The 114,530-nt window shown below is 68.1% G+C and carries 107 protein-coding genes, 3 tRNA genes, 1 other RNA gene and 1 pseudogene (1 of these 112 cut by a window edge); 55 read left to right on the forward strand and 57 right to left on the reverse strand.

The window, feature by feature from the left end; all coding sequences use genetic code 11:
• Positions 1-250 precede the first annotated feature (250 nt).
• Positions 251-481 (reverse strand): mycoredoxin, encoded by a 231-nt coding sequence (locus LDL21_RS04910; RefSeq protein WP_067637296.1) that lies wholly within the window; start codon positions 479-481, stop codon positions 251-253.
• Positions 482-571: 90 nt separating this feature from the next.
• Here LDL21_RS04910 and LDL21_RS04915 point away from each other — a divergent pair, with 90 nt between their 5' ends.
• Positions 572-2,728: an ATP-dependent DNA helicase UvrD2 gene (locus tag LDL21_RS04915; RefSeq protein ID WP_225279239.1), complete on the forward strand. Its 2,157-nt coding sequence runs from the start codon at positions 572-574 to the stop codon at positions 2,726-2,728.
• 576 nt (positions 2,729-3,304) lie between these two features.
• Positions 3,305-3,631 (forward strand): WhiB family transcriptional regulator, encoded by a 327-nt coding sequence (locus tag LDL21_RS04920; protein ID WP_279537537.1) that lies wholly within the window; start codon positions 3,305-3,307, stop codon positions 3,629-3,631.
• A 148-nt stretch (positions 3,632-3,779) separates the two neighbouring features.
• Here LDL21_RS04920 and LDL21_RS04925 read toward each other — a convergent pair whose 3' ends face one another.
• The 3 genes from LDL21_RS04925 to LDL21_RS04935 form a co-directional block, all read right to left on the reverse strand.
• Positions 3,780-5,129, reverse strand: coding sequence for an ABC1 kinase family protein (locus LDL21_RS04925; RefSeq protein ID WP_372462135.1), 1,350 nt, complete (start codon positions 5,127-5,129; stop codon positions 3,780-3,782).
• Positions 5,130-5,178: 49 nt separating this feature from the next.
• Entirely contained in the window at positions 5,179-6,054 is an 876-nt protein-coding gene (locus LDL21_RS04930) for a TOMM precursor leader peptide-binding protein (protein ID WP_225278951.1), read from the reverse strand.
• Between the two features lie 207 nt (positions 6,055-6,261).
• Positions 6,262-7,680 carry a zinc-dependent metalloprotease gene (locus LDL21_RS04935; protein WP_181700395.1) on the reverse strand — a complete coding sequence of 473 codons (1,419 nt, stop codon included), beginning with the start codon at positions 7,678-7,680 and terminating at the stop codon, positions 6,262-6,264.
• Between the two features lie 127 nt (positions 7,681-7,807).
• Here LDL21_RS04935 and LDL21_RS04940 point away from each other — a divergent pair, with 127 nt between their 5' ends.
• Complete coding sequence (locus LDL21_RS04940) at positions 7,808-8,833, forward strand: YlbL family protein (RefSeq protein ID WP_225278952.1); 1,026 nt, start codon at positions 7,808-7,810, stop codon at positions 8,831-8,833.
• Between the two features lie 122 nt (positions 8,834-8,955).
• On the opposite strand, the gene LDL21_RS04945 is transcribed toward LDL21_RS04940, so the two are convergent.
• Positions 8,956-9,534, reverse strand: a complete 579-nt coding sequence (locus LDL21_RS04945; protein WP_067491592.1) for a PPA1309 family protein — start codon at positions 9,532-9,534, stop codon at positions 8,956-8,958.
• A gap of 157 nt (positions 9,535-9,691) precedes the next feature.
• Between LDL21_RS04945 and LDL21_RS04950 the strand changes: the two genes are divergently transcribed.
• Positions 9,692-12,673 (forward strand): UPF0182 family protein, encoded by a 2,982-nt coding sequence (locus LDL21_RS04950; protein WP_225278953.1) that lies wholly within the window; start codon positions 9,692-9,694, stop codon positions 12,671-12,673.
• A gap of 67 nt (positions 12,674-12,740) precedes the next feature.
• On the opposite strand, the gene LDL21_RS04955 is transcribed toward LDL21_RS04950, so the two are convergent.
• The gene (locus tag LDL21_RS04955) at positions 12,741-13,289 is read right to left on the reverse strand and encodes a transglycosylase family protein (RefSeq protein ID WP_181700389.1); all 549 of its coding nucleotides are present in this window, start codon (positions 13,287-13,289) and stop codon (positions 12,741-12,743) included.
• Positions 13,290-13,643: 354 nt separating this feature from the next.
• Between LDL21_RS04955 and LDL21_RS04960 the strand changes: the two genes are divergently transcribed.
• Positions 13,644-13,717 (forward strand) — tRNA-Met (locus LDL21_RS04960).
• 223 nt (positions 13,718-13,940) lie between these two features.
• On the forward strand, positions 13,941-15,293 hold the full coding sequence (locus LDL21_RS04965; RefSeq protein ID WP_225278954.1) for a lipase family protein: 1,353 nt from the start codon (positions 13,941-13,943) through the stop codon (positions 15,291-15,293).
• Positions 15,294-15,364: 71 nt separating this feature from the next.
• Here the strand turns inward: LDL21_RS04965 and LDL21_RS04970 are convergent, their stop codons facing one another.
• The 5 genes from LDL21_RS04970 to LDL21_RS04990 all read right to left on the reverse strand — a co-directional run bounded on the left by LDL21_RS04970 (position 15,365) and on the right by LDL21_RS04990 (position 20,106).
• On the reverse strand, positions 15,365-15,622 hold the full coding sequence (locus tag LDL21_RS04970) for an HPr family phosphocarrier protein (protein WP_067491599.1): 258 nt from the start codon (positions 15,620-15,622) through the stop codon (positions 15,365-15,367).
• Between the two features lie 31 nt (positions 15,623-15,653).
• Entirely contained in the window at positions 15,654-17,819 is a 2,166-nt protein-coding gene (locus LDL21_RS04975) for a PTS fructose transporter subunit IIABC (protein ID WP_225278955.1), read from the reverse strand.
• A gap of 45 nt (positions 17,820-17,864) precedes the next feature.
• Entirely contained in the window at positions 17,865-18,848 is a 984-nt protein-coding gene (locus LDL21_RS04980) for a 1-phosphofructokinase family hexose kinase (protein WP_225278956.1), read from the reverse strand.
• Positions 18,845-19,612 (reverse strand): DeoR/GlpR family DNA-binding transcription regulator, encoded by a 768-nt coding sequence (locus LDL21_RS04985; RefSeq protein ID WP_225278957.1) that lies wholly within the window; start codon positions 19,610-19,612, stop codon positions 18,845-18,847. The genes LDL21_RS04980 and LDL21_RS04985 overlap by 4 nt, the downstream gene beginning before the upstream one ends.
• Positions 19,613-19,896: 284 nt before the next feature.
• Positions 19,897-20,106, reverse strand: coding sequence for a hypothetical protein (locus LDL21_RS04990; RefSeq protein ID WP_181700380.1), 210 nt, complete (start codon positions 20,104-20,106; stop codon positions 19,897-19,899).
• Between the two features lie 122 nt (positions 20,107-20,228).
• Between LDL21_RS04990 and LDL21_RS04995 the strand changes: the two genes are divergently transcribed.
• Both LDL21_RS04995 and LDL21_RS05000 read left to right on the forward strand, forming a co-directional pair.
• Positions 20,229-21,404, forward strand: coding sequence for an alpha-hydroxy-acid oxidizing protein (locus LDL21_RS04995; protein WP_225278958.1), 1,176 nt, complete (start codon positions 20,229-20,231; stop codon positions 21,402-21,404).
• A 136-nt stretch (positions 21,405-21,540) separates the two neighbouring features.
• On the forward strand, positions 21,541-22,302 hold the full coding sequence (locus tag LDL21_RS05000; RefSeq protein ID WP_225278959.1) for a DUF6319 family protein: 762 nt from the start codon (positions 21,541-21,543) through the stop codon (positions 22,300-22,302).
• A 4-nt stretch (positions 22,303-22,306) separates the two neighbouring features.
• Here the strand turns inward: LDL21_RS05000 and LDL21_RS05005 are convergent, their stop codons facing one another.
• Positions 22,307-23,809, reverse strand: a complete 1,503-nt coding sequence (locus tag LDL21_RS05005; RefSeq protein WP_225278960.1) for a GGDEF domain-containing protein — start codon at positions 23,807-23,809, stop codon at positions 22,307-22,309.
• 263 nt (positions 23,810-24,072) lie between these two features.
• Between LDL21_RS05005 and galK the strand changes: the two genes are divergently transcribed.
• From galK to LDL21_RS05020, 3 genes are all read left to right on the forward strand, one after another.
• Positions 24,073-25,185, forward strand: a complete 1,113-nt coding sequence (gene galK / locus LDL21_RS05010; RefSeq protein WP_225278961.1) for a galactokinase — start codon at positions 24,073-24,075, stop codon at positions 25,183-25,185.
• A gap of 153 nt (positions 25,186-25,338) precedes the next feature.
• Entirely contained in the window at positions 25,339-27,030 is a 1,692-nt protein-coding gene (locus tag LDL21_RS05015; RefSeq protein WP_225278962.1) for a sodium:solute symporter family protein, read from the forward strand.
• 12 nt (positions 27,031-27,042) lie between these two features.
• Complete coding sequence (locus LDL21_RS05020) at positions 27,043-27,285, forward strand: hypothetical protein (protein ID WP_181700366.1); 243 nt, start codon at positions 27,043-27,045, stop codon at positions 27,283-27,285.
• Here LDL21_RS05020 and LDL21_RS05025 read toward each other — a convergent pair.
• From LDL21_RS05025 to LDL21_RS05070, 10 genes are all read right to left on the reverse strand, one after another.
• Positions 27,282-28,862, reverse strand: a complete 1,581-nt coding sequence (locus LDL21_RS05025) for an alkaline phosphatase D family protein (protein WP_225278963.1) — start codon at positions 28,860-28,862, stop codon at positions 27,282-27,284. The two genes, LDL21_RS05020 and LDL21_RS05025, sit on opposite strands and share 4 nt — an antisense overlap.
• Before the next feature lie 111 nt (positions 28,863-28,973).
• A complete protein-coding gene (locus tag LDL21_RS05030; protein WP_225278964.1) occupies positions 28,974-30,413 on the reverse strand; it encodes a PepSY-associated TM helix domain-containing protein in 1,440 nt (479 codons plus the stop codon).
• Between the two features lie 444 nt (positions 30,414-30,857).
• The gene (locus tag LDL21_RS05035; protein WP_225278965.1) at positions 30,858-31,412 is read right to left on the reverse strand and encodes a hypothetical protein; all 555 of its coding nucleotides are present in this window, start codon (positions 31,410-31,412) and stop codon (positions 30,858-30,860) included.
• 49 nt (positions 31,413-31,461) lie between these two features.
• Positions 31,462-33,120 (reverse strand): acyl-CoA synthetase, encoded by a 1,659-nt coding sequence (locus tag LDL21_RS05040; protein WP_181700357.1) that lies wholly within the window; start codon positions 33,118-33,120, stop codon positions 31,462-31,464.
• Positions 33,121-33,248: 128 nt separating this feature from the next.
• Positions 33,249-34,892: an acyl-CoA synthetase gene (locus tag LDL21_RS05045; RefSeq protein ID WP_372462136.1), complete on the reverse strand. Its 1,644-nt coding sequence runs from the start codon at positions 34,890-34,892 to the stop codon at positions 33,249-33,251.
• Positions 34,893-34,971: 79 nt separating this feature from the next.
• A complete protein-coding gene (locus LDL21_RS05050; RefSeq protein ID WP_181700353.1) occupies positions 34,972-35,463 on the reverse strand; it encodes an ArsR/SmtB family transcription factor in 492 nt (163 codons plus the stop codon).
• A gap of 91 nt (positions 35,464-35,554) precedes the next feature.
• Positions 35,555-36,175, reverse strand: a complete 621-nt coding sequence (locus LDL21_RS05055) for a hypothetical protein (protein ID WP_067491624.1) — start codon at positions 36,173-36,175, stop codon at positions 35,555-35,557.
• 101 nt (positions 36,176-36,276) lie between these two features.
• Positions 36,277-36,654 carry a PIN domain-containing protein gene (locus tag LDL21_RS05060; protein ID WP_067491626.1) on the reverse strand — a complete coding sequence of 126 codons (378 nt, stop codon included), beginning with the start codon at positions 36,652-36,654 and terminating at the stop codon, positions 36,277-36,279.
• Positions 36,651-36,965 (reverse strand): type II toxin-antitoxin system Phd/YefM family antitoxin, encoded by a 315-nt coding sequence (locus LDL21_RS05065; RefSeq protein ID WP_225278967.1) that lies wholly within the window; start codon positions 36,963-36,965, stop codon positions 36,651-36,653. The genes LDL21_RS05060 and LDL21_RS05065 overlap by 4 nt, the downstream gene beginning before the upstream one ends.
• A gap of 47 nt (positions 36,966-37,012) precedes the next feature.
• The gene (locus tag LDL21_RS05070; RefSeq protein WP_181700348.1) at positions 37,013-37,996 is read right to left on the reverse strand and encodes an AurF N-oxygenase family protein; all 984 of its coding nucleotides are present in this window, start codon (positions 37,994-37,996) and stop codon (positions 37,013-37,015) included.
• Positions 37,997-38,133: 137 nt separating this feature from the next.
• On the opposite strand from LDL21_RS05070, the gene LDL21_RS05075 reads away from it, so the two are divergent.
• A complete protein-coding gene (locus LDL21_RS05075) occupies positions 38,134-39,096 on the forward strand; it encodes a DUF5996 family protein (protein ID WP_181700346.1) in 963 nt (320 codons plus the stop codon).
• A 2-nt stretch (positions 39,097-39,098) separates the two neighbouring features.
• On the opposite strand, the gene LDL21_RS05080 is transcribed toward LDL21_RS05075, so the two are convergent.
• Positions 39,099-39,290, reverse strand: a complete 192-nt coding sequence (locus LDL21_RS05080; protein WP_225278968.1) for a hypothetical protein — start codon at positions 39,288-39,290, stop codon at positions 39,099-39,101.
• Positions 39,291-39,357: 67 nt separating this feature from the next.
• On the opposite strand from LDL21_RS05080, the gene LDL21_RS05085 reads away from it, so the two are divergent.
• Positions 39,358-39,948 carry a maleylpyruvate isomerase family mycothiol-dependent enzyme gene (locus tag LDL21_RS05085; protein ID WP_225278969.1) on the forward strand — a complete coding sequence of 197 codons (591 nt, stop codon included), beginning with the start codon at positions 39,358-39,360 and terminating at the stop codon, positions 39,946-39,948.
• Between the two features lie 56 nt (positions 39,949-40,004).
• Here LDL21_RS05085 and LDL21_RS05090 read toward each other — a convergent pair whose 3' ends face one another.
• Together LDL21_RS05090 and LDL21_RS05095 are read right to left on the reverse strand one after the other, a co-directional pair.
• Entirely contained in the window at positions 40,005-41,219 is a 1,215-nt protein-coding gene (locus tag LDL21_RS05090; protein WP_225278970.1) for an acyl-CoA dehydrogenase family protein, read from the reverse strand.
• Between the two features lie 33 nt (positions 41,220-41,252).
• Positions 41,253-42,650 (reverse strand): acyl-CoA dehydrogenase family protein, encoded by a 1,398-nt coding sequence (locus tag LDL21_RS05095; protein ID WP_372462137.1) that lies wholly within the window; start codon positions 42,648-42,650, stop codon positions 41,253-41,255.
• A 127-nt stretch (positions 42,651-42,777) separates the two neighbouring features.
• Between LDL21_RS05095 and LDL21_RS05100 the strand changes: the two genes are divergently transcribed.
• Complete coding sequence (locus tag LDL21_RS05100) at positions 42,778-44,262, forward strand: glycosyltransferase family 39 protein (RefSeq protein WP_225278971.1); 1,485 nt, start codon at positions 42,778-42,780, stop codon at positions 44,260-44,262.
• 78 nt (positions 44,263-44,340) lie between these two features.
• Here LDL21_RS05100 and LDL21_RS05105 read toward each other — a convergent pair whose 3' ends face one another.
• The gene (locus LDL21_RS05105; protein ID WP_225278972.1) at positions 44,341-45,102 is read right to left on the reverse strand and encodes an alpha/beta fold hydrolase; all 762 of its coding nucleotides are present in this window, start codon (positions 45,100-45,102) and stop codon (positions 44,341-44,343) included.
• Between the two features lie 60 nt (positions 45,103-45,162).
• Between LDL21_RS05105 and LDL21_RS05110 the strand changes: the two genes are divergently transcribed.
• A complete protein-coding gene (locus LDL21_RS05110) occupies positions 45,163-45,543 on the forward strand; it encodes a MerR family transcriptional regulator (RefSeq protein ID WP_225278973.1) in 381 nt (126 codons plus the stop codon).
• 74 nt (positions 45,544-45,617) lie between these two features.
• Here the strand turns inward: LDL21_RS05110 and ftsX are convergent, their stop codons facing one another.
• From ftsX to LDL21_RS05140, 6 genes are all read right to left on the reverse strand, one after another.
• Entirely contained in the window at positions 45,618-46,520 is a 903-nt protein-coding gene (gene ftsX / locus LDL21_RS05115) for a permease-like cell division protein FtsX (RefSeq protein WP_067491644.1), read from the reverse strand.
• Entirely contained in the window at positions 46,520-47,200 is a 681-nt protein-coding gene (gene ftsE, locus LDL21_RS05120) for a cell division ATP-binding protein FtsE (RefSeq protein ID WP_210740346.1), read from the reverse strand. Before ftsE ends, ftsX begins: the two co-directional genes overlap by 1 nt.
• Positions 47,201-47,270: 70 nt before the next feature.
• Positions 47,271-47,420: an Rv3103c transmembrane domain-containing protein gene (locus tag LDL21_RS05125; RefSeq protein ID WP_157102088.1), complete on the reverse strand. Its 150-nt coding sequence runs from the start codon at positions 47,418-47,420 to the stop codon at positions 47,271-47,273.
• Positions 47,407-48,264 (reverse strand): mechanosensitive ion channel family protein, encoded by an 858-nt coding sequence (locus LDL21_RS05130; RefSeq protein WP_225278974.1) that lies wholly within the window; start codon positions 48,262-48,264, stop codon positions 47,407-47,409. The genes LDL21_RS05125 and LDL21_RS05130 overlap by 14 nt, the downstream gene beginning before the upstream one ends.
• Before the next feature lie 128 nt (positions 48,265-48,392).
• Entirely contained in the window at positions 48,393-49,511 is a 1,119-nt protein-coding gene (gene prfB / locus LDL21_RS05135) for a peptide chain release factor 2 (RefSeq protein WP_067491755.1), read from the reverse strand.
• 54 nt (positions 49,512-49,565) lie between these two features.
• Positions 49,566-50,423, reverse strand: a complete 858-nt coding sequence (locus tag LDL21_RS05140; RefSeq protein WP_225278975.1) for a helix-turn-helix transcriptional regulator — start codon at positions 50,421-50,423, stop codon at positions 49,566-49,568.
• A 145-nt stretch (positions 50,424-50,568) separates the two neighbouring features.
• Here LDL21_RS05140 and LDL21_RS05145 point away from each other — a divergent pair, with 145 nt between their 5' ends.
• From LDL21_RS05145 to LDL21_RS05180, 8 genes are all read left to right on the forward strand, one after another.
• Positions 50,569-51,153: an NADPH-dependent FMN reductase gene (locus LDL21_RS05145; protein WP_225278976.1), complete on the forward strand. Its 585-nt coding sequence runs from the start codon at positions 50,569-50,571 to the stop codon at positions 51,151-51,153.
• A gap of 824 nt (positions 51,154-51,977) precedes the next feature.
• Positions 51,978-52,763 carry a histidinol-phosphatase gene (gene hisN, locus LDL21_RS05150; protein WP_225278977.1) on the forward strand — a complete coding sequence of 262 codons (786 nt, stop codon included), beginning with the start codon at positions 51,978-51,980 and terminating at the stop codon, positions 52,761-52,763.
• Between the two features lie 97 nt (positions 52,764-52,860).
• Complete coding sequence (recQ, locus tag LDL21_RS05155) at positions 52,861-54,858, forward strand: DNA helicase RecQ (RefSeq protein WP_372462138.1); 1,998 nt, start codon at positions 52,861-52,863, stop codon at positions 54,856-54,858.
• A 50-nt stretch (positions 54,859-54,908) separates the two neighbouring features.
• Complete coding sequence (locus LDL21_RS05160; RefSeq protein ID WP_067491761.1) at positions 54,909-55,139, forward strand: WLR motif membrane protein; 231 nt, start codon at positions 54,909-54,911, stop codon at positions 55,137-55,139.
• Positions 55,140-55,309: 170 nt separating this feature from the next.
• Positions 55,310-55,927 carry a YdcF family protein gene (locus LDL21_RS05165; protein WP_225278978.1) on the forward strand — a complete coding sequence of 206 codons (618 nt, stop codon included), beginning with the start codon at positions 55,310-55,312 and terminating at the stop codon, positions 55,925-55,927.
• A gap of 126 nt (positions 55,928-56,053) precedes the next feature.
• Complete coding sequence (locus tag LDL21_RS05170; RefSeq protein WP_225278979.1) at positions 56,054-56,992, forward strand: acyl-ACP desaturase; 939 nt, start codon at positions 56,054-56,056, stop codon at positions 56,990-56,992.
• Positions 56,993-57,040: 48 nt separating this feature from the next.
• Entirely contained in the window at positions 57,041-57,514 is a 474-nt protein-coding gene (gene smpB, locus LDL21_RS05175; protein ID WP_067637187.1) for an SsrA-binding protein SmpB, read from the forward strand.
• A complete protein-coding gene (locus tag LDL21_RS05180; RefSeq protein WP_084456655.1) occupies positions 57,511-58,374 on the forward strand; it encodes an EamA family transporter in 864 nt (287 codons plus the stop codon). The genes smpB and LDL21_RS05180 overlap by 4 nt, the downstream gene beginning before the upstream one ends.
• Positions 58,375-58,377: 3 nt before the next feature.
• Here the strand turns inward: LDL21_RS05180 and LDL21_RS05185 are convergent, their stop codons facing one another.
• Positions 58,378-59,676: an ABC transporter substrate-binding protein gene (locus tag LDL21_RS05185; RefSeq protein WP_225278980.1), complete on the reverse strand. Its 1,299-nt coding sequence runs from the start codon at positions 59,674-59,676 to the stop codon at positions 58,378-58,380.
• A gap of 211 nt (positions 59,677-59,887) precedes the next feature.
• On the opposite strand from LDL21_RS05185, the gene ssrA reads away from it, so the two are divergent.
• Positions 59,888-60,259, forward strand: a transfer-messenger RNA (tmRNA) gene (ssrA, locus tag LDL21_RS05190).
• A 44-nt stretch (positions 60,260-60,303) separates the two neighbouring features.
• Here ssrA and LDL21_RS05195 read toward each other — a convergent pair.
• Complete coding sequence (locus tag LDL21_RS05195; protein ID WP_067637179.1) at positions 60,304-60,489, reverse strand: DUF5302 domain-containing protein; 186 nt, start codon at positions 60,487-60,489, stop codon at positions 60,304-60,306.
• An 87-nt stretch (positions 60,490-60,576) separates the two neighbouring features.
• Between LDL21_RS05195 and LDL21_RS05200 the strand changes: the two genes are divergently transcribed.
• Positions 60,577-61,458, forward strand: a complete 882-nt coding sequence (locus LDL21_RS05200) for a hypothetical protein (protein WP_067491773.1) — start codon at positions 60,577-60,579, stop codon at positions 61,456-61,458.
• On the opposite strand, the gene LDL21_RS05205 is transcribed toward LDL21_RS05200, so the two are convergent.
• Positions 61,436-62,260, reverse strand: a complete 825-nt coding sequence (locus LDL21_RS05205; RefSeq protein ID WP_225278981.1) for a DUF1266 domain-containing protein — start codon at positions 62,258-62,260, stop codon at positions 61,436-61,438. The two genes, LDL21_RS05200 and LDL21_RS05205, sit on opposite strands and share 23 nt — an antisense overlap.
• 139 nt (positions 62,261-62,399) lie before the next feature.
• Between LDL21_RS05205 and LDL21_RS05210 the strand changes: the two genes are divergently transcribed.
• The gene (locus LDL21_RS05210) at positions 62,400-63,086 is read left to right on the forward strand and encodes a helix-turn-helix domain-containing protein (protein WP_225278982.1); all 687 of its coding nucleotides are present in this window, start codon (positions 62,400-62,402) and stop codon (positions 63,084-63,086) included.
• A 113-nt stretch (positions 63,087-63,199) separates the two neighbouring features.
• Complete coding sequence (locus LDL21_RS05215; protein ID WP_067637170.1) at positions 63,200-63,688, forward strand: NUDIX hydrolase; 489 nt, start codon at positions 63,200-63,202, stop codon at positions 63,686-63,688.
• Here the strand turns inward: LDL21_RS05215 and LDL21_RS05220 are convergent.
• The 4 genes from LDL21_RS05220 to LDL21_RS05235 all read right to left on the reverse strand — a co-directional run bounded on the left by LDL21_RS05220 (position 63,664) and on the right by LDL21_RS05235 (position 66,675).
• Positions 63,664-64,062 carry a VOC family protein gene (locus LDL21_RS05220; RefSeq protein WP_225278983.1) on the reverse strand — a complete coding sequence of 133 codons (399 nt, stop codon included), beginning with the start codon at positions 64,060-64,062 and terminating at the stop codon, positions 63,664-63,666. The two genes, LDL21_RS05215 and LDL21_RS05220, sit on opposite strands and share 25 nt — an antisense overlap.
• A gap of 51 nt (positions 64,063-64,113) precedes the next feature.
• A complete protein-coding gene (locus LDL21_RS05225; protein ID WP_067491782.1) occupies positions 64,114-64,527 on the reverse strand; it encodes an arsenate reductase ArsC in 414 nt (137 codons plus the stop codon).
• A gap of 116 nt (positions 64,528-64,643) precedes the next feature.
• On the reverse strand, positions 64,644-65,945 hold the full coding sequence (locus tag LDL21_RS05230) for a D-arabinono-1,4-lactone oxidase (protein ID WP_225278984.1): 1,302 nt from the start codon (positions 65,943-65,945) through the stop codon (positions 64,644-64,646).
• A 52-nt stretch (positions 65,946-65,997) separates the two neighbouring features.
• A complete protein-coding gene (locus LDL21_RS05235; protein WP_225278985.1) occupies positions 65,998-66,675 on the reverse strand; it encodes a TetR/AcrR family transcriptional regulator in 678 nt (225 codons plus the stop codon).
• Positions 66,676-66,805: 130 nt separating this feature from the next.
• On the opposite strand from LDL21_RS05235, the gene LDL21_RS05240 reads away from it, so the two are divergent.
• The 12 genes from LDL21_RS05240 to LDL21_RS05295 all read left to right on the forward strand — a co-directional run bounded on the left by LDL21_RS05240 (position 66,806) and on the right by LDL21_RS05295 (position 78,859).
• The gene (locus LDL21_RS05240; RefSeq protein ID WP_225278986.1) at positions 66,806-68,311 is read left to right on the forward strand and encodes an MFS transporter; all 1,506 of its coding nucleotides are present in this window, start codon (positions 66,806-66,808) and stop codon (positions 68,309-68,311) included.
• Positions 68,312-68,479: 168 nt separating this feature from the next.
• Positions 68,480-68,902, forward strand: coding sequence for a fluoride efflux transporter CrcB (gene crcB, locus LDL21_RS05245; protein ID WP_225278987.1), 423 nt, complete (start codon positions 68,480-68,482; stop codon positions 68,900-68,902).
• A 64-nt stretch (positions 68,903-68,966) separates the two neighbouring features.
• Positions 68,967-69,329, forward strand: a complete 363-nt coding sequence (locus LDL21_RS05250) for a fluoride efflux transporter FluC (RefSeq protein ID WP_225278988.1) — start codon at positions 68,967-68,969, stop codon at positions 69,327-69,329.
• 47 nt (positions 69,330-69,376) lie between these two features.
• Positions 69,377-71,014, forward strand: a complete 1,638-nt coding sequence (gene pgm / locus LDL21_RS05255) for a phosphoglucomutase (alpha-D-glucose-1,6-bisphosphate-dependent) (RefSeq protein WP_225278989.1) — start codon at positions 69,377-69,379, stop codon at positions 71,012-71,014.
• On the forward strand, positions 71,011-72,336 hold the full coding sequence (locus tag LDL21_RS05260; RefSeq protein WP_225278990.1) for an MFS transporter: 1,326 nt from the start codon (positions 71,011-71,013) through the stop codon (positions 72,334-72,336). Before pgm ends, LDL21_RS05260 begins: the two co-directional genes overlap by 4 nt.
• Before the next feature lie 65 nt (positions 72,337-72,401).
• Positions 72,402-73,139, forward strand: a complete 738-nt coding sequence (locus LDL21_RS05265) for a DsbA family protein (RefSeq protein WP_225278991.1) — start codon at positions 72,402-72,404, stop codon at positions 73,137-73,139.
• A 178-nt stretch (positions 73,140-73,317) separates the two neighbouring features.
• Positions 73,318-73,390: transfer RNA gene (locus tag LDL21_RS05270), tRNA-Ala, on the forward strand.
• Positions 73,391-73,508: 118 nt separating this feature from the next.
• Positions 73,509-74,003 carry a hypothetical protein gene (locus LDL21_RS05275; RefSeq protein WP_225278992.1) on the forward strand — a complete coding sequence of 165 codons (495 nt, stop codon included), beginning with the start codon at positions 73,509-73,511 and terminating at the stop codon, positions 74,001-74,003.
• Positions 74,004-74,108: 105 nt separating this feature from the next.
• Positions 74,109-75,155, forward strand: coding sequence for a ferritin-like domain-containing protein (locus LDL21_RS05280; protein WP_225278993.1), 1,047 nt, complete (start codon positions 74,109-74,111; stop codon positions 75,153-75,155).
• Positions 75,156-75,262: 107 nt separating this feature from the next.
• Complete coding sequence (locus LDL21_RS05285; protein WP_225278994.1) at positions 75,263-76,003, forward strand: SDR family oxidoreductase; 741 nt, start codon at positions 75,263-75,265, stop codon at positions 76,001-76,003.
• Positions 76,004-76,068: 65 nt separating this feature from the next.
• Complete coding sequence (locus LDL21_RS05290; RefSeq protein ID WP_225278995.1) at positions 76,069-77,802, forward strand: L-aspartate oxidase; 1,734 nt, start codon at positions 76,069-76,071, stop codon at positions 77,800-77,802.
• Between the two features lie 133 nt (positions 77,803-77,935).
• Positions 77,936-78,859, forward strand: coding sequence for an RNA polymerase sigma-70 factor (locus LDL21_RS05295; RefSeq protein WP_225278996.1), 924 nt, complete (start codon positions 77,936-77,938; stop codon positions 78,857-78,859).
• A gap of 489 nt (positions 78,860-79,348) precedes the next feature.
• Here the strand turns inward: LDL21_RS05295 and LDL21_RS05300 are convergent, their stop codons facing one another.
• Entirely contained in the window at positions 79,349-79,702 is a 354-nt protein-coding gene (locus LDL21_RS05300; RefSeq protein WP_225278997.1) for a hypothetical protein, read from the reverse strand.
• Positions 79,703-80,018: 316 nt separating this feature from the next.
• Here LDL21_RS05300 and LDL21_RS05305 point away from each other — a divergent pair, with 316 nt between their 5' ends.
• Both LDL21_RS05305 and LDL21_RS05310 read left to right on the forward strand, forming a co-directional pair.
• Complete coding sequence (locus tag LDL21_RS05305) at positions 80,019-80,252, forward strand: hypothetical protein (protein WP_225278998.1); 234 nt, start codon at positions 80,019-80,021, stop codon at positions 80,250-80,252.
• 86 nt (positions 80,253-80,338) lie between these two features.
• Positions 80,339-81,352, forward strand: a complete 1,014-nt coding sequence (locus LDL21_RS05310) for a fatty acid desaturase family protein (RefSeq protein WP_225278999.1) — start codon at positions 80,339-80,341, stop codon at positions 81,350-81,352.
• 1 nt (position 81,353) lies between these two features.
• Here LDL21_RS05310 and LDL21_RS05315 read toward each other — a convergent pair whose 3' ends face one another.
• From LDL21_RS05315 to LDL21_RS05340, 6 genes are all read right to left on the reverse strand, one after another.
• Positions 81,354-82,841: a DUF4246 domain-containing protein gene (locus LDL21_RS05315; RefSeq protein ID WP_372462139.1), complete on the reverse strand. Its 1,488-nt coding sequence runs from the start codon at positions 82,839-82,841 to the stop codon at positions 81,354-81,356.
• 140 nt (positions 82,842-82,981) lie between these two features.
• Positions 82,982-85,507 (reverse strand): polynucleotide kinase-phosphatase, encoded by a 2,526-nt coding sequence (locus LDL21_RS05320; RefSeq protein WP_225279242.1) that lies wholly within the window; start codon positions 85,505-85,507, stop codon positions 82,982-82,984.
• Positions 85,504-86,898, reverse strand: a complete 1,395-nt coding sequence (locus LDL21_RS05325; RefSeq protein ID WP_225279000.1) for a 3' terminal RNA ribose 2'-O-methyltransferase Hen1 — start codon at positions 86,896-86,898, stop codon at positions 85,504-85,506. Before LDL21_RS05325 ends, LDL21_RS05320 begins: the two co-directional genes overlap by 4 nt.
• A 47-nt stretch (positions 86,899-86,945) precedes the next feature.
• The gene (locus tag LDL21_RS05330) at positions 86,946-88,277 is read right to left on the reverse strand and encodes a permease prefix domain 1-containing protein (protein WP_225279001.1); all 1,332 of its coding nucleotides are present in this window, start codon (positions 88,275-88,277) and stop codon (positions 86,946-86,948) included.
• Positions 88,277-88,639, reverse strand: coding sequence for a PadR family transcriptional regulator (locus LDL21_RS05335; RefSeq protein ID WP_225279002.1), 363 nt, complete (start codon positions 88,637-88,639; stop codon positions 88,277-88,279). Before LDL21_RS05335 ends, LDL21_RS05330 begins: the two co-directional genes overlap by 1 nt.
• A gap of 66 nt (positions 88,640-88,705) precedes the next feature.
• Entirely contained in the window at positions 88,706-89,926 is a 1,221-nt protein-coding gene (locus tag LDL21_RS05340) for a cytochrome P450 family protein (protein WP_225279003.1), read from the reverse strand.
• A gap of 301 nt (positions 89,927-90,227) precedes the next feature.
• On the opposite strand from LDL21_RS05340, the gene LDL21_RS05345 reads away from it, so the two are divergent.
• Positions 90,228-90,908 (forward strand): LppP/LprE family lipoprotein, encoded by a 681-nt coding sequence (locus tag LDL21_RS05345; protein WP_225279004.1) that lies wholly within the window; start codon positions 90,228-90,230, stop codon positions 90,906-90,908.
• Positions 90,909-90,912: 4 nt separating this feature from the next.
• Here the strand turns inward: LDL21_RS05345 and LDL21_RS05350 are convergent, their stop codons facing one another.
• Entirely contained in the window at positions 90,913-92,019 is a 1,107-nt protein-coding gene (locus LDL21_RS05350) for a metallophosphoesterase (protein WP_255674440.1), read from the reverse strand.
• Between the two features lie 254 nt (positions 92,020-92,273).
• Here LDL21_RS05350 and LDL21_RS05355 point away from each other — a divergent pair, with 254 nt between their 5' ends.
• Complete coding sequence (locus LDL21_RS05355) at positions 92,274-93,416, forward strand: alpha/beta hydrolase (protein WP_255674283.1); 1,143 nt, start codon at positions 92,274-92,276, stop codon at positions 93,414-93,416.
• Between the two features lie 155 nt (positions 93,417-93,571).
• On the opposite strand, the gene LDL21_RS05360 is transcribed toward LDL21_RS05355, so the two are convergent.
• The gene (locus LDL21_RS05360) at positions 93,572-97,147 is read right to left on the reverse strand and encodes an arabinosyltransferase domain-containing protein (RefSeq protein WP_225279243.1); all 3,576 of its coding nucleotides are present in this window, start codon (positions 97,145-97,147) and stop codon (positions 93,572-93,574) included.
• A gap of 128 nt (positions 97,148-97,275) precedes the next feature.
• On the opposite strand from LDL21_RS05360, the gene LDL21_RS05365 reads away from it, so the two are divergent.
• Positions 97,276-97,422 (forward strand): hypothetical protein, encoded by a 147-nt coding sequence (locus LDL21_RS05365; RefSeq protein ID WP_225279259.1) that lies wholly within the window; start codon positions 97,276-97,278, stop codon positions 97,420-97,422.
• Between the two features lie 43 nt (positions 97,423-97,465).
• On the opposite strand, the pseudogene LDL21_RS30135 reads toward LDL21_RS05365, so the two are convergent.
• The 3 genes and pseudogenes from LDL21_RS30135 to LDL21_RS05380 all read right to left on the reverse strand — a co-directional run.
• A pseudogene (locus LDL21_RS30135) lies at positions 97,466-97,822 on the reverse strand (hypothetical protein); the annotation flags it as partial.
• Positions 97,823-97,915: 93 nt separating this feature from the next.
• Positions 97,916-98,851 carry a serine hydrolase gene (locus tag LDL21_RS05375; RefSeq protein WP_225279244.1) on the reverse strand — a complete coding sequence of 312 codons (936 nt, stop codon included), beginning with the start codon at positions 98,849-98,851 and terminating at the stop codon, positions 97,916-97,918.
• A 289-nt stretch (positions 98,852-99,140) separates the two neighbouring features.
• On the reverse strand, positions 99,141-100,007 hold the full coding sequence (locus tag LDL21_RS05380) for a LysR family transcriptional regulator (protein WP_225279007.1): 867 nt from the start codon (positions 100,005-100,007) through the stop codon (positions 99,141-99,143).
• Between the two features lie 164 nt (positions 100,008-100,171).
• Between LDL21_RS05380 and bla the strand changes: the two genes are divergently transcribed.
• Positions 100,172-101,098, forward strand: a complete 927-nt coding sequence (gene bla, locus LDL21_RS05385; protein ID WP_225279008.1) for a class A beta-lactamase — start codon at positions 100,172-100,174, stop codon at positions 101,096-101,098.
• Here the strand turns inward: bla and LDL21_RS05390 are convergent.
• Positions 101,091-101,699, reverse strand: a complete 609-nt coding sequence (locus LDL21_RS05390) for a TetR/AcrR family transcriptional regulator (protein WP_225279009.1) — start codon at positions 101,697-101,699, stop codon at positions 101,091-101,093. The two genes, bla and LDL21_RS05390, sit on opposite strands and share 8 nt — an antisense overlap.
• 54 nt (positions 101,700-101,753) lie before the next feature.
• Between LDL21_RS05390 and LDL21_RS05395 the strand changes: the two genes are divergently transcribed.
• Positions 101,754-102,161, forward strand: a complete 408-nt coding sequence (locus LDL21_RS05395) for a RidA family protein (protein ID WP_225279010.1) — start codon at positions 101,754-101,756, stop codon at positions 102,159-102,161.
• On the opposite strand, the gene LDL21_RS05400 is transcribed toward LDL21_RS05395, so the two are convergent.
• Positions 102,162-103,052 (reverse strand): AraC family transcriptional regulator, encoded by an 891-nt coding sequence (locus LDL21_RS05400; protein ID WP_225279011.1) that lies wholly within the window; start codon positions 103,050-103,052, stop codon positions 102,162-102,164.
• A gap of 117 nt (positions 103,053-103,169) precedes the next feature.
• Here LDL21_RS05400 and LDL21_RS05405 point away from each other — a divergent pair, with 117 nt between their 5' ends.
• The 8 genes from LDL21_RS05405 to LDL21_RS05440 all read left to right on the forward strand — a co-directional run bounded on the left by LDL21_RS05405 (position 103,170) and on the right by LDL21_RS05440 (position 110,813).
• Positions 103,170-104,165 (forward strand): saccharopine dehydrogenase NADP-binding domain-containing protein, encoded by a 996-nt coding sequence (locus LDL21_RS05405; RefSeq protein ID WP_225279012.1) that lies wholly within the window; start codon positions 103,170-103,172, stop codon positions 104,163-104,165.
• On the forward strand, positions 104,162-105,385 hold the full coding sequence (locus tag LDL21_RS05410; RefSeq protein WP_225279013.1) for an SGNH/GDSL hydrolase family protein: 1,224 nt from the start codon (positions 104,162-104,164) through the stop codon (positions 105,383-105,385). The genes LDL21_RS05405 and LDL21_RS05410 overlap by 4 nt, the downstream gene beginning before the upstream one ends.
• A gap of 196 nt (positions 105,386-105,581) precedes the next feature.
• Positions 105,582-107,009 (forward strand): sensor histidine kinase, encoded by a 1,428-nt coding sequence (locus LDL21_RS05415; protein WP_225279014.1) that lies wholly within the window; start codon positions 105,582-105,584, stop codon positions 107,007-107,009.
• Positions 107,006-107,413 carry a roadblock/LC7 domain-containing protein gene (locus LDL21_RS05420; RefSeq protein ID WP_067491837.1) on the forward strand — a complete coding sequence of 136 codons (408 nt, stop codon included), beginning with the start codon at positions 107,006-107,008 and terminating at the stop codon, positions 107,411-107,413. Before LDL21_RS05415 ends, LDL21_RS05420 begins: the two co-directional genes overlap by 4 nt.
• Positions 107,413-107,751: a DUF742 domain-containing protein gene (locus tag LDL21_RS05425; RefSeq protein ID WP_225279015.1), complete on the forward strand. Its 339-nt coding sequence runs from the start codon at positions 107,413-107,415 to the stop codon at positions 107,749-107,751. The genes LDL21_RS05420 and LDL21_RS05425 overlap by 1 nt, the downstream gene beginning before the upstream one ends.
• Positions 107,752-107,803: 52 nt before the next feature.
• A complete protein-coding gene (locus tag LDL21_RS05430; RefSeq protein ID WP_225279016.1) occupies positions 107,804-108,346 on the forward strand; it encodes a GTP-binding protein in 543 nt (180 codons plus the stop codon).
• Positions 108,343-109,596, forward strand: a complete 1,254-nt coding sequence (locus LDL21_RS05435; RefSeq protein ID WP_225279017.1) for a cytochrome P450 — start codon at positions 108,343-108,345, stop codon at positions 109,594-109,596. The genes LDL21_RS05430 and LDL21_RS05435 overlap by 4 nt, the downstream gene beginning before the upstream one ends.
• Positions 109,593-110,813, forward strand: a complete 1,221-nt coding sequence (locus LDL21_RS05440) for a cytochrome P450 family protein (protein WP_225279018.1) — start codon at positions 109,593-109,595, stop codon at positions 110,811-110,813. The genes LDL21_RS05435 and LDL21_RS05440 overlap by 4 nt, the downstream gene beginning before the upstream one ends.
• A 137-nt stretch (positions 110,814-110,950) precedes the next feature.
• Here LDL21_RS05440 and LDL21_RS05445 read toward each other — a convergent pair whose 3' ends face one another.
• The 4 genes from LDL21_RS05445 to LDL21_RS05460 form a co-directional block, all read right to left on the reverse strand.
• Positions 110,951-112,096 (reverse strand): acyl-CoA dehydrogenase family protein, encoded by a 1,146-nt coding sequence (locus LDL21_RS05445; RefSeq protein WP_225279019.1) that lies wholly within the window; start codon positions 112,094-112,096, stop codon positions 110,951-110,953.
• 105 nt (positions 112,097-112,201) lie between these two features.
• Positions 112,202-112,274, reverse strand: a tRNA-Glu gene (locus tag LDL21_RS05450).
• Positions 112,275-112,395: 121 nt separating this feature from the next.
• Complete coding sequence (locus LDL21_RS05455) at positions 112,396-112,755, reverse strand: cupin domain-containing protein (protein ID WP_225279020.1); 360 nt, start codon at positions 112,753-112,755, stop codon at positions 112,396-112,398.
• 86 nt (positions 112,756-112,841) lie between these two features.
• Positions 112,842-113,606 carry a hypothetical protein gene (locus tag LDL21_RS05460; RefSeq protein ID WP_225279021.1) on the reverse strand — a complete coding sequence of 255 codons (765 nt, stop codon included), beginning with the start codon at positions 113,604-113,606 and terminating at the stop codon, positions 112,842-112,844.
• Positions 113,607-113,702: 96 nt separating this feature from the next.
• Here LDL21_RS05460 and LDL21_RS05465 point away from each other — a divergent pair, with 96 nt between their 5' ends.
• On the forward strand, positions 113,703-114,530 hold the 5' portion of the coding sequence (locus LDL21_RS05465) for a DNA polymerase domain-containing protein (protein WP_225279245.1). It continues 126 nt past the right edge of the window; only the first 828 of its 954 coding nucleotides appear in the window; it begins with the start codon at positions 113,703-113,705; its stop codon lies off the right edge, out of view.

A 114,530-nucleotide genomic window follows, 5' to 3' on the forward strand; every position in this document is an offset into this window, starting at 1 on the left:
CTGGTAGGTCCTGGCTGTTTTTTGGGCGCGCTGGCGCGCTCGAGCGCGGCCCCTGGGGGGCCGCGAGTTAGCCGCCGTTGCTCGCGCTTCGCGCATGCGCAACGGCGGCTAACTCGCGGCCGGGCCGCTACGCCGCTTCGCGGCGGTCCTTCCTCGAGGTCGGGACGTACGGGGCCGGGAGTGCGGTTATGACGGACTGAAAGTAGTGCCGGGTAGCTGGGAGTGCGGTGGCCACTGCACTCCAATGTGATCAGCTCTGAGCCGCCAAAGCCTGCTTGACCTGCGCCAACGTCGGATTCGTCGCAGTCGATCCATCCCGATACTTCACCGTCGGCACGACGTGGTTGCCGTTGTTGACGCTTCCCACGAAGTCGGCCGAGGCGGGGTCCTCTTCGATGTCGATCACCGTGTAGGTGATGCCCGCCTCGTCGAGCTGGGTCTTGAGGCGGCGGCAGTAGCCGCACCAGGTGGTGGAGTACATCGTCAGGTCAGGGGTTGTTTCGCTCACGCGATGTGCAACGTCTCGACCGGCCCTGGTGTTCCGGCCGGGTTCTTGTCGGCGGGCGCTGTCATGATGGTGGCCGTGTCAGCACTCGATCTCGCCGCCCTCGACCCGGAACAGGCCGCCGCGGTGCGGGCACCGAGGGGACCGGTGTGTGTGCTCGCGGGCGCGGGTACCGGCAAGACCAGGACCATCACCCACCGCATCGCACACCTGATCGCGGGCGGTCACGTGAAAGCCGACCAGGTCCTGGCGGTGACGTTCACCGCGCGCGCCGCGGGGGAGATGCGCGGCAGGCTGCGGGCGATGGGCCTCGGCGGTGACGCCGGGCAGGTGCAGGCACGCACCTTCCACGCGGCGGCGCTGCGGCAGCTGCGGTACTTCTGGCCGCAGGTCGTCGGCGATGTGCCGTGGCGGTTGCTCGACAGCAAGTTCCCCGTGGTCGCACAGGCCGCCAACCGGGCGGGACTGGGCAGCTCGACCGAACTGATCCGCGACCTGCTCAGCGAGATCGAGTGGGCCAAGGCCTCGCTGATCGCCCCGGAGGACTACCCGGCGGCCGCCGCGAAATACCACCGTGACGCCCCGGTCGAGGTCACCCGGGTGGCCCAGGTCTACGCCGGGTACGAGTCGGCGAAAACCTCCGCCGACGGCCTGCTGCTCGACTTCGACGACCTGCTGCTGCACACCGCCGCCGCGCTCGAGGACTACCCGGCTGTCGCCGACGAATTTCGTGGCCGATACCGCAGTTTCGTCGTCGACGAGTACCAGGACGTCACGCCGCTGCAGCAGCGGGTGCTCGACGCCTGGCTCGGCGAGCGCGACGACCTCACCGTTGTCGGCGACGCCAACCAGACCATCTACTCCTTCACCGGCGCCACCCCCAACTACCTGCTCGACTTCTCCCGCCGCTTCCCCGACGCCACCGTCATCCGGCTCGAACGTGACTATCGCTCCACCCCGCAGGTGGTGTCGCTGGCCAACCGCGTGATCGGGGCCGCGCGCGGCCGCATCGCGGGGACCCGGCTCGCGCTCGTCGGCCAGCGCCCCGACGGCCCGGAACCCGAGTTCGCCGAGTACCCCGACGTGCCCGCCGAGGCCGCGGCCGTCGCGGGCAAGATCAAGAAGCTGATCGCCGCGGGCACACCGGCGGCCGAGATCGCGGTGCTCTACCGGATCAACGCCCAGTCCGAACCGTTCGAACAGGCGCTCAACGAGCGCGGTATCCCGTTCCAGGTGCGCGGCGGCGAAGGGTTCTTCCAGCGCCAAGAGGTGCGCCAGGCCGTACAGAAGCTGCGCCAGGCCGATACCCGCGACGACCTGCCCGACGAGGCGCGCAGCGGGGGTGGACTCATCACGCTGGTCCGCGCCGAGCTGGCCTCGGTCGGGCTCACCGCCGAGGAACCCGCCGGCGCCCAGGCCAAGGAACGCTGGTCCGCGCTGCTCGCACTGGTGCAGCTCACCGAGGAACTCGTCGGCCACGACCCGGAGATCGACCTCACCGGGCTGCTTCGCGAGCTCGCTACCCGCGCCGAGGCCAAACACCCGCCGACCGTCGAAGGCGTCACACTGGCGTCGCTGCATGCCGCCAAGGGCCTGGAATGGGACGCGGTGTTCCTCGTCGGCGTCAGCGACGGCACGCTCCCGATCCAGCACGTGCTCGGCGACGACGGCAGCCCGTCCGACCAGGCGGGTCTGGAAGAGGAACGCCGGCTGCTCTACGTGGGCGTCACCCGCGCGCGTGAACACCTCGCGGTCTCGTGGTCGCTGGCCCGCGCCGAGGGCGGCCGACGGGTGCGCAGGCGTTCCCGGTTCCTCAACGGCCTCGTCCCCGACGACTCGCCCGCCTCGCGCATCGCCGCAACGGCCACGGGCCCCAAGGACGCCGACGGCAAACGCCCACTGTGCCGGGTCTGCGCGAAACCGCTGATCGGCACCTACGCCTCCATGCTCGGCCGCTGCCGGCGCTGCCCGGCCGAACTCGACGCCGAATTGCTCGCGGCCCTGCAGGAGTGGCGCACGGAGAAGGCCGAGGTGCTGCGCGTGCGCGACTTCGTGGTGTTCACCGACACCACCCTGACCGCCATCGCCGAACAGCTCCCCGCCGACGACAAGGGGCTGGCGGCGATCGCGGGCATCGGCCCGAAGAAGATCGAGCAGTACGGCGCCGATGTGCTCGCGATCGTCGCGTCGCGGATGCGGGCGAAGACACAAAACCCCAGGTAGAAAATAGGTTGTCCGGTTATCGATCTTTGCCTATGGTGGACAGCACGCACCGAGAGTGATCTCGGCGCGCGGAAACTATCAGCACACGAGTTCAGGAGGGAGGCAGTCAGATGAACAGCAACACCGCATTCGTCGCGATGGGCAATCGCGACCTGGTGAACGAATTCATGGTGTCCGCCTCCCGGGGGGTCCTCGCTCTGCAGGGGACCGGTCTGTCCGGCGTCGATACCAAAGCTGTCCCGATGACTGTCATGCATCAGCACAGCCCTATTCGTCTCCAGGACAAGCCCATTGTGGGTTGGCAGCCGACCGCCGTTCCGGCATCGGCAGACACTGTCGCCGATGAGGCCGGATATGCACCGGCAGTCTTCGGCGGCGCAACCCGCCTCCGCGTCCACCCAGCGACCGTGCTCAGGTCTCGACACAGATGTCGAACTAGGTAGGAATTCCTCCCTAGACCTCCTGGCCACGGATCGCGAGAAGCGAAATCCGTGGCCATTGTTTTCGGCTCCTCAGCCGCAGGCTCCGGGTTCGCACACCGAACACCACGACTGCAACGAGCTGAAGGAGAACGACGTGTTCACCGCCCAGGACTGGCCGACGGCCACTACTGACGTGACATGCCGAACCGTGGCGCAGACCCCTCGCGTCCGTGAGGTCACCACCAAGACCCTGCCCTGCCGGGCCGGAAACCCCGATCTGTGGTTCGCCGAGAGCCCCACCGATCTCGAGCAGGCCAAGCAGCTGTGCGCCTCCTGCCCGATCCGTAAGGGCTGCCTGACGGCGGCCATCGACCGCGGCGAGCCGTGGGGTGTCTGGGGCGGTGAGATCTTCGACCAGGGTGTCGTGATCGCCCGCAAGCGCCCGCGTGGTCGCCCGCGCAAGGTCGCGATCCCGGCATGAGTGGTCAGCGGCTGGAGGCGGCAGCGGAGTGTAACCACGCAGGCCGCCCGAGCATGCCGCATGAACACAGCATGAACCCCGGAAAAGGGTTGTACCGCAAGCGAACCGCTCACCGTGCGTCGGTGGGCGGTTCGTTTGTTCTGTGCGGCTAGGAGGCTTGCTCGGCCGGGAAGCCGGGCACCCAGGTGCGGACAAGCCTCATGAAACCCAGTTCCGCGTCGAGCTGGGCGAGGATGCCGACGGAGCCGCCGAGCACGCGGAAGATCATCACGTACTCCGCCGGGAGTTGCAGCGCCCGAGCGGTTTTCATCTCCGGACTGGAGAATTCCGATGCCTTGCCCGCGACCCGCTGCATCCAGGCCCTGGTGAAATGGAAGGTGTCGGTGCGGATCGGGTCGCTGAACGGGCGCAGGTAGGCCTCGATCTCCTCGTGTGTCACCTTGCGACCCGGAATCACCCACCCGTGCTCGTAGAGCAGCCGGGTGAGGGCCTCGTGGTCTTCGGCGACCGCCAGCGCCAGCATCTCGCCGAGGATGCGGGGGAAACCGCCGGGCATCGGCGCGCAGGCACCGAAGTCGAGGACGGCCAGCTTGCCGTCGGGCCGCACGAGGAAGTTACCCGGATGCGGGTCGCCGTGCAGGAGGCCGACCAGCTCGGGGGAGGAGAAGTGGAAGGTGCCCATCAGCTCGGCGATCCGATTGCGTTGCGCGCGCGTACCCTCCGGGTCGTCGGCGCCCGCCTTGATGAGCGCCGAGACCGGCGTGCCGTCCAGCCATTCGGTGACGATCACCTTCGGCGCACCCGCCACGACCTTGGGGACCACGATGTGCGGGTGCCCGTCGAAGGCTGCGGCGAAGCGGCGCTGGTTGGCCGCCTCGATGCGATAGTCGAGTTCTTCCTCGGTGCGCTCGGTGATCTCGGCGAGCAGCGGCTTCACGTCCGCGCCGGGTATCACCGACGCCAGCAGACCCGACATCCGCGACAGAGTCTTGAGGTCGGCGCGCAGCGCCTCGTCGGCGCCTGGGTACTGCACTTTCACCGCCACCGCGCGCCCGTCCGACCACACCGCCCGGTGCACCTGACCGATGCTCGCCGACGCGGCGGGGGTGTCGTCGAAGGACTGGAAACGATCACGCCACTTGGTGCCGAGCTGCTGGTCCAGGACCCGGTGCACCGTTTCGATCGGCATCGGCGGTGCGGCGGCCTGCAACTTGGTGAGGGCTTCGCGATAGTGCTCGCCGAATTCCTCGGGCACGGCGGCTTCCATCACGCTCAGCGCCTGGCCGAACTTCATCGCGCCGCCCTTGAGTTCACCGAGCACGGCGAACAACTGCTCGGCGGCCTTCTGGTTCAATCCGGCGTTGATCTGCTGCTTGTCACCCCCGACGAGCTTCTTGCCGAACCCGACGGCGGCTCGCCCCGCGATGCCGAGCGGAATTTTGGCCAACTTGGCATTGCGGCTTGAGCTGCGGCGCACGATCTCGGACACGCTACCCATCATGGCCGAACCTGCGGCCGCTGTGCCATGGGAATGCTCACACCGGCGATCATCGGGTCATCTCCGCGCGATGACCGGCCAGTGTCCGGCAGCCGCATTCCGGGTGCGGTGGCCACGGCCTGCGGTGCAGTTCGTGCGAATCGAGGTCGAGTTCCATGGTGGCGTCCAGGGTCGCGGGTCGTCGTCGCGGTGAGCATTCGACGATGGCTTCCAGCTCGCCGAGCGCCAGTGCGGTGGTCGCCGCCACACCGGCGGGGGAGGCGTGGCCGGTGCGGCCGAGCAGTTGCGCCGCCAGGTGCGGCCAGTCGTGGTCGAGGCCCGCACGGGTGAGATCAGCGCACCGCAGGCAGCTGGTCTGACCGGGCAGGACGAGGGGACCGACGACGCCGATACCGTCACGTACGCGCACCTGCAGGTGCGGCACCCTCCGCAACACCAGGTCGACCGACAGGCGCGGGTCGATCATCAGCGCGTCGGTGAGTACCACCAGATCGCAGCCGGGGGCACCGACCACCACCTCGGGGCGGAACGTGCGCGATCGTGATGGCCGGAAACCCATGCGGCGCAACCCGATCGTCACCGCGTCGGACAACGGGCCGAGCCCGTGCACGGTGATCGACCGGATCTTGGCCTGTTTGCGCTCGGGTTGCAGCAGCAGCCCCGCCCGGTCGATCGCGGTGAGCAACGCGACGGTGCGATCGGGGGAGATACCGAATTCTCCGGCGCGCCAGATGATCTGCGGCCGCGACTGCAGACCGTCGAGCAGCCGGAGGAAGGCGAGCACCGTGCCGGTGTCGAGCTCGGTGGTCTCGAGGACGAGCGCGCGTTCGGGGTCCCAGCCCAGTTGCACCGTGCCCGAGGGCCGGACCAGGGTGGTCACCCTCGGGTGCAGCATCGGGCCGCGCAGTGGTGTTGTGGTCGTCATGCCAGAAGTATCGGCATCGCCTCGCCTGCGACCAGGACCCGAAAGCCCAGTTATCCACAGGTTTTGGGCGTGTCGCTTCGACGATCTCGCCTTGTGAACAGACGATGTTCCGCCCGTCGTTACGGCGATTCGAGACGGCGCCACGCCGAAAAGCCGTGTCGCGCAACCACCGGCGGAAAGTTCTTCACCGCCGGTGGTCGCGCACCCTCACGAGTGGTCGGACTCCGGGTCGTCGCCGGTGTCGTCGGACTTCTTCTCGTCCTGCTGCGCCTGGTCGCGCTCGCGGGCCTCGGTCTCGGCGAGCTGGGCCAGCGGATCGTCGAAAGCGCCTGTGCCGCCGCCGATCACGGAGTCGATGAACCCGGCGGGGGAGTCGAGGTCGGTGGAATCGGGCAGCAGGTCGGGGTGTGCCCACACCCCGTCGCGACGCTCCATGCCCGCGTCGTCGGTGAGCCTGCGCCACAGCGCCGAGGCCTCACGCACCTTGCGCGGGCGCAGCTCGAGACCGACCAGCGTCGCGAAGGTCTGCTCGGCGGGCCCACCGGTCGCACGGCGGCGACGCAGCGTCTCCGACAGCGCCGTCGCACCGGGCAACCGCTCGCCGACCGCGTCGGAGACCACCACGTCGACCCAGCCCTCGATCAGCGCCAGCAGCGTCTCCAGACGCTCCAGTGCGGCCTTTTGCTCGGGCGTGGTCTGCGGTTCGAAAGTGCCCTGCGAGAGCAGTTCCTCCAGCTTGGACGGATCGCTGAGCATCATCGGATCGATGTTCTGGGCGGCGTCCTCCAGCGCGGAGAAGTCCATCTTGATGCCGCGCGCGTACGCCTCGACCGCCCCGAGCACCTGCTGACGCAGCCACGGCACATGCGCGAACAGCCGCTGGTGCGCGGCCTCACGAGCGGCGAGGAACACCATGATCTCGCTCTCGGGCTGCTCGAGTCCCTCGCTGAACGAGGCGATCGCGCTCGGCAGCAGCGCGGCGGTTCCGGCCGGTCCGAGGGGCAGACCGATATCGGTGGAAGTGAGCACCTCCTTGGCCAGCTGACCGAGCGCCTGACCCAGCTGCGAACCGAACGCGAGCCCGCCCATCTGGCCGAGCATGCCGACCATCGGACCGGCGAACTGCTTGGCCTCCTCGGGCAACTGCGCGGTCCACATGCCGGAGATCTGCTCGGCCACCGGGTCGCACAGGCGCTTCCAGGTGGGCAGCGTCTCCTCGATCCAGTCGTTGGCCGTCCATGCCACGGTCTTGTTCGCACCCGCCGGAAGGACGGTCGAACCGTCGAGCCACAGCTCGGCCAAGTGCGCCGCGTCGGCGACGGCGGAGGAGGTCTTCGCGGCGATCGGTGCGACGGTGGCACCGAGCTGCTGACGCGCCAGCCGCTTGGCCACGTCGTAGTTGACCGGGCCGGACTGGGCGCCGCCCGGGCTGCCACCCTGGCTCATGCCGCTGATCATCTGGCCGAGCTGGGTCAGCATCTGACCCAGCTGCGACGGGTCGAAACCGCCCGTGCCGCCCGCCCCGAAACCGAACGGATCCGATCCGCCGGGTCCGTTCGCCTCGTCGCGACGCTTACCGGACTCGTCGTCGTCGCGGTTCGAGAAGCCGAAGGGGTGATCGCTCATGCCTCTTACGTTACGCGGGACCTGCCGGTCCACGGTGTTCGCGCATCGCGAAATCGTCGGCGGGGCCGACGGCGCAAAAGCGTGCCACTACCGTCGCCCGGCGAAGGTGATCACTACTGTGGTCGGAGTGAATCGTCGGATCCTCACCCTGATCGTGGCCCTGGTACCCGTCCTCGTGCTCGGCGTGGTCGGCAGTGTGGTCACCGTCCCGTTCGTCGCACTCGGCCCCGGCCCGACCTTCGACACCCTCGGCCAGGTCGACGGTAAGCAGGTGGTCGACGTCACGGGCGCACCCCTCGATCCGACCACCGGTCAGCTCAATATGACGACCGTTTCGGTCCGCGACGAGCTGAACCTGTTCGAAGCGTTCGGGTTCTGGGTGAGCGGTGAGCACGGCCTCGTCCCGCGCGCCGAGGTGTACCCGCCCGGCGTGTCGCGCGAAGAGGTCGACAAGTCCAACCAGCAGGACTTCAAGGATTCCGAGAGCAACGCCGAGGTCGCCGCGCTGCACCACCTGAAGCTGCCGACGGTGGTCCTGGTGCGCGGTGTCGTCGAGGACGGCCCGGCCAAGGACATCCTCGCCGCCGACGACCAGATCATCAGCATCGACGGCAAGCCGATCACCGCGCCCCAGGAAGTGATCGACCTGGTCGGCACCAAGGGACCCGGCGACGTCATCACCGTCGTCTACCGGCGCGGCGACGTCGAGCAGACCACCCCGATCACCCTCGCCGCGCGCCCCGACGACAGCAACAAGGGCTACCTGGGCATCGGCCTCGGTGAGGGTGGGCGCCCGCCGCTGAAGGTGGAGTTCAACCTCGCCGATATCGGCGGTCCCTCGGCCGGGCTCATGTTCAGCCTGGCCCTGATCGACAAGCTCTCACCCGGCGAACTCAACGGCGGCAAGTTCGTCGCGGGCACCGGAACCATCGACCAGGACGGCAAGGTCGGCCCGATCGGCGGCATCCAGTACAAGATGATCGCCGCGCGTGAGGCGGGCGCCGAAACCTTCCTCGTGCCCGCCGCCAACTGCAACGAGGCGGCTCAGCGCATCCCGGAAGGGCTGCGACTGGTGAAGGTCGACACCCTCGACACCGCGATCACCGCCCTGTCCGACATCGAAGCGGGCCGCGAACCCATCAGCTGTGCATGATGGCGGCTGGCGCCGCGGTTCTCGACGCTGAACCCCCGCCTCTTCCCTCCCTCCGGGCACTCCTTCGTCGCACCCTCCGGTCAGTCCAGAGGCGGGGGACGCGCCGAGAACACGGCAGTTGATCACTCGAGAGTGTGGTGCAGGGCCTCGACGAGGCCCGGGGCCAGGTTCGGGTAGGTGCGCAGGTCGAGGTCGCCGAAGCCGTCGTCGTCCTCGGGGCGGATCTGCAGCAGGCACAGCGACGCGCCCTGGCGCAACACGCCCGCGATGAGGCGGGCGTCGCGGCGGCCCGGGTGGGCGTGGGCGGCGGCGCGCCCGGCCGCGTCGGCGGCTTCGTCGTCGGCGAGCAGCGGAACGAGCGCCTCGTCCAGATCGCTCTCCGCGTCCGGCGGCAGCACCACGATCTCCTGGACGAGCACGCAACCCTCGACCGCGGGCGGCCAGGTGGTGGTGGCCAGGAATTCGTCGAGCGCCATCGAACCGCCGGTGATGTCGTCGGGGAAGGCTTCCTGGGCCACGGGTGTCAGTTCGCTGCCGTCGTCGAGCTGATCCTGCAGGTCCGGTTCGGCCGCGGCCAGGTCGGCGGTCGGCACCAACGCGAACATCTGCGGCGGATTGCCCCAGCCCTCGGCGTCGGCGAACTCGACGACCTCGCGCACACAGCGGGCGAGGAGAACTTCGGCGTGCTCGTCATCGGTCACCCGACCATCCAATCATTTTCGGCCCTGCCGCTTGCATGGTGTCCGATTTCCGTAGAGTGGGCGCCAACGATCCCGAACAGGATCACCCGCAACATCGGACTGCGGTGTCCGCGCCCGGAATCGGTCGCGGAACCGCCGGAGCATGGAGAGTGGCACCGTGGGCATGCGGCCCCCCACCGGCTTACCTTCGTTGTCCCGACGCAGCCGTGTGCTGCTGGTGACGGCTGTCGTCCTCGCGGCGCTGCTGCTGCTCGGGCCCCGCCTCACCGACGCCTATACGAACTGGTTGTGGTTCGGCGAGGTCGGTTATCGCAGTGTGTATCTGGGCGTGTTGCGCACCAGGTTCATTTTGTTCGTCGTGATCGGCCTGTTCGTCGGGCTCGTGGTGTGGGCGGCGCTGCTGCTCGCCTACCGTTCGCGTCCGGTGTTCGTGCCGGTCGCCGGGCCCAACGATCCGATCGCGCGCTACCGCACCACCGTGATGGCGCGGCTGCGCTGGTTCGGCATCGGCATCCCGGTGCTGCTCGGCCTGCTGTCGGGCCTGGTGGCGCAGTCGAATTGGGCAACGGTGCAGCTGTTCCTGCACGGCGGCGACTTCGGTCAGCAGGACCCGCAGTTCCATCTCGACATCGGGTTCTACACCTTCGACCTGCCGTTCTACCGGATGGTGCTGAACTGGTTGTTCGTCGCCGTGGTCATCGCGTTCTTCGCGAACCTGGTGACCCACTACGTGTTCGGCGGCCTGCGCCTGGCCGGACGCGAGGGCGCGCTCACCCGTGCCGCACGGGTGCAGCTGGCCGTGATCGCCGGCATCTTCGTGCTGCTCAAGGCCGTGGCGTACTGGTTCGACCGGTACGACCTGCTGTCGAGCACGCGCAAGGAACCCACCTTCAGCGGTCCGTCGTTCACCGACATCAACGCGGTACTGCCCGCCAAACTGATCCTGCTGTCGATCGCGGTGATCTGCGCGATCGCGTTCTTCGCCGGCATCGTGCTGCGCGATCTGCGGGTGCCCGCGATGGCGGCGGCGCTGCTTGTGCTCTCCTCGATCCTGGTCGGCGCGGTGTGGCCGATGGTCGTTGAGCAGTTCTCGGTGCGACCCAATGCCGCCGAGAAGGAAAGCCAGTACATCGAGCGCAATATCCAGGCCACGCGCGAGGCGTACGGCATCACCGACGACAAGGTCGAGTATCGCGACTACCAGGGTGTGAGCACCAAGAGCCCGCTCGAGGTGCCCGCCGACGCGGCGACCATCGGCAACGCCCGGCTGCTCGACCCGAACATCCTCTCGCCCACGTTCACCCAGCTGCAGCAGCGCAAGAACTTCTACGGCTTCCCGGAGTCGCTCGACATCGACCGCTACAACGTCAACGGCGAGCTCCAGGACTACATCGTCGCCGCGCGCGAGCTGCATCCGGCGGCACTGTCGGGTAACCAGAAGGACTGGATCAACCAGCACACCGTCTACACCCACGGCAACGGCTTCGTCGCCGCGCCCGCCAACCGGGTGAACAAGCCGCAGTCCGACGCGCAGAGCGCATCGGGTGGCAGTGATTCGGGCTATCCGCTGTTCACGGTGAGCGACCTGTTCACCGAGAAGGACAAGCAGCAGATCAAGGTCGACCAGCCGCGTATCTACTTCGGCGAGCTGATCTCCCAGACCGACCCCGACTACGCCATCGTCGGTACCGCCGAGGGTGAGGCGCCGCGCGAATACGACTCCGACACGGCGCAATTCACCTACGACGGCAGTGGCGGCGTGCCAGTGGGCAACTGGTTCAACCGGTTGGCCTTCGCCGCCAAGTACGCCGAGCGCAACATCCTGTTCTCCTCGGCGATCAGCGAGGACTCCAAGATCCTGTTCAACCGGTCGCCGCGCGACCGGGTGCAGAAGGTGGCGCCGTGGCTGACCACCGACGGCAACGCCTACCCGGCGGTCGTCGGTGAGCGCATCGTGTGGATCGTCGATGCCTACACCACCCTCGACAAGTACCCCTACGCGCAGTCGACCTCGCTCGACGGCGCCGTCGAGGACAGCATCGACAAGAAGACCGGCCGGGCCATCCCGCGCAAGGAGGTCAGCTACATCCGCAACTCGGTGAAGGCCACCGTCGACGCCTACGACGGCACCGTCACCCTGTACGAGACCGACACCAACGACCCGGTGCTCAACGCCTGGCAGGGTGTCTTCCCCGACGCTGTGAAGCCGGAGAGCGAGATCTCGGCGGAACTGCGCGCCCACTTCCGCTACCCGGAAGACCTGTTCAAGGTGCAGCGCGAGATGCTCACCAAGTACCACGTGGACAACCCGCGCGAGTTCTTCACCAACAACGCCTTCTGGTCGGTGCCCAGCGATCCGACGATCGAGGGCGGCACCTTCAACCAGCCGCCGTACTACGTGTTGCTCGGTGATCCGAAGACCAACAAGCCGGTGTTCAACCTGACCTCCTCGATGGTCGGCTACAACCGCGAGTATTTGTCGGCTTACATCTCGGTGCGGTCGGATCCGGAGGGCTACGGCAAGTTCACAGTGCTGCAGCTGCCCGGCGAGACGCAGACGCAGGGTCCGCAGCAGACGCAGAACTCGATGACCACCGCCGACGCGGTGTCACGAGAGAAGACGCTGCTGTCGAACTCGAACAAGATCCGCTACGGCAATCTGCTCACCCTGCCGGTGGCCGACGGCGGCATCCTGTACGTGGAGCCGTTCTACAACGAACGCAACACCGGTTCGTCGACGTTCCCGCAGCTGCTGCGCGTGCTGGTGAGCTACCGCGACTCCGGTGGCGGTGTGAAGGTGGGTTACGCGGCCACCCTGGCCGACGCGCTCAATCAGGTGATCCCGGGCGCCGGTTCGCTGGCGACCCCGTTCGGCGGCGACCCGTCGGTGAAGCCGAAACCGGGGGCGACCCCGCCGGTCGACCAGGGCTCGACTCCGCCCGCCGGTGGTGTCGTTCCGCCGCCGCCCGCGACGGGCACCCCGTCGACGCCGACTCAGGAAGCCGCCGCGGCCGAGCTGAGCCGCAAGATCGAGGCGGTGCGCACCGCGATGCGCACGGGCAACTTCGCCGATTTCGGTAAGGCGCTCGAGGAACTGGACAAGGCCGTGCAGGCCTACCAGGACGCCGGCGGCCGGTAACGGTTCGCGACACAAGAAGGCCCCGCCGGAATCGGCGGGGCCTTCTTGCTGCAGGGGGAAAAGTGGATCAGCCGGCGATCTGCGCGATCAGCGGGGCGTTGGCGTTGAGCAGGTCCTGGTACTGACCTGCGACACCGTACTGCTCGGCCAGGGCACGGCCTGCGGCGGTGGCCTGGTCGACGGCGGCGCGCACCTCGCTGGGGGCCTCGGCGGGCAGCTCGACCGGGAGCTCGACGGCAGGCTCCTCGACGGGGGCCGGGATGGGCTCGGGCTCGGCGGCCTGCAGGTACCGGCCGCAGTGCGGCCACGCGCCGACACCCTGGGTGGCGAGCACGTTCTCCGCGACGCGGATCTGCTCTTCCTTGCTCGCGGTGTGGGCCGAGCCCTGTCCGCCGTTGGCAGCCCAGGTGCTCTGCGAGAACTGCAGGCCACCGTAGTAACCGTTGCCGGTGTTGATGCCCCAGTTGCCACCGCTCTCGCACTGGGCGACGCCGTCCCAGTTGTGGGCGGCGGCGGAGGCGGTGCCGGTGGCGAGGCTGAACGGAACGGCAACCAGGGCGCCGGTGACGGCGGCGACGCCGAGGGCACGGGTGCGGAATTTCCGGGTTTCAGTCATGGGGGAGACGCTAACCAAGAATTGCGCGCCGATCACATCTTGATAACGGACTCATTGTGTGATTGGAACAGTCGTCTTTTCGAGGTTTATGCGGTGTATCCGGCGGGAATACATAAGCGCCGAGCGGTTTGTGATTGCACCGTTATGTGCCCGAGATCACGGCGAAATAGTGACCCCAGTCACTGGTTCAGGTGTGCGATCCCGGTTTGGCCAGAACCAGGTGATGGTCATCACAATCGAACGCTTCGTCGGCGTCCCCATGTTCGTGAAGATCGCTCCGCAACCGCGAAAAACCCGGCCTGACCTGACGATTTGGCATCTACGCTAACCCGTGTGTAATGTTGTATTCACCGACGCGGGGTGGAGCAGCTCGGTAGCTCGCTGGGCTCATAACCCAGAGGTCGCAGGTTCAAATCCTGTCCCCGCTACAAACGAAGACGGTCCTGACCACAAGGTCAGGACCGTCTTCTTTTATGTCCAGGCGCCGTGCGGCTGAGTCTCCCGACCCTGTTGACCGTCACCGTTTCCGCTGTTCACCGTCGGTGACATGTACAAGGACGTAGCCGACACCGTGTTCCCCAGGGATTCCCCGGCATAGGTTCGAGACGGCCTCGATGGCCGCGTGAGGTCGACCGCCCCACGCTCCGGCTGATGCTCCTGGGGAGGGACCACATGTCGCGGCCCGGTAGTTTGCGAACCTGCGCGATCGCCGCGCTCGCCGTCGCGGCGGCGATCACCCCAGCCCCGGCCTGGGCAGGCCCGTCGCTGGTCGACGACGTCCTGCCCGCCCCCTCGCTGCCCGCGGCGTCCACACAACTGGTCAAGGACCTGCCCGCCGACGTCGCCGCCCTGTGGCAAGCCACCCGCGCCACCCCCACCGGCGACCCCCTGTTCGACGCCTGGCCCGCCGACCTCGCGGACCGGCGCCCGGGGGAGATCATCGAACAGCGCGATGTGACAGCCACGGCGGCGCCGTTCGCGGTCGTGCCGATCCAGCAGGCCTTGCTGCTGAAATTCCGCACAACCGACTCGCGGGGCGCGCCGTCCTTCGCGACCGCGACGCTTCTCGTTCCCGCTGCCGCGCCCCCGTCCGGAACGACCAGGCAGGTGGTGGTCAACGCCCTGCCGATCAACTCCCTCGGCGCGACCTGCACGCCGGGATACGGGCTCGCGCACGGTGCCCACCCGAAATTCAACATGGGCGACCTCTTCCCACCGACGATGGCCTGGGCGCTGAACCGCGGCCATGCGGTGCTCGTACCCGATCACGAGGGACCGTTGATGGCGTACGCGGAGCCGACGGTCGCCGGGCACGCGGTGCTCGACGCGATCCGCGCGGTGCGTGCGGTGCGCCCCGAGGTATTCGGCGACAGCCGATTCGCCGTCGGCGGGTACTCCGGCGGCGCGATCGCCGCCTACGGCGCCGCCGTGCTGCAACCCGAATACGCACCCGAACTCGGCGACGCGCTCGCCGGCGTCGCCATGGGCGGGCTGATCAGCGACTATCCCGCCATCGCCGCCCGCTTCAACGGCAGCTTCGCCTCCGGAATCCTGATGGCCGCGGGCTTCGCCGTCGCCCGCGAGCACCCCACCCTGCTCGCTCAGCTGAACCATCTCGGTCAGTGGGTGGCGACCTCGCCGATCCGCGACCTCTGCGGTGACAGCAACGGCCCGCTCGGTCTGCTCGGCCTGCCGGTGGACGTCGGGATGTCACCACCGAACCCGCTCGCCTCCGACGCGATCCGGGAGATCTTCACGCGCACCGACCTGAGCGGCCGCACCGCCGACGCGCCGCTGTACATCTATCACGGGCAATTCGATTTCGGCGTACCACCGGAGCAGGGCCTCGCCGTCGCCAGGCGGCACTGCGCAGGCGATACGCAAGTGGTCTTCCGGTCGTTGCCCACCGAACACAGTCTCGGGATGATGGCCGGTTGGTCCGGTGCGATGGAGTGGATGGACGCCCGGCTGGCCGGGACACCAGCGCCGCGGGAGTGCCCCTGACCGTGGCCGCGAGAAAAGCCGACGGCGCCGCCCCTGGTGGGAGTCGGCGCCGTCGGCGGTAGAGCGTGTGGTCAGGCGTCGAGGTCGCTGGCCACCAGCTCCGCGATCTTGTCGAGGGTCGGCTGATCGTCGGAGCTGATGACGACCTCCGCGCCCTGACCCGCGCCGAGGGTCATGATCATCAGCGCCGACCCGGCATCGACCGGATCGCCGCCCGTGAGCGCGATGGTGACGGGCACGCCCGCCGCACCGACCGCCTCCGCGATCAGGGCGGCGGGGCGCGCGTGCAGGCCGACCGAGGAGCCGACGGTGACGGTGGTGCTTGGCATGGGTTTCTCCTTGTTGTGCGAGGTGACGTTCTTACGCGGTGGTGAGAGCAGGGGACTTCTTGCCGGTGAGCTCCTTGGCGAGGGTGACGCAGGCGGCGCCGACGACCGTGCCCGCCAGCACCGACACGATGAACCACAGCACGTGGCCGATGGCGAAGAACACGAAGATCCCGCCGTGCGGTGCGCTCAAGGTGACCTCGGTGGCCATGACCATGCCGCCGGTCACCGCGCCGCCGACCATCATCGACGGCAGCACCCGCAGCGGGTCGGCCGCGGCGAACGGGATGGCGCCCTCGGAGATGAACGAGGCGCCGAGCAGCCAGGCCGCCTTGCCGTTCTCCCGCTCGGCCTCGGTGTAGAGGCGGGGCCGTAGCGTTGTCGACAGCGCCATCGCGAGCGGCGGAACCATGCCCGCCGCCATCACCGCGGCCATGATCCGCAAGGTGGTGTTGTCGGTGACCGACAGGCCCGCGGCGGCGAACGAGTAGGCCGCCTTGTTCACCGGCCCGCCGAGATCGAAGCACATCATCACGCCGAGGATCACCCCGAGCGCGATCGCCGAACTACCCGAAAGACCGCCGAGCCAGTCGGTGAGCGCGTCGGTGACCGCCGCCAGCGGCTTGCCGAGCAACACGAACATCAGCACACCGACGATCAGTGACGCCAGCAACGGAATCACCACCACGGGCATCAATCCACGCGCCCACGTCGGAACGGGCAGCTTGCTCACCCACAGCGCCGCGAAACCACCGATCAGACCGCCGACGAGGCCGCCGAGGAAGCCCGCGCCGACGACGAGGGCGATCGCGCCCGCCGTGAAACCCGGTGCCAGACCCGGCCGGTCGGCGATGGCGAAGGCGATGTACCCGGCCAGCGCCGGAACGAGGAAGCCGAACGCGAGTACACCGATCTGGTTGAGCACGGCGGCGAAATAGGTGGCCAGACCGCCGTCGGGCAGGTCGGTGAGCGAGTTGTTCAGCACGATGTCTTTGGCGCTGTCGGAGATCTCGTAACCGCCGAGCAGGAAACTCAACGCGATCAGCAGACCGCCCGCCGCGACGAACGGGATCATGTAGCTCACGCCGGTCAGCAGGATCTGCCGCAGCCGCGTACCCCAACCGATGCCCTTGGCCGCCGGCTCACCCGTTGTGGGTGCTGCTGCCCCGCCGACCGTGGCGGCGCCGGGGGTCCGTGCGGCCGCGACCGCCTCGGCGATCATGGTGTCCGGTTCGTTGATGGCGCGCTTCACGCCGGATTCGATGACCGGTTTCCCCGCGAACCGGCTCCGATCCTTCACTCCCACATCGGTAGCGAAGATGACCGCGTCGGCGCCGGTGATGGTTCCCGGATCGAGCTCGGCCCCACCGCTGGATCCCTGCGTCTCCACCGCGAGGTCGACACCTGCCCGCTCGGCGGCGGCGGCGAGGGAATCGGCGGCCATATAGGTGTGGGCGATGCCGGTCGGGCACGCCGTGACCGCCACGATCTTCGTCGGTGTCGCCGACTTGTTCAGGTCGGTCGCGTCAGCAGGGGTACCCGCGTCACCGCTCGATTCCGCATGACCGGCGGCATCGGATGAGTCAGCAGCATCTTCACCGGATGCGGAAGTCCCTCCCGTATCGGTGGCGCCTGCACCGACAGCATCGGTCGTGTCGGCTGCCGTTGATGCCGCACCAGTGGCACTGGTCGCGCCCGCTGCCGAAACGTCCGCACCCGTGGCCGTGGGAGCGCTGGACGCGGGCGGGGGATTGATGACCCCGTCGACCAGCGCGACAACCTCGGCGGGCGTGGCGGCCGAGCGAAGGTCGTTGACGAAGGCAGGGCGGACCAGCGCCCGGGCCAGGGACGACAGCAGCTTCATGTGGTCCGCACCCGCTCCTTCGGGGGCGGCGATGAGGAACACCAGGTCGGCCGGTCCGTCGGGTGCACCGAAGTCGACGCCGGGGGCGAGGCGGGCGAAGGCGAGCGAGGGGGCGGTGACGGCAGCGGCCCGACAGTGCGGGATGGCGATGCCGCCGGGTAACCCGGTCGCCGATTGGGCCTCCCGGTTCAGCGCGGCCTCGCTCACGGCGGCCGCGTCGGTGGCCCGGCCCTGCTCGGCCAGCTTGCCTGCCAGTGCGGTGATGACCGATTGCTTGTCGGCGCCGAAGTCGGCGCCGAGGGTGACCAGGTCTTGGGTGATGATCGAATCGGCCATCGTCGTGTCTTTCCGGTGTCGGGTGGAGCGGGATCGAACGGGAGGTCAGCTGGTCGCGGTGTCGCCCAGTGCCTTCGGCAGCACGTCCGGGAGCGGGTGGGCCATGACGGCTTCGAGCAGGATGTCGGCTGGCCCCGGCAGTTCCGTACCGGGCAGCGCGGTGGCGGCGCTGCCGTAGGCGACGGCGGCGCGCAGCCGATCGGCCGGGTCGAGGCCCGCCAGGTCGGCGAGCAGGTACCCGGCCAGTGCGGAATCGCCCGCACCGACCGTGCTGCGCGCGACGATCGGCGGCGCACCGGCGAACCAGGCGCCCTCGGCGGTGACCAGCACCGCTCCCGCCGCGCCGAGGGTGGCGAGCACGGCACCGACGCCGTGCTCGATCAGTGACGTGGCGGCCTGCGCCGCTGCCGTGGGATTCTCGAGGTCGACGGCGTCGAGCCCCGTGAGCTGGGCCAGCTCCTCGCTGTTCGGTTTGATGAGATCCGGTACGGCAGAGCCCGGTTCGTCGAACAGGGCGAGCAAGGGTGCCTCGGAGGTGTCGACCGCGATCCTGGCCGATCCGGTGGCCGACAGCTCGCCCACGAGCCGCGCGTACCAATCCACGGGCACACCGGGCGGCAACGAGCCGGACAGCACAACCCACGAAGCGGCTGCGGCTGCTTCTGCCAGCGCGCCGGCGAGTGCGTCGAGTTCCGGTGCTCGCAGCGGATGCCCGGGTTCGTTGATTTTCGTTGTGGTGCCGTCGATTTCGGCGATCGTGAGATTGGTCCGTGGGGCGCCACCGGTCGGCACGGCACGGAACGCGATGCCCGCGCCGCGCAATCCGCTCACCACCGGGTCGTCCTCGGTGCCCGGCAGTACGGCCAGCGCGGACACCCCGCCCGAGGTGAGCACGCGTGCCACGTTGACGCCCTTGCCGCCGGGCTGGGAGATGACGTTCGCCGCGCGGTGCACCTGCCCTCGGCGCAGCGGTTCGGTGAGTGTCACCGTCCGGTCGACACTCGGGTTCGCGGTCAGTGTGACGATCATGCGAGCACCACTTCGATTCCCTCGGCGATCAGTTTGTCGTGTGCGGCGGACGGAATGTCGGTGTCGGTGACCAGCACGTCGATATCAGCGGTGCTACCGAAGCTCACGAAGTCCTCCCGCCCGATCTTGGAGGCGTCGGCGACGACGACCACGCGGTCGGCGGCCGCGATCATGGCCCGCTTCACGGCGGCCTCCTCCGGGTCGGGGGTGGACAGCCCGTGCCGAACGGTGAGCGCGTTGGTGCCGAGAAACGCGACGTCGACGCGCAATTCGCCGAGTACGCGCAGGGTTTCGGCCCCGACGGCGGCCTGGGTGACGCCGCGCACGCGCCCACCGAGCAGATGCGTCCGCACCCCGGCGTAGCCGGTGAGGCGCGTGGCGACGGGCAGCGAGTTGGTGACGGCGACCAGATCCAGATCGACCGGCAGGGCGGCCGCGACCCGCGAGGTCGTCGTGCCCGCGTCGAACAGCACGCTGCCACCGGACGCGGGCAGGTAGCGCTGGGCGAGTTCGGCGATGCGGTCCTTCTCGGCGGCGCGGGTGCTGTCGCGTTCGACGGTGCCCAGCTCGATGGTGGTGAGCGCGCCCGCTCCGACGGCTCCGCCGTGTACTCGCCGGATCAGGCCGAGCCGGTCGAGTACGGCCAGGTCGCGGCGGACGGTTTCGGTGGTCACCCCGTATTTGTCGGCGAGTTCGGCGACGGAGACGCGACCGTGCTGCCCGATGAGGGTCGCGATGGCCTGCTGCCGTTCCTCGGCGTACATGGTTCCTCCGGTTCATGAATGTGTACTCATGTTGTTTTATGCCCAGTTGTGTGGCTTTGTCAACGACTTTTGGTGAGCCGAGTCACAATCGTTGCCGACGGGCATGACGATGCCGCCGCAGCCGGGGCGAGAGATGCATCCGCATAACGCGGGCAGAACAGGAGGCGGCCGCACAGTCGGGGCCGGGATGGGGCCGCGCGATGGGGCCTGCGCACGGCTGCGCGCTCTAGCGGCGCGTGAGCCGGAAGGGCCGAGTGTCGAATGCTCGGATCTAGAGGGGAGGGTCAGTCGAAGCCGAGGTCGCTGGTGAGCGGATCGCGTAACGCGCCTTCGGCGGCGCGTAGTCGATCGGTGACAGAGGTGAGCAGATCCATCGAATCCTGCGACAGGCCGAGGGCGAGCCGGGTCAGGTGGCGCACGCGGTCGCAGTTGATGCGCTTGGCCAGTGCTGCATCCGGATCGGCGGGAGCGGCCGAGTGTTCGACGACGGTCACGACAGGGGCACTCACAATCTCGGAACGCGCTGCTGGGGGTAGGTGCTGCCTACGTTGGAGTATGACGCACCTTACATGGCCCCGGCGGCGCGCGAGGGCGGGTCGCGTGCGAAAGTTCAGCGATGAGTCAGTTCGCCGACTATCAGAACGAGATCTATCTCACCGCGCTCGGGGGCGTTCTGCCCGAATTCCCCATGGACTACGCCACTCTCGAGCGTAAGGCCACCGCCGCCCTGCCCGATACGCTGCTGCATTACATCGCCGGGGGCGCCGGTGACGAGCTCACCCAGCGCCGCAATGCCGAAGCCTTCGCCGACTGGGGGCTGCTGCCACGCATGCTGGTCGGCGCGACCGAACGCGACCTCACCGTCAGCGCGTTCGGCCACACCTTCGCCAGCCCGTTGTTCCTGGCGCCGGTCGGTGTGATCGGCCTGGTCGGCGAGCAGGGGCACGGTGACATCGCGGTCGCCCAGGCATCGGCGAAAACCGGTGTGCCCGCGATGTATTCGACGCTGATGGAAGATCCCCTGGAAGAGGTTCGTCCGCACGCGGGCGACACCCCCTCGTTCTTCCAGCTCTACACCCCCAAGAACCGCGAACTCGCGGAAAGCCTCGTACACCGCGCCGAAGCCGCGGGTTACGCGGGCATCACCGTCACCCTCGACACCTGGGTGCCCGGCTGGCGCCCCCGCGACCTGTCCAGCGGCAACTTCCCGCAGCTGCGGGGGCATGTGCTGAAGAACTACACCAGCGACCCGGTATTCCAGGCGATGGTCGGTTCCGACGACCCGAAGATGATTGTGCTGCACTGGGTTTCGACCTTCGGCCACTCGCTGACCTGGGACGACCTGACCTGGCTGCGCTCGCTCACCGACCTGCCGCTGATCCTCAAGGGCATCTCGCATCCCGACGACGCGCGCCGCGCCATCGACCTCGGCGCCGACGGTATCTACTGCTCCAATCACGGTGGGCGCCAGGCCAACGGCGGGCTGAGCGCGCTGGAAACCCTGCCCGAGGTCGCCGCCGCGTGTGACGGCCGGGTGCCGGTGCTGTTCGACTCCGGTGTCCGCTCGGGCGCCGACGTGGTGAAGGCGCTCGGACTCGGTGCGACGATGGTCGGTATCGGCAGGCCCTACGTCTACGCGCTGGCTCTCGGCGGGGTGCGTGGTCTGGTGCATCTGCTGCGGTCCTACGCCGCCGAAGCCGACCTGCTGCTGGCCGTCAACGGCTACCCGGATGTGGCCGCCGTGCGCGCCAACATCCGCCGGAGCATCCACGGTAACGTCACCCGCAGCTGAGTCCTGGGCCGCAAAACCCGCTCCGGGGGCGGGTTTTGGGGCCCCGTCTACGGCCTCGGCCGGAACTTGTCGGTGGGGTGCGGCATCATCAGGGGCACACGACGCTCTAGCACGCACCAACCTCCCGGAGTCCACGATGTCCTCGCCGAGCACCAAGTCCGCATCCCGTCGATCAGCTCCCCCGGTCCTGTCCGAGGCCGAGCTCGCGCGCATCGCAGGCGAGCTGGCCGAGGGCAAACCGCCGATGGTGTGGTTCACCTCGGCGGCCGTCGGCATCGAGGAGGGCAAGTCCGGCAAGGTCGTCGCGCTCGGTGACCCGGCCGACGGCGACTTCCTGCAGGTGCGCCCGACCGGTTCCAAAGATGTGCTCTCGTTCGGCCCGAGCGAGGTGACGCTGACCAAGCCGGCCCGCGGGACTACCGTTGCGCCCGGCGGTGCCAAGCCCGCCACGCATCACGTTCCCGAGCCGAGCAACCGAAAGGACACCCCCGTGACCCAGCCCTCGTCTCCGCCGAGTGCCGCGCCGAAGCCCGCCGCGCCGCGTTCGCTCGCGCCCGTGCCCGACGAGGCCACCGCCGCACCGAAACCGGCGGCGCCGCGTCCGGCCAAGGCCACGGCGGCCCGCAAGCCCAAAGCGCCGGAGGTCACCGTCACGCTCACCGGCACCGCCGACGGTGAATGGACTGTCGATGTCGTGAACGGCAAGAAGCGCAGCGTCAAGGGGCTCGCGGTGAACAGCGGCGCGGTCGCCCAGGCCGCCAAGATCCTGCACCCGGAGGTCGAGGAAGTGGTCGCGGGGATCCTGGAAGCCGCGCGGGAGGTGCAGCAGGCCAAGGTGGCTCAGCTGCAGGCCGAACTGGAGGCGGCCAAAAGGCTGCTCGCCGAACTAGGGGACTGACACCTCACACCGCCGTGCTCGTCGGGTCGGCGGCGCGGCGCAGCGCCCGGCGGAAACCCGGCCGGTGCATGTCGTCGTGAAAGGTGAGGCCGAGGCGGTGTTCCTTGGCGTGGTACATGGCCGCGTCGGCTTCTCGGATCAGGTCGTAGACGGTGGTGTCGCTGGGTCGGGTGCGTACGCACGCCACCCCGATGCTGGCGGTGATGGGGATTTCCCCGCAGCTCAGCTCGAAGGGGCGCACGAACGCGCCGAGTAGATGTTCGGCGAGGACCGCGGCCTCGGCGCGGGTGCGCGGGGAGAGGACGACGAATTCGTCGCCGCCGTAGCGGGCGGTCACGTCGGTGCGCCGCGCCGTGCGACGGATGCGGGACGCGGCCCGCGCGATCAGCTCGTCGCCGATCGCGTGGCCGTAACTGTCGTTGACCATCTTGAAGCCGTCGAGGTCGATGAACAACAGGCACAACGGTTTTCCCGCCCACTGCGTGCGCAGCCGCTGCGGTGCGCGCAGCAGTGCGGCCCGGTTGAGCAGTCCGGTGAGCACGTCGTGGTCGGCCCGGTACTGGGCGCGGCGTTCGCTGAACTGGCTGCGGGCGATGGCGCGTTCGCTGCGTACGAGCACCCCGACCAGCAGCGAGGTGAGCAGCAGGCAGATCACCATCCGGTCGCCCGTGCCGAGGTCGGTGCCGACCACGCTCATCAGCGAGGCGCCGACCAGGGCCACCGCGATCACGCCCGCCCGCCTGCGGGAGCGGTGCGGATGGGCTTCGGCGCCGTCGCGGCTCACGTCCATCGTCGGGTGCAGCGCGGCCAGTCCCGCCAGCAGATAGGCCAGCTGGTGCGGCACCAGGCCGAATGCGCTCTGAGGCGCGAGAAAGCCTGCGGCCGAGAGGCTTTCGACCACACCCGAGACCAGCACCGCGAGCAGTGCCGCGTGCAACAGCCGCAAGGCGATGTCCGACCGGGCGACGGTCACGAGCGAGTGCGCCAGTGCTGTGAGCAGCAGTGCGTCGATCACCGGGTAGCTGGTGGCGATCACCGCGTCGACACCGCTGTTGTGGCGCAGAATCGGCGAGATCAGGAATGTCCACGAGGTCAGCAGTGCGCTGATCCCGATGAGGGTCGAGTCGAGCCAGGAGTCGCATGCGCCGGAGAGCCTGCGCGGCTGCAACCAGCCGACGGCGGCCAGTGCGAGGCACACGTAGGCGGCCAGGGTGCTCAGATCGTCGGCCGGATGCCAGGTGGCGTGCGTTTCCAGTTCGCGGATCGTGGTTCCTGCGGCGAAAAGGGGGATGGACGTGGCGAGCAGACACCACGGCAGCCGGTTGGCGGGCCGGAACCGGCGCAGACCGATGCCGATCATCGTCAGACTGCCCGCGGCCACGATCAGGAGCAGCAGGAACGACAGGGGTCGCCCACCGAGCAGCGGCGCGATCGCGATGACACCCACCGCGCCGAGCGAGGGCGTCCACCAGCGCGTACCACCCCGATGTGCTGTGCCGACCTTCATCAGATCCCCCTCGATCCGCCGCGACGCGCCGAGAAAACGTGGAGCCGGGGAATTCGGTTCGGGGTGTCGGCCGAGGAGCACCGAGTGTCGTTGTCCGAGTGGAATTCCCGGCCGGCGGGCGCGCCGACGCTGAAAAACCTTTACAACTGAGTCGATCATGACACGTCCCGCGCCGTCGCGATGGGGATTCGGCTGCCGCGCGGGTAGACGGTGTTTGATGGTCCGCAGGGGTGGTGAGCGGGGGCGGTGAGAAGGGAGTGTGGGTGGACAGGTGGATCGCGCCGGGCCGGGTCAACATCATCGGCGAGCACACCGACTACAACGACGGGTTCGTGCTGCCGATCGCGTTGTCGCTCGGGGTGGTGTGTGCGGCCGGGGCGCGTACGGACGGCCGGGTGCGGGTCGGGTCGGCACAGCGGCCGGGTGAGGCCGTCGAACTGGCCCTGGATGATCTTGCCGGGCAACGCGATCAGCTGCCCGGCTGGGCGCGCTACCCGCTCGGTGTGGTGTGCGAGTTCGTCGCGGGTGGACGCCCGATCCCCGGGGTCGATCTCGAAATCGACGGCGCGGTGCCGATCGGTGCGGGTCTGTCGAGTTCGGCGGCGTTGTGTTGCGCGGTGACCGTCGCCCTGCGCGACCTGTTCGCGCCCGGCCTCGACGACCGGGCGATGGTACGGATCGCGCGTGCGGCCGAGAACGGTTTCGCCGGTGTGCCGACCGGCATCCTCGACCAGTCCGCCGCCATCCTGTGCACCGAGGGCCACGCCCTGTTCCTCGATGTGCGTGCCTACCTGAACGGCGAAGCCGGTGCGGTGGAACAGATCCCGTTCGACCTGCGGGCCGCGGGGTTGGCGCTGATCGTCGCCGACACCGGTCACCCACACGATCTGGCCGACGGCGGCTACGCCGAGCGCCGAAACGAATGCGCGGCGGCCGCTGCCGTCCTCGGCGTGCACGCCCTGCGTGACGCCACCGAGCTGAACATGGCTCGCCTGCACGATCCGGTGCTGCGCCGCAGGGCGACCCACGTCGTCACCGAGAACGATCGCGTCCTCGACGTGGTCACCCGGTTGCGTTCCGGCGCCGACCCGCGCGCCATCGGTCCCTTGCTCACCGCCTCCCACCGGTCACTGCGCGACGATTTCGAAGTCTCGACACCGGCGCTCGACCTCGCCGTCGACGCGGCACTCGACGCGGGCGCCTACGGTGCGCGGATGGTCGGCGGCGGTTTCGGCGGCAGCGTGCTCGCCCTGGTCGAACGCACCGACGCCGACCGGATCGGCGCCGCGATCGGGCGGCGCTTCACGGCGGCGGACCTGGCCGCGCCCCGGGTGATCACGGCCGAACCAGGGGCGGGCGCCCGCAAACTGGATTGAACGGTTGCCCAATTGTTCACCCCGTTTCGGGTGTGACGCGGGGCACGATCACGCACAGTGGTACCAACCGAAAACAGTTCGGCGGGCGTCGCAGCCCGCGCCGTGTGAACGACGCTCTACGCCGCCCGGTTCCCAGTTCAGGAGGGATCCACTGTGCCGCTTGCTAATTCGCTTCGACTGGACGCGGCTCCGGTCGATTACGCGCTGGTCGCCCTGTATTTCGTCTTCGTCCTCGGCATCGGCCTGATCGCGCGCAGTCGGGTGTCCTCCAGCGTCGACTTCTTCCTGTCCGGCCGGTCGCTGCCCGCCTGGGTGACGGGTCTCGCCTTCATCTCCGCCAACCTGGGCGCGGTGGAGATCATGGGCATGTCGGCCAACGGCGCTCAGTACGGCTTCCCCACGTTCAACTACTTCTGGATCGGCGCCGTGCCCGCCATGCTGTTCCTGGGCGTGGTGATGATGCCGTTCTACTACGGCTCCAAGGTGCGTTCGGTGCCGGAGTTCATGCGCCGGCGCTTCGGCACCGGCGCGCATCTGGTGAACGCGCTGAGTTTCGCCGTGGCGCAGGTGCTGATCGCCGGGGTGAACCTCTACCTGCTCGGCACCATCCTGAATGTGCTGCTCGGCTGGCCGCTGTGGATCTCGGTGGCGGTCGCCGCGGCGATCGTGCTGTCGTACGTCACTCTCGGTGGGCTCTCGGCCGCGATCTACAACGAGGTACTGCAGTTCTTCGTCATCGTCGCCGCGCTGCTGCCGCTCACCCTCGTCGGGCTGCATCGGGTCGGCGGTTGGGATGGGTTGCAGGACAAGGTGAGTGCTTCACCGGGCGGCGCCGACCAGTTGGAGACCTGGCCGGGCAACGCGATGAGCGGGTTCACCGACAACTTCGCCTCGATCATGGGCATCGTGTTCGGCCTCGGCTTCGTGCTGTCGTTCGGTTACTGGACGACCAATTTCGTGGAGGTGCAGCGAGCCCTCGCCACACATTCGATCGCGGCCGCGCAGCGCACGCCGATCATCGGCGCCTACCCGAAGATGTTCATCCCGCTGATCGTGGTGATCCCCGGCATGATAAGCGCGGTCCTCGTCCCGCAGATGATCGAGTACAAGCAGCAGGTCGCCGCGAACCCGGACTTCGAGGGCGATGTCACCTACAACCAGGCGCTGCTGTTCCTGATGAAAGAGGTGCTGCCCAACGGGTTGCTCGGGGTGGGGCTGGCCGGTCTGCTCGCGGCGTTCATGGCGGGCATGGCGGCCAATATCTCCGCGTTCAACACCGTGTTCAGCTTCGACCTGTGGCAGCAGTACGTGCGCAAGGACCGGTCCGACGGCTACTACCTGCGGGTCGGCAGGCTGGCCACGGTCGGTGCGACGGTGGCGGCGATCTTCACCGCGTTCATCGCGGGCGGGTTCAGCAACATGATGGACTACCTGCAGACGCTGTTCAGCTTCTTCAACGCGCCGCTGTTCGCCACCTTCATCCTCGGCATGCTGTGGAAGCGGATGACCGCGGCCGCGGGCTGGATCGGCCTGGTCAGCGGCACGCTGGCCGCCATCGTGGTTTTCGTGCTCAACGAGACGGGGGTGACCTCGCTGTCGGGGCAGGGTGCCAGTTTCGTCGCCGCGGGTGTGGCCTTCGTCGTCGATATCGTCGTCAGCGTGGCGGTGACGATGGTGACCCGGCCGAAGCCGGCCGCCGAACTGGTCGGCCTGGTGTATTCGGAGACCCCCAAGGCGCTGCGCACCGACGCCGACGCCGACTCGCTGCCCTGGTATCAGCGGCCGGTTCTGCTCGCCGGGATCGCGCTCGTGCTGGTGGTCGCGCTCAATATCGTCATCGGATAAGGAGTCGTCGCAATGCTTTTCGATATCCGCACCATCATCGGTGCCCTGCTCGGCCTCTACGGTGTCGTGCTCGTGGTCACCTCACTGCTGCAGGACTCCGCCGCCCAGGAGGTGAAAACCGGTGGGGTCGACGTGAATCTGTGGGCCGGGCTCGGAATGGCCGGGGTGGCAGTGATATTCGTCGGCTGGGCGCTGCTGCGTCCCGTGCAGGTGCCCGAGGTGCCCGAGCAGACGCTGGAGGACTTCACCCACTAGGCCTCGATCGTGCCGGGAATGCCGTCCTGCACGACGAAACTGGCGCGGGTGCTGATGGGCGCGCCCGGCGAACGCACGTACGGCACGACCCGGAAGTCGTTGCGCCACAGCTGATGGTCCAGCTCCACCCGCACATAGCCGCGTTGCTTGTTGTAGAACCGCATGTGCGGGTTGGCGGCCAGCAGGGCACGGCCGGTGTCGGGGAAGTCCTCGCCGTCGCCGCCCGTACTGATCGAGGTGCCCGTGAATTCGGTGGCCACCACCGGTGATTCGGGATCGGTGTAGTCGCGGTGTAGGTCGGCGACGTAGTTCTCGTGCCGGTCACCGGTGATCACCACCAGGTTGGCCACGTCGTGGTCGACGGCGGCGCCGAGCACCGCATTGCGGTCGGCGATGTAGCCGTCCCAGGCGTCGGTGCCGAGCAGCAGATCCGGGCCGGGATCGTAGTCGGATTCGGCCATGGCGACCTGGTTGCCGAGGATCTGCCAGCGTGCGGTGGACGCGGCGAAACCGTCGACGAGCCAGTCACGCTGGGCCGCACCGAGAATCGAGCGCCCGGTGGAGTACCGGTCGGCGCAGTCGAGCACCGCTTTGCCGTCGCCGCAGGCTTGCTCGTCGCGGTACTGCCTGGTGTCGATCATGGTGAATTCGGCCAGGTCACCGAAGCGGTAGCGGCGATGCAGACGGATCGACGAACCCGACGGGAGCTGGGCCAGACGCATCGGCTGATGCTCGTACATCGCCTGGAACGCGGCGGCTTTGCGGCGCCGGAACAGGAACGGCAGGCGGTGCACGTCGTTGCCGAGGCCGGGATGCTCACCGGCCCAGTTGTTGTCGAGTTCGTGGTCGTCGAAGGTGACCAGCCAGGGGAACGCGGCGTGGGCGGCTTGCAGGGGCGCTTCGGCCTTGGCCTGGGCGTAGCGCAGCCGGTATCCGGCGAGGTCGACCGCTTCGCCCTCGAGCTGCGGCGGCAGCTTCACACCGCGCCGGGCGACCACCCACGAGGACTCGTAGATGTAGTCGCCCAGGTGGACGACGAGATCGAGGTCCTCGGCGGCCATGTGTTCATAGGCGGTGTAGTAACCCGAGCTCCACGACTGGCACGAGGCGAACGCGAATCGCATCCGCTGCGTCGACCGGTCCGGCGGCGGCGCGGTGCGGGTGCGTCCGACCGGTGAGATGGCCGAGCCCGCGCGGAAGCGGTAGTAGTACCAGCGATCCGGCGTCAGACCGGTCACCTCGGGATGCACGCTGTGCCCGAGCGCACGGGTGGCCACCGCCGAACCCCGGACGACGACCTTGCTGAATCGTTCGTCCTCGGCGACCTCGTAGTCGACCGTCACCGGGTCGACCGGCATGCCGCCGTACCCGTCGGGGGCCAGCGGGTCGGGGGCGAGCCGGGTCCACAGCACCACGCCGTCGGGTGTCGGTTCGCCGGATGCCACGCCGAGGGAGAACGGTTCGCCCAGGAAACGTGGCGCGGGAAACGGTGCGCTGCTCGCCGCCGACACCCCGACCGCCGCCACGATCGACCCGGCCGCGCCGTATCGGAGGAATTGCCGCCGGTCGATCGCCATGCCCCGATCCTAAGCATCCCGCGCCGGGCAGACCGTGCACGCGGGGAAAGAGCTGGTCGGCGGGCTGAAAGCGGCTGTCGGCGAGGCGGTTTCACCTCGCCGACAGCGCACTCAGCTGTTCGGGTAGGCGCGGGCGGCCAGGCCGAGCGCCACGTCGATCAGGAAGAACCCCAGCAGGCTCAACCCGAGCAGGGGCACGAACCACCCGATCACCAAGGCCGCCGCGACGAGCGGAACCGTGATCCACAGCGACGTCTTGCGCAGCACTCCGCGCCGCGGGGGCATCGGCAACGAGCCCGCGCGGGTGGGCCGCCGCTGCCACCACATCCGGTAGCCGAGGACGATCATGACCACGAGACCGAGCATGATCGCCAGCAGCAACAGCTGGTTGACCACGCCGAACAGCAGCCCCATGTGGAAGGCGATACCCCAGTTGGTGAGCTTGGCCATCAACGGCCAGTCGGCGTAGGCGAGCCGATCGGTGACCGTGCCGTCGCCGTCGACCGCGACGGAGTCGATCGTGTAGATACCCGGCCGGCGCAACTCCTTGACTCCGAAAGCGGCGTCCGATTCCGCCGGAACAGTGATCTCGGCGGCCTGGGTGATGCCGTTGGCACGCGCGGCCTCGTAAACCCGATCGAGTTGGACGATGCGGGCGCTCTGGTCGGCTGGGGTCGGTGTGGTGGTGCCGCCGCTGTGGTGGTCGCCGCCGGCGGTGGCCGGTGCCTCCGCGCCCGGGAGCGCGACGCTGACAGCCGGGGTGGTCCAGCTCATTTCCTCGCGCAGCTTCGTCACGTTCTCACCGGCATAGACCGACCAGGTCAGACCCGTTGCCGAGAGCAACAGGACCACCGGGAGCGTCCACACACCGATCGCGCCGTGCCAGTTCATCTTCCGGCGTCTCGGCTGCGAGAGATCCGGCGCCACCAGCCACCGGGCACCGTTGCGCGCGCGACGCTTGCGCACCCGGTTCACCCACAGCACCAGCCCGAACAGGGCGATCACCCACAGCCAGGAGGCCGCGAGTTCGCCGTAGAGCCGACCGGGTTCACCCAGGTGCAGGCTCCGGTGGAACTCGCTGAGCCAGGCACGCAACGGCAGCGCGCCACCACTGCCGTAGACGACGGCCTCGCCCACCGGCTGGGCGGTGTGCGGGTCGACGAACACCGAGAGACGTTCGGAATCACCCAGCGAAGGATCGTTGAACAACACCCGCGTGGTTTCACCGTCGGTCGCGGCCGGGGCGACAGCCACCAACGCCAGGTCGGGCTTGCCGGCGACCGCCGCGCCCACCTGCGCCGACAATGCCTGATCCGGCCCGGAGGTCTGCACCTGAAGCAGATCCCGCGACACGAACCCTTCGATCGTCGGCGCGATCGCATACAGCGCGCCGGTGAGCGCCGCGATCAGGATGAACGGGGCCACGAAGAACCCCGCGTAGAAATGCAGCCGTATGGCCAGGGGAGCGAGCCGCATCCCGCGCCGTGCGCGAGGTGCCCGCTCACCGTCCGCGACCGAACTCTCGGCCGGACGAATATCGGTAATACTCATCATCATTCGTTTCTGAAGTAGTGAAGCCCGGTGTTCACCATCGCGAGCAGCAGCCACCGCATGTTCGAGCGCTCTCGCCGAGGTAGGCCTCGGCAGCTCGCGCAGAATCGACATCCGCGCTGGAAGACACGAGCCACCGCGGCTTTCGCCGGCCCGGGCGCTCCGCCGACACGAAGTCGGAGTTGTCCGGCACGAGCCCACCGAACGACTTCGCGCGGCATGCCTCGGCCGCCGCTGTGCGAGCCACAGTGGCCGACGCCGTGAGGGGAGCTTCCAGCTGCCGACCACGATGAGCCGCCAGAGCGGAGCTGTGCGAGCGCACCGACCTCCGCGATCAAGATGAGCGGGCGCGCACGAAGCCAGTCGGCCGGCGAGACCCACAGCCGCCGAGCACGGGGGCATGCATTGGTGACCAGTGCACGAGAATGCGCGCACCGGGAAAGGTCAGAAGGCGAAGGCGAGAGGCGGGGCTCGGGTGCGCAGCGATCGCGCTGTGAGGACGCGCAGAATGACGCGGTCGCGGTGGGTCAGGCGCAGAGGTGCGCGACCGGGAATGCGCGGGGTGCGGTAGCGCTGGGGGAGGGCGCGGGCCAGCAGGGCGCCCACGGCGCGGTAAGCGGCTTCGGCGCCGATGACGACCACCGCGGCGAGCACCGCCGCGACAGTGTGCGCCGTGAGCATGCCGAGGCCGAGCGAATCCTCCACGTGGTGTCCGTGACCGGACCAGCTCATCGTGGTGTGACCCACGAGTTGACCGCCCAGCAGCACCACCGCGAGCCCGAGCGCACCGTGACGCACCGGCCCGGCCACCAGCGCACCGACCACGGCCGACACCGCCGCCAGCAGCACGACCGTGGTGCTGCCCGGCATGGCGCTCCCGGCGGCCAGCCCGTGGGCGGCCAGCGACAACGCACCCGACATCGAGCCCGCACAGGCACCGCGCACGCGCGCGCCGAGGGCACGCGACGGCGCGGACGCCTGCCGGAACTCGATGATCACCGGCCGATGATAAAGCACCGCCGAGACGGGTCCCGACGGTGCGACGGGATCACTGCCCGTCGATGTCCATCTCGATCAGCGGCTTACGCAGCAGCTTGCCGGTCGCGTTGCGGGGGAGTTCGTCGAGGAAGATCACTTCGCGCGGCACCTTGTAGCGGGCCAGGTTCTGGCGCACGAAGTCCTTGATCTCGTCGGCATCCCGGGCGGAGTCGGGCCCGGGCACGACGAAGGCGCGCAGACGCTTCCCGTAGTCGCGGTCGTCGACACCGACCACGGCCGCTTCGAACACGTCGTGGCGGCCCGCGATGAGGTTCTCCACCTCGAGCGGGAAGACGTTCTCACCGCCGGACACGATCATGTCGTCGTCGCGACCGTCGATGTAGAGCAGACCGTCGGCGTCGAAATGGCCGACGTCGCCGCTGGACATCATGCCGTCGACCATCTCCTTGGTCCGGCCGTCGGTGTAACCGGTGAAGGCGAAACCGTTGTCCACGAAGATCGTGCCGGTGACGTTCGGCTCGGTGATGGGCTTGCGGTTCTCGTCGAGCAGCACGATGCGGATACCGACCGGCGGCTTGCCCGCGGTGGTCGGCGACTTGCGCAGATCCTCCGGGGTCGCCACGGTCATCACCGCGCATTCGGTGGAACCGTAGAGGTTGTAGAGGCTGTCGCCGAAGTAGTCCAGGCAGCGGGTCACCACATCGGGCGCGATGGCCGAGCCCGCCGCGAAGATCACCTTGATCGTGGACGGGTCGTACTTCGCCAGGATCTTCTCGTCCAGGTCGAGGATGCGCTGCAGCATCGTCGGGACCACGACCAGCGAATCCGCCTGGTACTTCACGATATTGGCCAGGGTCTGTTCGGGGTCGAACTTGCGCTGCTGGAAGATCACCCGGTTGCCCAGCGCCAGACCGAGGGTGAACTGCGACAGACCGGTGCCGTGGAAGATCGGCGCCGCCATGATCATCGTGCCGTTGTAGGGCAGCGGCACGCGGTCGACGAACTGGGCCGACGCGAACGGGCTCACCTTGTCGCGCGGGGCACCCTTGGGGGTACCGGTGGTGCCGCTGGTCAGGATGACCATGCCGCCCGGCTTGCTCGGCGGGGTCAGCGGTTCCACCGAGCGCCCCGAGATCAGCGACTCGACCGTCGGGATCGACGGGTCGACACCGTGCGCCTCGTCGACCCAGGTCAGGATGCGCGGGATCTCGGCGGGAATGGCGCTCATGAGATCCATGAATTCGCTGTCGTGCAGCACCGCCTTGACCTTTTCGCGGGTGGCCACGTCGGCGAACTGCGGTTTGGCGAAGCCGGTGTTCATCAGGACCGCGCGCACGCCGAGCTTGCCCGCCGCGAGCAGGCTCAGCACCATGCCACGGTGGTCACGCGCCAGCACGGCGATCACATCGCCCTCGCTGATGCCACTGGCGCGCAGCCCACGAGCCAGGGCGCTCGACTGCTCGTCGAGCAGCCCGAAGGTGAGCTCACCGCGTTCGTCGACGATCGCGCCCGCACCGGGTCGCGTCTGGGCGGCGTGCATGACCACACCGGCGAACGGGCCGAATTTCGACACATTGCGGAACGAGCGCGCGGCATGGTCGAGACGCAGCGGGTTGAACAGCTTGCGGTCGACCATGACCTTGACACCGAGGGCGAAATCGCCCGCGCGTCGAGCCGTGCCGCCTAGCGCGGGCAGAGACAGAGACATCGAACAGCCTTTCGGCAGACCGAGCCCGCGTCACCGCGGGGCCGGACCGCGTCTTCGAGATCCAGTGCTGGTGCTAACAATAGCAAGCACGACGCTCTTACTGTGTCGCCCGTCTCAGCGCTGAGCCATCACTGTGACACGTCATAGTCGATGAGCACCCGGCGCAGGATCTTGCCGGTGGCATTACGGGGCAGTTCCTCGACGAACACCACCTCGCGCGGCACCTTGAAGCGGGCCAGGTTCTCCTTCACGTGGGCCTGCAGCGCGGCGGCGTCGGGCGTGTGGCCGGACTCGGGAACGACGAAGGCGCGCAGTCGTTTTCCGAACTCGGGGTCGTCGACGCCGACCACCGCCACATCGAACACCTGCGGGTGCTCGATCAGCAGGTTCTCCACCTCCTGCGGGTAGACGTTCTCGCCGCCGGAGACGATCATGTCGTCGTCGCGGCCGTCGACCATGAGCAGGCCGGACTCGGTGAAATGGCCCATGTCGCCGCTGGACATGAAACCGTCGATGATCTGCTTGTGCCTGCCGTCGGTGTAGCCCTCGAACGGGGCACCACTGCGCACGAAGATCCGGCCCTTGGCGCCGGGTTCGCGGACCGGCTGGTCGTGCTCGTCGTAGAGGCGGACCTCGCAGGTGATGGGGGAGCGGCCGACCGTGCCCGGCGCCTCCGCCAGTTCGGCGGGGTTGGCGATGGACGCGATGGCCACCTCGGTGGAGCCGTAGAGGTTGTAGAGCACCGGCCCGAACACCTCGGTGGCCCGGATGCACAGCTCCGGGGTGAGCGCCGACCCGGCGAACAGGATGACCTTCAGCGACGACAGGTCGTATTTCGCGCGGACCTCGGCGGGCAGCTCGGTCATCCGGTGCAGCATCGTCGGCACGCAGACCAGCATCTCCACCTTGTGCTCGGCGATCGAGGCCAGCGTGGCCTCGGCGTCGAAGCGGCGCCGCATCACGATCTTGTTCGACAGGATGGTGCCGACCAGCCAGGTACCCAGACCCGTGCTGTGGAAGATCGGCGAGACGATCATCATCACGCCGCGCTTGGGGAAGGGCACCCGGTCGACGAACTGCGCGGTGGCCATCGGCGTCACCTTGGTGCGCGGCGCGCCCTTGGGCAGGCCGGTGGTGCCGCTGGTGAGGATGATGAAACCGCCCGGCTTGCTCGGCGCGGGCAGCGGCTCGGCGGAGTTGGCGGCGATCAGGTCGTCGAAAGTGGTTGCGCCCGCCGGGATCTCGGCGCCCTCGTCGACCCAGGTGAGGTAGCGCGGCAGGTCCGCGGGTAGTGCGTCGAGCAGGCCGAGGAACTCGCTGTCGTGCAGGACCGCGCGCACCTTCTCGCGCTCGCACACCTCGGCGAACTGCGGTTTGGCGAACCCGGTGTTCATCAGCGCGATGCGCGCCCCGAGCTTGCCCGCGGCGATCATCGACATGATCAGACCGCGATGGTCGCGCGCCAGGACCGCGATCACCATGCCCTCGCTGATCCCGGCCGCCTGTAGACCACGGGCCACCGCCGTGGACTGGTCGTCGAGTTCGCGGTAGGTGAGTTCGCCGCGTTCGTCGGCCAGGGCGACCTGCTCGGGTGCGACGCGGGCGGAGTGCCGGACCAGGGTGGCCTGCGGGCCGTAGATCTTGGACTCTTTCATCGTCCGCAGGGTCTCGAGCGGCTTGGTGGGATCGGAGACGCCACGCGAACGCAGAACACCGAGGGCTTTCACCGTTTCGAGAAGATGGGCCACGTTCACTCGACTACCTCCACACATCGTTTGTCTCGATGCTCACGGTAGCAGTGTGGTGGCCTGCGTCACAGTGGCAAATCAGGGCAATTGGGACAATTCCCAATCATCGCTGCGCGCTGGCCAGCGCGGCGAGCAGCGGAACCAGCCTGCCCTCGGGCACCTCGAAGCGGCCGAGACCCGCGGTCTGCAACCAGCCGACCGCCGCCAGCTGACGCAGATGCTGATAGATCTCGGCCGAGGTGCCCAGTTCGGCGATGGCCGCCAGGTCCGCGGCGGTGCGGCGACCGTACACGATCTCGCGGAGCAGTCGCAGGCGTACGGGATCGGCAAGGGCGGCAAGGCAATTGGCCGCTTCGATGGTCCAGATGTCGCCGACGATGGCGTCGGTGGCGTACTGCGCCTGCCAGTCCACCCGCTCACCCGTCGGCAGCTTCAGCGCGCCTGCAAGCAGGACGCCGCCGTTGCGGTCGCCCGCATCGTCGAATTCCGCGCGCAATCGCGCCACCGCCCAGGGCAGCCGCTCGTCGGTGTGCGCGGTGCCTTCGAGGGCGGCGACCCGCCGCTCCAATGCCTCGAGTCGCTCGTCCAGATCCACGCGGTCAACCTACGCCACCGCCGGGCCCGCCGTTGCCCCGACGCGAACACCCCGGGACCATGTGGGCCCGGGGTGTCGTGGTCGGTGCGAATCAGCGCGTGACGGCGCCGAACGACGGCTGCTGGATGTGGCCCAGCCGGTAGGCGTAACCGTCCGGCTGGCCGGCGTCGGGCCAGCGGTGCCACAGGCTGCCGTACACCGCCGCGACGATCAGGCCGCCGCCGGTGTTCAGCGGTGCGGTGCGGATGGTGGTGTCGACGGGGACGTCCATGTGCTCGGTGAGCACAGCGGTACCGCTCTGCCCGTTCGACAGGTTCAGCCACATCACCTCGAGCTTGGCGCCGTTCTGATTCGGCGAGATGGTGCCCGGCCCGCCGAAGAAGCCGAAGCGGAAACCGTCGACATCGAGCGCGATACCCGAGCCGTACACGCCGGGTCCGCCACCGTTCTGGCCGATATCGGAGGTGGCGGGGATCTGGAACGGCTGCGCGGGCAGGGCGACATCGACCGTGCCGTCGGCGACGAGCTGGTCGAGGGCGGCGAGCGCGCCGGGGTTGTCCGCGACGGAGGTGCGCAGCTGGGACACGGCGGCAGCCACGTCGACGGTCTGGGTCTCGGTGGGTTCGGCGACGGCGGGGCCGGCGAAAACAATGGCGGCGGCGACCGAGGTCGCGGCTACCGCGGTGGTGAAACGACGCATGAAACTCTGCATAACCAGCTCTCCTAGAGTGTTCCTGGTACAGCTTTTCCTGTCGCTGGCACCGTAACGGAGACCTGGATCACGTTTATCGCCCGCCCCCGCGAAAATACAGTTCAGGGCATGGGGGCTACGTGCACCTTGTATCCGCGATACAACTCGGGTTTCGCGGTGAGCACCGGCATGTCGAGATTCTGCGCGGTGAAGACAACCGGTGCGATGAGCGGCCAATCGGTGTGATTGTCGGCGATGGGAACGGTGGTTCCCGTGCGAATGGCGCCCGCCGCGTCGAGATCGGCCCAGCGCACCGCGACCCGGTTGTCGAGCAGGCGGCCGAGTTCGTCGACATTGTCGACCGCGCGCATGGCGGCCATCAGGCTCACCGTCGGCACCACCATGATGCGGCGCTGCTGGGTGAACTGGCGCATGATGACCTGCCCGAACAGCGGGGACAGGGCGAGCGAGGTGAGGGCGGTGTGGTCGGCGACGCTCACCGGCGGCTCGCGCTCGTGCCGTCGAGCGCGCCCATCACCTTGCTCAGTTTCGCCTCCGCCTCGGCGATGTCCTCGGCGGAATGCTGTTTGATCCGGTCGTCGAGTCTGCCGAGGATCTGTTCGCGCAGGTCGTCGTTGAAATAGGCGGGCGGCAATGCCGCGTGCCGCAAGATTTCCGCCGGTACCACTGCGACCAATTCTTTCCCCTCCCTGGTGACGATCACCGGTCGTCCGCTCGCGGACACCCCGTCGAAAACACTACCGAGCTGACCCCGCAATTCGGTCAGCGGAACACTGTCGTAATCGGCCATATCCCACTGTACATCGCTGTGTACAGTGGGGTACGGCGAATTTCGGCTCAGGCGGCCTTGCGGGCCGGTTCGCTGCGGTACCGGGTGACGGGTCCGTCGATGCCGAGCAGCCGCCACGCCAGGCGCGAAACCGGGTTCATCAGGCCGCTGTTGGTGGCCAGCGCGCGCACATCGCCGAAGATGTTGCGCATCATGGTCTGCGATTCCGGGTTCGACCAGTAGGCCTCGCGCATCACCTCGGCGGGGATGTCGAACTTCTCGACGAACTCCTTGGGCGGGGTCATGATCATGTCGAGCATGATCCGCATCGCGACCGGGAACAGCACCGACAGCAGGGATTTGGTGACCACGTTCATGCCCGGCACATTGCGGCGCAGGTACTCGTGGGCGAAGGAGATGTGGCGGGCCTCCTCGGCCACGTGGATCTGCATCACCCGGTGCACCATCGGATGCAGGTCCACACCGCCGCGCAGCAGCGACTTCTGCAGGTGATCGATCGGTTCCTCGCCGCCGAGGATCATCGTGAAGAACAGCTCGGGGAAGTACTTGACCGCGGGCCAGATGATCATCGTGAGCTTGCGGTCGATCGTGCCCATGCCGATCACATCGCGGTAGCCGATGCGGTTGATCATCTCCTGGAACATCATCGTGTGGTTGCACTCTTCGGCAGCCTCGTGCGTGACGTACCGGAATTCCGGATCACCGTTGGGTACCGAGATCAGGTACTGCATCAGCCCGCGGATGAGCAGCTGCTCGAAATCCAGGCCGACCTTGGCGATACCGGCCTGGCGCCACATCCCGATGGCGATCTGCTTCTCGATCGGTTGCGCCTTGTACCAGGGGTGACGGCCGAGCGGGTCCTCGTCGGGCATGATCCAGCGCGGGTCGTCGCTGTGCACGGCGAACTCGGGCGAATCCCAATCGATGTCGACATAGGGATCGAAGTGCCGGTTCACCGAGCCTTCGGACAGGTTGCGCAGGATCTCGTGGTACTCGGGATCGGTCGCGGTGTTCTTGGCTGTCGACAGCATCAGCGGTGTCTCCTTTGTGTGGCGCAGCTCGCACGTTATATGAGACCCGGGGTCTCAGACAAGTGTCGACTCGCCGTAGGATGAGGCTGCTCCAGGAATCCGATCGCCCCGCCGCGCACCGAAGGAGTGAGAACCCTATGCCTCGACTGACACCGGAGAAGGCCCGTTGGCCTGCCCTGAAGGTCGACACCTGGGCCGATACCCGCGACACCCTGCACATGTGGTCGCAGATCGTTGGCAAGCTGAAGATGGCTGGCACGCCGCTGATCAACCACTGGTGGAACGTCACGTTCACGGTGAGCGCGCGGGGGCTGGCCACCGGCGCCATCCCGGTCGACGGCCGCATTCTCGACATCGAATTCGATTTCGCCGCACACGAACTCGTGCTGCGCACCAGCGACGGACGCCGGGCCACGCTCGCGCTGCGACCACGCACCGTCGCCGATTTCTACGCCGAGCTCGTCGCGGTGCTCGGACGCTTGGACATCACGGTCGATATCGAGGCCTCACCGAACGAGGTCGACCCCGCGATCCCGTTCGCCGAGGACACCGTTCATCAGTCCTACGACGCCGATGCGGTCGGCATCTACTGGCAACAACTCGTGCAGGCGAACCGGGTGTTCCAGCTGTGGCGAGCCGGCTTCGCCGGAAAGTCCAGCCCGGTGCATCTGTTCTGGGGTTCGCTCGACCTGGCCTGCACCCGCTTCTCCGGGCGTAGCGCGCCCACGCATCCCGGCGGGGCACCCAACTGCGCGAACTGGGTGATGGAGGAGGCGTATTCGCGTGAATGCGCCAGCGCGGGTTTCTGGCCCGGCGGAACCGAAGGCATGTTCTACGCCTACAGCTATCCGGCCCCCGACGGGTACTCGTCGCGGCCCGTGGGACCCGACGGCGCGCACTGGGACGCGGCACTCGGCGAGTTCGTCCTGCCGTACGAGGTGGTTCGTGAGTCGGACGACCCCGACGCCACCCTCCTGCACTTCCTCGATACGACCTACGCCGCCGCTGCCGACCTTGCCGACTGGGATCGGGCGCTGCTCGACGTGAACCCGCACCGCCTGGACCGCCGCCTCCACGCCGACGACACGACAACCATCTGAGATCACTCCCGTTCGGCGGTCTTCTCCGCTGCTTCCCGGCGCTGCCGGTAGAGCAGGATTCCCGCCGCGACCAGCCAGATCACCGCGTAGACGAGCGCCCGCATCGCACTCCAGTTCGCGGCGAGCAAACCGATCGCCACGCCACCGGCCACGCCCAGGATCATCACGGCATTCGGCTTCGAGTTCTTCCCCACGGTGCGAATCATCGCACGTCGATGAGTTTCGGGCGGCCGCGTCGTCGGTACCGGTAGCGAGCGACGAATGGGAGACGTGGTCATGGACGACGCGCAGGTGCAGAACTGGGTGCGAGCCGAACGGCTCGCCCTCGCCGACTTTCTCGAAGACCTCACCCCCGGCGAATGGGCAACGCCGTCGCTGTGCCCCGGCTGGACGATCCACGACGTCCTCGCCCACGTCAGCACCACCGATACGCTGCGCGAGACCCTCGTGGCCGTCCTGCGCGCCAAGGGCAACTGGAACCGGATGAACGCCGACATGGCCACCACCCGCGCCGCCCGCCACACCCCGGCCGAACTGCTCATCGAACTCCGCGCCTTCGCCGACTCGACCCGCCGCGCACCCGGCGCCGGCGTCCTCGACCCCCTGGTCGACATCATCGTCCACGGCCAAGACATCGCCCGCCCCCTCGCCCGCCCCTACGAAACCCCCGTCGACCGCGTCGTCCCCGCCCTCGACTACACCATCGCCAGCCGCTTCTACGGCGCCAAGAAACGTTTCCGCGCAACCCGATTGACCGCCACCGACACCGACTGGACCTACGGCGAAGGCCCCGAAGACATCAAAGCCCCCGCCATCGACCTGCTTCTTCTCGCCACCGGTCGCACTGCCTGACACAACGAGAAATCGGTGCGAATCAGCTGACTCGCACCGATTTTCGCGCTATCCGATCACTTCAGTTCGGCGCTGGTCTTGCCGAGGATGCGCCGGGCGACGATGAGCTGCTGGATCTGCTGGGTGCCTTCGAAGATGTCGAGAATCTTCGAGTCGCGGCCCCACTTCTCCAGGAGCAGTCGCTGCGAATAGCCGACGGCGCCTGCGAGTTCCACGGCCTTGAGGGTGACGTCGGTGCCGGTGCGACCCGCCTTGGCCTTCGACATGGAGGCCTCGAGCGAGTTCGGCTTCTTGTTGTCGGCCATCCACGCCGCGCGCAGGGCGAGCAGGTAGGCCGCCTCGTAATCGGCTTCCATCCGCAGGAATTCGGCCGCCGCGGCGTGCTGGTTCATCGCGGGGGTGTCGTAGGAGATGTCGACGCCTGCCTCGGTGAGGATGGTGCGCAGCTCCTCGAGCGCGGCGCGGGCGACACCGATGGCCATGGCGGCCACCAGCGGGCGGGTGTTGTCGAAGGTCTGCATGACCCCGGCAAAACCCTTCTCCACGTTGACTTCCGGCGAACCAAGGATGTTGTCCTTCGGAATGCGGCAGTCCTGCAGCAGCAGTACCGCGGTGTCGGAGGCCTTGATGCCGAGCTTGTGCTCGAGCCGTGCCACCGAAAGACCCGGAGCGTCACGCGGGACGACGAACGACTTGATCGCCGCCCGGCCGAGGCTCTTGTCCACCGTCGCCCACACCACGATGTGGGTGGACCGCTCACCGGCGGTGACGAAGATCTTCTCACCGTTGAGCACCCACTCGTCACCGTCGAGGACGGCGGTGGTCGATACGGCGGCCGAGTCGGAACCGAACGCCGGCTCGGTGATGGCCATCGAGGCCCATACCTTGCCGAAGCGTTCCAGCTGCTCATCGGTGGCCACGGCCGCGATCGCCGCGTTGCCAAGGCCCTGGTAGGGGATGGTCAGCAGCAGGCCGACATCGCCCCACGCGGTTTCGAGGGTGTTCATCAGCGACGACATGTTGCCGCCGTTGGCGTTGGCCGTCAGCAGGTCGGTCGCGGTGTCGCCACGACCGCCGGAGGCGCCGCCGATCTGCTGGGTGCCCGAGTCGGCGAGGCCTTCGACCATGGCCGACATGGTGTCGAGTTCGACCGGGTACGCATGCTCGGCGAGGTCGTACTTGCGTGAGATCGGACGGAAGATCTGGGCGGCGACCTGGTGGGCCTGGTTGGCGCTCGCCTTCAGCTTCTTGGGGAGTTCGAGATTGATCATGGGAAGTCTCCTGGAAGGTAAGAAAAGCGGCCGCTACACCAGCACGATGCCCTCGGCGACGCCGATGGCACGAAGATCGCGATACCAGCGCTCGACCGGGTGCTCCTTGGTGAAGCCGTGGCCGCCGAGCAGCTGCACACCGTCGAGGCCGATCTGCATGCCCTTGTCGGTGGCGAGCTTGCGCGCCAGCGCCGCCTCACGGGCGAACGACAGGCCCTGCTCCGCGCGCGAGGCACCGCGCAGGGTGACCAGGCGCAGACCGTCGAGCTCGATCGCGATATTGGCGACCATGAACGCCACCGCCTGGCGGTGCGAGATCGGCTCGCCGAACGCCTCACGCTCGTTGACGTAGGGGATCACGTAGTCGAGCACGGCCTGACCGGTGCCGACCGCGAGCGAGGCCCAGCCGAGGCGGGCCAGCTGCACGGCGTCGGCGTACTCGGCGGCCCGGGCGGCGGCGTCACCGTCGCCGAGGATCGCGTCGGTACCGACCGCGACGTTGTCCAGGATCAGCCGACCCAGACCGGCGGCGCGCAGACCCATGCTCGGGTCGGCCTCCACCACCAGGCCCGCCGCGTCGGACTCGACGATGAACAGCGCCGGGCGTCCGTCGAGCTCGGCCGCCACCAGGAACAATTCGGCGTCGGCGGCCGCCGGGACCAGGCTCTTCACGCCGTTGAGGCGGTAGCCGCTGGGGGAGCGGGTGGCCTTGGTCTGCAGGGCGAACGGGTCGAACAGGGCGCGCGGCTCGCTGATGACCACCGAGGCCTGCGGCACGTTCTCGCCGGTGAAGGCGGGCAGGTAGGTGCGCTGCTGGGCGTCGGTGCCCCACTGCGACAGCGCGACCGCCACACCGCTCGGCGCGAGAATCGGCAGCGCGAGCCCCATGTCGCCGTAGGCGAGGGCCTCGGCCACCAGCGAATTGGTGACCGCGCCGCGCTCGGCGGCCGCACCCTCGAGCTCCTCGGGCACATTGATCAGGGTGATGCCGAGTTCGGCGGCGCGATCGAGCAGATCGCGCGGCGCCTTGGCGGCCGCGTCAGCTTCGTAGGCGGCCGGGCGCAGGATCTCACCGGCGAAATCCTTCACCGTCTCGACGATCATCTTCTGGTCGTCGGTGGGGGTGAGGTCGAAGTAGTCCTTGGTCTTGGCCTCGTTGTCGGGTAGCCGCTTGGGTTCGCCGCCGCCGGTGACCTTGCCGAAGGTGCGGGTCGCCGCGCCAAGGGTCCGGAACCCGGTCTTGGTGCCCTCGTAGGTGATGCGTTCGATGGGCTTGCGCAGCTTGTACTTGCCGGCGAACTCCGACCCGGTCACCGTCGTCAACGCGCGCATCGCAGCGCCCATCCAGTCCCGTTTGGGCTGGTTGAGGCCGACCGCGGACGTGTCGTTCGGACGTCGCTTCGTCGCGCTGTCTCGAGTGCTCATCATCACCTGATTTCCTCGGCTGTCGGGACGCTCCGTGGCCCCACTATCTTACTCTCCGGTAAGACTATCTTACTCCGGAGTAAGAAGCGCAAGGAAGAACCGGGAAATCGCCGGATTCTGTCACGCTGCACAGGTGCGCGTCCTCGTATCGGTGTTCGCGCTCGTCCTGCTGGTGACCTCGGGCCGCTACGGCTATCACCGCGACGAGCTGTACTTCCTCGCGGCGGGTAGGCGGCTGGCGTGGGGTTATCCGGATCAACCGCCGCTCGTGCCGCTGCTCGCGCGGGTGATGTCGGCGGTCGACCCCGACGCGCTGTGGGTGTTGCGGCTGCCGTCGGTCGTCGCCGCGGCGGTGGTGGTCGTGTGTGCCGGTGCGATGGCGGGCGCGCTCGGCGGTGGGCGTGGTGCGCGGGTGCTCGCCGGTGGGGCGGTGGCGAGCGCGGCGCTGGTGCAGGGCGTCGGGCACTTGCTCACCACGACCGTGTTCGACCTCGCTGTGTGGTCGCTGGTGTGCCTGCTCGTGCTGAAACTGCTGCGGGCACCGGAGGGCGCGTCGCCGATGGTGGTGGTGTCGAGCGCACCGGTCGACCGCGAGACGACGTGGACTGGCGATCCGCGCTGGTGGTTGCTGATCGGCGTGCTCGTCGGCGTCGGATTGTTGAACAAGGTGCTGTTGATCGCACCGGTGGCGGTGCTGGTGGTGGCGTTGCTGCTGACTGGGCAGCGAAAGGTGTTCACCACGAAGTACTTTCCGTGCGCCGTCGGCATCGCGGTGGTGACGGCGCTGCCCTATCTGTGGTGGCAGGCGCGCAACGGATGGCCGCAATGGGAGCTGAGCCGGGCCATCGCGGGCGGTTCGTCGGGGACCTCGGATTCGCCGATCATGTTCGTGCTCTTGCAGTTCGGGTTGTTCGGTCCGCTGCTGGTTCCGCTGTGGGTCTACGGGTTGTGGCGGTTGTGGCATTCGCGCTACCGCGCGTTTCCGCTGACCTACGCGGTGTTGTTCGTGCTCTTCCTCGTGACCGGTGGCAAGGCGTACTACCTCGGTGGGATGTATCCGGTGTTGCTCGCGGCCGGATCGGTCGGCCTTGCCGGGTGGCTCGGGCGGGCCGGGAAGCGCTGGCTCGCAGCAGCTTCCGTGATCGCGCTCAACGCTGTCATGTCCGCGTCGCTGTTCCTACCGGTGCTGCCGATCGAGGCGATCCCGTCGTCACCTGTTCTCGCCGTCAACTACGACGCGGGCGAAACCATCGGCTGGTCTCGATACGTCGAACAGATCGCCGCCACCCGTCCGCCGGGTGCTTCGATCCTCACCGCCAACTACGGCGAAGCAGGCGCTATCGAGCACTTCGGTCACGAATATGGCCTGCCCACACCGTATTCCGGTCACAACGCCTACTGGTGGTGGGGACCGCCACCCGATTCGATCACGGTGGTCCTCACCGTGGGTATCGACCGCGAGCGGCTCACCGGGCTCTGCGCGAGCATCGAACCCCGAGGCGCCCTCGACAACGGCCTCGGAATCGACAACGACGAACAGGGTGAACCATTGTTCCTCTGCCGCAACCCGATTCGACCCTGGTCGCAGGTCTGGCCGGAGTTGCGGACTCTCGGCTGACCCGATCTCGCTGTCGCGGGCAGGCGTCGGCGCCCACGTCATCTGGCGGTCGTGCCGACTCCGCTGCCGCAGGGACCTTCAGAGCCCGTGCCGGTCGAGGAAGTCGGTCAGCACCTTCTGCCACTCCTCGGGTCGCTCGACCATCACCACATGCCCGGCCGCGATCTCCGCGTACTCGGCGCCGGGGATCGCGGCGGCAAGGGCTCGTGAGTCGGCCGGATCGACGAGCAGGTCGGCGGTGGTCGCGACGACGAGGGTCGGCACTGCGATGGCGGCGAGATCTGCTGTCGTATCGACGGTTTCGACGAGGGCGGCCTGTGCGCGGGTCCCGCCGGGGATCGCGGCGGCGGTCTGGCGGACGACATCGTCGACCGTGCCGGTCGGTAGACCGTTCACGAAATCGGTGGAAAACCCGGTGAGCAGGACCAAGCGTGCGAAGGCCTCGCGAGCGTCCCGGTCGAGCAGATCCTGCCAGGCCTGCACGGCCAGACGGGCGCGGTGGTCGGGTGTGGCCAACCCCGCGGTGAGCAGCAGCCCGGTGACCCGCTCGGGATGGCGGGCGGCGGCACGCACGGCCACCGCGGTGCCGAGGGAGAACCCGACGATGGTGAACGTCTCGACCCCCGCGTCTACGGCGGCCGCGACGAGCGCGTCGGCGAGGGCGTCGAGGGTCAACGGGGTGTCGTCGCCCGGATAGTCCGAGGCGACCACGGTGTGACCGGCGGCGAGCGCGGGGATCACGGGGCCGAAGTTGCTCTCGATGCCGCCGCCCGCGCCGTGGGCGAGCACGATGCCGGGGCCGGAGCCGTGAACGGTGGTGTGCAGCGGAATTGTCGTCATGACGGCGACGTTAGGGATTGACATGGGTGTGAAGGTCAAGCCGAACGTGCCGGTGATCACATGCTGATCGGCGAACTCGCGCAGCGCACCGGGGTCGCCACCCGGCTGCTGCGCTACTACGAGGAACAAGGTCTGCTGCATCCGCGCCGCGACAGCAACGGCTATCGCAGCTATCCCGAGGCAGCGGTCGCCAGGGTCGCCCGTATCCGGGATCTGCTGGCGGCGGGCCTGAATACCGACGAGATCGCCGACCTGCTCCCGTGCGCCGAGCACGACGGGCCGGTCCAGGCCTGCGAGAAGTCGGTGCGCATCATGGCCGATCGGACGGCCGAGCTGGACCGCCGCATCGCCGACCTCGACCGTCAGCGTGCACACCTCGCCGCCCAGCTCGACGCGAGTCTCGCCGGCAGCGGCGCACCGATCCCCGGTGTGAGCCGGTAGATGCCGCCGCCGTCACCACCGGGAGCGGTCACTGCGTCGAGCTGGCCGGCGTCACCGACCAGAGCGGGCCGAACTCATTCGCGCACGTAGAACCGCAGCGTGAGATAGGCGGTTACGGCGGCGAAGACGATGCCGACGGGCGCGATGGTCAGGGCGACCACCGCGATGTCGTCACCGGTGATGCGCGGGAACACATTGCTGTCGAACAGCGGGCCCAGCGCCCGGTCGATCACCAGCGGACGCGCGATCACCAGGCCGAGGACCGCCAGCACCGAACCCACGAAGGCGGCCGCCACCGCCTCGAGCAGGAACGGTAGCTGCGTATACCAGCGCGTCGCGCCGACCAGGCGCATGATGCCGACTTCTGTGCGCCGGGTGAACGCCGCGATCTGCACCATGTTGAGCACCAGCAGCATCGCGGCCAACGCCATCACGAGCGCCAGCCCGAACGCGGCATTGCGCAAGCCGTCGAACAGGCTCACCAGCCGGTCGACGAACTCCTTGTCGTTGGCGACGATCCGCACGCCCTCCCGCGTCGCGAACGCGTCGTAGATGTGCTGGTACTGGTCGGCGTCGGTCATCTTCACCCGCAGCGAGGCGGGCAGGGGAGAGTCGGCGATGTACTGCACCATCTCCGGCTGGTCCTCGAACAGCTTCTTGGCCTCCTCGAGTGCGTCGGCGCGGTTGAGGAACTGCACACTCTCCACCCCGGAGGTCTGCTTCATGTCGGCCAGCAGGGACTTGCACGGCTCGGCGGCGCAGTCGGGATCGGTCTCCGACACCGAGTCGTCGAGATAGAAGCGCACCTCGAGGCGGCCGATGAAGAAGTTCTCGGTCTTGTCGGCCATCCGCACCGACAGCATGCCGCCGCCGAGCATCATCAGCGACACCGCGGTGGTCAGGATCATCGCGACGGTCATCGTCAGGTTGCGGCGCAGACCGTCGGCGACCTCGGTGAACAGGAAACTCAGTCGCATTATCGCCCCACCCCGTAGACACCGGTCGCCTCGTCGCGCACGAGTCTGCCGTGGTCGAGTTCCACCACCCGCCTGCGCATCGCGTCGACGATGTGATTGTCGTGGGTAGCCATCAGCACCGTGGTGCCCACCCGGTTGATCCGCTCCAGCAACGCCATGATGTCGGCGCTGGTCTCGGGGTCGAGGTTGCCGGTCGGCTCGTCGGCGAGCAGCACCAGCGGCCGGTTGACGAACGCGCGCGCGATCGCCACACGCTGCTGCTCACCACCGGACAGCTCCGAGGGCAACCGATTGCCCTTGCCGCCGAGCCCGACCATGTCGAGCACCTCCGGCACGGTGCGCTCGATGAACTGACGGCGCTTGCCGATCACCTCCAGCGCGAACGCCACGTTCTGCTCCACCGTCTTCTGCTGCAACAGCCGGAAATCCTGGAACACGCACCCGATGCGCTGGCGCAACTTCGGCACCTTGCGGCCGGGTAACCGGTCGACCCGGAAATCGGCCACCCGGATCTCCCCGGAGGTCGGCGCCTCCTCCTTGAGCAGCAGCCGCATGAACGTCGACTTGCCGGAACCGGACGGGCCGATGATGAAAACGAACTCGCCCTTGTCCACCTCGACGGAGACGTTGTCCAGCGCCGGCCGCGTCGACGTTTTGTACGACTTGGAAACGTTGCGCATGGTGATCACGAGGAGCCAGTGTAGCCAGCGGGCTGCTCGTGACGGGTGCCCCGACGACGTCGGCGGGGCGCTACTGGGTGGGATTCACCCAGGACGGGACGGAATTGATCAGGGTCACCGGCTCGGTGGTCGTGCCGTCGGCCGGCTTCACGAACAGGTAGACGACGAAGGTCGATACCCAGGTGGCGATCAAGATCGCCGTGGACTTACGCGGTTTCACTGATTCCTTCCTTACGCAGGGCGGCGGCCACACGCACGCGCAGCTCACGCCCCACCTCGAATTGTTTGCCTGGCAATGTGCGGGCAACCATCCGAATGTTCATCTCGTCGAGCGACAGATCCTCCACGCCCATCACCGAAGGCTCGTCGAGCAACAGCGGTTTCAGGCGGGCGTCCTGATAGGCCTTGGTGCACACCTCGTGCAGCACCTCGTTGATCTTGTTGATGTCGGCTTGGGCCGACACCGGCACATCGATCGCGGCGCGCGCCCAGTCCTTGGACAGGTTGGTCACCTTCACGATCTGGCCGTTGGGAATGGTGATCACCTCGCCGTCGGCATTGCGCAGCGTGGTGATGCGCAGGGTCACGTCCTCGACGGTGCCCTCGGCGGGGTCGGCCGAGCCGGTGACCGCGATCTGCACCACGTCACCGAAGCCGTATTGGCGTTCGGTGATGAGGAAGAACCCGGCGAGGATGTCCTGCACGATGCGCTGGGCGCCGAAACCGAGCGCCGCGCCGAGCACCGCCGCGGGCGCGACGAGCCCGGTCACCGAAAAGCCCAGCCGCCGAAGCACTTCCATGCCGACCAGCACATACACGATGGTCAGCACCACCCAGGTGATGACCTGGGCGAGCGCGTGCCGGTGCTTGGCCGCCTCGGTGCGGACAAGGGCGTCGCTCGAGTGGAACGAGGCATCGATCTTGGTGGTCACCCGGTCGCGCACGAACGCCGCGAACCGACCGAACAGCATCGCGCCGACGACTAGTAGGACGATCTCCAGGCCGCTGGAACGCAGCCAGGCGGTGATCTCCGTACCGCCGTTCATCGCGAGCACAGCGTTCATCGCGTCGCCCCGTGGGGCGCGCGCAGGCACAGTTCCGGTCCGTTCGAACACACACCAGAAAGGTTACAGGCCGGTCACGGCGCGTCGTCAAACGTGAACAACGACACCATCGGCGAGCGAACCGCTGGCTATGCGTCGGCCTGTTCGCGCATGCGCCAACGGATTCCGGATTCGATGAAGCCGTCGATGTCACCGTCGAGCACCGCCGAGGGGTTGTTGACCTCGTAGTTGGTGCGCAGATCCTTGACCATCTGGTACGGATGCAGCACGTAGGAGCGCATCTGGTTGCCCCACGAGGCGCCCTCGTTGGTCTTGAGCGCGTCCATCTGGGCCCGCTCCTCCTGGCGCTTGCGCTCGAGCAGCTTGGCCTGCAGCACGCGCATGGCCGAGATCTTGTTCTGCAGCTGCGACTTCTCGTTCTGGCAGGTCACCACGATGCCGGTGGGGATGTGGGTCAGGCGAACCGCCGAGTCGGTGGTGTTGACGCTCTGTCCACCGGGACCCGAGGAGCGGTACACGTCCACCCGGATGTCGCCGTCCGGGATCTCGATGTGGTCGGTGGTCTCCACCACGGGCAGCACCTCGACCTCGGCGAAGGAGGTCTGGCGGCGGCCCTGGTTGTCGAACGGGCTGATCCGCACCAGGCGGTGGGTGCCCATCTCGACCGACAGCGTGCCGTAGGCGTACGGCGACTTCACCGCGAAGGTGGCGCTCTTGATGCCGGCTTCCTCGGCGTAGGAGGTGTCGTAGACCTCCACGCTGTACTTGTGCCGCTCCGCCCAGCGGATGTACATCCGCATCAGCATCATCGCCCAGTCGGCGGCGTCCACACCGCCCGCACCGGAACGGATGTTGACCAGTGCGTCGCGCTTGTCGTACTCGCCCGAGAGCAGGGTGCGCACTTCCATCGCCTCGATGTCCTCGCGCAGCGACGCCCGTTCGGCGTCGGCGTCGGCGAGGGCCTCGGTGGCGGCGGCGCCCTCTTCGGCCTCGGCGAGTTCGTAGAGCACCGGCATGTCCTCGAGCCGCTGGCGCAGGTCTTCCACCCGGCGCAGTTCGCTCTGGGCATGCGACAGCTCGCTGGTCACCTGCTGGGCGTGCTCCTGGTTGTTCCACAGTTCGGGATCGGCGGCCTGGTGCTCGAGTTCATCGATGCGGCGGCGCAGCTCCTCGACATCGAGGACCGACTCGACCGTCTTGAGCGTGGTGTCGAGTTCGGCGAGGTCGGCGATAACGTCAGGATGCACGATGTCCAAGGTTACCGGTCGGCACCGACACGGCGAAACACGCGTACCACCACGTCAGCCCGCGACGGCGCGCAGACCACCCGGGCGGCGGCCGACGAGGTCGTCCAGGGCGGCGGCGCTCGCCGCGTCGGCGGGCAGCAGAACGTAGAGCTGCTGATCGTCGTCGATGGACAGATCGAGCGATTCGTACGCCAGCCGCAGCTCACCGGTCTCGGGATGGCTGATCCGGTTGATCCCGCCCGAGGGCGGCAGGCCGGGCAGGCGCGCGAGCCGGTCGGTGAAGGCGGAGCCCGCGGTGACGGTGAGTTCGTCGACCAGTGCGGCGACCATGGGATCGGCGCGGAACGGGCCCTGTTTCAGCGACGCCACCAGCTTGTCGGCCGCCTGGTCCCAATCCGGGTAGAGGTCGCGCGCACCCGGATGGGTGAAGACGAATCGCGCGATATTGGCTGGTTCGCCCTGGTCGAACAGGCCGCTCGGACCCATCAGCCTGCGGTAGCCCTCGGTGCAGGCGAGGACCTCGGTGAAGCGGTTGGTGATCGCGGCGGGTGCGGGTTCGAGCTGGTCGAGGATCGCGCGGACAGTGGGGCGCACCGTGCGGTTGGGTCCGTTCTCGGTCGCTCCGCAACTGAAACCGGACATGCCCTTGGTGAGCTGATGCAGATGCACCCGTTCGCGCGGGGTCAACCGCAGCGTCTCGGCCAGCGCCGACAGCACCGGCGGCGAGGGGTGCCGGTCGCGTCCCTGCTCGAGCCGGATCAGGTACTCCACGCTCACACCCGACAGCATCGCCACCTCGGCGCGGCGCAGGCCGGGTGTCCGCCTGCGCGTACCCGTCGGCAGGCCGACCTCCGCGGGGGAGACCGACTCACGCTTGGTGCGCAGGAACAGACCGAGTTCGTTGTCGCTCACCGGACCGACGGTACCGAGCCTCGCGCCGGTGAGAGTGGCCGTGCCACTACCACTCTCAGCGTGGTCTCCCTGACAGGCCGACGAGCGACGACATTGGGTTGCACCGGCCGATCGGGCCGGCACCGACGAATTCGAGGAGCACACCGTGTCCGCATTGAAACTCGCGATCATCATCGGCAGCGTCCGCGACGGGCGGTTCGGGCCTGTGGTTGCCGAGTGGTTCGCCGCGCAGGTCGATGATCGGTTCGATGTCGATGTGATCGATCTGGCCGAATTCGATCTTCCGGCTGAACTGCCTGCGGTTCCGCCTGCGATGGATCCTGATCCCGAGCGGCCGTCGGGGATGGTGGCGTTGTCCGATCGGCTTGCTGCTGCCGACGCTTATGTTGTTCTGACGCCCGAGTACAACCGGAGTTATCCGTCGGCGCTGAAGACTGCTATCGACTGGCACTTCACTCAGTGGGATCGCAAGACGATCGGGTTCGTCGGGTACAGCGGGGGGACCGGTGGTGTGCTCGCCATCGAACATCTGCGTCAGGTTTTCAACGAACTCAACGCACATACTGTTCGGGATTATGTGTCGTTCCCTCGGTATTACCTGCTGTTCGACGAGGATGGTCGGCTGCGTGAGCCCGAGGGGTTCGAGGCTGCGGCGAAAGCGATGCTCGATCAACTGTTTTGGTGGGCGACGGCATTGGCGGGTGCGCGATCCGTGGCGGTTTCTGCTTGATCTGTGGGGGAGCGTGGTCTGACGGGTGCTCAGCTGCATGGCGCTGCTCGAGTTTGCTACCTGCCGTACTCCCCGCCGTGCGGAACTACTGCGGTGTTTTGTGCACCACGGGAGTATTGGGCTGTGTTTTTGGAGCGCTGGCGCGCCCGAGCGCGGCCCCTGAGGGGCCGCGCGAACAGCGCTCGAGACTCGCGCCTGCGGCGCATGCGCTTCGAGCGCTGTTCGCGCGGCCGGGCCGCTACGCCGCTTCGCGGCGGACCCTCCTCGAGGTCGGGTCGTGGGGGCTGGGAGTGCGGTCATGGCGGACTCGAGTAGTGCCACTTTGGCTGGGAGTGCGGTAGGTGGCGGACTCGGGCGGTGCCACGTGGGTTGGGAGCGCGGTAGGTGGCCGACTCGAGTGGTGCCACGTGGGCTGGGGAGTGCGGTAGGTGGCGGACTTGGGCGGTGCCACGTGGGTTGGGAGTGCGGTAGGTGGTCGACTCGAGTGGTGCCACGTGGGTTGGGGAGTGCGGTAGGTGGCGGACTCGGGCGGTGCAGTTTGGGCTGGCGGTGCGGTAGGCGATGGACTGGAGTAGTGCCACGCGGGCCGGGTGTGCGGTAGGTGCGGACTCGAGTGGTGCCGTGGGCTGGGTGTGCGGTAGGCGGTGGACTCGAGTAGTGGCGCGGGCTGGGCGTGCGGTAGGCGGTGGACTCGAGTAGTGGCGCGGGCTGGGCGTGCGGTAGGCGGTGGACTCGGGTGGTGCCGTGTGGGCGGGAGTGTGGTTGGTGGTGGACTCGGGGAATCCCATTCGAGTTGGGGTTGGGGCTCGCCATAAACTCCCCTCGTGGCTGCCTACTCCGCTGACCTGGACCTTGCTCTTCGATTGGCCGACGAGGCCGACGCCATCTCCAAGGAGCGCTTCGGCGCCGTGGACCTGAAGGTCGACTCGAAACCGGATCTCACCCCTGTCTCGGATGCCGACCTCGCGGTGGAGCAGGTGATCCGCCGGGTGCTGAGTACCGAACGCCCGGACGATGCCGTGCTCGGCGAGGAGTTCGGCGGCGATGCCGAGTTCACCGGGAGGCAGTGGGTGGTCGACCCGATCGACGGGACCAAGAACTTCGTTCGTGGCGTTCCCGTGTGGGCCAGCCTGATCGCCCTGCTCGAGGACGGTGTCCCGGTGGTCGGTGTGGTCAGCGCACCCGCACTCGGTCGCCGCTGGTGGGCGGCGGCGGGCTCGGGCGCGTGGGCTCAGGTTCATCCTGGTGCTCCGAAACCCATCACGGTGTCGGCGGTGGGCGAGCTGGACTCGGCGAGTTTGGCGTTCTCCTCGCTGTCGGGCTGGCATGAACGCGGGCTGCGGGAGAAGTTCATCGACCTCACCGACGAGGTGTGGCGGGTGCGGGGGTACGGCGACTTCTTCAACTATTGCCTGGTGGCGGAGGGGGCGGTGGATATCGCCGCCGAACCGGAGGTCTCGCTGTGGGACCTGGCGGCCCTCGACATCCTGGTCCGCGAGGCGGGCGGCACGTTCACCTCCCTGGACGGGCGCCCCGGTCCGCACGGCGGCGACGCGGTGGCGACCAATGGCTCCCTGCACTCCGAGGTCCTTGCCCGTTTGCGGGCGTGAGAAGCGAGTTATCCACATGTGAGCAGATCCCGGTCGTGGCCATGATCGGGGTCGGTGGAGGGGCTGCGGTCCCGGCGCTCGATCGTAGGATGGCCCGGTGAGCAATTCCGGCGCCACAGCCCCCGATGCCGACGACTTCCCTCCGGAAGACTTCCCGCCCGACGATCCCTACTCGTCGGGCGGCGGTTACGTCTCCGAACACGATTTCGACGACACCGGCGGCTTCCACTTCGACGACCTCGCCCCCGCCATCCCGGGCCGGGCGGCGGCTCCCGCACGCGGTGAGACGGCCGACGAGGTCTTACGCCGGGTCTTCGGCTACGACAGCTTCCGTGGTGACCAGGCCGCCATCGTCGAGCAGGTCATCGGCGGCGGTGATGCGCTCGTCCTGATGCCTACCGGCGGCGGCAAATCACTGTGTTACCAGGTGCCCTCGCTGGTCCGCCCCGGTGTCGGTGTCGTCGTCTCACCGCTGATCGCGCTGATGCAGGACCAGGTCGACGCGCTGAGTGCCCTCGGGGTGCGGGCCGGGTTCCTCAACTCCACCCAGTCGCCCGATCAGCGCCGCATGGTGGAGGCGCAGTTCGTGACGGGCGAACTGGACCTGCTGTATCTGGCGCCGGAACGCCTGCGCCTGGAATCAACGCTGCGGCTGCTCGATCGCGGCACGGTCGCCCTGTTCGCCATCGACGAGGCGCACTGTGTGTCGCAGTGGGGCCACGATTTCCGGCCGGACTATCTCGCGCTGTCGCTGCTGCACGAGCGCTGGCCCGATGTGCCGCGCATCGCGCTCACCGCCACCGCCACCGCGAAAACCGCCGCCGAGATCGTCGAACGACTCGATCTGGGTGAGGCGAAGCAGTTCGTCGCGAGCTTCGACCGGCCCAACATCCAGTACCGGATCGAGGGTAAGAACCGGCCCGACCGGCAGCTGCTCGAGTTCATCCGCACCGAGCATCCCGGCGACGCGGGCATCGTCTACTGCCTCTCGCGCAACTCGGTGGAGAAGACCGCCGCCATGCTCAACGAGAACGGTGTGCGGGCGGTGCCGTACCACGCGGGTCTGGACAACCGTGTGCGCGCGGAGAACCAGGCTCGGTTCCTGCGTGAGGACGGGCTGGTCGTGGTGGCGACCATCGCCTTCGGCATGGGTATCGACAAACCCGACGTGCGGTTCGTCGCCCACCTCGACCTGCCGAAATCGGTGGAGGGCTACTACCAGGAGACGGGCCGCGCGGGCCGCGACGGTCTGCCGTCGACGGCGTGGATGGTCTACGGGCTGGCCGATGTGGTGCAGCAGCGCAAGATGATCGACTCGAGCGAAGGCGACGCCGCCCACCGCAGGCAACTGCAACTACACCTGGACGCGATGCTCGCCCTGTGCGAGACGGTCAATTGCCGACGCGCGCAACTGCTGAACTATTTCGGTCAGCAGCCGACCGGACAGGGCTGCGGCAACTGCGATGTGTGCCTGAACCCACCCGAAACCTGGGACGGCACCGTCCCCGCGCAGAAACTGCTCTCCACGGTGCTGCGGCTCAAACGTGAACGCGGACAAGCCTTCGGCGCCGGTCACCTCGTCGACATCCTGCTCGGCAAGACCAACCCGAAGATCACCCAGCACCGCCACCACGAACTCACCGTCTTCGGTATCGGCACCGACCTGCGCGACACCGAGTGGCGCGGGGTGGTCCGTCAGCTGCTGGCCGGCGGTTTCCTTGCGGTACAGGGGGAATACGGCGTCCTCGCCCTCACCGACGTGGGCAACGAAGTGCTCTTCGAGGGCCGCAAGGTGGCGTTGCGTCGCGAGCCCGAACGTCCCACCCGGCCCGCGCGCGCTCCGAAGGCGGCGAAGGCCGCGGCCGACCTGCCCGCCGCCGATGTGCCACTGTTCGAACGTCTTCGGGCCTGGCGCGCGGCCACCGCCAAGGAACAGGGTGTGCCCGCCTACGTGGTGTTCCACGACGCGACCCTGCGCGAGATCGCGGCCCGCAAACCCGGCGACCTCGCCGCTCTCGGCACCGTCGCCGGGGTCGGTGAGAACAAGCTGGCCCGGTACGGGGAGGGGGTGCTGGCCACGCTGGCGGGCGACTAGCGGAAAGGGAACTCGCGACGGATCAGGGGGTGCCGCGTTAGTGTCGATTCATGGCCAATGGTGAAGGCTCCGAGTCGGAGACGTCGGGTGGGTCGAGCTCGGGTGGCGCGGATGCCCTCGCGCCGATGCCGCATCGGCATATCGACCCGGCGGTCGCACCGTCCTTGCTCGGTGGCCACCGCCCGGTGCACCGGGGCAGGCCGCGCTGGTCGACGGTGGCACTCGTCCTCGTCTTCGCCTCCGCGCTCGCCCTCTATCTGCTGCTGCGTCCGGGCGGCTGACCCGGCGGAGACCGTAATGTTTGTGATGGCGCGGACCAGCACCGCCCACCACACCCTTGTGAATTCCGGTAGCCGCACGTCATAGCACTTCCTGCGCCGCCTTCCACGGCGCACCGTTGGCCTCCTCGACCGATCGAACGGTGATCGGTCCGCGCAAGGAGGCGACGGCCATGGTCTGGACCAAGTGGGCGATCCAAGGGGTGTGCACGGCTCTCACCGCGACCGGATTCGTCTGTGCCGCAGCACAAACGGTGTCGGCGGAACCGTCGGTGGTCACTGTGATCCAGGATCTGCGCCGGATCGTCGCGCCCACCGTGCCCGGTACCTACGGCGGCGACACAGCGGTGGTCATCCTCGGCTACGGACTCACCCCGGAGGGCACCATGCGCGAAGAACTGCTTCGCCGGTTGCGGACCGGCTATGTGCAGGCGGTGTTCGCGCCGTGGTCGCCGATCATCGTCACCGGCGGCAACCCACAGGCGGGTCGCAGCGAGGCCGACGCCATGGCGGGCTGGCTCGAGGACGCGGGTATCGACCCCGCCCGCATCCTGCGTGAGCCCCACGCCGACTCCACCATCGGCAACGCCGACCACACCGCCGCCCTGATGACCGAACACAACCTGACCTCGGCCGTCCTCGTCACCTCCGCCGACCACGTCACCCGGGCGCGCGCCGCCTTCGACGCGGCCGGGGTCACCGTGGTCGGCGAACTGACGCCCGACACCGCCCCCTGGCCCCACCTACCGCTGAGCATCGATCAGTTCGGCCCCATGCTGCCCGCGGACTAGCCGACGGTGCGGGCGACTGTGATCGCACACAGTATTCCGCGACTGTGCCGACGCCCGTCACGACCTGGGCCGATCGTAGGGGCACGGACTCCGAGTCCTCTCCCGGCAACTTCGAGGTGACACCAGATGCAGCTCCACCTGTCCGACCGCGACATCCTCGCCGAGCTCGAATCGACGGCCGAGGACAACCTCAACGACCACCTGGCCAAGGCCAAGGACTGGAACCCGCACGACTACGTGCCGTGGGACGAGGGTCGCAACTTCGCCGCCATGGGTGGAATCGATTGGGAACCGGGGCAGTCCAGGCTCAGCGAAGTGGCGCGGGCGGCCATGATCACCAACCTGCTCACCGAGGACAACCTGCCCTCCTACCACCGTGAACTGGCCGACACCTTCGGCCTCGACAATGCCTGGGGCACCTGGGTCGGGCGCTGGACGGCCGAGGAGAACCGGCACGGCATCGTCATGCGCGACTACCTCGTGGTGACCCGCGCGGTCGACCCGGTCGCCCTGGAACAGGCGCGGATGGCGCATATGACCGCCGGTATCGCCAAGCCGGAGAAGGGGTCCCAGTTCCTGCGCGGCGTCGCTTATGTCACCTTCCAGGAACTGGCCACCCGCATCAGCCACCGCAATACCGGCACCCTGTGCGGCGATCCGATCGCCGACCGGATGCTCGCGCGCATCGCCGCCGACGAGAACCTGCACATGATCTTCTACCGCAAACTGTGCGGCGCCGCCCTCGAGCTCACCCCCGACGCGGCCATGGCCGCGATCACCGATGTGATCCTGCGTTTCCAGATGCCCGGCCTCAACCAGCCCAACTTCCGCCGCAACGCGGTCCTGCTCGCCAAGCACGGCGTCTACGACCTGCGCCAGCACCTCGACACCGTGCTGAAGCCGGTCCTGCGCACCTGGCGGATCTTCGAACGCTCCGATTTCGGCCCCGAGGGCGAACGCGCCCGCGACGAACTGCACGCCTATCTCACCGATCTCGAGGTCAAGGCCGCCCGCTTCGAGGAACAACGCGACCGCGCGCTGGCCCGGGCCGCCGCCCGCGCCTGATCCGGCCATGGAATAAACCGCTGGCGCCGTCACTTACAGTTGACCGTTATGAAGGAGAAAGGCCGGAAGGTCATCGCGACCAACCGCAAGGCCCGGCACAACTACACGATCCTCGACACCTACGAGGCGGGGATCGCGCTGGTCGGCACCGAGGTGAAGAGCCTGCGTGAGGGCAAGGCCTCGCTCGTCGACGCCTTCGCGACGGTCGACCACGGCGAGGTGTGGCTGCGTGGCCTGCACATCCCCGAGTTCAGCCACGGCACCTGGACCAACCACGCGCCCCGGCGCAACCGCAAGCTGTTGCTGCACAAGCGTGAGATCGAGCACCTGGTCGGGAAGTCCCGCGAGGGCAACCAGACGCTGGTGCCGCTGTCGATGTACTTCTCCGACGGCAAGGTGAAGGTGGAGTTGGCCCTGGCCAAGGGTAAGCAGGACTACGACAAGCGCCAGGATCTGGCTCGCCGCCAGGCCGAGCGTGAGGTCACCCGCGAGATCGGTCGGCGGGTCAAAGGCATGCGTTGATCTCCGTCGTCCTCGCCCTCATCGCGGCGGCGGGTTACGGAGTCAGCGACTTCTTCGGCGGCATCGCGGCCCGCAGAGTCACCGCTCTGCGGGTCGTCGTCGTCTCGTATCCATGGTCGGTGCTGCTGGTCCTGCTGATCGCACCGCTGGTCGGCGGGCATCCCGACACCGCGTCGATGCTGTGGGGCCTGGCCGCCGGGGTGGCGAGCGGGCTCGCGGTGTGGTGGTTCTACGCCGCGCTCGCCGACGGGCCGATGGCGGTGGTTTCCCCGGTCACGGCGGTACTGGTGGCCGGTATTCCGGTGATCGCGGGATTCTTCCTCGGTGAGCGTCCGGGCCCGGCCGCGATCGCCGGTATCGCGCTCGCGCTCGTCGCGGTGGTGCTGGTGAGTCGCGAGGCACCGGACGAGACCACCGAGGAGATCATCGGCGGACGGCAACTGCGCTTCTCCCGTCGCGTCGCCCTGCTGACCGTCGGGTCCGGCGCCGCGTTCGGTTTCGCCTTCTTCTTCCTGCACGAAACCGACCCGGCCGCCGGGCTGTGGCCGCTGCTCGGCCAGCGCGGCGCGGCGACAGCGGTGGTATGGATCTGCGCTCTGGCCGCCGGTCAGTTCGCCGGCCTGCACGGTGAACCGCTGCGGTTGGCGTTGTGGATCGGCGTGCTCGACGTCATCGCCAACGCCGCCCTGCTCTACGCCTTCCACGGGGCGATGCTGTCGGTGGTGAGCGTGATCGGTTCGCTGTACCCGGCCGCCACCGTGCTGCTGGCGATGGTGCTGCTGGGCGAACGAATCAGCCGCACCCAGAAATTCGGGCTGGTACTCGCGCTCGCGGCGGTCGCGATGATCGCCGCGGGCTGAGATCTACAACCGGGTGCAGGGTTCGTGCAGCCCGAGCCTGGCCAGCGTCGAACCCTGGTAGCCGACCGCGACCGCCCGCGCACCCATCGGCGCGCTGTCGTCGGGCTGGAACACCACGGTCCACTCCTTGCTCAGGTCGGGCGCGTCCGCACCGACCGGATGGATGGCGACGATGCCTTCCCCGTCGGGTTCGAGCCCCTCGGCGGCCCGCCGCAACCCCTCCCGGGTGAGCTCGCCCCGCTCCGCCGCCTCGGTGAGCAATGCCCTGAGCGGGTAGGAGATGGCCCAACCCAGCGAATAACCGAAGTTGGACGGTTCGTGATCGGTCGCCTCACGTGCCTTCTGCGCGCCGACACTGTCGCCGGCCCAGCTGTCGACGGGAGTCATGTAGTTGTAGCGGGCGGCGAGCGCCGGCGCGGCAGCGGTCTGGTGCAGTGCGGCGTTCCAGGTGGGCAGCGAACCGAGGAACCGGCCGGTGAACCCGGCGCGCACCAGCTTGCCGACGATTTCGGCCGTTTCGGCGGGGCCGGTGGCCAGCATCACCAGATCCGGGCTGGCGGCGAGCACCTCCTGCACCGGCCCGTCCTGATTGCCCACCTCGCCGTTGGGACCGGTGTCGATGCGGTCGGCGATGGTCGCGCCGTTCGCGAGCGCCCACTTCAGCGCGCCGCTGGCGTAGTCGCCGCCGTAGTTGCCCCGGTAGGACACCACCGCGATATTCGTCGGCGCATAGTGGTTCTCGGCGAACCAGTCCAGGCCCATCACCGCTTCGGTGCAGTAGGAATAGCCCGCGCTGAGCACCAGGTTGCGGTCGGCGCTGCGGTAGTTCCAGCCCGACCACTGGGTGGCGGCGGTGCTCACCATGTTGTCGGCGTCCATCTGGTTGAGCATCGCGATGGTCTGCGAAGTGCCGAAACTCATCGCGAGGGCGAGCACATTCGGTTCGATCTCGGCGTAGCCGGCACGATGCCTGCCCGGGTCGAGGGACGTATTGCGGCTGTGGGTGGTGATGTCGATGTCGTAGCCACCGATCCCACCCGACTCGTTGACCTGGTTCCAGAACGCCAGCTGCCCCTCGTTCATCGACGAACCGAGCGCCGAGAACGGGCCGTCGGCCAGGTCCGAGAGCACTCCCAGGTACAGGCAGCCGCGATCGGGGTGCGTGGACCCGGGGCAGGGTTGACTGCTCACGCCGGGAGCTTGCTCGGACTCACCTGCCGAACACGCCGCGGCGAGCACCAGCCCGGCAACAGCCGGAATCACCGCGACCCGGCGCAGCCCACGCCGACGGGGGAATGCCATCAATCAACTCCTTGGTCCAGCCGCCCAGGCGATCTCGCTTCTCCCGGTTCGACCGATCGAGAACGATACTCGCCCCCACCGACTGTGCCGGACCAATCGGCCGGTTCCCTACCCGGTCACCACGACGCCTCCCCGCGCTGGCAGAAATAAGGGGAAGAAACCGGCAAGCACGGGTGTTAATATGACTAGCCCGCAAGGTGCGGGCACGTACGGGGCTGAACGGTTTCGACTGCGTACGTTGATTCAGGGGAAGCGTGTCGGTGCAGGCAAGAGACCACCGTAAGCGTCGTTGCAACCAATTAAGCGCCGATTCCAATCAGCGCGACTACGCTCTCGCTGCCTAAGTAGCGAAGCGTGTCTGTCAGTCCGGGTTCGTCCCTCGACCCGGGTACTGGCATCAGCTAGAGGGAATCACCGTCCAGGTCGGTCGCGGATCTGGGCGGGACATCGAACAGCGACTGGGATCGTCATCCGAGCTTGTTCGCGAGACCCGGAGATCCGAGTAGAGACATAGCGAACTGCACACGGAGAAGCCCTGAAGACGCGGCGGAGGACCCGGGTTCGATTCCCGGCAGCTCCACTCAAAGCCCCTCACCTGACACACAGGTGAGGGGCTTTTCCGTGGGATCAGCCGCCCGCGCGACGGCGGAACGTGCGCTTTCCACCCGCGGCCGCGGACGTGCCGCGGAGCTTGGCTTCGTTCTGGGCGGCGCCGGCCACGGAGGCGTTGCCGTTTTTGCGTTCCAGGGCTTCGCGGAACTTGCGTTTGGTCGCCTCGGTGGGTGACTCGGTCGGGTTTTCTTCTTCGGACATGGGGGTAAGCCTGCCATCTGTGTGAGGGCGCCGTTACCAGCTCGGTACGATCCAGCCAGGCGGGGGCCGGGCAGGAGGGACGCGGGCGTGATCGAGGTATGGGGTGCGCGGGTCGCGGTGCGGTACGCGGACGGGCGCTTGGTGACGACGCCGCTGCGGGCCGACAACGAGATCGCCCTCGACGTCGGTGTGGCCGAACTCGCGCGGATCGCCCTGGCGACCACCGAGGACGGGCAGATGGCGCTGCTGCTGTTCTTCCGGTCGGCGGAGTTCGTGGTCGGTGGTGAAGCGACGCAACGGCATCCGGTGCCGGTGTTCCTGGAGACGGGATTGCGTGAGCAGGCTCAGGTGCTGGTTCGTGCGGTCGAACGCGATCTCGTCGGCCTGCGCCGGGTGTTCCCGCCACGTCCGAGTCTTGTTCCGCCACGTCCGCTTCTCGGCCCGAACGGCCCGCGACGACCCGATGTCGGGGCGGCGGCGGCCCGCATGCGGCACGCGGGCAACTGCGCCCGCGAGATCGATACCCTGCACGCCGCCGCCCGCCCGGACGAGTACGTCCTCGAGCTGGCGCAGGCCGGGCACGAGGGCGCGCCGGGCCTGCTCGTGATCACCACCCTGCGGTTGCTGTTCGTTTCCGCGTGGGCGATGTACGAGTTCCCGGTGTCCGTACTCACCGGCGCCTCGGTGCGGTCGGGCGCGGAAAACATGGTGACGCTGCGGATTTCGGGTGCGGGCACCGATCTGGACTTCCACGACTGGACCGCCACCGACTTCGAGCGGATGGCCGAGGCGATCCGCCTGGCCTGCGAGATCGAGCACGTCGACGGATCGATCGCGCCGTCGCTGCCGTCTTCGGCCGACCTGTTCGGCGAGTGGCAACTGCTGGTAGAGCGGCGCAAACTCGGGATGGTCGCCGACGAACCGTTTCGCCGTCAGGCCGTCGGCATCATGCTGACCATGCCGGGCTGAACACCGGCGCCCCCGCGTGCAACGCCACCCGCCGCCAGGGACTCGACGGCCGGAGGTGCAGCCCCGCGATCATCCGGCGACGTTCCGCCACTTGACTTTTCGCGGCCGACAGATCCTGGGTGGCGGCCCAGAAGATGGCCCCGGTGAGGAATCCGTCGCCGAACTGGCGCCAGTTGCGATAGTGCTGACGTGCCCGGTCGAGCCCGGTGAGCATGTGGTCGAAGGCCTCGTCCTCGGTGAGGTAACCGGCGGTGCAGGAGGCGCGTGCGATGAACACCAGCCGCGCCAGATCCCAGGCGGTGGCGTCGTTCTGCAGCGGCGCGGGCAAGTTGTCGGTGATGCCGAGTTTGATGGCCTGCAGCCAGGCGTCGTAGTCCCGGTCGATACCGGCCGGACCCCGGTAGCCCCGGAAGCCCGACAGCGTGTGCAGGAATTCACGGTGCTCGTCGGCCAGCCCCGACCGGTCGACCCGCCCGGTGTCGGTGGCCGCGGCGACGGCGAGCGGGTGGACGAGCTCGAACAGCGGCGCGTGCATGCCCGCCAGTAGCCGTCGGATGGTGTCGCGCGCGTCCTCGGCGTGGTCGACGCCCCACGATTCGTGCAGGCCCTCGATCGCGGTCTCGCGGCGCGTGGCGGAACTGCCGGGCTCCTCCGGCAGGAAGGCGACACTGTCGCAGTAGGCGCCCCAGCTGCGCCCGTAGTAGGCGCCGACGGCCAGCGCCCTGATCCGGTCGTCGTCGAGCGCCGCGCCCGACCACACATCGGGTTCGGGGTCGATATCCGCGCCGGGAAACCCCGCCACGCGCGGTCGCCCGTGCACTGAGCCTGCCGATTGCATCCAGCCACCCCTCCGCCGAGCCGAACGTTGTGCTGCCAGATCTTACGGACGGGCGGCCTTCGGCGGAACCGAGTGTGTCGGTGGGCGGTACTACCGTCGGGGTATGGGCTACCGGGAACGTCGGTCACGGGTCGATCGCGCGGTGGTCTGGCAACGCACCGGCGGCGGCGCGGGCCAGGTCAGCGTGTTTCCCGACGGCTGCATGGACTTGATCTGGACCGAGGGCACCTTGATGGTTGCGGGCCCGGACAGCCGTGCCGCACGGGTGCGTGCCGGTGTCGCCGATTTCGTCGGTATCCGGTTCGCCCCGGGTGCCGCGCCGGCTGTGCTCGGCGTGCCCGCCGTGGAGCTGCTCGACCAGCGCGTCGAACTGGACAGGATCGTGCCCGCCGCCACGGCCCGCGCACTGCTCGATCGGGTCGACAACTCGCCCGACCGCGTTGTGGCTCTCGAATCCGTCGCCGTCGAACTCGCGGCCGCCGCGCTGTCACCGGACCCGATCCTCACCGGCATCGTCGACGCCCTGGCCGCGGGCGAATCGGTCGCCCACACCGCTGCCCGCGCGGGACTGTCGGCACGCATGCTGCACCGCCGCTCACTCGCGGCATTCGGTTACGGGCCCAAGATGTTGGCGCGAATTCTCCGATTTCAACGCACACTGGAAACCATCCGCGCGGGCACTCCGGCCGCCGAGGCAGCGGCCATGCACGGCTACGCCGACCAGGCACATCTGTCCCGCGACGTCCGTGACCTGGGCGGATGCACGGTGCGCAGCCTGCAACCCGGGTGAGGGTGCCCGGAAAGTCTCATTCGGCTCAGCTGCGATACGAAGTTATGCTCACTGTGCACGCCCCGTCGCATGTGCCAGGCCCAGTCCGAACCACGACGAGAGGATGTGACCCGATGATCGACGAATCCGTGTTCACCACGCTGCGTATCGAGGCCGAACGAGACGAAGTACGCCGACTTGTCGTCGGCGCCGTCGTCGTGCGCCACGACCGGGTCCTCATCCTGCGCCGCCGACGATCAGACTTCCTCAGCGGACGGTGGGAGTTGCCCAGCGGTGTCGTCGAGCACGGAGAGTCGCTCGACGACGCCCTGGCCCGTGAGGTAGCCGAGGAGACGGGCCTCGAGGTCACCGGGATCACCGACTACCTGGGCGACTTCGACTATCTGTCCGGCAACGGCGCGCGCACCAGGCAGTTCACCTTCGTCGTCGACGTCGCCACCACCGGACCCGTGCAACTCACCGAGCACGACGCTCACCTGTGGACCAAGCTGGACGGCGAACCGCCGGTCAGCGACGAGGTCCGCGAGGTGCTCGGCCGGTACCGGCGGCGTCTGCGCGACCCGCACGGCTGGTCGACCTATCCGCTGGGCAACGGCGCGTAGAGGTCGACACCGTGCCCGTCGGGGTCGGCGAGCGTCGCGTAGCGCTGGCCCCAGAAGGCGTCCCACGGCGCGAGTTCACCGTGGTAACCGGCGCCGACCAGGTCTTTGTACACCGAGTCGACCTCGGCCGGATCGGCGCAGCGGAACGCGAGGCTGCTCCGGCCGGGGCCGCTGGGCGGTTGCCAACCGGGGGAGAACGAGGCGACCGTCGCCTCGGTGTCCAGCAGCAGCCGCATCCCACCGGACAGGGGAGCCTCGGCGTGCCCCTCGGTCTCACATCCCTCGGGGAAGTCCAGGCCGAGCGCACGATAGAAGGCCACCGAGGCGGCCATGTCGGACACGATGATCGAGATGGCGTCGAGCTGAGGAGTCATGTCCGGCAGCGTATTCGGCGCGAAGGCCGGTCGTCTTGAACGGATCGGACATCAACGCGCGGGCACGGGCACCAATTCGGCGATGAGGTTGCCGATCAGGATCTGCAGGTGATCGCGGATCCCGCGCACGACCTCGATCGGTTGCCCGGCCGGGTCGGACAGCACCCAGTCGCGATAGCTGATGCCCGGGAAATACGGGCACACCTCGCCACAACCCATGGTCACCACCACGTCGGACAGCCCGACGACATCGTCGGTGAGCGGCTTGGGCCGTTCACCGGAGATGTCGATACCGATCTCGGCCATCGCCGCCACCGCGACGGGATTCAGTTCGTCGGCGGGCTCGCTGCCCGCGGTGCGGACCTCGATGCGATCGCCGGCCATGGCGCGCAGGAAGCCCGCCGCCATCTGTGATCGGCCCGCATTGTGGACGCAGACGAACAACACGCAGGGTGTGTGGGCCATGGTCGCCCTTTCGGTGCAGGGGCGAAGTGCTTGTGGCGCTTCGGATATCACCGCCATCATCGCATCAACCCGCGCGTGTGTGGGCGCGGCTACGGTGTTGTCCTGCGGTGTCCGCCTCAGTCGAGCGAACCGAGAACCCGGTTCACGTAGTCGTTGGCAAACACCCCGGCGGGGTCGAGGCGCTTGCGCACGGCCGCGAACCGATCCCAGTCGGGATAGCGTCCGCGCAGTGTCTCGGCGGTCTGGAAATGATGTTTGCCCCAGTGCGGACGACCGTCGAACCGGTCGAAGACGGCTTCGCAGGCGCGCAGGTACGGTTCCCATTCCATGCCCTGGTACTGGTGCACCGCGATGTAGCAGGTGTCGCGGCCGCTCGCGGGGGAGAGGAAGGCGTCGTCGGGTGCGACCCAGCGCACCTCGATCGGCATGGGCGTACCGAATTTCTTTGCGAGCGTGATCATCTCGCGAACCGCCTCGGCCGCGTGCGCGCGCGGGACCGCGTATTCCATCTCGTTGAAACGCACCAGGCGCGGGGTGGCGAACACGCGGTAGGAGCGGTCGCGCTGACGGTTGTTGCTGCCCGCGACGGTGGCCACGCGATGGATCAGCGGAACGGTCGCGGGAACACGGCGACCCACCCGGCACAAGCCGTCGTAGAGATGGTTGGACAGCAGGATGTCGTTGACCCACTCGCTGATCGCGCCGCGTGGCTGTTCCGGCTCGGCGGTGCGATTGAGTGCCTTGGTCATCACGACGGAGCTGTGCGCGAAGGCGAAGAACTCGAAATGGTCGTTCCCGTCGACGAATTCGTCCAGATCGGCGAGGACGTCGGCCAGCGGCACCGGCCGTTCCACGCCTTCGAGCACGAACGACGGCTCGAGCTGCAGGGTTGCCTCGGTGACGATGCCGAGCGCGCCGATGCTCACCCGTGCCGCGCGCCAGCCCTCGGGATCGGTCTCCTCGTTCAGCTCCACTACGTTGCCGTCGGCGCACAGCACCTGCACCGAGTGCAGCGCCGCCGAGATGTTGCGCAGCCGCGCGCCGGTGCCGTGGGTGGCGGTGGCGGTGGCGCCCGCGACGGTCTGGGTATCGATGTCGCCCAGGTTGGGGAAGGCCAGCCCGTGCTCGTGCAAAAGGGGGCTCGCCGCGTTCAGCGTCAGCCCCGCCTGCACGCGCGCGCGGCCGGTCGAGGTGTCGACGTCGAGCACCTTGTTCATGGCGCCGAGGTCGACGAGGGTGCCGTCGGTGAGCACGGCGTCGGTGAACGAGTGGCCCGAACCGGCGACGCGCACCGTCCGGCCCCGCGCCGCGGATTCGGTGACGATCCCGGCGAGCTCATCGACGTCACGCGGCGTCGCGACGACGGCGGGTGCGCAGCGCTGCTCGCCAGCCCAGTTCACCCAGGTGTTCTTGGTCATGTGTCCAACTGTAGAGGACCAAGTGTGACCCGCGCTACTGAGCGAACGAAAATCAGCGGCGACGACCCAGGCAGGCGGCCGATTTGGCCTGCTCCACCTCGGCGTCGGTGAGCGGCGGGACCAACAGCGGCCTGCGCGGCACGGCGTCGGTGCGCACGCCGTTCAGCGCCACGGCCATGTACCGCTGCCACACGTCGGGATTGACCGGTGCGGCGAACTCCATGAACGAGTTGACCATGTGGATCAGCGCGAAGAAGTCGGTGGTGGTGATGTCGGAATGCACCGCGCCCGCGTCGCGCGCCCGGTCGACGATGGCCGCCACCGACGGCCGGATCCGCTCACGCATCTCGGCGAACCGGGTCGGGTCCTCTTCGAGTTCGAGCACCACCTCGCCGAAGCCGCGGTTGGTCGCCAGGTGATTGCAGGCGTGTTCGAAGAACTCGACAAGTGCCAGCCATGGGTCCGGATTGCGGTTCGCGGCGTCGGCCGCGTCGGCGAAGTCGACCATGTTCTGCTCGAACACCTCGACGATGAGGGCCCGCTTGTTGGCGAAGCGCCGGTAGACCGTGCCGACGCCGACACCCGCGCGCTCGGCCACGTCGTCGAGGGTGATTTCCAGGCCGTGTTCGGCGAAGAGTTCCCTGGCTGCGACCACGATGCGTTGCTGATTGCGGGCGGCATCGGCGCGCAGCCTGCGGGGCGCTGCGGCAGTCGTCGTGGCGTGATTCACAGGTGCATCCTACTCATTGCCGGATTAAGTGGAGGTGGTTTCTCCGTTACTCTGGTAGCTTCGATTGAAGCGGAGGCTATATCTCCGATTATGCCACCGAAATCACCGACCTAGACCTGCAAGGGGAGTCATGACCACCACACTCGACAAGGGGACGAGTCCCGCGTCCGGTGCGGACACCGGGAACCGGCGAGGCTCACACGCGTTGCGCTGGTGGGTGCTCGCCGTCCTCGGTATCGCGCAGCTGATGGTCGTGCTCGATGCGACGATCGTGAACATCGCGCTGCCGGCCGCCCAGGCCGACCTCGGCTTCGGTGACGCCGACCGCCAATGGGTCATCACCGGCTACGCGCTCGCCTTCGGCAGCCTGCTACTGCTCGGCGGCCGCCTCAGCGACCTGTTCGGGCGCCGCAACACCTTCATCGTCGGCCTGGTCGGCTTCGCGGTCGCCTCCGCCATCGGCGGCGCGGCCAACAGCTTCGAGATGCTGGTCGCCGCCCGCGTCGGCCAGGGCGTGTTCGGCGCGCTGCTCGCGCCCGCCGCCCTCTCGCTGCTGACCGTCACCTTCACCGAACCCGGTGAACGCGCGAAGGCCTTCGGCATCTTCGGTGCCGTCGCCGGTGCCGGTGGCGCCATCGGCCTGCTGCTCGGCGGCGCGCTCACCGAGTGGGCGTCGTGGCGCTGGGCGATGTATGTGAACCTGATCTTCGCCGCCGTCGCGCTGGTGGGTGCGGTGCTGTTGCTGGCCAAGCACGTCAACGCCAGCTCGCGGCCCAAGCTCGACTGGCCCGGCACCATCACCGTCACCGCGGCGCTGTTCGGCATCGTCTACGGCTTCTCCCACGCCGAATCCCACGGCTGGAGCGACCCGACCACGCTGGCGTTCCTGATCGGCGGCGCCGTGCTGCTCGCGGTGTTCGTCTGGATCGAGACCCGCGTCGCGCACCCGCTGCTGCCGTTGCGCATCGTCACCGACCGCACCCGTGCCGGTTCCTACCTGACCGTGTTCATCATGGGCATCGGCATGTTCGCGATCTTCCTGTTCCTGACGTTCTACATGCAGCTGTCGCTGCAGTACTCGCCGATCATGACCGGTGTGGCGTTCATGCCGATGGTGTTCGGCATGGTTGCCTCGTCCACCACCGCGCCCTCGTTGCTGCTGCCCAAGGTCGGGCCGAAGGTCGTCATCAGCGGCGGCTTCCTGGTCGCCGCGGCGGGCATGGTGTGGCTCACCTTCATCGGTCTGGACAGCAGCTATGTCACCCACATCCTGCCCGCGCTCGTCCTGCTCGGCCTGGGCCTCGGTGGCGCCATGTCGGTGGCGTTCCAGGGCTCGACCGCAGGCGTGCAGCACGACGACGCCGGTGTCGCCTCGGCGATGGTGAACACCAGCCAGCAGGTCGGTGGTTCCATCGGCACCGCGCTGCTCAGCACGATCGCGGCCTCGGCGATGACCGATTACGTGTCCGCGCACGAGCCGGGTCCGCTGACCATGGCCCAGGGCGCGATCGAGAGCTACACCACCAGCTTCTGGTGGGCGGCGGCCACTTTCGTGCTCGGTGCGATCGTGATCGGTGTGCTCATGCCGAACAAGGTGCCCGCCCCCGCCGAGGGCGAGATGGTGCTCGCGCACTGATCGACCTGTCGTAAACCGATGGCCCGGACCGAGACTCGGTCCGGGCCATCGGCGTTCGCGCGGGGTGGCTGCTGGGGGTTTGCCGGACGCGCACCGCGCGCTAGTTTGTCGGGGGTACTCGATACCATGAGCAACGACCACCGTCGGACTAGCAGGGGAGGGCAGTGCATGGCATCGCGGGCCCCGGCGCTCGACCCGGCCGTCCTCGCGGCGATCTCGGTGGGCGGTGGTCTCGGGGCCACGGCCAGATACGGTGTGGGCCAGTGGTGGCCGGTGCGTCCTGGGCAATTTCCGTGGTCGACGCTGACTGTCAATGTGGTCGGCTGCTTCGCCCTCGGGGTGCTGATGGTCGTGGTCACGGAGTTCTGGTCGGCGCCGATGCTGGTTCGCCCGTTCCTCGGGATCGGGGTGCTCGGCGGGTTCACTACTTTCTCCACCTTCGGCCTCGAGCTTCGTACACTGATCGACACCGGTTCGCCGGGCACGGCCGTGGCCTATCTCGCTCTCTCGGTCCTCGCGGGCCTCGGCGCGATGGCGCTCGCCATGATCGGGACCCGCTGGGCGGCAGGCAGCGTGGGGCAGAGCACGTGAATCCGACGACGGAAGGGGGCCATCCGATGGTCGCGATGTGGGCTCCCACGGCGGGAGGCCGGCGATGACCGCGGCACTCGTGTTCGCGGGCGGAATGCTCGGCGCCCCCGCGCGTTACCTCGTCGATCGGGCGGTCTCGGCGCGGTTCCCGGCCGGGCTGCCGTGGGGGACGTTGACGGTTAACATTGTCGGTTCGGCGTTGCTCGGGGGCCTGATCGGCGCGAGCGTGGGCAGTACTCTGCTGGCGTTCGCGGGAATCGGTTTCTGTGGTGCGCTGACCACGTTCAGCACATTCGGTTACGAGACCATACGTCTGGTGACCGAGGGCGCCTACGTGTATGCCCTGGGCAATGTCGCGATCAGTGTCGCGGCGAGCCTGGCCTCGGTGTACGCCGCCGCGTCCCTGACCAACTGGTTGTGCGCATGATCCTCATGACCAGCCGCGCCCAGCCGACACGGAAGGGAACACCCACCATGGCCCACGATCGCGCCGGACGGCCCGCCCGCCCGACCGACCTGGTGGATATCGCTCACCTGGTCACCGCGTACTACAGCCGCGTGCCCGATCCGGCCGAACCGAGCCAGCAGGTGGTCTTCGGCACCTCGGGTCATCGCGGGTCCAGCGAGGACAGCGCGTTCAACGAGGCGCACATCATGGCCATCACCCAGGCGATCGTCGAATACCGCGCCACCCGCGACATCACCGGCCCGGTGTACCTGGCGCGCGACACCCATGCCCTGTCCGAACCCGCCTGGACCACCGCGCTCGAGGTCCTCGCGGGCAACGATGTCACCGCCGTGATCGACGCCCGCGGCCGCTACACCCCCACGCCCGCGCTGAGTCATGCTGTGCTGCGCCACAATCAGGGCGGAACCAAGCACCAGGCCGACGGCATCGTGGTGACCCCCTCGCACAATCCGCCGCGCGACGGCGGCTTCAAATACAACCCGCCGCACGGCGGTCCAGCCGATACCAAGGCCACCGACGCCATCGCCGCGCGCGCCAACGAACTGCTGCGCGGCGGCCTGGCCGAGGTGAAGCGGGTGTCGCTGGAACAGGCGATGAAGACCCATGTGCAGCGCTACGACTACCTCGACCACTACGTCGCCGACCTGCCGAACGCACTGAACCTGGACGCCATTCGCGGCGCGGGCATCCGCATGGGCGCCGACCCGATGGGCGGGGCCAGCGTGGACTACTGGGAGGAGATCGGGCAGCGCTTCGATCTCGAACTCGAGGTGGTCAACCCGTTCGTCGACCCCACCTGGCGTTTCATGACCCTCGACAGCGACGGCAAGATCAGGATGGATCCGTCCTCGCGCCACGCCATGGCCGGACTGGTCGGCATCAAGGACGACTACGACATCTCCACCGGCAACGACGCCGACGCCGACCGCCACGGCATCGTCACCCCCGACGGCGGCCTGATGAACCCCAACCACTTCCTCGCGGTCGCGATCGAATACCTCATCGCCAACCGGATGTGGTGGGACGCGCTCACCAAGGTCGGCAAGACGGTTGTCACGTCCTCGATGGTGGACCGGGTGGTCGGTGTGCTCGGCCGCGATGTGTACGAGGTGCCGGTCGGGTTCAAGTGGTTCGTGCCCGGATTGTTCAGTGGCAGTTTGGCTTTCGGTGGTGAGGAGAGCGCGGGCGCGTCGTTCCTGCGGATGGACGGCACCGTGTGGACCACCGACAAGGACGGCATTCTGCTGGCGCTGCTGGCCGCCGAAATCGCGGCCGTCACCGGTCAGACCCCCTCGGCTCGCTACGGCGAGCTCGAACGTCAGCACGGTAGCCCCGCTTACGCACGCATCGACGCCGTCGCCACCAGCGAGCAGAAGGCCAAGCTCGCGCGGCTCAGCGCCGACGCCATCACCGGTACCGAGATCGCCGGCGAGGAGATCACCGGCATCCTCACCACCGCACGCGGCAACGGAGCCCCCCTCGGCGGGCTGAAGGTGACCACCGAGAACGCCTGGTTCGCCGCCCGCCCGTCGGGCACCGAGGACAAGTACAAGATCTACGCCGAATCCTTCCTCGGTTCCGAGCATCTGACCCAGGTGCAGGCCGCCGCCGAGGAGATGGTGAATCAGGCGCTGATCGAGTGAGTACCGCGACAAAGGTTCGGCTACCCGCCGAGATCTGGGTACTGATCGCGGCGGCGTTCGTGATCGCGCTCGGCTTCGGGCTGGTGGCACCGGTGCTGCCGCAGTACGCCCGCGAATTCGGGGTCGGTATCGCGGCCGCGTCGGCGATCGTGAGCGCCTTCGCGTTGATGCGCTTGCTGTTCGCCCCCGCCAGCGGGCGGTTGGTGCAGAAGCTCGGCGAGCGGCGGGTGTATCTGGCGGGCATCCTCATCGTCGCGGTGTCGACCGGTGCGTGCGCGCTGGCGCAGACGTATTGGCAACTGCTGGTGTTGCGGTCGCTCGGCGGGATCGGGTCGACGATGTTCACGGTGTCGTCGATGGCGTTGATCATCCGGGTGTCGCCGCCTGCGGCGCGCGGCCGGGTCTCCGGTGTGTATTCGACCAGCTTCCTGATCGGTTCGCTGGTCGGTCCGCTGGTCGGTGGTGCGCTGGCCGGGCTCGGTTTGCGCGCCCCGTTCGTCATCTACGCGCTCGCCCTGCTCGTCGTGTGCGTGATCGTGTTCGCCGGTTTGCGCGAATCACCGGTCCTGAAGGACGACAGTGCGACGACCACACCGGAACTGACCTTCCGGCAGGGCTGGTCGGAGCCCGCGTATCGCGCGGTGCTGCTGTCGAGTTTCGCCGGCGGTGTCGCGGTGTTCGGTGTGCGGATGGCGTTCGTCCCGTTGCTGGTGGTGGAGACCCTGCGGCAGGAACCCGGCATGGCCGGTGTCGCGCTCACCGTGTTCGCGGCGGGCAACGGTGCGGTGCTGTTCGCCTCGGGTCGATTATCCGACCGGCTCGGTCGCAAACCGTTCCTGATCCTCGGCTCGGTGATCTGCGCGGTCGGCACCGGCGCGCTCGGTTTCGCGCCGTCGCTGCCGTGGTTCCTGCTCGCCTCGTTCGTGGCGGGCATCGGTTCCGGCATGTTCAGCCCGGTGCAGCAGGCGGCGCTCGCCGATGTGCTCGGCAGCCGGGCACGCGGCGGGCCGGTCCTCGCGGCGTTCCAGATGGCGGCCGACCTGGGCGCGGTCCTCGGCCCGATCGTCATCGGTGAGGTCGCCGACCGCACGTCGTTCGGGGTCGGTATGGCGGTGACCGGGGCGGTGCTCGTGGTGTCGGCGACGGTGTGGGTGTTCACTCCTGAGCCGTCGCGGATCGTGCACCCCGAGGACCCACAGCACCCCGACCATGCGGGCGACGGCCTCGACCCGCAATGTACCTGCGACGGTCCCGACGGGTCACCCGTCGTGCGTGACGGCATGGTTCCCGCAGCCCGTCGCCCGGTCGACATGGAGAAATAGCTGGTAGAGCTGATATCGGCGTGCCCGGGCGGCGTGCCGATATCGGCTCGAGGCAGAGTGGACGGGTGAGCACAGCCGGTTCTTCGCACAATCCACGTCCCGTGTCGAGCAACACCACCTACGCGCTGGGCGCGGTGGCTCTCGTCGTGATCGGGCTGATCGTGTTCGCCGTCTACAAGTGGAGCGCCGAACCACCAGCCGTCCGCAACGACGGCTACGGCGCTGTACGCGAGGCGGCGGTGCAGGTCAGTACCACGCCGGAAGGGGTGATCCGGCTCGGCCGCCCCGATGCCCCGAAAACCATCGACATCTTCGAAGACCCGCTGTGCCCCGCGTGCGGGGTGATGGAGACCAGCTACGGCCAGGAACTCGCCCAGAAGATCGACGAGGGCAAGCTCGCCGTGAACTACCACCTCGTCGCGTTCCTCGACGACCAGTCCAAGAGCAAGGACTACTCCACCCGCGCCATCGCGGCCAATCTCTGTGTCGCCCAAACAGGTTCGGGCCCCACCTACGGCAAGTTCCACAAGGCCCTGTTCGTCGACCGCCAGCCCGACGAAGGCGCCGAGGACCTGAGCAACCCCGCCCTGGCCACCCTCGCCACCGAATCCGGTGCCCCCGAATCCGTCGCCGCCTGCATCACCCACGCCACCCAGCGCGACGCCGCCGCGACCGCCGCGAAATCGGCCCTCGCCGACCTCGACGCCCGCACGGGCAACAAATCCGCCACCCCCACCATCTACGACGGCACAACCACCGTCGACTGGCGCGACGAAAACTGGGTCACCACCCTCGCCCCCTGACCCACGTGAGGTTGCGCACATCCTAGACCCCCTCCGCGCCGCCCGCTCATGATCCCAACCCCCGAGCCCTCTCCTGAATCGCCCCGTTTTCGCCATCTACCAGCCGATTTGTTCTCCCGGAGAACCATGGTGTAACTTCATTCAGGCAGCAGCGAGAGCAGCTGAAACAACAGAACACGGGGCTATGGCGCAGCTGGTAGCGCACCACACTGGCAGTGTGGGGGTCAGGGGTTCGAGTCCCCTTAGCTCCACCCGAAACAAAAGGTCCGGCTTTTCAGCCGGGCCTTTTGTCATTCCGCGCGAGTGGGTAGGTGCGGCTGTGGCAACGATCGACTGCCGAGATTGTGGCCCACCGCTAGGCTCCTCGATGTGTACGACATCGCGAAGAATGCGGGATTTGCTGGGGCACACGCAGTGTGGAGTGTGAGCGACTCGGATTTACTGATTCCGCTGATCGGATACGTCGATGCCGACGGGTCGCAGGGGTTGGAGCGGTTTCTTGTAGACGATGTCGCGGACGGGGCGCGGCTGGGGGCCGAACGACTGCGGACGGGGCGGCCGGGCTGGGTACATGCCGCGCTCGTCGTCGACGCTTTCTTGCGCTTGCCGGCCGGGCGGCAGGATGCACTCGTCATCGAGGCGACCGACTACGCCCCGCAGCGGCGGTCGATAAAGATGGCCATTCCTTATCGCCCGCACACGACTGCCGAAGGTTTCGCCGTGTACCGCGCGAAATTCCTCGGCACCAGTGGTTTCGACGATCCCGACTACGACGCGATCGCGGAGGCTTTCTTCTCCGGCGTCGACTCCCATGAGCAGGCCGCGGCCGTGTGGAACGCCCACCTTCTCGACGAGTCCGTTTGATCCGAGCCCGTCGACGGCGCGTCATACGTTCTTGTCACAGTTTCCCCGGGCGCACTGTCCTTGTTGTCGACACCACAGGAACACCTGTCGAGACGAGGTTCGGTCATGGACATCAGCACGGGGCACGCCATCGAGACAATGGACGATCTGCGTCGCCATCTGCAGTGGGCGATCGAGCTCGAGCACGCGACCATCCCGCCGTACATGTGCGCGTTGTATTCGCTGGAGCCGGGCGCCAATGCCGAAGCGGCACAGGTCATCAGCAGCGTCTTCGTCGAGGAGATGCTGCACCTGGCGCTGGCGGCGAATCTGCTCAATGCGGTGGGCGGTGAGCCCAAGCTCGACGCGCCCGAATTGCTGCCCGCGTACCCGCATCCGCTGCCGCACGGCGATCGATCCGTACAGATACAGCTCGCGCCGTTCGGCTCCGAAGCCCTCGAATTGTTCTTGAACATCGAACGGCCCGCCTCGGCGGACGCGCTACCCGAATCCGACGGTTATCACACGATCGGGCAGTTCTACGCGGCCGTCGAACTCGGTCTCGTCACGCTGGTCGACACCCTCGGCGAGGAGGTCGTGTTCTGCGGCGACCCCGGTCGCCAGCTCCACGAGATGCACTTCAACAGCGGTGGCGGACAGGTCGTTCCGGTGCACGACCTGAAGTCGGCGCTGACGGCGCTGGCCGAGATCGTCGAGCAGGGCGAAGGCGCGGCGCGGACCGAGGTGTGGGACGGCGAGAAGGACGTTTTCCATCCCGATCGAGATGAGGTCGCCCACTTCTATCGCTTCCTGGAATTGAAGGAAGGTAGGCGATTCCAACTCGGTGACACCCCGCAGTCCGGGCCCACCGGTGAGCCGATCGTGTTCGACCCCGACAAAGTGCTGCCGATGCGCCCCAACCCCCGCACCGCCGACTATCCGGAGGGCAGCGCGGTCCGCCTCGCGCAGGAGGAGTTCAACAACACCTACTGCCTGCTGCTGTATCTGCTCGAGGACACCTTCAACGGCAGCCCGTCGCAGATGCGGGACGCGGTGGGGACGATGTACGCGTTGAAGTCCCAGGCCCAAGCTCTCATGAAGATGCCGAGCGGCGACGGCCGCACCACCGCGGGACCGACCTTCGAATACGTCGCGCCGCAGGACCGAGCGTAGTCACAGGGCCTCGGCACGCGCGCCGTCACAAAATCACCGCCTGCCCGGTCCTTGATGTAGCGGAGTCTCGCCGGCCCCGCGGCAATGTCCGAACGAAAGGAATGAGCATGAAGATCGTCGTCATCGGCGGTACCGGCCTGATCGGCTCCAAGCTCGTCGCACGACTCGGTGAGCACGGCCACCAGGCGGTTCCGGCCGCACCCAACACCGGTGTGAACTCGCTCACCGGTGAGGGCGTCAAAGAAGTACTGCAGGACGCGAACGTGGTGATCGATGTTTCCAATTCGCCGTCGTTCGCCGACGACGACGTGCTGGAGTTCTTCCGGACCTCCACGACGAACCTGCTCGAGGCCGCCGCAGCGGCCGGTGTCGGGCATTACGTGGCACTGTCGGTGGTGGGTTCGGAACGGCTGCCGGATTCCGGGTACCTGCGGGCGAAGGTGGCGCAGGAGGAGCTGATCGAGGGATCGGGCCTGCCGTATTCCATCGTGCGCGCCACGCAGTTCTTCGAATTCGCCGGTGGGATAGCGGATTCCGCGACCAGCGACGGTCAGGTGCGGCTGCCGGCTTCCAGTATGCAGCCGATGGCCGCGGACGATGTGGCTGCGGCTGTCGGTCGTACCGCGGCGGGCGAGCCGAAGAACGGCACCATCGAGGTCGGGGGCCCGGAGGTCATCGCCCTCGACGAATGGATCCGCACCGTGCTGAGCGCGCGCTCGGATGCGCGCACGGTGGTCACCGATCCCGAGGCCCGGTATTTCGGGGCGGTGCCGCAGCGCGAGCTGCTGCCCGGCAGCGACGCGCAACTGGCGCAGACGCGGCTGTCGGAGTGGCTCACCAGCAACTGACCTGTTCGCGCGGGCGGGATCGCCCCGCCCGCGCGAACTGTCCCCTTCGGAAGGGAACGAAGCGAATGCTCACACCCGAGGAACGTCAGATCGCGACGTCGGTGCTCGTCGTCGGTACCGGCGGATCCGGCCTGCGTGCGGCGATCGAACTGGCCGAGCGCGGCATCGACGTCCTGGTGGTGGGAAAGCGGCCGAAGGCGGACGCGCACACCAGCCTCGCCGCGGGCGGTATCAACGCCGCGCTGTCGACTATGGACGTCGAAGACAGCTGGCAGCAGCACGCGGCCGACACGATCACCGAAAGCTACCTGCTGGCGCGGCCTGATACCGCTCGGATCGTGGCCGAGAACGCCGCGCGCGGAATCGAGGATCTCGAGCGCTGGGGCATGCCCTTCGCTCGCGAATCCGACGGACGGATCTCGCTGCGATTCTTCGGCGCGCACACCTACCGACGCACCGCGTTCGCCGGTGACTACACCGGCCTCGAGATCCAGCGAACCCTGGTAAACCGGGCCGCGCAGCTCGGCATCCGGATCATCGATACCTGCTATGTGACCCGAATCCTGGTGCGTGACAACGTGGTTTTCGGCGCCTACGGTTTCGATCTCGACAGCGGCGAGCGCTATGTGTTCCGAGCCGACGCGGTGATCCTCGCCGCCGGTGGGCACACCCGCATCTGGCGTCGCACCTCTTCGCGACGTGACGAGAACACCGGTGATTCCTTCCGGCTCGCCGTCCTCGCGGGCGGCCGGATTCGTGACCCCGAGCTCGTGCAGTTTCACCCGTCCGGGCTCATCGAACCCGAGAACGCGGCAGGCACACTGGTATCGGAGGCCGCACGGGGAGAAGGTGGCATCCTGCGCAACGCCGCTGGAGAACGCTTCATGCGGCGCTACGACGCGGAACGCATGGAGCTCTCGACCCGCGATCGAGTCGCACTGGCCGCCTACACCGAGATCAAAGAGGGTCGAGGGACACCGAACGGTGCTGTCTGGCTGGATGTTTCGCACCTGCCTCGCGAAACGATCATGCGGCGCCTACCGCGCGTCTACCAGACGATGCTGGAGCTGCAAATGCTCGACATCACGCGCGATCCGATCGAAATCGCGCCCACGGCACACTATTCCATGGGCGGAGTGTGGGTTCGCTCCGAAGATCACGGCACCGGCGTCGACGGCCTCTACGCGATCGGCGAGGCGTCGAGCGGTCTGCACGGTGCCAACCGGCTCGGCGGCAACTCACTGATCGAACTGCTCGTCTACGGCCGGATCGTCGGCGAGGCGGCAGCGCGGTACTCGGCCGAGCAAGAAGCGCAGCGTCGCTCCCGGGGCGCGCTCGTCGAGGCCCGCGCCGAGATCGATGAGCTGCTGGCGGTCGACGGGCAGGAGAACGTGCGGGCCCTGCAACGCGCCGTGCGCGACACCATGACCGAGCACGCCGGCGTGGTGCGCGACGAGCCCGGAATCCGGACGGGCCTGGCCGAGCTCGACGAAGTCGAGGAGCGGATGACGAATATCGGAGTGCACCCCGACGCCGCCGGGTTCCAGGACCTGGCGCACGCCTTCGATCTGAAGTCCTCGGTGCTCGCGGCGCGCGCCACCCTGGAAGCCGCGTTGGAGCGCCGCGAAACCCGTGGCTGCCACAACCGGTCCGATTACCCCGACCTGGATCCGGCGCTGCGGGTGAACCTGGTGTGGTCGGGTCCCGGCAAGCTCGAACGCGAGGAGATCCCCGCCGTCCCCGACGATATCGCCCGGCTCATGCGAGATGTATCGACGGAAGGCAAATTGGTCGAATGACGGCGTCGTGTGGGCGCACTCGCCGGGGCTGCTCGCGTACGGCCGGCGCGAGTAAGGTCGTGGGAGTCGGTGGCCGAATCGAGGCGGGGGATATGAATCACGCGATTGCCGGTGGCGCCGGAACGACTGCGCGATGAGCGGACCTGCGGGCACCGACCTGGGCAAAGCCGTCGAGGACTTCTCCGCGCACAGGGGACGGCTGTTCGGCATCGCCTACCGAATGCTCGGCACTGTCGCCGACGCCGAGGACATCGTCCAGGACGTCTGGGTGAAGTGGCAGTCCTACGCCGACCGCGATTCCGTGCGTGATGTGGAGGCCTTCCTCGTCACCGTGACCACCCGGCAGGCGATCAACGCCACGCAGACGGCGCGGGTCCGCCGGGAAACCTATATCGGCCCGTGGCTGCCCGAGCCCGTGGACACCAGTGCTGATCCCTCGCTCGGTGCGGAGCGCGCCGAGGTATTGGAGACCGCGGTCCTGGTGGTCCTGGAGAAGATGACGCCGACCGAGCGGGCGGCGTTCGTCCTGCGGGAAGCTTTCGACTACCCCTACGGCCGGATCGCCGAAGTCCTCGAAATCAAGGAACCGGCTGCCCGGAAGCTAGTGAGCCGGGCACGCCAGGCCATCGAGTCCGACCGGCAGGTATCCGTCGACACCGTGCATCAGCGACGTCTGCTCGCTGCTTTCCTGAATGCCGCGCGCGCCGGTGAATTCGATGAGCTCGAGGCGCTTTTCGCCACCGATGTCGCCAGCTACTCCGACGGCGGCGGCGCGGTGCGCAATGCTTCGCGCATTCCGGTATTCGGACGCACGCGCGTGGCGAAGTACGTGGCCGCGTTCGCCTCACACTTCTGGACGGGGGTCGACATCGACTGGGTCGACGCCAACGGTCGCGCGTCGGTGGTGATCAGCCGCGACGGAGTCGTCATCGCCTGGCTCGCGGTCGGTGCGGCCGACGACGAGACGATCGACCGGCTCTACTGGGTGTTCAACCCCGCAAAGCTCGGTCATATCGCCCATGTCGTCGCTGTCCCGGGGGACTCCGCCGCGCCGTGAAACACCATCGGCCCCGGGCTCAGCGCCGGTGTCAACCACGAATGGCGATCGTCGAGAAAACCGCGGTCTGCCTTTCACGTTCGCTGTGTTGCCCCTTGTATTGGCCGCGACGGCCGTCGCCGACTGCACTTGCATCGGATTTTATTGGGGCACAAAATGTTCGGTCGTATCCGACACAACGCCGTGCTGTGCGTTGTAGTCCGACCCAGCACCCGACCGCCGAACTGAGCAATGATGCAATCTGGCCGCCCGGACCACGTCTGCGGCGTCGAAACCGAGTCCGCGGACGCCTGTAGTCGCGGTGGCGCCCGAAGATCTCGTCTGCTGCCGTGCAGTGCGAACCCGCACGCACAGTCCTCAACCGTAGGTAAACCCCCCAGGTCTCCGGACCTGGGGGTTTGCTGTTGCTACTGAAGACCCAGTCTGGATGGGCGTTGAGCAGGGGAGTTCTTGGTACCGAACGGTGAGGCGGGGATGTTCCGCCCAGTCCTAGACGATTTCCGAGGTTCCCGAGCAGGTGACCACCTGGGGGACGAAGCCGCTGTTGTGCACGGTGAAGTCGGTGCGGACGATGCCCGTGCCGGTGGGGGGACGGAAGTAGAGGGTGCTGCCGTTGCCGATGATGAATCCCACGTTGCCGCTCTGGGTTTCCGAACCGGAAGCACCGGTGGTGAGGTTCGTCCAGTTCAGGGTGACCGTCGTTGTGTAGCCACCCCACACGCTGCCGCCCGCGTGGATGGTGAAGTACGGAACGCCCGGGGCGCCGTACGGCTGCGCCCCGATGACCTGACCGCTGTAGGGCTGGTCGACGATATTCGGGCTGACCCCGCGACAGATCGTCACCTCCCAGCTACTGGGGGCCGCAGTCGCTGCCCCCGCTCCGGACATCACCATCGCCCCCGTGACTAATCCTGCGGCGGCAGTCTTCCAGCCAATTTTCTTCTGCATCAAGATTTCTCATCCTTCTTCAGGTTTGATCATCGACACTCGGAACCTACCGGAGCCACGTCTGGCGGTCATGGGTAGCGGGGAGGAGATCTTATTGGTTGTGGTCTGGCGATAGTCGGCCGTCGTGCGGCGTTGTCTGCGGTGCCGTTCGCGCCTGGGCGCGCGCCAGTGTGATGTCACGGTCGGGGCGTACCGTTGTGACTCTGCGTTGTTGGTTCCGCTGATCGGTTACGGCCCGCGGCGGCGCTCGATCAAGATGGCCGTCCCGTATCGACCGCACACCTCCGAGCAGGGTTTCGCCGTGTACCGCCCGAAGTTCATCGAAACCAGCGGAATCGACGCACCCGACTACGACGCCATCGCCGAAGCCTTCTTCACCGGTGTCGACTCCCACGAGCAGGCCGCGGCCGTGTGGAACGCCCACCTCGTCGACGAGTCCGTCTGACGCAACAGCACGCGCGGAGGAATTCGGTCGCCATCGATCTGCAACCCGTTCACCCGGCCGTGGCCTCCATACGCCATGCTTGTGCGGTGGTTATAGCGTCTGATGTCGTCCCCGTGCGTGGCAGTGAGTTCTCGGTCCTGTTGCGTCGTGTCCGGGAGGCGAACCTCTTGGACCGGCGGTTGCGGTATTACGGGTGGAAGAGTGCGCTCACCGCGGCGGCTTTCGTCGCTGGTTGGGTGGCGTTTTTCGTCATCGGGGACTCGTGGTGGACGCTGCTCGTCGCGGCGTTCCTAGCGATGGTGTTCTCGCAGATCGCCTTCCTCGGCCACGACGCCGGGCACAAGCAGATCTTCGCGGGCCGGAAGGCCAACTACCTGTACGGCTTGATCGCGGGCAATCTCGCGATCGGGTTGAGCATCGGCTGGTGGACCAGTAACCACGCCCGCCATCACGCCCACCCCAATACCGAGGGCATGGACCCGGACGCGATGGGCGTGCTGGCGTTCTCCGGCGAGCGGGCGCGGACCGGCAAGGGTTGGCGCCGTTTCATCTTCCGATTCCAGGGGTGGTTGTTCTTCCCGCTGCTGCTGCTCGAAGGCGGCAGCCTGCACTGGAAGAGCATCGTGGCGGTTTTCCGCTGGCCGATCGCGAACCGCGTCTGGGAGGGTGCGCTGCTCGCCGCCCACTTCGTCGGGCTGCTTTCGGCGGCGTTCCTGGTGCTGTCGCCGGGCAAAGCGCTGGTGTTCATCGCCGTACAGCAGGGCCTGTTCGGGCTGTACATGGGTTCGACGTTCGCGCCCAACCACAAGGGCATGGAAGTCCTGCCCGAGGGCGACAACACCGACTTCCTGCGTCGCCAGGTCCTCACCTCACGCAATGTGCGCGGCAGCTTCCTCGTCGACCTGGCGATGGGCGGCTTGAACTACCAGATCGAACATCACCTGTTCCCGTCGATGCCGCGCGCCAACCTGCGCCACGCACAGCCGATCGTCGCGGGCTTCTGCGACGAGATCGGCGTGCCGTACTGCGAGACAGGTCTTTTCGAGTCCTACCGGCAAGCGCTGACCCACCTGGACGAGGTCGGCCGCCACGCGAAGTAGGTCAGTGCTCGCAGAGGTAGAACTCCCGCTCGAAGTATTCCTCGTTGTGTTCGTCGACGAAGAACTTGCGTTCGTGCATCAGTTGTTCGCGGAATTCCTCGGCCTGAGCCCTGGTCATGGTCGAGGTGGGTGACCACGGCTGCTGCGGTGGGACGTCGGCGGTCGAGGTGATGGTGACCGACGGGTCCACCAGGAAGAAGGCCACGATCTTTCGGTGACCGTTTCGGGTCGGGTCGTCGAGCCGGAACGGGGCGACACGGTGCTGGTAGATGTTCGGAAACGCCACGCAGCGGCCGGTTTCGGTGCGGACCGAGCCCAGTTCCTGGTTGAGCGCGTCCTCGTCGTCGAGACCGTAGACCTCGCGGACCCCGGTGCGGTCGTTCTGCTCGTAGTACGGCTCGTCGATGGCGGTGCGGAAGCCGAGCAGGCTGTCGGTGATGTTGTCGCTGTCCCAGTAGTAGATGGCGGTGGCGACGATGCGTTCGTTCAGCATGGCCTCGACATGCCATGAACCGCCGGGATATTCGGGCTTGTCCGGGGTGAGGTGGATGTTGGCGAGTTTGACGATCACCTGCAGGCGGCGGCCGCTGAGCGTGACGGTGTGGGTGTCGTCCCGCTCGGGCGGCTGGAATTCGGGCGCGTCGGGGATGGCGGGGCGTCGTTCCTCCCACCACTTCTCCATGGCTTCCTCGTAGGCTTCCTCAGCCGCCTCGTCGTCGTCTTCCGGTGGTTGTGGTTCGGTGTCCTCGTACCAGCCGAACGGGTCGGCGACGATGCGCACTCGTTTCGGGGCCCGCAGATCGGTGAGCACGTTCTCCAGCAGGGGCAGCGTCCGGCCGAAGAGCTCGGGCAGGACGGCGGCGAGCTCCCGATGGCGGTCCGGGTCGACATTGTTCACAGAGGAAAGGAATGCCACGGAACCGTCTTCGCCGACCTCGACATCGGTGGGCAACCACTGGAACTTCTTCGAATGCGAGGCCGACTCGGCGTTCTTCTCCGGAGTGGGCCACGGTGCGTCCTCGGGCAGGCTCACGCCGCGCACCAGGCAGTACATCGAGGGATGCACCAGATCGAGCACCTGCCCGTCGGATCCCGGATGCCAATCCAGCTCCGCCGCAGGCACTTCCTCCAGCACCCGCACCGCCTCGGCCAACCGTTTGCGCAGATCCTCGTCGATCACCGAGTCCGACTGCCACACCCCGTCGACAGCCGACACCTCGATCCCGCGCTCCGCATCACGAAGCTCGGCGTAATACCCCAATTCATCGAGCACATAACGAATCTGCGCCGATGTCATCCCTTGCTCGGCCGCCTCCCGCGACCATCGCTCGACGATCTCGGCATCCTCGCGCTTGCGATACCACTCCGCCTTATCCCGGATACTCGCACTCAACCGCATCATCTCGAGCTCCCGCACCGTCCGAACAGGCGCGACACACGCCACATGAGCGGCACGAAAGGGCAATGGGAACAGATCCAACTCAGTCAATTCTCTGATCTCTCAACAGTTCTGCCGCACCCACGGCGGTTCCGCAGATGCTCCTGCGACCCTGCCACAGAACTGCCTCCCGACCCATCCCGGACTTCGGATGGGACGCCGACCGCGCCGGGCATGCGCGGGCGGCGGGCCTACAGACGTGGGTCGGTGGGGGTCGATTCCATGGCGAGGACCGCGAAAACCAACTCGTGGACACGCCACAACGGTTCGCCGGAGGCGAGGGCGTTGAGGGCGGTCAGGTCGAGGGTGTGTTCGCGGAGGGCCAGGCCGCGTTTGCGGTTGAGGTTGCGGTCTCGTAGGCGGGAGAGGTGTTCGGGGGCTGTGTAGTCCGGGCCGTAGATGATGCGGAGGTATTCGCGGCCTCGGCATTTGATGCCGGGCTGGACGAGTTTGCCCTTGGTGCGGGTGGACAGGCCCGCGTAGGGCTTGATGACCATTCCTTCGCCACCCGCGCCCGTGAGGTCGAGCCACCAGGTGGTGGCCTCGGCTTCGGCGGACGGGTCCGACAGGTCGACCACGCGGCGATCGGTGGATCGGAACGTGGTGGGGTCGGCGGCGACCAGGCGGTCGCAGATGTCGAGGTGCCAGCCGTGATCGCGGTCGGCGAAGGTGGTGCCTTCGGCGGCGAGCAGGGCGAACGGTGCGAGCGCCACGCCGTCGAGATCGTCGGTGGGCCAGCAGTAGCGACGGTAGGCGGTGGTGAAGTCGTCGGCGTTCGCGGCGCGGGCGGCCGTGCGATCACGCAGGGCGGTGAGGTCGAGACCGCGGTCGACGCCCGCTTCCAATGCGGCCAGCGCCGAGGGGAGGGCGGAGCGTGCGGCCGCACCGGCCGCGGCGTACTGGGTGCGGATCAAGCCGCCCGCCTTGGCCGACCACGGCAGCAGTTCGCAGTCGAGCAGTAGCCAGTCGGTGCCGAGTTCGTCGAACAGCGTCCCGGCGGCGGCCCGTACCCGGGCGAGCAGTGTTTCGGTGAGGGCGGCGTCGCTGAAGAAGGACCGGCCCGTGCGGGTGTAGACCGCGCCGGAGCTGCCGTCGGAGACGCCGAAACGTGTTGTGGCAGAGTCCTGGTCGCGGCAGACGAGCACGACGGCACGCGAACCCATGTGCTTCTCCTCGCACACCACCGTGTCCACGCCCGCCGCCCGGTAGTCGGCGAACGCCTCGGTCGGGTATTCGAGATACCCGTCCACCGACGACGTGGACGGCGGCGACATGGTCGGCGGCAACCACAGCAGCAGGCGCGGATCGATGGCGAACCGGCTCATCACCTCGAGCGCGGCCGCCGAACTCTCTGCGTCGACGATGACGGTGCCGTCGTCGGTACGCACGTGCCTGCGCCCGGTGACATCAGCGAGATTCAGCGTCTCGTTGTCACGAACCGGTTCGGCCACAAGCGGTTTCACAGGTTCGTAGTACATCCGTTCGGCGGGCACTGCGACGAACGTCTTCTCCGGGTAGCGCAGCGCGGTCAGCTCACCGCCGAAGACGGCACCGGTGTCGAGGCACACGGTGTTGTTGACCCACTCCACCTTCGGTGTCGGCACGTGCCCGTACACCACCATCGCCGAGCCGCGATAGTCGCGCGCCCACGGGTAACGCACCGGAAGACCGTATTCGTCTGTCTCGCCGGTGGATTCGCCGTAGAGGCAGAAGTCGCGTACCCGGCCGGAGGCGCGTCCGTGGTATTCCTCCTTGAGTCCGGCGTGGGCGACGACGAGCCGCCCACCGTCGAGCCGCAGGTGGCTGACCAGCTTGTCGACCCACCGCGCCGCATCGTCGACGAACTCCGGTGTCTCCGACTCCAACTGCTCGAGCGTCTCGGCCAGCCCGTGCGACACCGTCACCTGCTTGCCGCGCAACTTGCGCAGCAGCTTCTGCTCGTGATTACCCGGCACGCACAGTGCGTGACCGTTGTCGGTCATGCCCATCACCAGCCGCAGCACCCCCGGCGAATCCGGTCCACGGTCCACGAGATCGCCGACGAAGACGGCCTGGCGCCCGTCCGGGTGCGTGGCATCGACCGGGCGCCCGGCCTCGTCGCGCACCAGCACCCAGCCGAGTTCGGTGAGCAGGGACTCCAATTCGGCACGGCATCCGTGCACGTCGCCGATGATGTCGAATGGTCCGGTGAGTTCGCGCCGGTCGTTCCAGGCTCGTTCGTAGGAGATCGTGACGTCGGCGGGGTCGCTCACCACATAAACCTTGCGGAACCCCTCGCGCCCGAGCTGCCGCAGCGACCGCCGCAGCTCCTGGCTCTGCCGCCGCAGGACATGCCGCTCGAAGGTGCGATCCGTGCGGGTTCGAGTCCGTTCCCACGCAACCGCTTCGGGTGTGTCGAGCACGATCGCGACCGGAAGCACATCGAAAGAGCGTGCCAGTGTGACCAATTCGGCGCGGGCGTGCTTCTGCACGTTGGTGGCGTCGACGACCACCCGTCGACCGGCGCGCAAGCGGATCCCCGCGACGTGCCCCAGCGCGTCGAAGGCGTCTTTCGTCGCACTCTGGTCGTTTTCGTCGTCGGCCACCAGGCCGCGGAAGAAGTCCGAGGACAGCACCTCGGTCGGCTTGAAGTGCGCGCGGGCGAAGGTGGACTTGCCGGAGCCGGAGATGCCGACGAGGGCGACGAGCGACAGCTCGGGAAGGTCGATGTTCATCAGGCGGCCTTACGGAAGAGAGCGAGCTGGGTGGGGGAGCCGGTGCGCGGGTCGTGCTCGCCGACGGGACGGATGTCGACGGTGTAGCCGAAGGTATCGGTCACGCGCGCGGCCCAGTCGGCGAACTGCGCACGGGTCCATTCGAATCGGTGATCGTCGTGACGGTGCCCGTCGAGAGTCTCGTAGTGCACGTTGTATTCGACGTTCGGCGTGGTCACGATGACCGCACCGGGCGCGGCGTGCCCGAAGACGGCGCGTTCGAGCGCGGGCAACCGGCTCTCGTCGACGTGTTCGATCACCTCCATCAGCACGGCCGCGTCGAAGCCGCGCAGCCGGTCGTCGTGGTAGGTCAGCGCCGACTGGACGAGGGTGATCCTGGCCCGCTGCCGGTCGGGCATGCGGTGGAACTTCAAGCGCCGCTCCGCGATGGCGAGCGCACCGCTGGACACGTCGGCGCCGACGATCTCGGTGAATCGCTGGTCGGCGTGCAGTGCGAGCAGGAGAGTGCCCGGCCCGCAACCGAGGTCGAGGACGCGGGTGGCACCGGTTTCGGCGAGTGCGGCGAGCACCGCGTCGCGTCGCAGCTTCACCAGCGGTGTCCTGCGCTCGGTGGCCTCCACGAGTTCGACCGGGTCCTCGGCGGTTTCGGGCTCGAGCTGGTCGTCGGCGGCGCGCAGTCGTTCGAGCGCGGACTGGGTGAGCGAGTGCCGACCGGCCAGGTAGCGCCGGGCGATGAGTTCGCGGTCGGGGTGGGCGCCGAGCCATCCGGAACCGGCGCGCAGCAGCTTGTCGACCTCGTCGGCGTCGACCCAGTAGTGCTTGGCGTCGTCGAGCACCGGCAGCAGCACATAGAGGTGGTTCAGCGCCTCGGCCAGGCGCACGGTCCCGGTGAGCCGCAGCCGGGTGTAGGGCGAGTCACCCCACTCCGGGAACTGCGGGTCGAGCGGTTCGGTGGTGGTCGATACCTGCCAGCCCAGCGGCGCGAACAGCCGCTCGACGATCTCGCTCCCACCCCGGCACGGCACGGCGGGTACCTCGATCTCCAGCGGGATCGCCGTGCCCGCCAGCTCGGCCCGGTCCCGGCTGGTGCCGTTGAGCGCCGACCGGAACACCTTCCCCAGCGCCACCGACAGCAGGCTCGACGCCACATACGGCCGGTCGTTGACGTAGCGTCCCAGCGCCGAGCTGTGCTGACCCTTCGCGGGCCTTGCCAATTCCACGGGGTCGATCTCGAGCAGCAGCGCCACCGTGCACCGTTCGGCGTCGGCGCGGGGGTAGAACACATGCGCCGTGCCGCCGGTCGTCGCGAACGACTGCACCCGGTCGGGGTGTTTGACCAGCAGGTACCCGAGATCGGTCGCCGGGGAGTGGGTCGTGGAGATCGTCAACAGCACAGACCGATCCTGTCACGGTCGGTCCAGCTATTTTCTTGCGAAAACCTTCAGGCGAAGGCGAACAGCGGCCCGATCACGACCACGACCGCCGCGGCCCAGGCGCCGTAGACCGGGAGGTAGCGAGTCTGCCAGTGTTCCAGTGCGGTGAAAGGGATTCGGCCGCGCAGGAATCGCAGACTCAGGTTGGCCGACCAGGCCAGGTTCACCAGCAGCACCACATTCATGCCGAGTGCCACGATCTTGTTGGGGCTGGAACCGAATTCGGCGATCCGGGTGGCCATCACCGCCAGCATCATCACATCGACGATCAGGGCGCTCAGCACCAGCACCAGTTGCACACGGTCGAAGAAGGCCGGTGGTGCCAGCGGGTCGCGGGCCGAGATCGTGTAGAGCAGCAGACCGAGTACGAGGACCAGGATGAGGTCCATCTGGATCAGTAGGTCCCGATCGATGCCGGTGAAGCTGCGGGTGGTGGCGAAGGCACCGAGCAGGGCGAGCAGCATCAGGATGGTGAGCGGTGTGAACACCCTGGTGAGCACGGGGGCGATGTTCTCGATCACGTTCTGTTTGGCCTCGACCAGCCACGCCGCGACGATCACCGCACCGGCCGCGCCGAACGGCATGATCCAGCGGGTGATGACCGGTTCGATATCGAAATCGAGGGTTCCGAACGCGGCGGCGGTGAGGGCCATCAGCACGCCACCACCGAGGGCGAGCAGCGTGAGGTAGACGAACCATTCGCCGGTGAACCGGATGAAATCCATGCGCGGGCGGTCCGAGCGCCAGTCACCGCCTGCGTACGCGAGTCCGACCACCAGCCACAGCGCGATCGGGGCGTGGATGCCCGCCAGCACCACGGTCGACCCGCCGTCCTCGAACGGGTACAGATTCAGGACGAGCGCGACCAGCACGAACGGCAAGATCAAGGCGAGGGCGACGGGCGCGCTCACCTGCCGCTTCCAGGCGAAATAGCCGGTGAGGAAAGGCAGGACGAGAAGGCTCACGTTGAGGGCGAGTGTCTCCTCGTGCAGGAACGTGATCCCGGTCTTCACCGCCAGGCCCGCGGCGAGCGCGATGGCGATCACCATCAGCAGTTCCCGATTGCTCTGGCGCCCACCGTCTTCGGGCATCAGGACCAGCTGTTTCCACAACCGGTCGGAATGCTCACGGGCGAACTCGCGCGAGATCGAGTCCACATTGCCCATCCGCTTGACCGCGACGAGAAACGCCTCCCCGCTGCTGAGACCGGCGTCCTGCAGTGTCGAGACCTGTTCGCGCAGATGGTCTTCCATCTCGTCCACATCGGCCACCGAGATCACCCGGTGCCGTTGGACATAACCGCGCCACAGGTCGACGGCGGCGTCGAGTTCGGCATCCATCACGCCCACCCCTGCGTTGCGGCCGGCGGCTGATTGATGCTGCGCCAGACCTGGTCGAGGGCTTCGGCCACGACGGTCCACTGCGCCTGGCGTTCGGCGAGGGCGGCGCGGCCCGCGTCGGTGATGAGGTAGTGCTTGCGGCGGCGACCGCTGTCGGACACGCGCCAGGCCGAGGACACGTAGCCGAGCCGTTCCAATCGGTGCAGTAGGGGATAGAGCATGCCGTCGGTCCACTGCATGCGGCCGTTGGACAGCGTGTTCACCTGCTCGAGGATGGCGTAGCCGTAGGACTCGCCGTCGGCGAGTATCCCGAGCACGAGCGGCGTCGCCGAAGCCGCTACCAGGTCTTTGTCGATGCGCACAGCACTCCCATACCTAGAACCGTTAGGTATGACCCTAGCAGATCTAGGTATGGGAGACGGGGGACCTCAGCTCAGGTGCACCGGCAGTGTCGCGTGGCCGTTGGAGATGAAACTGGCCACCGAACCGAATTCCTCCGTGGCACCGGCCAATCGGATTCCGGGAAAGCGCGCGAACAGAGCGGGCAGGGCGATCTCGGCCTCGAGCCGGGCCAGCGGCGCGCCGAGGCAGCGGTGCACGCCGTAGCCGAAGGCCAGGTGTTCCTTGTTCACCCGGGTGACGTCGAAGTCGTCGGCGGTGTCGCCGTGCAGGTTCGGGTCACGGCTCGCCCCCGCGTAGGAGGCCAGGATCGGGTCGCCCGCCGCGATGGTCACCCCGTCGAGCTGGATCTCCTCGACGGCGAAACGCAGCGGCAGATGCGCGACCGGCGCCTCGAAGCGCAGCGATTCCTCGACCACATCGGCCCAGGTGGCGTTGCCCTCGCCGACCGCCGCCAGCTGCTCGGGATGGGTGAGCAGGGCGTGCACCGCCTGATCGAGCAGGTTGACGGTGGTTTCGTGGCCCGCGCTGATCACCAGCAGCAAGGTGTCGACGAGTTCCTGCTCGGTGAGCTGGGTGCCGTCGTCCTCGTCGCGGTGGGTGATGAGCAGGCTGGTCATGTCGTCGCCGGGGTTGGTGCGGCGGTAGGCGACCAACTCGCCGAGGATGCCGTACATGTTCATGTAGTTGGCCTGCGACTCCTCCGGGCTCAGGGAGGTGTCGAAGATGCCGTCGACGCACTTGCGCAGGCCCGCGTGCAGCGAATCCGGCACACCCATCAGCTCGGAGATCACCTGGATGGGCAGCGGGTAGGCGAAGCGTTCGCGCAGGTCGATCACCTCGCCTGCCGGGACGGCGGCGAGTTCGTCGAGCAGGCCCGCGGTGATCTTCTCGATCATCGGGCGCATCGCCACCGTGCGCCGGTGGGTGAACGCGGGTGCGACCAGCTTGCGCAGGCGTGTGTGGTCGGCGCCGTAGGCGGTGAACATGTTGTTCACGGCCACCCAGAGGAACAGCGGCCAGTCCGGCGGCACCTCACCCGCGGCGAAGGCGGGCCAGTGCTTGGTGGCGGACTTGGACACCCGTGGGTCTGCCAGCAGCTTCTTCAGGGTGGCGGCGTCGGTGACCGACCACGCCCGCACCGCGCCCGGCAGCTCGACGAGCGTCACCGGCCCCCGTGCCCGAATCCGCGCGGATTCTCCCTGGATATCCGCGCCTGCGGGGTCAAGTACCAGTGCCACGTCGTCCATTCAGGTCTCCTCATCGCTCGCACATCACACTGCTTGCGGGGCAACCCTTTTCGGTACGAATGCCCCCGTTTCACGGTAACAGTGCCATCGATCGCGCGCCGATGCTTTCATTCGGTACCACTCGCCGGGAGCTGCACGGCGCGGATGTCGAACAGGCACGTCACAGCCGGTGGGACGGAGGGTGTGGATTTCGCACCCTAGGGCTGGGATTCGTGTTTTTCGCCTAACGGGCCCGGTGAGTGTCTCGATGGAGTCGTTGTCCGCGCCGACAGCGTGCGGGGGACTCGGAATCGAGGAAATCATGAAGAACACAGTTCGGATGAGTGCGCTGATCGCGGTGGCGGCGGGGATGGTCGCGGGCTGCACCGGGGACGACGGGGGCACTGCCCGCCCGACGACCTCGGTGACCGCCGCGTCTTCGATTCCGGTGGAACCTCCTGTGGAGCAGACTATTTCACCGTCGCCGGGCACGCCGTCGCCGGGGAGACCGTCGGTTGAGGTGCCGCCGGTGATCGACTCACCGGTGCCGTCGGATCCGGAGCCGCCGGTGGTCACGCCGCCCGCCGACGACATCAGCGGGCCGGATCGGTGCGTCGACCCGGGTTCCAGCGGTGTGCGCAAAGCGCTCGCCGGGCTCGGTGACGGCTGGGCCGCCTCGCAGGCCTCGGAGGACCGGCCGGGCGCCTGTGGTCAGCTGTTGTGGGTGCGCGCCGTCGGTGGGAATTCGGCGGGCGCACCGATTCACATCATGTTCTTCCACGACGGAAAGTACCTGGGCACAGCGACTTCCGAGGCGTACGCCTTCACCTATGTCGCCGGGTCGAGTGGCAACTCGGTGACCGTGAATTACAAGTGGCTGGTCGGTGACGAACCGTTCGCGGCGCCGCAGGGTGGCCCGGCGGCGATCACCTACAGCTGGACCGGGTCCGGTGTGGCCATGAGCGGTCCGCTGCCGAGCGAGGTCACCCAGCCGCACCGCTGACAGCTCAGGCGGGCTCCGGGTGGAGCACCAGAACGGTGATCTCGCTGGGTGCGAACACCCGCAGCGGCGGGCCCCAGAACCCGGTGCCACGGCTGGTGTAGAGCTGGGTGTTGTTCGCGTGCCTGCTCAGCCCGGCCACGACCGGCTGATCCAGTCGGACCAGATAGTGGAACGGCCAGATCTGACCGCCGTGGGTGTGGCCGGAGATCTGCAGCGCCACCCCGGCCGCGACGGCGTCGGCGATCTGCTTGGGCTGGTGGGCCAGCAGCACCACCGGCAGGTCGGGGTCGGCACCGGTCAGGGCGGCGGGCAGATCGGGGCCGTGACCGGGGAGTCCGCGTCCGGTCGGGTCGTCGATTCCGGCGATGACCAGGCGGTCGCCGTCGCGGGTGAGAGTGCGGTGTTCGTTGTGCAGTGGCTGCCAGCCCAGGGCGGCCATGTAGTCGATCCAGCCCTGCGCGTCGCCGAAGTACTCGTGATTGCCGGTGATGTAGAAGCGGCCGAGCGGCGCGACCACCTTGCCGAGCGGGTCGACCTGGGTCTGGCGTTTCGCGACCGAGCCGTCGGCGAGATCACCGGCGTGGCAGGCGATGTCGGGCTCGAGGCCGTTCACCACGTCGACCACCTTCTCCGACCAGCGCACGCGGTTCAACGCGGCGTAGTGGGTGTCGGTGACGACAACCATCCGCAGACCGTCGAGGCCGGGGGCCAGGCCGCGGATGGCCACGTCGACCGTGCGCACACGCGGCACCCGGCGTGCCTCGTACACACCCCAGCCGGTGAGGGCGAGCGCGGTGATCGCCACCCCGGCCGCGACCGGGCGGGCGGGGTCGTCGACACCGATCACCGTCAGCGCGCCGCGGGCGAACACGCCGATGACCGACCAGGCGAAGAACACCCAGGACACCCCGAGCAGGGCGTCGCCGACGATCACCGCCGGGTCGGATTGGGCCGGGCCGTGCCCGAGGAACATCGCCACCGGCAGGCAGGCGAGCAGGGCCGCGGCGACGGCGGTCCCGAGCCAGAACAGCGTTCCGGTGCCGCCGGTGGGTGCCCAGACCAGGGTCCACCAGGGCAGGGCCAGCAGCAAGGCTGGGATCAGCACGAACATCAGGCGTACAGCGAGCTTCACGGGGTCCCGTTCTGCAGGGGCCGCCGGGGTCGCGGCACGAATTTCCCCACCAGCGTAGCGCCCGGATCGCCGCCGGTGCCGTGCCGAAAGCCCAGGCCGGTGAAGGTGGCTGCGTCGCACCGTAATTCGGTATGTGCCGGTGGCAGCCGGGCGCGCTATGCTGCGCGACAGGACATCGCCGTGGGGGCGGGTCGTGTGGGGAGCGGCGTGGCCGCGTCAGCGAAAGGTCGATCATGCGTGGCGTAAACGGGGGAGGGGCGCCTGCGCGCCGATCCGGGCGGGTCCGGCGGACCCTGATCGGGGTTACAGCGGCGGTGTTGCTGCCGTTCGGGACGGCGGTTCCGGCGGGTGCCGACGCCGATCCGAACGCGATCGACTTCGCGGTCGAATCGTCGATGGGCACCGTCAACACGCGCATCGTGCGCGCGGCCGACGGCAACACCGACCGGGTGGTGTACCTGCTCGACGGTGAACGCGCCGAAAACGACCTCAACGGTTGGGAGAAGCACACCTCCATCCCGGCGCAGATGGCGAAGTTCAACATCAATGTGGTGATGCCGGTCGGCGGGCAGTCCAGCTTCTACGCCGACTGGGAGCAGCCGAGCAGCTTCAACGGGGTGAACCCCGACGGGTCGATGCTGCCGAGTGCCGACTCCGGTTCGGCCATCGGTGGCTGGGAGGACACCCAGGGCAAGACCACTGCCTACCAGTGGGAAACCTTCATCACCGAGACGCTGCCCGAGGCTTTGAAGACGCGGTTGGGGTTCAGTGCCACGCGCAACGGTGTAGTCGGGCTGTCCAGCGGTGGCAGCGCGGCGCTGCTGATGGCGGCGTATCACCCCGAGCAGTTCAGCTACGCGGGATCGCTGTCGGGATACCTGCACATGTCGATGCCCGGCATGCGGGAGGCGCTCGGTGCGGCCATGATCGCCAGCGGCGGATACAACATCGAAGCGATGGCGCCCGCGGGCAGCGAGAAGTGGCGGCGGATGGACCCCTACGGCTTCGCCGAGAAGCTGATCGCGAACAACACCCGCCTCTACATCTCGGCCGGTAGCGCCAAGCCCGCCGATCAGGATCTGTCGTCCATCGACGCGATCACCCAGGGCATGCCGCTGGAAGCGATCGCCCTCGCCAACACCCGTTCCTTCGAAAAGCGCCTCACCGCACTGGGTTACACCAACGTGAGCTACGACTTCCCCGACATCGGCATCCACAATTGGGGCACCTGGGAACAGGTGGCGATCCGCTTGATGCCGGACATGGCACCCCACATCGGCAAGCCCCTGCCCGCAGGCGCCAAGCCACCCGCCGCTGCCGCGCCTCCGGGTGCTCCCGGTGCGGAGCCGCCGGCCGGTGGTGCACCGCCGAAGTAGGTCGTCCCGCAAACCAACCGCCGCTGCCCCACGTGGGCAGCGGCGGTTCGTGTTTCGGCTAGGTTCGTACCCTCCGAGCCGGCCTTGCTTTCGGGCCACTGGATGGTGATGGTCGATCGGTTTCGGTTGGAGGCGTGACTCTTTCGTTCAGGTGGTCAGCTGGTTCTGATCGGTGCGGCGGTCGACCAGCCCCAGGTGGGTTCGGTGTTGATGGTGATCTCGGCGGGGGGTGCGGTGATCAGGCGGGTGAGGCGTTGGAGTTCGCCCCAGTCTCGGGTCCAGTCGTCGGCCAGGTAGGACGGGATGGATTGCGATCGCATGAGCATGCCGGTCCAGCCGAGGGGGCCGCCGCCGGTGTCGCCCTGCCAGGTTTCGGAGACCTGGGCGTTGAGTTTGTCGGGGAGGATGCGCCAGATCGGCATCTCCGCCACACCGGCGCGATGATCGAAGGGGCGCTGGCAGGGGAAAGCCAGTCCCACATGCCAATCCGCGAGTACCGGGTTCTCTTCGCCGACCATCGTGTTCAGCGTTGTCAGTTTCGGGAGGCGTGGCGGGGTGAGTGCCACCCACTGCATAGGATCGGGTTCGCCCTCGGTGACGAGGCGAACAGCATCGGTGCCCAGCGGGATCCGGTCCAGTGCGATCGGAAGATTCCGCCACCCGGGTGCGCCGCCCACACTCGGCGGGGTCGCCTCGCCCAACAGCGAGAACGTTCCCCCGGCCTCCCGCCCGAACTCCACGCGGAGCCGCTGTCCCGGCATCGGCGCCCCATCAGGCCCCACTCCTTCGATGCGTCCGGCAACCGTGAGGATCAACACCCGGTAAGCCGGATCACGCTGTACCGCTGCCAGGTCCATCCGGAACCACTGGGTGACCAACTTGCTGGCCCGAGGCTCTCCCACGGCGTAACTACCGAGCACCGGCGTCCGCTCCGGAGCGAGCCCGAACGGAAGGGCCACGGTACTCCCATTGACACCGGCAATCCCTGCCCCGCCTGGTCCTGCGGCTCCGGTCGGCGCGCCGTTGCCGGGTCCTGGGACTCCGGTTGGTGCGCCCCGGCCAGGTCCGGCGGCTGGCGTGCCGTCGCTCGGCCCGGCAGGAGCGCCCGCCGCGCCGCCGTTCGCCCCGCGTGGTACTTCGTTGCCACTCGGCGGCCCGCCGGGGACGGCGCCATTCGGCTGGCCGGGTGTGCCGCCGTTCGAGCCAGGGTTGCTGGGCCCTGCGCCGCCACCGGGTGCTGGAACACCTGGCGCTGGACCGGCGGTCGCACCATTCGGACCGCTGGGGGCGGCACCAGTCGGACCGTCGGGCGCGGTGCCACTCTGGCCGTCACCGAGCGCCCCTGCGCTGCCGCTGGGGGCTGGGCCGCTGGGTGCGCCAGGCCCTCCTGCGCTAGGACCACCTTGTGGGGGACCGGCCACCCCACCATTCGGGCCGGGGCCGCTACCTGGCGCACCGCCGCCGGGGCCGGAGCCGGATGGTGGTGCGGACGACTGGCCGGGGCCGGGGTCCGGGGCGAGGCTGCCGACGCCGTTCGGGGTGAAGCCGGTGTTCGCGGCGGCGAGGCTGTCGGCGATGGTGCCGGTGTACGGGGTGAGGAGGGAGTCGGCGGTGTTGGTTTCGACCAGGACGTCGTCGGCCATGGCGCAGGGGTTGCCGGTGAGGGCGCGCAGGTTGGACAGGCCGACCGAGTAGGCGGGGTACTGCGAGATCGCCGCCGAGGCAAGCGAACCCACCTCGAAGAGCACCAGCGCTGCCGCTACGAGGGTCAGCGGAGCAATCGGCGCAAGTTTGAAACGGCCGGTTGCAGGACGCTTTCCAGCAGACGGCACCCTCCCGTCGGCCTCCGACGCTCGGGGCTCACCGTCGCTGTCGATGTCGATGTCGGGAAATGGTGCGCCGTGCTTGTCGGCGACTGGGTTGCCGCGCTCGGATGTGCGTGGGTTGTCTGCCGCCGGCTGGTCGTGATGCTCGAGTGTCGGTGAATGGTCGCCGCGCTGGGAATCGGCAGGCGCACTGTCGTGCTCGGCGGAGTCTCGCCGGGCCTCGCACTCCGAGGTGCGCGATTGACTGTTGTGGTCGCCGGTGGGTGTCTGGGTGCCGCGTTCGTCTGGGCGGGGTTCGCGGTAGTACTGGTAGAGCGCGAAGAGGAGTGTTGCTGCGGTGGCGGTGAGGGCGAGGGTGGACAGGCTTATGTTGTCGAGGGTGGGGGCGCGGTCGGGCCAGGGGACGCCGTAGCCAGAGACGTACCACCAGCCGTTGGAGCCGGTGAGGCTCACCGCGAGGAGGAAAAGGACCGCTGCGGTGAAGAGGGTGCGGACGTAGGCGGTGTGAATGATCTTGCGGCTCAGAGCGATTGCGGTGACAGCGGCGAGGGCTGCGGCTAGGCCCGCGTACACGCCGAAGTGATGGGTCCACTTGGTGGGTGTGAACATCATCAGCAGCAGAGCCATGAAAACCACTGCGAGCAGGCGGGTGACCGGTCCGCGGGCGGTGCGGGGTACGCGCCCGTGACGCAGGGTGGTGAGGACGCCGATGATCAGGCACAGCAGCATGGCGAGGATGCCGAAGCGGCGGGCGAGGGAACCGTCGGGGTTCACCGACAGCAGGGTGTCCCAGCGGGTGCGTTCCTCGAACCAGGACATGTCGGGGCCGACGAGCTGGCGGACGCGGGTGGCTTCGAGAACGGTCGCCAGGGTCTGGTCGGCGAAGACCACAACCAGAACGAGCGTCCCTGCGGCGGCGATCGGTGCGAGCAGGGTCGCGTATCCGCTCGGTGTGGAGCCGGAGCGGGCGACGATGGTGCGTAGAACCGGGCGCGATGCGGCGAGAAGCGCTGCCGTGCAGATCAAGCCGGTGGGCCCGGCGGCCAGTGCGAATGCCGCGACGAGCACGGCGATGGCGGCCGGTAGCAGACGCCGGGTCGCCACCGCGCGCTCCATCGAGCACCAGGTGACCAGCACCCCGACGGCGACCAAGGGTTCCGGGCGCAGACCGTTGTTGTACGGCAGCCAGATCGAGAGGAACACCAGGGCGCCGGTCCACACCGCCCAGCGGTTCACGGCAACACCCAAGCGGGGCAGTACTTCCCGGCTGAGCACCAACCAGCACACGAGCCCGGCGAGCAACGCGGGCAACCGCATCCACACGCCCGCCTCGCTGACCCTGCTCATCCAGGCGAGCACCTCGTACGGCCAGCCGAACGGCGCCTCCGCCACCTGGAACCACCGGTAGTAGTTGGCCGTGTACCCGGCCTCGCGCGCGGACCGGGCCATCGTGAGGATGTACCCGTCGTCGGAACTGTTCGCCCCGATCACATGCCACACGACCAGCACGCCCGCCACGGCTGCGTCGACCGCGCGGAACCGCCACCAGCGCATCGGAAGTAGCCGGCGGGTGCGCCTGCCGTCCCGAAGGTCGCTGCGGTGCAGGCAGATCAGCGCCACCAGGGTGCACAGCACCGCACCGATGATCGCCGCCAGCTTCCACCCACTCGGACTCGACGAGAATCGCGCATCGATCTCGGCATGCAACCGCGCGTCACCGAGCCGCCCCCGATCGAGTTCGGTGAACACACCGACAATCTGCGGTCGCACATCCCCCTGCACAGCCGTCCGCGTCACCGCGCCGTCGCGCGCCGCCACTCCGACGATCTCAGCAGTAGTACTCCCCGCATCGGAGAAAACGACCAGGGCACAACCATTACCCGGCGCCACCTCACTCTGCGGCACTGCCGATGGTGCGCTGCTCGAAGGCGCTCCCGAAGGCGCTCCCGAAGGCGCTCCCGATGGTGGCCCCGAAGGTGGGGCTGATGGTGCTCCCGATGGTGGCCCCGACGGCGCTCCCGAAGGTGCCTCTGATGGCGGTCCCGAAGGTGGGCCTGACGGTGCTGCCGATGGTGGCCCCGATGGCGCTCCCGATGGCGCTCCCGAAGGCGCACCGGGCGCCGAGGACATGGGTGCGCCACCTACTCCAGGTGCTGCGGAATCGCTCGGGAGACTGGTGAGTGGGACGGTCAGCAATAGGCGGTCGCGCAACACCATTGACAGGGTGCGGCCCTGGTCGGGGCGGTCCTCGATGCGAGCGACCAGGCCCTTGGAGCCTGCTCGGGGAGCTTGGGGCGGGACGGTAGACAGGACGGTCCCGCCGGTGAAACCTTGCAGTGCGGTGCAGGGGATGCGTAGATCGAGGCTCAGCGGCACGTAGTCCACGAGCGGTGCGCTGACCTGCAACGACTTGTCCTGCGGCCAATCCAGACTCGCCCGCTGTTGCTGCACGGGAAGCAGCGGCACGAGAACCGCCAGCAACAAACCGAGCGCCCCCGCCACGATCCCACCAATTTTCGCTCGGCCGAAGCCGGAATCTCCACCCACGAAAGACGATGCTAGGCCGTCGAACCGGCTCACACCCAGTCACTTCAAGATCACTACGCTCTGATGGCGGCATCGCCTGAGAACCGAACTCCATCAGAGCGTGGTGATCGTTCGCCCAGGAAGGGCTCAAGGGGCGGGGCGGCGTAGCTCGGTGACCGCGATGCGGGCGGCCTCGCCGATGGCGGCGTCGACGACGGGGAGGGCGGGGTCGGCGCGGGCCGCACGGGTGAAGACCGCGACGGCGACCGGGATTTCGCCGGGGAATTCGACGACAGCGACCTCGTTGCGGATGATGCCGACGGTGCCGGTCTTGCCCGCCACCACGACACCGCGATGTGGGAAGCCGGCAGCGACTCGGTGCGGCCAGATCTGGTTGCGCATGATCGCGCGCACGAATTCGCCGCTCTCCGTGGACAACAGGCGGCCTGACCAGAGCTGCCACAACAGGCGTGTCATCTCCTCCGGAGTGGTCGCGCTGGCGTAGGCCGGGTCGTAAGCCGACACTGTCCACGCCTCGTCGTTGTCGGCCAGCGCCGCGAACGCCTCGGCGGTGCTGTGGGTGTCGGTGTCGCGCACCAGACTTCGGTGCTGATCGGCCGTGCCGCCGACGACCCGGGTTTCGGTGAGGCCGAGTTCGGCGGCCAAGTCGGTGACGGCAGCCAGCCCGAGTTCACCGAGGAGAACGTCGGCGGCCGCGTTGTCGGACACCGTCATCATCGAGGTCACCAGGTCGCGACGGCTCAGCGTGATCGGATCGTGCAGTGCGGCAATGCCGGTCGGGCCCGGGGTGCAGTCGGCGGGATCGATGGTGAGCCTGCCCGCCGGATCGATGCGCCGGCGGTCCACCTCGCGATAGAACGCCACGCACAACAGCAACTTGTACACCGACGCCATCACCACCCGATCCCGCCCACCGACCGAGATCTCCGCCGCCGAACCGTCACACCGCCGCGCGTGCAGCCACCCACTGCACCCGGCATCCGCGAACACCGCCCGAATCCTGTCCGCGGCTGTCGGGACAGCCCGATCGGCAGCCGCGAACCCCGACTCCGCACGCAGCATGTCGAACGACCGGCTCACCGCGCGCTCCGAACAGTCACGCGACGCACCCTGTGCAGCCGTCTTCCGCCGCGAGAATCGTCCGCGCTTCGGTGGCCTCGCCCGGCCATGGCCGTCGCGGCGCCGTGCTCCGCACGCACCCCTCGCAACCGAGGCGACGGGGACTCGATCTGCGCGTTCCGCCTCTCGACCGGCGTGCACGCGGCCTGTGCGCCGGTCGTGCCAAATCGATCAGCACACACAGCACTTGCTCGCCTACACCTCATCGCGCACAGACGGGTGATTCGCACCGTCACCGCAACCGCTCCCGGTACAGCACGCGATCGAGCACGTCCGCCTGCCCACGCGTATCGGTACGCCGAATCACCCTGACCCGCAACGCGACCGACTGCGGCGCCAAGGTCAACCACGCGACGCCCGGCGTGGGAGTGGGTGGGGTGGTGGTGAGTCCGAAGCTGGTTCCGGCGGCTACCGCTGCCAGCACAGCGCGGTCGTCGGGCGCGGGGAGGGGTGCAGCGTCGAGGCCGCGTTCACGCAGGAGATCGAGGAGCGCGTCGTGGGCAGGCGGGTTGGCTGGGCGCGGTGCATGGGCGAAGTGCAGGCCGGTGAGCATGGGGAAGGTGGGGCGTTCGGTGGTGGTGGTGCGGTGACCGGCGGGAACGACCAGCCAGCGGGGGAGTTTCACGACGGGGCCCGCTTCGACGCCGTCGACCAGCGCGGGATGTTCGATCACCGCGACATCGCAGATGCCCGACCGCACGTCGGCGACGAGATCCACGGTGGTGCCGATCGTGGTCGACACCGTCCCGCCGGCGGGCCGCAGCGCGGTGACACACGCGGTGACCACGCGGTCGGGCAGGGCGGTGGTCGCGGCGAAGCGGACGGTGCCGCTGAGCTGGGCGATGCGCCGCGATTCGGCGAGCAGGCGATCGGCGTCGTCGACGAGCAGCCGGGCGCGCGGCAGCAACTGCCTGCCCGCCGGGGTGAGCACGGCACCCTGGGTGGTCCGGTGCACGAGCTCGATGTCGAGGTGCTGTTCCAGGCGCCGCAAACCCTGGGACAGCGGTGGTTGGGTCATGTCGAGTGCCGCCGCCGCCCGCCCGAAATGGCCCTCGTCCGCGACGGCGACGAAGAACCGGAGGTGGCGCAGCAGGTCCATGGGGCCATTGAACCAGCGGCCACGCAACGACTCGCCCGAACCGGACGAAGTGCCCGGCGAATCGCCTCGGATACCCCATCTCAACTGCGGCGATATCGATCACGACTCGCCGCGGACGGCATCCGATATTGGCCACGCCCCGCCCGCGATGGTGTGGTGCACCGGTGACTTCCTCCGCTACCGAGCACCCGATCCGCAGACGCCTCGCGGCCGCCGCACTCGCGCTCGCCACACTGACCTTCACCGCGTGTTCCTCCCAACCCGCAGCCTCGAGCGAAACCTCGGTCGCGCCGGACACCTCGTCCGCCGACACCACCCAGTTCGCCGGCCTGGAATCGAAATACGGTGCGCGACTCGGTCTCTCGGTCACGGATACCGGAACCGGCGCCACCGTCGCCTACCGGGCCGACGAACGTTTCCCCATCGCCTCCACCTTCAAGGGCCTGGCCTGCGGTGCCCTCCTGCAGGCGCACCCACTCTCCACCGGCTACTTCGACCAGGTCATCCACTACACCGCCGCAGACCTGGTGGAGTTCTCACCCGAGACCGAGAAGCACGTCGACACCGGCATGACCGTTGCGGCCCTCTGCCATGCCACCATCACGCTCTCCGACAACACCGCGGGTAACCTGGTGCTCCGATTGCTCGGTGGCCCAGCGGGTTTCACCGCATTCCTGCGCACTCTCGGTGACAACGTGACGCGCCTGGACCGCTGGGAAACCGAACTCAACACCGCCATCCCTGGCGACGAACGCGACACAACCACCCCGGCCGCCCTGGCCGCCGACTACCGCGCCCTCGTCCTCGGCGATGCCCTCGCCGCACCCGAACGCACCCAGCTCGCCGACTGGCTGAAGGCCAACACCACCGGCGGCAAACGTATCAAGGCCGGTCTACCCGCAGACTGGACTGTCGGCGACAAGACCGGCACCCCCGCCTACGGTTCAGCCCTCGACGTGGCTATCGCCTGGCCGCCGAACCGCCCGCCCCTGGTGCTCGCGGTCCTGTCGACGAAGTCCGAGCAGGACGCCGAACCGTCCAACGAACTCCTCGCCGAGGCGACGAAAGTAGCGGTGGCCCAACTCAATTGACCCGCCACCCCGCTCGCACGGAAGAGGCGCACAGCTGCGGGTCGTCCCCTGCTCCGACGAACAACGCGGTGAGCATCGGGACGCCGTGATCGAGTGCCTCGGCGGGCAACGGTCCGGTCGCCACCAGTGCGGCCAGCCCGTGCCCGATCACCCAGCTCTGCGTCGCCAGTTCGAGGGGGTCGACCTCGGCCCGGAAGCGGTTGAGGTCGCGGGCACGCGCCACGGCGGCCACCAGCCGCTCCAAGGTCGCATCGGCGGCCGGCGCGTCCTCGAGTTCGAAACCGGCGTCGAACATCACCCGGTACAGATCGGGTTCGGCCAGCGCGTTGGCGAGGTAGGCGCTGCCGAGGGCGGCCAGGTCGCGCACGGGATCGCCGGTGTCGGGCACATGGGCGAGGCGCGCGGCCAATCGGGTGAACCCCTCCTGCCGCACCGCCCGCCACAACCCGTCGATGCCGTCGAAATAGGTGTACACGGCCATCGTCGACACCTCTGTCCCGGCGACGAGCCCGCGCAGCGTCACCGGTTCACGCGCCGCGACCATCTGCGCCGCCCGCTCGATCAACATCGACCGCACCGCCGGATTCCGCGTTCTACCCATGGCGCCACATTACATAACAGCGTTATGGTTATGGCACCGACGATGGGAGCGAGCATGACCGTGGAACTGATCAATCCGGACGGGCTACCCAAGCCCGAGGTGTACCGACAGCTGTCGATCGCGACCGGCTCACGCCTGGTCTTCCTGGCCGGGCAAGTGGCGCGCGACGCCGACGGAAACCCGGTCGGTGCAGGCGATTTCGCGGCCCAGGTGGAACAGGCCTACCTGAATGTCGGCACCGCGATGACCGCGATCGGCGGATCCTTCGACGACGTCGCGAAGCTGACGATCTACGTGGTCGACTGGAACGCCGACAAATATCCGCTGCTGGGCGAAGGAGTGAGTCGCGCGGCCGCGAAAATGGGTGTCGACCCGGTCAAACCGATCACCTTGATCGGCGTGGCGGCCCTGGGCGAACCCGACCTGCTCGTCGAGGTCGAGGCGACCGCGGTGCTCGACTGATCACCCTGCGCGGTACCGGCCGGGGGCCACACCGTATTCACGTTTGAAGGCTTTGCCGAAGGCGTATTCGGAGCTGTAACCGGTGCGCCCGGCGATGGTGGCCAGCGGGTGGTCGGTCTCGCGCAGGAGCCGGGCGGCGGTGAGCATCCGCCAGCGGGTGAGATAGGCCAGGGGCGGTTCGCCGAGCAGGGTGGTGAAGCGCTTGGCGAACGCGGCTCGGCTCAAACCCGCACGGGCGCCCAGTGATTCGACGGTCCAGTTGTGGCCCGGGTCGTCGTGCACGGCCCGCAGCGCGCGCGACAGTTCGGGATCGGTGAACGCCACCGACCACCGTGTGGTGTCATGGGTGGCGCTCTCGGCGAGCCAGGCGCGCAACAGATAGAGCAGGAGCAGGTCGAGTAGCGGTGGGACGGCCGCGTCGGCGCCGGGGCGGGCGCCGCTGAGTTCGGCGGCGAGCAGGTCGACGGCGGCGCGCAACGACGCGTGCGTGCCGAGTCGGGCCGGAATGTGTACCACCTCGGGCAATTCCGCGAGCAATGGATGGGTGCGGTCGGCGGCGAGGTGATACGACCCGCACAGGAGGGTGGCGGGGGCGCCGGGGCCGTCGACCACTCGGACGTCGTCGGGTCCCGCGGTCTCGGTGAACGTGCTGGTGAGTTGATCGACCAGACCATGGGCGACCCCGCGCGGCATCAGCACCGCGTCGCCCGTACCGAGCGCGATGGGTTCGGCCCCCGGCCTGGTGAGCCAGCACGAACCTTGCAGGACGACATGGAAACCGGCACCTTCCATCAGCGGATACCTGCGGCCCCACGGCGCGTGCCGCACGAACATCCCTGACGCCGGGTCGCCGGTTCGCGCGGTGGCCAACACATCACTGAGCAGATCCATAACCGATGACGATACCTCCGAAGACGCCTGGATATCTTGTGTGGATCCTGGATGATTTCGCGTCCTGACATCTGCTCATACGCTGAGTTCATCAACCGAATGAGCAAGGAGCAGGACATGAAGATCGCCGTGTACGGGGCCAGTGGACACGTCGGCCGTTTCGTGGTGGCGGAACTGGCTCGCCGGGGAATCGACACCATCGTCGTGGGACGTAACGCCCAGCGGCTGACGGACTTCGGCGTACCTGCCCGGGTCGCCGCAGCCGACGATCACTCCGCGCTGGTCGCCGCCTTCACCGGAGTCGACGTGGTTATCAGCACCCTGCCCGACTACACCGGCACCGGCGAGGGCGTGCTGGGCGCCGCCGTCACCGCGGGCGCGAGCTATGTGGACGTCGCGGGCGAACAACTGTTCGCCCGCAAGGTGTTCGACGAATACGGGCCGCTCGCCGAGGCCGCGGGCGTCACTCTGGTCACGGCCGTCACGGAGGCGGGCGTGTTCGGTGACCTGCTCGCCCACCTCGGTGCGCGGCGGCTCGGCGGTGCCGACGAGATCGTGCTCAGCCATGTCGTCGCACCCGGTGGTGAGGGTTCACGTGGCAGTATGCGCACGGTGCTGCGCAATCTGGACGTCTTCACCAGTGGTGGTCTTTCCTGGTCCGACGGCGAATTCCGCACCGGTCCCCAGCCGCGCCGGGACACCCTGCTCCTGCCCGGCGCCACCGACCCTGTCGCGGTGCTGAAGTTCCCACAGCCGGCCGTGGTGACGATCCCGCGCCATACCGCGGCCACATCGGTGGAAGGTGTGCTGGCCGAGGAGATCTTCGCGATGGTCGGCACCGTCACCGAGGCCGACCTGGAACGCGCGCCCGAAACACCCTCCGCCCCGGCGCCGTACTCGATGGTGGTCGACATCCACCGTGACGGAAAAACACTGCGCGGCACCGGAAGCGGGCCCGACACGTACCGCAACAGTGCCCAGCTCGCGGTGACGGTAGCGACCCGCATCGGCGCGGGCGCGAAACCGGGCGCGCAGTCACCGGCCGAACTGTTCGACCCGGTCGAATTCCTCGACGCACTGGGCGAATTCGGCATGACCTGGTCGCTCGGATGAACAAACCCGCACGCCGGGCGGTCGCCTTCCTCGCGACGGTGACCGCCCTGGTGCTGGTCGCCTGCGGCACGCGTGAGCCGGCACCCGAGTGGTCGAGCGTGTGGGCGGCGGCCGCCCAGCATCCAGCGACCCAGAACTGGTCGGCCGACGGCTTTGCCGACGAGACCGTCCGCCAGGTCGTCCGTCTGACGGACGGCGGCCCGCAGGTCCGGGTCCGGCTGTCGAATCGCTACGGCACCGAACCGCTGGCCGTCGCGAGCGCCACGGTGGCTCGTAGTGCGGGCGGCGCCGCGGTGGCACCCGAGTCGATGCACCCGTTGACAGTGGCCGGCTCGACCACCTTCGATCTCGCCCCCGGCGCCGACGCGGCGAGCGACCCGATTCCCCTCCCGGTCGCCGCCGGGGAGGCGGTCACCGTCACGCTCTACTTCGCCCGCGCGACCGGCCCGGCGACCCAGCACGCGCAAGCTGCCACGACCAGCTTCCGTGCCGCAGGCGACCACGCGGCCGAACCGACCGCGACGCCCTTCACCGAGACCTCCCGCTCCTGGTACTACCTGACGGGCATCGACGCGATCGGCGCGGAACGGGAGGTCACCGTCGTCTTCGGCGATTCCATCACCGATGGCTACCGCTCGACTGTCGACACCGACCAGCGCTACCCGGACCAGCTCGCCCGCCACCCGGGCACCGGACCGCACGCGGTCGTCAACGCGGGTATCAGCGGCAACCGGCTGCTCACCGACTCGACCGTGCTCGGGGACAGTGCCCGCCTCCGCTTCCGTCGCGACGTCCTCGAACAACCCGGCGTCGACACGGTGATCGTGCTCGTCGGCATCAACGACATCGGCCTGGCCGGGACCACCGGCCCCGATGGCGTCTTGTCCCCGAATGTTTCGGCCGGCCAGCTCATCGCGGGTTATCGCGAGCTGATCGGCGAAGCCCGCGCGGCCGGTGTTCGCGTGATCGGTGCGACCCTGCTGCCGTTCGGCGGTTCGGTGTACTACTCACCCGGCAAGGACGACCTGCGAGCCCAGGTGAATTCCTGGATCCGCACCGGCAACGCCTTCGACGCGGTGGTGGATCTGGACCGTGCCCTGGCCGCACCGGACGACCGGAGCAGACTGGCACAACAGTTCGACAGCGGAGATCACCTGCACCCCAACGACCTCGGCTACGGTGCTATGGCGACGGCCATAGCCGACGCGGGTGTGCTGTGATGCTCGACAGCGGCGAGGCTGTCACCAGCGCCGGAAGAGACCACCGGGTCAACAACCGGTGAACCCTGACTGCTCGAGTGGCAGTCGGGGCGAGGGCTCGATATGCTCGCCCCGTTATCGAAACGGGCTGCCTTGCTGCATGTTTGGCTCGAGGATTGGTGGTTGGGGGCCTGTGGTTACTGCGGAAGTCGGGCCGGTGACGCACGCGACCGGGGACCGCACGACAGCGGGACCGGCGGGGTACGTGGTGCTGAGCGCCGCAGTGGTCATCGTGGTGATCGCCGCGCTCACCGTGGTTTTCGCGCCCCCTCTCATCGGCGTTCCCGTGCTGGTCGGGGCGTTGGTCACGGCGCTGATCGCCTGTCCGGCGGTATTCGTCGCGCTGCGCCAAACCGCGAAAGCCGATCTCTCCGCCGCCGCCGCGCAGCGCGCCGAACAGCAGCTGGCGGCCACCGTCGCCGAGGCGACGCAGCGCATCGCGAAGGCCGAGGAAAACAGCTCCGCCTACGCCTGGGAGGCGCAGGAGAATTCGCGTCGCGGTGCCGCCGCGCTCGCGGCCTTCGCCGGTGCCGCCAGCCGTATCCAGGCCATGACCACCAGCATGCTCGCCGAACTGCGCGAGATGGAACACCGTCACGCCGACCCCCGCGTACTCACCGACCTGCTCCACATCGACCACCGCACCGCCCAGACCGGCCGCCTCGCCGACAGCATCGCGGTCCTGAGCGGCGCCCGCACCGGTCGCCGCTGGGCCAAACCGATCGCGATGGAGTCGATTCTGCGTGGTGCGATGGGCCGCGTGGCCGGGTATCAGCGCGTGCGCTTGCGCGCGGTGGCCGAGGTCGGTATCGCCGGGCACGCCGCCGAAGGCGTGATGCACGCACTGGCCGAACTGCTCGACAACGCCTGCAACTTCTCCCCGCCCACCACCGAGGTGCATGTCTACGCGGCGGAAGTGCCTGCGGGCGTTGTCATCACGATCGAGGACAGCGGTCTGGTGATGAGCGAATCTGCCCTGCGCCGCGCCGAGGCCGCTGTGAGCGGACGCGACCACAAGGGCAAGGGCGCCGACCTGGCCTCCCTCTCGGGCACCCGGCTCGGGCTGGCCGTGGTCGGAAACCTCGCGCGCAAACACGATCTCACCGTGTCGTACCGGCCCTCGGCCATCGGTGGCACGGCGGTGGTCGTCGTCGTCCCGCGCGAACTCACCGCCCGCGCCGAACGCCGGGGCCGCGACACGGGCCGCCACGCCGCGCCCGCCACCCAGCGTGCCGACACCGGCGGCATCCAGCTCACCAACCTCGGCCAGTTCGACGCACCGACCCCGCGGCCGACACCGCACACCGAGAACGGCGACCTCGGCTGGGCCGACGCCATCGCCCGCCAGGTGTCACCACCCGCCGGTGAGGCCGCCCACTTGCCTACGGCGACCACCCCGGCGCTGCCCAAGCGCCGTCGCGGCAGCACTCTCGCGCAGGTCCATCCCGAAGGTCTCACCCCGCCCGCGCCCACCCAGGCGACGCCGGCGAAACCCTCGGCACTCGGCGCCTTCCAACGTTCTGCCCGCACCGAGCCGCGCACAGGCAGCGCCGCCTCTGCCCCAGACCCTCAGGAGGACCGATGACCACCACCGCCGCGACCAATCTCGGCTGGTTGCTCGAGAAACTGCTCGCCCGCACCCCACGCACCCGCCACGCCCTGCTGCTCTCGGGTGACGGCCTCAAGATCTGCCACACCCCGGAACTCGACACCGACCGCGCCGACCAACTCGCCGCGATCGCCGCCGGTTTCCAGAGCCTCGCGCACGGGGCCTCCGTCGAATTCGGTGACGGGCGAGGCGGAGTCCGCCAGTCGATGACCGAGTTCTACGGCGGCATCCTGTTCGTGGTCGAGGCCGGACTCGGCGCGCACTTAGCGGTGATCGCCGCCGAGGACGCCGACGCGGGCCTGGTCGGGCACACCATGCACGAACTGGTCGAGCAGCTCGGCGAACACCTCGCCGCCCAGCCGCGCCGAGGAACTCCGTAATGCTCGGCCGCGACGACGATCCCGACCGGTTCTACACCCTCACCGGCGGCCGGATGCCCGCCGACGACGACTTCGACCTGGTCACCCTCGTGGTCAGCGAGTCGGCGCCGAACGCGGGCATGACCTCCGAACAGGTCGCGATCCTCGAGCTGTGCGTGGCGCCGACCGCCGTGGTGGAGATCGCGGCCGAACTGCGGCTGCCGGTGGGCGTGGCGACGGTTGTGCTGTCGGATCTGCTCGCCGCGGGCAAGATCACCATCAGGCCACCGCTGTCGGCGGCGATGAATCTGGATCTTTCCACCCTCGAGAAGGTGCTCGTTGGACTTCGCAGGCTCTGAAGACGTACCCGAGCGGTCACGAGCGCCGCTGCACAGCACGGCGCGGCACGGGTTGAAAATCGTCATCATCGGCGGATTCGGTGTCGGCAAAACGACATTGGTCCGGTCGGTGAGCGAGATCCGCCCCCTCGACACCGAGGCGACGATGACCGACGTGGGTGTCGGCGTCGACGACGCGAGCGGCGTACCGGGCAAGTCGACCACCACCGTCGCCTTCGACTTCGGCCGCATCAGTATCGACGACGAGCACGTCCTGTATCTCTTCGGCGCCCCTGGGCAGCAACGGTTCTGGTTCCTCTGGGACCGGTTGTTCGCCGGTGCGCTCGGTGCGATCGTGCTCGTCGATCAGCGGCGCATCGCCGATTCCTGGTATGCCATCGACCGCCTCGAACACCAGGGCACGCCATTCGTGGTCGCCTGCAACGACTTCGGAGAATCACATGCCCCCGAGGCGGTGCGCGACGCGCTGGACCTGGACCCGGCGGTCCCGCTGCTGATGTGTGACGCCCGCTCGCGTGAATCGAGCAAACAGGTACTCATCGCCCTGATCGAGCACCTGTATTCTGTTGTTCCACAGGGGGAGAGCGTCTCATGAGCACACCGACAGGCGCCTGCCCGGTCACCGGCGCCGTCCCGCTGAGCGGCCCCGAGTTCCATATCGAACCGCACGAGGTGTACCGGCGGATGCGCCGCGAACACGGCCCGGTCGTCGCCGTCGAACTGCCCGGCGGCTTTCCCGCCTGGCTGGTGATCGGATACCGCGAACTGCACCAGGTGACCAGCGATCCGGTGCTGTTCCCGCGCGATGTGTCGCTGTGGAACCAGTGGGGTCGCGTGCCCGAGGACTGGCCGCTGCTGCCGATGGTCGGGCGGCCGATGCCCTCGATCTATTTCACCGCCGGTGCCGAACACCGCCGCCACCTGGCCATGGTCGAACCCGCGCTCGACGCGGTCGACCACTTCGAATTGCGCCGTGCCTGTGAGGAACTCGCCGATCAGCTGGTCGACCGGTTCTGTGGGCGCGGCACCGCCGACCTGGTCGCCGAATTCGCCGAACCGCTACCGGTGCTCGCGCTCGGACGCATCCTCGGCCTGCCCGACGCCGATGCCGCCGACCTGGCGCTGACCATGAAGACCCTCGCCGACGGCGGCGCCGACGCCCAGGCCGGGCACCTGCGTTTCGCCGAGCACATGGCCCGCCTCGTCGCCGCCAAGAAGGCCCGCCCCGGCGGTGATCTCACCTCGTTGATGCTGGCCGACCCCGAGCCGTTCACCGACGAGGAATACATGAACGACCTGATGGCGATCGCCGCCGCGGGTCACCTCACCACCGCCGACTGGCTCGGCAGCTCGATGCGGCTGATGCTCACCGACGAACGCTTCGCCGCCGCACTCGGTGGCGGCAGGCGCAGCGTCGGCCAGGCCATGAACGAGGTGCTCTGGGAAGAGGGGCCGACCTCCATCCTGGCCGGTCGCTGGGCCGCCCGCGACACGCGCCTGGGCGACCGCACCATCCGCGCCGGGGACATGCTGCTGCTCGGCCTGGCCGCTGCGAATCTCGATCCGCATGTGCGCCAGTCGTTTTCCGACGGCGACACCGTACCCACCGGCAACAACGCGCACTTCGCGTTCAGCTACGGCGAATACCGCTGCCCGTACCCGGCGCAGCAGATCGCCGAGATCATCGCTCGAACCGGGATCGAGGTGCTGCTCGACCGGCTCCCCGATGTCGACCTGGCGGTTCCGGCCGACCAGCTCACCCGGCGACCTTCGGCTTTCCTTCGGGGCATGCAAGCACTGCCCGTTCGTTTCACCCCTGTTCGACCCGTCGGAGGTTTCTCGTGAGTTCGCAATGCCCTATCGCCATCGACCCCATGGTCGGTGATCTCGCGGGGGAGACCGCCCGACTTCGTGACGCGGGGCCGATCACCCGGATCGACCTGATGGGTGTGACGGTGTGGACCGTCACCGACCACGCCCTGGCCCGCCAGTTGACCACCGACACCCGTCTGGTGAAGGACATCAACGCCTGGAAACTGTTCGCCGACGGCGTCGTCGGCAACCAATGGCCGCTGATCGGGATGGTCGACGTCGACCGCTCGATGTTCAGTGTCGACGGCGCCGAACACCGCAGGCTGCGGCTCAAGACCGCCCAGGCGCTGGCCCCGCGCCGGCTCGAGGAACTGCGCCCGCGGATCGAAGCACTCACCGCCGAACTCCTCGACGACCTCGCCGCGGCCGGTGCCGACGGCACGCCGGTGGACCTCAAGCAGGTGTTCGCCTACCCGCTGCCCATGCGCGTGGTCGGCGACCTGATGGGTGTCGCGCGCGAAGACCACGCCCAGCTGCTCGACTGGTACAAGAAGTTCTTCTCCGTGATGACCCCGCAGGACGAGCGCCTGCGCGTGATCGGCGAACTGGACGTGTACTTCACCGACCAGGTGCGCAAGAAGATCGCCGACCCGGGCGACGATCTCACCTCGGCGTTCGTCGTCGCCGACGAGGGCGGCGAGGCGCTCACCGAGGAGGAGGCGATCGGCAATATCAAGGCCCTCGTCGCCGCCGGGCACGAGACCACCGTGAGCCTCATCGTCAACACCGTGCGCGCGCTGCTCAACGAACCCGAGCAGTTGGCGAAAGTCCTTGCAGGCGAAGTGGACTGGAAGCAGGTCATCGAGGAGTCGCTGCGCTGGGACGGACCCGTCTCGCACCTGCTGATGCGCTTCGCCACCGAGGACATCACCGTGGGCGACACCGTGATCGAGAAGGGCGAGGGTGTGGTGATGTCCTACCGCGCCGTCGGCCGCGACTTCGCCGTGCACGGTGAGACCGCCGACGAATTCGACGTGACCCGCTCGACCGCCAACCGCCACCTGGCCTTCGGCTACGGCCCGCACATCTGCCCCGGTGCGGCACTGTCGCGGCTCGAGGCCGCGATCGCGCTGCCCGCGCTGTTCGCCCGCTTCCCGAACCTGCGCCTGGCCGTGCCCGACAGCGAACTCGGCAACCTGCCGGTGCTGACCCAGAACGATCTGGCCGCGCTGCCGATCACCCTGAACTGACCGGCGTCGGGGGGGGGGGCGGGGGGGGGCGGGGGGGGGGGGGGCCCCCCGCGAACCAACACCCCAAGCCCCCCCCGTCCCCCCGCGGGCGCCGGCCCGCGCGGGGGTCACTGTCCCCCCGGCCCCGACGCTCTACTTCACAGACCCAGATCGCGGCCGATCAGTTCCTTCATGATCTCGTTCGAACCCGCCCAGATCTTGGTGACCCTGGCGTCCATCCAGGCCCGCGCCACCCGGTATTCACGCATGTAGCCGTAGCCGCCGTGCAGCTGCACACAGGCATCGAGCACATCGTTCTGCACCTGCGCCGACCACCATTTGGCCTTGGCGGCGTCGACGGCCGACAGCTCACCGGCGGTGTGCGCGGCGAGGCACTGATCGATGAACGCCTGCGTGACCTCCACCTTGGTGACCAGCTCGGCGAACAGGAATTTGTTGTACTGGAAGCTGCCGATCTGCTGCCCGAAAGCCTTGCGCTCCTTGGCATATGCCAGCGTCTCGTCCAGGATCGCCGCTGCGTGGGCGATGTTGGAGGCGGCGGCGCCGATGCGTTCCTGGGGCAGCATCTGCATCATGGTGATGAAGCCGCGGTCGAGCTCGCCCAGGCGATTGGCGTCCGGGACGCGCACATTGTCGAAGAACAGCTCGGCCGTGTCGGATTCGGGCTGGCCGACCTTGTCGAGTTTGCGGCCGCGGGTGAAGCCGTCCATGCCGTTCTCCACGACGAACAGGGTGATGCCCTTGGCCTTCTTCTCCGGGCTGGTCCGGGCGGCCACGATCACCAGGTCGGCGTTGAACCCGTTGGTGATGAAGGTCTTGGAGCCGTTGATGATCCAGTCGTCGCCGTCGCGCACGGCGGTGGTCTTCAGCGCGGCCAGGTCGGAACCACCCGACGGTTCGGTCATGCCGATGGCCGTGATCAGCTCGCCGGTGCAGAACTTCGGCAGCCAACGCCGCTTCTGCTCGTCGGTGGTCAGCTCGACCAGGTAGGGGGCGCACACGTCGAAGTGGATGCCGAACGACGACGAGATCGCCGCACCGGCCTTGGCCAGTTCCTCGCCGAGTACCGCGTTGAACCGGTAGTCACCGGCATCGCTCCCGCCGAATTCCTCCGGAACCCCGAGCCCGAGATAGCCCAGTTCGCCTGCGGCCAACCAGGTTTCGCGATCGATCGCGCGCTGTTCGATGAACTTCTCGGCCTTCGGTTCGATCGAACGCTTGACGAATTCGGCTACCGAGGCACGGAAGGCCTCATGGTCCTCGGTGTAGAGGGTGCGCTTCATTCCTACAGTGTACGAATGGCGCCTGGGCCGATGTCAACGCGAACGGAAAGCCTTGTCTCCGGACACGAAAAAGCTCCCCGGTCGGTGGACCGGGGAGCTCATCTGTAGCCCCGACGGGATTCGAACCCGCGCTACCGCCTTGAGAGGGCGGCGTCCTAGGCCGCTAGACGACGGGGCCAGAACAGCAATTCACCAGCGTGAACCGCGCGGAACATACCTTAGCCGACGACCGGGCGATCGACCAAAACGGGCGGCAGAAGGCCCGCTCATCGCCGTGGGGCCTCTTATTGCGTCCACGGTCAGTCCGGGAACTCGAGCTCGGCTTCCTGGTCGGCCTCGAGCAGGAAATAGCCGAGGAATGTGACGCCGTCGTGGCGGGCGTCGAAGCGGGCGATGCGAACATGCGCGGGTTCGTAGAACACGTCGCCGGGGCGCAGGATCGTGGGTTCTTTTCCTTCGACTTGGTATACGGCGGAGCCGGATTCGATGCTGCCGAAGACCGGTCCGTTGTGGACGTGGAGGCCACCGGAGAAGTCAGGGGCGAGCGTGATGCGCCTGATCTCGACGCGGTGCAGGGCTTGCGGTGATGGCAGCACCTGGTCGAGAAGAGTCGTGCGGACCACCGACGCTGGGCCGGCTTCGGGGCTTGGGTCAGGCATGGCGAGGTCGTTCCGTTCCGATCGAGCTGTGCGTGCCCCTTATTCATAAAGCACAGGGACTCGAAATCGAAGCACTGACGGCTCTGTCAGTAGTTGTGGTGCCAGCCGAGGTCATGGAGGCGGTGGAGGGCGGCATCGAGCATGGCGCGGCCGGGGGAACCGTCTCGCCACCAGACTGACCAGTGGACGTCGATCGACAGCATCAGGAGGGTGTGGCGCCCGTCGGCGTCGGAGATGCCGGAGACGTGGGCCTCCCGCAATACGGTGACCGAGATCGGGGTCCAGAATCCGAGGTCGTACCTGCCGACCCACACTCCGTCGGATCGTCGTCGCACAGGGATTCGGAGGTCGCGAACCCTGTTGTCGAGATCGTCGAGGATGAATTCGTCACCGGTCGGCACCAGGGCGGTGGGCAGCGCGGCTAGTGTGTCGTCGACGCGGATCTGGCTCCATCCGCGCCATCGCAGCTCGGACGCTTCACCGGGCGTCGTCAGCAGTTCGTCGAGCATTGTCGTCATGGCATGTCCATCGACGCCGACCGGAGCGGACGATGTGGGCATCAGGACGCTGCCTGCGGCGTTCACGCGCACGTGGTCGTCGGGTTCCGACCGGTCGGCGACCATCCACACGCCGTCGACATCGCTCGTCACACATCGGGATGCCTCGAACCGCAGCGGAATGAACAAACCGCGGGACAGCTCGATGATGGCCGCCACCGCATGGTGGGCTGCCATCCGCTCTCGGTCGACCGGCGACACCGCGGGGTCCAGCGGCCAATCGAGATCGAGAAAGGCTCGCGGTGGGCCGAGGCCTGATGCGTAGATGTCGTATCCGGAATTCTCGGCGCGCACAGGAGTGAGCGTGCCGGTGCCGATACGTCGGCGGCAACGTCTTTTTCGATGAGCGCGGTGGTTGACCTGGTCAGTGGTGGGGTGGAGGGTGGAGCGATGGCCGGTAAAGAGGTGTGGGGCGGGGTCGAGATGTCGAATCTCGATCAGCCGCTGTTCGACGGTGCCGAGGCGACCAAGCGGGACCTGGTGGGGTACTTCGAGGCGGTGGGGGAGCGGCTGGTGAAGGTGCTGCGGGGACGTCCCCTGTCGGTGGTGCGGGTGCGGCCGGGGCAGGAGCCGTTCATGCAGAAGAATTTGCCCAAGTACACGCCGGAGTGGGTGGGGCGCACGACCGTGTGGGCGGAGAGTTCGCGGCGGGAGATCACCTACGCGCTGTGTGACGACCTGCGGACTCTGCTGTGGTTCGGGAATCAGCGGGCAGTCGAGTACCACGCGACATTGTTCCTGGCCGAATCAGCACCCGCGCCAACGCATCTGGTGCTCGATCTCGATCCATCACCGGGGCAGAAGTTCGCCGACGCGGTGGCAGGCGCCCGGCTGATCCGGGAGGCGCTGGCGGCCGACGGGCTGGCGGGGGCGGTGAAGACGAGCGGGTCCAAGGGGCTGCATGTCTTCGTACCGGTGGTCGACGGCATCGACGTGGAGGACGCGGCCGCGGCGACGCGGGCGGTGGCCGCGCGGGCCGAGCGCATCGATCCTGCCGTCGGGACAACGGCTTTCATCCGTGAGGACCGCCACGGGAAAGTGTTCCTCGACGCCACGCGTGCGGGCGGCGCCACCGTCGCGGCGGCCTACAGCCCGCGCATCCGTCCGGGCGTCACCGTGTCGTTCCCGCTGACCTGGTCGGACCTCGACGACGTGACGCCCGCGGATTTCACGCTGCGCACCGTGCCGGACCTGCTCGCCGACGCCGACCCGTGGCTG

It is taken from the genome of Nocardia rosealba, from assembly GCF_020216065.1.
GTDB classification, from domain to species: Bacteria; Actinomycetota; Actinomycetes; order Mycobacteriales; family Mycobacteriaceae; genus Nocardia; species Nocardia rosealba.

What these genes read in the sequence shown, in the direction of transcription:
- LDL21_RS04910 (WP_067637296.1), bottom strand. Translation starts at nt 481, where the DNA reads ATGTACTCCACCACCTGGTGCGGCTACTGCCGCCGCCTCAAGACCCAG.
- LDL21_RS04915 (WP_225279239.1), top strand. Translation starts at nt 572, where the DNA reads ATGATGGTGGCCGTGTCAGCACTCGATCTCGCCGCCCTCGACCCGGAA.
- LDL21_RS04925 (WP_372462135.1), bottom strand. Translation starts at nt 5,129, where the DNA reads ATGGGTAGCGTGTCCGAGATCGTGCGCCGCAGCTCAAGCCGCAATGCC.
- LDL21_RS04930 (WP_225278951.1), bottom strand. Translation starts at nt 6,054, where the DNA reads ATGACGACCACAACACCACTGCGCGGCCCGATGCTGCACCCGAGGGTG.
- LDL21_RS04935 (WP_181700395.1), bottom strand. Translation starts at nt 7,680, where the DNA reads ATGAGCGATCACCCCTTCGGCTTCTCGAACCGCGACGACGACGAGTCC.
- LDL21_RS04955 (WP_181700389.1), bottom strand. Translation starts at nt 13,289, where the DNA reads ATGACTGAAACCCGGAAATTCCGCACCCGTGCCCTCGGCGTCGCCGCC.
- LDL21_RS04965 (WP_225278954.1), top strand. Translation starts at nt 13,941, where the DNA reads ATGCTCCTGGGGAGGGACCACATGTCGCGGCCCGGTAGTTTGCGAACC.
- LDL21_RS04970 (WP_067491599.1), bottom strand. Translation starts at nt 15,622, where the DNA reads ATGCCAAGCACCACCGTCACCGTCGGCTCCTCGGTCGGCCTGCACGCG.
- LDL21_RS04975 (WP_225278955.1), bottom strand. Translation starts at nt 17,819, where the DNA reads ATGGCCGATTCGATCATCACCCAAGACCTGGTCACCCTCGGCGCCGAC.
- LDL21_RS04980 (WP_225278956.1), bottom strand. Translation starts at nt 18,848, where the DNA reads ATGATCGTCACACTGACCGCGAACCCGAGTGTCGACCGGACGGTGACA.
- LDL21_RS04985 (WP_225278957.1), bottom strand. Translation starts at nt 19,612, where the DNA reads ATGTACGCCGAGGAACGGCAGCAGGCCATCGCGACCCTCATCGGGCAG.
- LDL21_RS04995 (WP_225278958.1), top strand. Translation starts at nt 20,229, where the DNA reads ATGAGTCAGTTCGCCGACTATCAGAACGAGATCTATCTCACCGCGCTC.
- LDL21_RS05000 (WP_225278959.1), top strand. Translation starts at nt 21,541, where the DNA reads ATGTCCTCGCCGAGCACCAAGTCCGCATCCCGTCGATCAGCTCCCCCG.
- LDL21_RS05005 (WP_225278960.1), bottom strand. Translation starts at nt 23,809, where the DNA reads ATGAAGGTCGGCACAGCACATCGGGGTGGTACGCGCTGGTGGACGCCC.
- LDL21_RS05020 (WP_181700366.1), top strand. Translation starts at nt 27,043, where the DNA reads ATGCTTTTCGATATCCGCACCATCATCGGTGCCCTGCTCGGCCTCTAC.
- LDL21_RS05025 (WP_225278963.1), bottom strand. Translation starts at nt 28,862, where the DNA reads ATGGCGATCGACCGGCGGCAATTCCTCCGATACGGCGCGGCCGGGTCG.
- LDL21_RS05030 (WP_225278964.1), bottom strand. Translation starts at nt 30,413, where the DNA reads ATGAGTATTACCGATATTCGTCCGGCCGAGAGTTCGGTCGCGGACGGT.
- LDL21_RS05040 (WP_181700357.1), bottom strand. Translation starts at nt 33,120, where the DNA reads ATGTCTCTGTCTCTGCCCGCGCTAGGCGGCACGGCTCGACGCGCGGGC.
- LDL21_RS05045 (WP_372462136.1), bottom strand. Translation starts at nt 34,892, where the DNA reads ATGTGTGGAGGTAGTCGAGTGAACGTGGCCCATCTTCTCGAAACGGTG.
- LDL21_RS05055 (WP_067491624.1), bottom strand. Translation starts at nt 36,175, where the DNA reads ATGCAGAGTTTCATGCGTCGTTTCACCACCGCGGTAGCCGCGACCTCG.
- LDL21_RS05065 (WP_225278967.1), bottom strand. Translation starts at nt 36,965, where the DNA reads ATGGCCGATTACGACAGTGTTCCGCTGACCGAATTGCGGGGTCAGCTC.
- LDL21_RS05070 (WP_181700348.1), bottom strand. Translation starts at nt 37,996, where the DNA reads ATGCTGTCGACAGCCAAGAACACCGCGACCGATCCCGAGTACCACGAG.
- LDL21_RS05075 (WP_181700346.1), top strand. Translation starts at nt 38,134, where the DNA reads ATGCCTCGACTGACACCGGAGAAGGCCCGTTGGCCTGCCCTGAAGGTC.
- LDL21_RS05085 (WP_225278969.1), top strand. Translation starts at nt 39,358, where the DNA reads ATGGGAGACGTGGTCATGGACGACGCGCAGGTGCAGAACTGGGTGCGA.
- LDL21_RS05090 (WP_225278970.1), bottom strand. Translation starts at nt 41,219, where the DNA reads ATGATCAATCTCGAACTCCCCAAGAAGCTGAAGGCGAGCGCCAACCAG.
- LDL21_RS05105 (WP_225278972.1), bottom strand. Translation starts at nt 45,102, where the DNA reads ATGACGACAATTCCGCTGCACACCACCGTTCACGGCTCCGGCCCCGGC.
- LDL21_RS05110 (WP_225278973.1), top strand. Translation starts at nt 45,163, where the DNA reads ATGCTGATCGGCGAACTCGCGCAGCGCACCGGGGTCGCCACCCGGCTG.
- ftsX (WP_067491644.1), bottom strand. Translation starts at nt 46,520, where the DNA reads ATGCGACTGAGTTTCCTGTTCACCGAGGTCGCCGACGGTCTGCGCCGC.
- ftsE (WP_210740346.1), bottom strand. Translation starts at nt 47,200, where the DNA reads ATGCGCAACGTTTCCAAGTCGTACAAAACGTCGACGCGGCCGGCGCTG.
- LDL21_RS05130 (WP_225278974.1), bottom strand. Translation starts at nt 48,264, where the DNA reads ATGAACGCTGTGCTCGCGATGAACGGCGGTACGGAGATCACCGCCTGG.
- LDL21_RS05160 (WP_067491761.1), top strand. Translation starts at nt 54,909, where the DNA reads ATGGCCAATGGTGAAGGCTCCGAGTCGGAGACGTCGGGTGGGTCGAGC.
- LDL21_RS05165 (WP_225278978.1), top strand. Translation starts at nt 55,310, where the DNA reads ATGGTCTGGACCAAGTGGGCGATCCAAGGGGTGTGCACGGCTCTCACC.
- LDL21_RS05170 (WP_225278979.1), top strand. Translation starts at nt 56,054, where the DNA reads ATGCAGCTCCACCTGTCCGACCGCGACATCCTCGCCGAGCTCGAATCG.
- smpB (WP_067637187.1), top strand. Translation starts at nt 57,041, where the DNA reads ATGAAGGAGAAAGGCCGGAAGGTCATCGCGACCAACCGCAAGGCCCGG.
- LDL21_RS05185 (WP_225278980.1), bottom strand. Translation starts at nt 59,676, where the DNA reads ATGGCATTCCCCCGTCGGCGTGGGCTGCGCCGGGTCGCGGTGATTCCG.
- LDL21_RS05195 (WP_067637179.1), bottom strand. Translation starts at nt 60,489, where the DNA reads ATGTCCGAAGAAGAAAACCCGACCGAGTCACCCACCGAGGCGACCAAA.
- LDL21_RS05210 (WP_225278982.1), top strand. Translation starts at nt 62,400, where the DNA reads ATGGGCTACCGGGAACGTCGGTCACGGGTCGATCGCGCGGTGGTCTGG.
- LDL21_RS05215 (WP_067637170.1), top strand. Translation starts at nt 63,200, where the DNA reads ATGATCGACGAATCCGTGTTCACCACGCTGCGTATCGAGGCCGAACGA.
- LDL21_RS05220 (WP_225278983.1), bottom strand. Translation starts at nt 64,062, where the DNA reads ATGACTCCTCAGCTCGACGCCATCTCGATCATCGTGTCCGACATGGCC.
- LDL21_RS05225 (WP_067491782.1), bottom strand. Translation starts at nt 64,527, where the DNA reads ATGGCCCACACACCCTGCGTGTTGTTCGTCTGCGTCCACAATGCGGGC.
- LDL21_RS05230 (WP_225278984.1), bottom strand. Translation starts at nt 65,945, where the DNA reads ATGACCAAGAACACCTGGGTGAACTGGGCTGGCGAGCAGCGCTGCGCA.
- LDL21_RS05240 (WP_225278986.1), top strand. Translation starts at nt 66,806, where the DNA reads ATGACCACCACACTCGACAAGGGGACGAGTCCCGCGTCCGGTGCGGAC.
- crcB (WP_225278987.1), top strand. Translation starts at nt 68,480, where the DNA reads ATGGCATCGCGGGCCCCGGCGCTCGACCCGGCCGTCCTCGCGGCGATC.
- LDL21_RS05250 (WP_225278988.1), top strand. Translation starts at nt 68,967, where the DNA reads ATGACCGCGGCACTCGTGTTCGCGGGCGGAATGCTCGGCGCCCCCGCG.
- pgm (WP_225278989.1), top strand. Translation starts at nt 69,377, where the DNA reads ATGGCCCACGATCGCGCCGGACGGCCCGCCCGCCCGACCGACCTGGTG.
- LDL21_RS05280 (WP_225278993.1), top strand. Translation starts at nt 74,109, where the DNA reads ATGGACATCAGCACGGGGCACGCCATCGAGACAATGGACGATCTGCGT.
- LDL21_RS05285 (WP_225278994.1), top strand. Translation starts at nt 75,263, where the DNA reads ATGAAGATCGTCGTCATCGGCGGTACCGGCCTGATCGGCTCCAAGCTC.
- LDL21_RS05290 (WP_225278995.1), top strand. Translation starts at nt 76,069, where the DNA reads ATGCTCACACCCGAGGAACGTCAGATCGCGACGTCGGTGCTCGTCGTC.
- LDL21_RS05295 (WP_225278996.1), top strand. Translation starts at nt 77,936, where the DNA reads ATGAGCGGACCTGCGGGCACCGACCTGGGCAAAGCCGTCGAGGACTTC.
- LDL21_RS05330 (WP_225279001.1), bottom strand. Translation starts at nt 88,277, where the DNA reads ATGGATGCCGAACTCGACGCCGCCGTCGACCTGTGGCGCGGTTATGTC.
- LDL21_RS05340 (WP_225279003.1), bottom strand. Translation starts at nt 89,926, where the DNA reads ATGGACGACGTGGCACTGGTACTTGACCCCGCAGGCGCGGATATCCAG.
- LDL21_RS05345 (WP_225279004.1), top strand. Translation starts at nt 90,228, where the DNA reads ATGAAGAACACAGTTCGGATGAGTGCGCTGATCGCGGTGGCGGCGGGG.
- LDL21_RS05350 (WP_255674440.1), bottom strand. Translation starts at nt 92,019, where the DNA reads ATGTTCGTGCTGATCCCAGCCTTGCTGCTGGCCCTGCCCTGGTGGACC.
- LDL21_RS05355 (WP_255674283.1), top strand. Translation starts at nt 92,274, where the DNA reads ATGCGTGGCGTAAACGGGGGAGGGGCGCCTGCGCGCCGATCCGGGCGG.
- LDL21_RS05365 (WP_225279259.1), top strand. Translation starts at nt 97,276, where the DNA reads ATGGCGGTCCCGAAGGTGGGCCTGACGGTGCTGCCGATGGTGGCCCCG.
- LDL21_RS05375 (WP_225279244.1), bottom strand. Translation starts at nt 98,851, where the DNA reads ATGCTGCGTGCGGAGTCGGGGTTCGCGGCTGCCGATCGGGCTGTCCCG.
- LDL21_RS05380 (WP_225279007.1), bottom strand. Translation starts at nt 100,007, where the DNA reads ATGGACCTGCTGCGCCACCTCCGGTTCTTCGTCGCCGTCGCGGACGAG.
- LDL21_RS05390 (WP_225279009.1), bottom strand. Translation starts at nt 101,699, where the DNA reads ATGGGTAGAACGCGGAATCCGGCGGTGCGGTCGATGTTGATCGAGCGG.
- LDL21_RS05395 (WP_225279010.1), top strand. Translation starts at nt 101,754, where the DNA reads ATGACCGTGGAACTGATCAATCCGGACGGGCTACCCAAGCCCGAGGTG.
- LDL21_RS05400 (WP_225279011.1), bottom strand. Translation starts at nt 103,052, where the DNA reads ATGGATCTGCTCAGTGATGTGTTGGCCACCGCGCGAACCGGCGACCCG.
- LDL21_RS05405 (WP_225279012.1), top strand. Translation starts at nt 103,170, where the DNA reads ATGAAGATCGCCGTGTACGGGGCCAGTGGACACGTCGGCCGTTTCGTG.
- LDL21_RS05410 (WP_225279013.1), top strand. Translation starts at nt 104,162, where the DNA reads ATGAACAAACCCGCACGCCGGGCGGTCGCCTTCCTCGCGACGGTGACC.
- LDL21_RS05420 (WP_067491837.1), top strand. Translation starts at nt 107,006, where the DNA reads ATGACCACCACCGCCGCGACCAATCTCGGCTGGTTGCTCGAGAAACTG.
- LDL21_RS05425 (WP_225279015.1), top strand. Translation starts at nt 107,413, where the DNA reads ATGCTCGGCCGCGACGACGATCCCGACCGGTTCTACACCCTCACCGGC.
- LDL21_RS05435 (WP_225279017.1), top strand. Translation starts at nt 108,343, where the DNA reads ATGAGCACACCGACAGGCGCCTGCCCGGTCACCGGCGCCGTCCCGCTG.
- LDL21_RS05445 (WP_225279019.1), bottom strand. Translation starts at nt 112,096, where the DNA reads ATGAAGCGCACCCTCTACACCGAGGACCATGAGGCCTTCCGTGCCTCG.
- LDL21_RS05455 (WP_225279020.1), bottom strand. Translation starts at nt 112,755, where the DNA reads ATGCCTGACCCAAGCCCCGAAGCCGGCCCAGCGTCGGTGGTCCGCACG.